The organism is Paenibacillus sp. RC84 (genome assembly GCF_041260495.1).
In the GTDB taxonomy this organism is placed as follows: Bacteria; Bacillota; Bacilli; order Paenibacillales; family NBRC-103111; genus Paenibacillus_F.
The window spans coordinates 1-115343 of the sequence record NZ_JBGBYL010000008.1 but is presented as its reverse complement, the minus strand read 5'-3'; the positions used below and the strand labels follow the sequence as shown (position 1 = coordinate 115343).

The 115343-nt window shown below is 53.3% G+C and carries 104 protein-coding genes, 8 tRNA genes, 1 rRNA gene and 1 other RNA gene (1 of these 114 running past the window's edge); 23 read left to right on the top strand and 91 right to left on the bottom strand.

Going from position 1 to position 115343, the window contains the following annotated elements:
* A protein-coding gene (locus ABH899_RS18700) for a S8 family serine peptidase (RefSeq protein WP_369999246.1) crosses the window boundary here: on the top strand, positions 1-504 show its 3' end. Its footprint begins 2769 nt before the window's first position; 504 of the gene's 3273 nt are visible here — the last part of the coding sequence; its start codon lies beyond the left edge, outside the window; its stop codon occupies positions 502-504.
* 315 nt (positions 505-819) lie between these two features.
* Here ABH899_RS18700 and ABH899_RS18695 read toward each other — a convergent pair whose 3' ends face one another.
* The 5 genes from ABH899_RS18695 to bglX form a co-directional block, all read right to left on the bottom strand.
* Positions 820-1398 carry a TetR/AcrR family transcriptional regulator gene (locus ABH899_RS18695; protein ID WP_009675353.1) on the bottom strand — a complete coding sequence of 193 codons (579 nt, stop codon included), beginning with the start codon at positions 1396-1398 and terminating at the stop codon, positions 820-822.
* Positions 1399-1584: 186 nt separating this feature from the next.
* Entirely contained in the window at positions 1585-3201 is a 1617-nt protein-coding gene (locus tag ABH899_RS18690; protein ID WP_369999244.1) for a copper amine oxidase N-terminal domain-containing protein, read from the bottom strand.
* 159 nt (positions 3202-3360) lie between these two features.
* Positions 3361-4326, bottom strand: a complete 966-nt coding sequence (locus tag ABH899_RS18685) for a LacI family DNA-binding transcriptional regulator (protein ID WP_369999242.1) — start codon at positions 4324-4326, stop codon at positions 3361-3363.
* A 160-nt stretch (positions 4327-4486) separates the two neighbouring features.
* On the bottom strand, positions 4487-7900 hold the full coding sequence (locus tag ABH899_RS18680; RefSeq protein ID WP_369999747.1) for a GH36-type glycosyl hydrolase domain-containing protein: 3414 nt from the start codon (positions 7898-7900) through the stop codon (positions 4487-4489).
* Positions 7901-7921: 21 nt separating this feature from the next.
* Positions 7922-10081: a beta-glucosidase BglX gene (bglX, locus tag ABH899_RS18675; protein WP_369999239.1), complete on the bottom strand. Its 2160-nt coding sequence runs from the start codon at positions 10079-10081 to the stop codon at positions 7922-7924.
* 349 nt (positions 10082-10430) lie between these two features.
* On the opposite strand from bglX, the gene ABH899_RS18670 reads away from it, so the two are divergent.
* From ABH899_RS18670 to ABH899_RS18655, 4 genes are all read left to right on the top strand, one after another.
* Entirely contained in the window at positions 10431-11693 is a 1263-nt protein-coding gene (locus ABH899_RS18670) for a sugar ABC transporter substrate-binding protein (RefSeq protein ID WP_369999237.1), read from the top strand.
* A gap of 110 nt (positions 11694-11803) precedes the next feature.
* Positions 11804-12691 (top strand): carbohydrate ABC transporter permease, encoded by an 888-nt coding sequence (locus tag ABH899_RS18665; RefSeq protein WP_369999235.1) that lies wholly within the window; start codon positions 11804-11806, stop codon positions 12689-12691.
* 20 nt (positions 12692-12711) lie between these two features.
* Complete coding sequence (locus tag ABH899_RS18660) at positions 12712-13575, top strand: carbohydrate ABC transporter permease (protein ID WP_009675348.1); 864 nt, start codon at positions 12712-12714, stop codon at positions 13573-13575.
* Positions 13576-13584: 9 nt separating this feature from the next.
* Positions 13585-14289, top strand: a complete 705-nt coding sequence (locus tag ABH899_RS18655) for a hypothetical protein (protein ID WP_369999233.1) — start codon at positions 13585-13587, stop codon at positions 14287-14289.
* A 197-nt stretch (positions 14290-14486) separates the two neighbouring features.
* Here the strand turns inward: ABH899_RS18655 and ABH899_RS18650 are convergent, their stop codons facing one another.
* The 8 genes from ABH899_RS18650 to ABH899_RS18615 all read right to left on the bottom strand — a co-directional run bounded on the left by ABH899_RS18650 (position 14487) and on the right by ABH899_RS18615 (position 22671).
* Positions 14487-15098 (bottom strand): hypothetical protein, encoded by a 612-nt coding sequence (locus ABH899_RS18650; protein ID WP_369999231.1) that lies wholly within the window; start codon positions 15096-15098, stop codon positions 14487-14489.
* Positions 15099-15307: 209 nt separating this feature from the next.
* On the bottom strand, positions 15308-16054 hold the full coding sequence (locus ABH899_RS18645; RefSeq protein ID WP_369999228.1) for a YfjL-like protein: 747 nt from the start codon (positions 16052-16054) through the stop codon (positions 15308-15310).
* Positions 16051-16638, bottom strand: coding sequence for an anti-sigma factor (locus ABH899_RS18640; RefSeq protein WP_369999226.1), 588 nt, complete (start codon positions 16636-16638; stop codon positions 16051-16053). Before ABH899_RS18640 ends, ABH899_RS18645 begins: the two co-directional genes overlap by 4 nt.
* The gene (locus ABH899_RS18635) at positions 16628-17122 is read right to left on the bottom strand and encodes an RNA polymerase sigma factor (RefSeq protein WP_009675339.1); all 495 of its coding nucleotides are present in this window, start codon (positions 17120-17122) and stop codon (positions 16628-16630) included. Before ABH899_RS18635 ends, ABH899_RS18640 begins: the two co-directional genes overlap by 11 nt.
* A 170-nt stretch (positions 17123-17292) precedes the next feature.
* On the bottom strand, positions 17293-18123 hold the full coding sequence (locus ABH899_RS18630; RefSeq protein WP_009675326.1) for a carbohydrate ABC transporter permease: 831 nt from the start codon (positions 18121-18123) through the stop codon (positions 17293-17295).
* Between the two features lie 12 nt (positions 18124-18135).
* On the bottom strand, positions 18136-19032 hold the full coding sequence (locus ABH899_RS18625) for a carbohydrate ABC transporter permease (RefSeq protein ID WP_009675340.1): 897 nt from the start codon (positions 19030-19032) through the stop codon (positions 18136-18138).
* Positions 19033-19112: 80 nt separating this feature from the next.
* A complete protein-coding gene (locus tag ABH899_RS18620; protein ID WP_369999744.1) occupies positions 19113-20411 on the bottom strand; it encodes an ABC transporter substrate-binding protein in 1299 nt (432 codons plus the stop codon).
* A gap of 166 nt (positions 20412-20577) precedes the next feature.
* Entirely contained in the window at positions 20578-22671 is a 2094-nt protein-coding gene (locus ABH899_RS18615; RefSeq protein WP_369999223.1) for an amylo-alpha-1,6-glucosidase, read from the bottom strand.
* Between the two features lie 246 nt (positions 22672-22917).
* Between ABH899_RS18615 and ABH899_RS18610 the strand changes: the two genes are divergently transcribed.
* Positions 22918-23934 carry a LacI family DNA-binding transcriptional regulator gene (locus tag ABH899_RS18610; RefSeq protein WP_369999221.1) on the top strand — a complete coding sequence of 339 codons (1017 nt, stop codon included), beginning with the start codon at positions 22918-22920 and terminating at the stop codon, positions 23932-23934.
* Positions 23935-24150: 216 nt separating this feature from the next.
* Here ABH899_RS18610 and ABH899_RS18605 read toward each other — a convergent pair whose 3' ends face one another.
* The 4 genes from ABH899_RS18605 to ABH899_RS18590 are packed head-to-tail and all read right to left on the bottom strand — an operon-like array spanning position 24151 to position 28161.
* A complete protein-coding gene (locus ABH899_RS18605; RefSeq protein WP_369999218.1) occupies positions 24151-24999 on the bottom strand; it encodes a MurR/RpiR family transcriptional regulator in 849 nt (282 codons plus the stop codon).
* A 30-nt stretch (positions 25000-25029) separates the two neighbouring features.
* The gene (locus ABH899_RS18600; RefSeq protein ID WP_009675323.1) at positions 25030-25734 is read right to left on the bottom strand and encodes a PIG-L deacetylase family protein; all 705 of its coding nucleotides are present in this window, start codon (positions 25732-25734) and stop codon (positions 25030-25032) included.
* A 44-nt stretch (positions 25735-25778) separates the two neighbouring features.
* On the bottom strand, positions 25779-26951 hold the full coding sequence (locus ABH899_RS18595) for a serine hydrolase domain-containing protein (RefSeq protein WP_369999216.1): 1173 nt from the start codon (positions 26949-26951) through the stop codon (positions 25779-25781).
* Complete coding sequence (locus ABH899_RS18590; RefSeq protein WP_369999214.1) at positions 26941-28161, bottom strand: exo-beta-N-acetylmuramidase NamZ family protein; 1221 nt, start codon at positions 28159-28161, stop codon at positions 26941-26943. Before ABH899_RS18590 ends, ABH899_RS18595 begins: the two co-directional genes overlap by 11 nt.
* 515 nt (positions 28162-28676) lie before the next feature.
* Between ABH899_RS18590 and ABH899_RS18585 the strand changes: the two genes are divergently transcribed.
* From ABH899_RS18585 to ABH899_RS18575, 3 genes are all read left to right on the top strand, one after another.
* The gene (locus ABH899_RS18585; RefSeq protein WP_369999212.1) at positions 28677-29618 is read left to right on the top strand and encodes an N-acetylglucosamine kinase; all 942 of its coding nucleotides are present in this window, start codon (positions 28677-28679) and stop codon (positions 29616-29618) included.
* Between the two features lie 65 nt (positions 29619-29683).
* Positions 29684-30598: an N-acetylmuramic acid 6-phosphate etherase gene (murQ, locus tag ABH899_RS18580; RefSeq protein ID WP_369999209.1), complete on the top strand. Its 915-nt coding sequence runs from the start codon at positions 29684-29686 to the stop codon at positions 30596-30598.
* 32 nt (positions 30599-30630) lie between these two features.
* A complete protein-coding gene (locus tag ABH899_RS18575; protein WP_369999206.1) occupies positions 30631-31944 on the top strand; it encodes a GNAT family N-acetyltransferase in 1314 nt (437 codons plus the stop codon).
* A gap of 352 nt (positions 31945-32296) precedes the next feature.
* Here ABH899_RS18575 and ABH899_RS18570 read toward each other — a convergent pair whose 3' ends face one another.
* Entirely contained in the window at positions 32297-32797 is a 501-nt protein-coding gene (locus ABH899_RS18570) for a hypothetical protein (RefSeq protein ID WP_369999203.1), read from the bottom strand.
* A 318-nt stretch (positions 32798-33115) separates the two neighbouring features.
* Between ABH899_RS18570 and ABH899_RS18565 the strand changes: the two genes are divergently transcribed.
* Both ABH899_RS18565 and ABH899_RS18560 read left to right on the top strand, forming a co-directional pair.
* On the top strand, positions 33116-35725 hold the full coding sequence (locus ABH899_RS18565; RefSeq protein WP_369999201.1) for a winged helix-turn-helix domain-containing protein: 2610 nt from the start codon (positions 33116-33118) through the stop codon (positions 35723-35725).
* Between the two features lie 557 nt (positions 35726-36282).
* Complete coding sequence (locus tag ABH899_RS18560) at positions 36283-36711, top strand: hypothetical protein (RefSeq protein ID WP_369999198.1); 429 nt, start codon at positions 36283-36285, stop codon at positions 36709-36711.
* 216 nt (positions 36712-36927) lie between these two features.
* On the opposite strand, the gene ABH899_RS18555 is transcribed toward ABH899_RS18560, so the two are convergent.
* The 4 genes from ABH899_RS18555 to ABH899_RS18540 all read right to left on the bottom strand — a co-directional run bounded on the left by ABH899_RS18555 (position 36928) and on the right by ABH899_RS18540 (position 43897).
* Complete coding sequence (locus tag ABH899_RS18555; RefSeq protein ID WP_369999196.1) at positions 36928-38208, bottom strand: DUF1963 domain-containing protein; 1281 nt, start codon at positions 38206-38208, stop codon at positions 36928-36930.
* A gap of 117 nt (positions 38209-38325) precedes the next feature.
* Complete coding sequence (gene thrS, locus ABH899_RS18550; protein WP_369999193.1) at positions 38326-40239, bottom strand: threonine--tRNA ligase; 1914 nt, start codon at positions 40237-40239, stop codon at positions 38326-38328.
* A 374-nt stretch (positions 40240-40613) separates the two neighbouring features.
* Positions 40614-43214, bottom strand: a complete 2601-nt coding sequence (locus tag ABH899_RS18545) for a metallophosphoesterase (protein WP_369999191.1) — start codon at positions 43212-43214, stop codon at positions 40614-40616.
* Positions 43215-43489: 275 nt separating this feature from the next.
* A complete protein-coding gene (locus ABH899_RS18540) occupies positions 43490-43897 on the bottom strand; it encodes a GNAT family N-acetyltransferase (RefSeq protein WP_218230925.1) in 408 nt (135 codons plus the stop codon).
* Between the two features lie 433 nt (positions 43898-44330).
* On the opposite strand from ABH899_RS18540, the gene ABH899_RS18535 reads away from it, so the two are divergent.
* Entirely contained in the window at positions 44331-45305 is a 975-nt protein-coding gene (locus tag ABH899_RS18535; protein ID WP_369999188.1) for a hypothetical protein, read from the top strand.
* A gap of 98 nt (positions 45306-45403) precedes the next feature.
* On the opposite strand, the gene ABH899_RS18530 is transcribed toward ABH899_RS18535, so the two are convergent.
* The 3 genes from ABH899_RS18530 to ABH899_RS18520 form a co-directional block, all read right to left on the bottom strand.
* Positions 45404-46054 (bottom strand): hypothetical protein, encoded by a 651-nt coding sequence (locus ABH899_RS18530; protein WP_369999185.1) that lies wholly within the window; start codon positions 46052-46054, stop codon positions 45404-45406.
* 206 nt (positions 46055-46260) lie between these two features.
* Complete coding sequence (locus ABH899_RS18525) at positions 46261-47448, bottom strand: MFS transporter (protein ID WP_369999182.1); 1188 nt, start codon at positions 47446-47448, stop codon at positions 46261-46263.
* 138 nt (positions 47449-47586) lie between these two features.
* Positions 47587-47898, bottom strand: coding sequence for an ArsR/SmtB family transcription factor (locus tag ABH899_RS18520; RefSeq protein WP_009675357.1), 312 nt, complete (start codon positions 47896-47898; stop codon positions 47587-47589).
* A gap of 128 nt (positions 47899-48026) precedes the next feature.
* On the opposite strand from ABH899_RS18520, the gene ABH899_RS18515 reads away from it, so the two are divergent.
* A complete protein-coding gene (locus ABH899_RS18515; protein ID WP_369999178.1) occupies positions 48027-48557 on the top strand; it encodes a cysteine hydrolase family protein in 531 nt (176 codons plus the stop codon).
* A 34-nt stretch (positions 48558-48591) separates the two neighbouring features.
* Here ABH899_RS18515 and ABH899_RS18510 read toward each other — a convergent pair whose 3' ends face one another.
* Positions 48592-49890 (bottom strand): arsenic transporter, encoded by a 1299-nt coding sequence (locus ABH899_RS18510; protein ID WP_369999175.1) that lies wholly within the window; start codon positions 49888-49890, stop codon positions 48592-48594.
* 207 nt (positions 49891-50097) lie between these two features.
* Between ABH899_RS18510 and ABH899_RS18505 the strand changes: the two genes are divergently transcribed.
* Entirely contained in the window at positions 50098-50547 is a 450-nt protein-coding gene (locus tag ABH899_RS18505; protein WP_369999172.1) for a MarR family winged helix-turn-helix transcriptional regulator, read from the top strand.
* A gap of 70 nt (positions 50548-50617) precedes the next feature.
* A complete protein-coding gene (locus ABH899_RS18500) occupies positions 50618-51475 on the top strand; it encodes an arsenite methyltransferase (RefSeq protein WP_369999169.1) in 858 nt (285 codons plus the stop codon).
* A gap of 123 nt (positions 51476-51598) precedes the next feature.
* Here ABH899_RS18500 and msrA read toward each other — a convergent pair whose 3' ends face one another.
* Positions 51599-52276: a peptide-methionine (S)-S-oxide reductase MsrA gene (gene msrA / locus ABH899_RS18495; protein WP_369999166.1), complete on the bottom strand. Its 678-nt coding sequence runs from the start codon at positions 52274-52276 to the stop codon at positions 51599-51601.
* Positions 52277-52370: 94 nt separating this feature from the next.
* Entirely contained in the window at positions 52371-52595 is a 225-nt protein-coding gene (locus tag ABH899_RS18490; protein ID WP_009672945.1) for a MerR family transcriptional regulator, read from the bottom strand.
* A 302-nt stretch (positions 52596-52897) separates the two neighbouring features.
* Here ABH899_RS18490 and ABH899_RS18485 point away from each other — a divergent pair, with 302 nt between their 5' ends.
* Entirely contained in the window at positions 52898-53206 is a 309-nt protein-coding gene (locus ABH899_RS18485; protein ID WP_369999162.1) for a hypothetical protein, read from the top strand.
* Here ABH899_RS18485 and ABH899_RS18480 read toward each other — a convergent pair.
* The 16 genes from ABH899_RS18480 to ABH899_RS18405 form a co-directional block, all read right to left on the bottom strand.
* Positions 53203-53517 carry a DMT family transporter gene (locus ABH899_RS18480; RefSeq protein WP_009672940.1) on the bottom strand — a complete coding sequence of 105 codons (315 nt, stop codon included), beginning with the start codon at positions 53515-53517 and terminating at the stop codon, positions 53203-53205. The two genes, ABH899_RS18485 and ABH899_RS18480, sit on opposite strands and share 4 nt — an antisense overlap.
* The gene (locus ABH899_RS18475; RefSeq protein ID WP_009672941.1) at positions 53517-53867 is read right to left on the bottom strand and encodes a DMT family transporter; all 351 of its coding nucleotides are present in this window, start codon (positions 53865-53867) and stop codon (positions 53517-53519) included. Before ABH899_RS18475 ends, ABH899_RS18480 begins: the two co-directional genes overlap by 1 nt.
* A gap of 1 nt (position 53868) precedes the next feature.
* Entirely contained in the window at positions 53869-54633 is a 765-nt protein-coding gene (locus ABH899_RS18470) for a MerR family transcriptional regulator (RefSeq protein ID WP_009672944.1), read from the bottom strand.
* Positions 54634-54791: 158 nt separating this feature from the next.
* Positions 54792-56225: a M56 family metallopeptidase gene (locus ABH899_RS18465; RefSeq protein ID WP_369999742.1), complete on the bottom strand. Its 1434-nt coding sequence runs from the start codon at positions 56223-56225 to the stop codon at positions 54792-54794.
* Positions 56226-56251: 26 nt separating this feature from the next.
* Positions 56252-56611 (bottom strand): BlaI/MecI/CopY family transcriptional regulator, encoded by a 360-nt coding sequence (locus ABH899_RS18460; protein WP_042232246.1) that lies wholly within the window; start codon positions 56609-56611, stop codon positions 56252-56254.
* A 199-nt stretch (positions 56612-56810) separates the two neighbouring features.
* Positions 56811-57194: a retropepsin-like aspartic protease gene (locus ABH899_RS18455; RefSeq protein ID WP_016423771.1), complete on the bottom strand. Its 384-nt coding sequence runs from the start codon at positions 57192-57194 to the stop codon at positions 56811-56813.
* Complete coding sequence (locus ABH899_RS18450; RefSeq protein WP_249266998.1) at positions 57191-57391, bottom strand: hypothetical protein; 201 nt, start codon at positions 57389-57391, stop codon at positions 57191-57193. Before ABH899_RS18450 ends, ABH899_RS18455 begins: the two co-directional genes overlap by 4 nt.
* Positions 57392-57521: 130 nt before the next feature.
* Complete coding sequence (locus tag ABH899_RS18445) at positions 57522-58040, bottom strand: sigma-70 RNA polymerase sigma factor region 4 domain-containing protein (RefSeq protein WP_369999155.1); 519 nt, start codon at positions 58038-58040, stop codon at positions 57522-57524.
* A 4-nt stretch (positions 58041-58044) separates the two neighbouring features.
* Positions 58045-58479: a hypothetical protein gene (locus ABH899_RS18440; protein ID WP_369999152.1), complete on the bottom strand. Its 435-nt coding sequence runs from the start codon at positions 58477-58479 to the stop codon at positions 58045-58047.
* 385 nt (positions 58480-58864) lie between these two features.
* A complete protein-coding gene (locus ABH899_RS18435) occupies positions 58865-59227 on the bottom strand; it encodes a hypothetical protein (protein ID WP_218230935.1) in 363 nt (120 codons plus the stop codon).
* 301 nt (positions 59228-59528) lie between these two features.
* Positions 59529-60455, bottom strand: a complete 927-nt coding sequence (locus ABH899_RS18430) for a hypothetical protein (protein WP_369999149.1) — start codon at positions 60453-60455, stop codon at positions 59529-59531.
* Entirely contained in the window at positions 60445-60984 is a 540-nt protein-coding gene (locus ABH899_RS18425; RefSeq protein WP_009676356.1) for an RNA polymerase sigma factor, read from the bottom strand. The genes ABH899_RS18430 and ABH899_RS18425 overlap by 11 nt, the downstream gene beginning before the upstream one ends.
* Positions 60985-61447: 463 nt before the next feature.
* Entirely contained in the window at positions 61448-63028 is a 1581-nt protein-coding gene (locus ABH899_RS18420; protein WP_369999146.1) for a SagB family peptide dehydrogenase, read from the bottom strand.
* A gap of 53 nt (positions 63029-63081) precedes the next feature.
* Positions 63082-65025, bottom strand: a complete 1944-nt coding sequence (locus ABH899_RS18415; RefSeq protein WP_369999144.1) for a TOMM precursor leader peptide-binding protein — start codon at positions 65023-65025, stop codon at positions 63082-63084.
* A complete protein-coding gene (locus tag ABH899_RS18410; protein WP_369999141.1) occupies positions 65022-66980 on the bottom strand; it encodes a putative thiazole-containing bacteriocin maturation protein in 1959 nt (652 codons plus the stop codon). The genes ABH899_RS18415 and ABH899_RS18410 overlap by 4 nt, the downstream gene beginning before the upstream one ends.
* 287 nt (positions 66981-67267) lie before the next feature.
* Positions 67268-67528 carry a heterocycloanthracin/sonorensin family bacteriocin gene (locus ABH899_RS18405; protein ID WP_369999138.1) on the bottom strand — a complete coding sequence of 87 codons (261 nt, stop codon included), beginning with the start codon at positions 67526-67528 and terminating at the stop codon, positions 67268-67270.
* A gap of 523 nt (positions 67529-68051) precedes the next feature.
* On the opposite strand from ABH899_RS18405, the gene ABH899_RS18400 reads away from it, so the two are divergent.
* A complete protein-coding gene (locus ABH899_RS18400) occupies positions 68052-68441 on the top strand; it encodes a DUF3888 domain-containing protein (RefSeq protein WP_369999135.1) in 390 nt (129 codons plus the stop codon).
* 342 nt (positions 68442-68783) lie between these two features.
* Here the strand turns inward: ABH899_RS18400 and ABH899_RS18395 are convergent, their stop codons facing one another.
* The 14 genes from ABH899_RS18395 to ABH899_RS18330 all read right to left on the bottom strand — a co-directional run bounded on the left by ABH899_RS18395 (position 68784) and on the right by ABH899_RS18330 (position 84119).
* Positions 68784-69284 carry an ATPase gene (locus ABH899_RS18395; RefSeq protein WP_369999132.1) on the bottom strand — a complete coding sequence of 167 codons (501 nt, stop codon included), beginning with the start codon at positions 69282-69284 and terminating at the stop codon, positions 68784-68786.
* Between the two features lie 48 nt (positions 69285-69332).
* Positions 69333-69530: a hypothetical protein gene (locus tag ABH899_RS18390; RefSeq protein WP_054403700.1), complete on the bottom strand. Its 198-nt coding sequence runs from the start codon at positions 69528-69530 to the stop codon at positions 69333-69335.
* Positions 69531-69687: 157 nt separating this feature from the next.
* Positions 69688-69870: a hypothetical protein gene (locus tag ABH899_RS18385; RefSeq protein WP_369999128.1), complete on the bottom strand. Its 183-nt coding sequence runs from the start codon at positions 69868-69870 to the stop codon at positions 69688-69690.
* 782 nt (positions 69871-70652) lie between these two features.
* Positions 70653-71018: a transfer-messenger RNA gene (gene ssrA / locus ABH899_RS18380) on the bottom strand.
* Positions 71019-71182: 164 nt separating this feature from the next.
* A complete protein-coding gene (smpB, locus tag ABH899_RS18375; RefSeq protein WP_009674535.1) occupies positions 71183-71662 on the bottom strand; it encodes an SsrA-binding protein SmpB in 480 nt (159 codons plus the stop codon).
* A gap of 427 nt (positions 71663-72089) precedes the next feature.
* Positions 72090-75029, bottom strand: coding sequence for a ribonuclease R (rnr, locus tag ABH899_RS18370; protein ID WP_256124197.1), 2940 nt, complete (start codon positions 75027-75029; stop codon positions 72090-72092).
* Between the two features lie 515 nt (positions 75030-75544).
* A complete protein-coding gene (secG, locus tag ABH899_RS18365) occupies positions 75545-75781 on the bottom strand; it encodes a preprotein translocase subunit SecG (RefSeq protein WP_009674538.1) in 237 nt (78 codons plus the stop codon).
* A gap of 182 nt (positions 75782-75963) precedes the next feature.
* The gene (locus ABH899_RS18360) at positions 75964-76689 is read right to left on the bottom strand and encodes a M50 family metallopeptidase (RefSeq protein WP_009674537.1); all 726 of its coding nucleotides are present in this window, start codon (positions 76687-76689) and stop codon (positions 75964-75966) included.
* A 58-nt stretch (positions 76690-76747) separates the two neighbouring features.
* The gene (gene eno / locus ABH899_RS18355; RefSeq protein WP_009674533.1) at positions 76748-78040 is read right to left on the bottom strand and encodes a phosphopyruvate hydratase; all 1293 of its coding nucleotides are present in this window, start codon (positions 78038-78040) and stop codon (positions 76748-76750) included.
* 159 nt (positions 78041-78199) lie between these two features.
* The gene (gene gpmI / locus ABH899_RS18350) at positions 78200-79741 is read right to left on the bottom strand and encodes a 2,3-bisphosphoglycerate-independent phosphoglycerate mutase (protein WP_009674534.1); all 1542 of its coding nucleotides are present in this window, start codon (positions 79739-79741) and stop codon (positions 78200-78202) included.
* A gap of 1 nt (position 79742) precedes the next feature.
* A complete protein-coding gene (gene tpiA / locus ABH899_RS18345; RefSeq protein WP_009674536.1) occupies positions 79743-80495 on the bottom strand; it encodes a triose-phosphate isomerase in 753 nt (250 codons plus the stop codon).
* Positions 80496-80522: 27 nt separating this feature from the next.
* Complete coding sequence (locus ABH899_RS18340; RefSeq protein ID WP_009674528.1) at positions 80523-81704, bottom strand: phosphoglycerate kinase; 1182 nt, start codon at positions 81702-81704, stop codon at positions 80523-80525.
* Positions 81705-82034: 330 nt separating this feature from the next.
* Complete coding sequence (gene gap / locus ABH899_RS18335) at positions 82035-83039, bottom strand: type I glyceraldehyde-3-phosphate dehydrogenase (protein WP_016423763.1); 1005 nt, start codon at positions 83037-83039, stop codon at positions 82035-82037.
* Positions 83040-83090: 51 nt separating this feature from the next.
* A complete protein-coding gene (locus ABH899_RS18330; protein WP_009676835.1) occupies positions 83091-84119 on the bottom strand; it encodes a sugar-binding transcriptional regulator in 1029 nt (342 codons plus the stop codon).
* A 241-nt stretch (positions 84120-84360) separates the two neighbouring features.
* On the opposite strand from ABH899_RS18330, the gene ABH899_RS18325 reads away from it, so the two are divergent.
* Positions 84361-84432: transfer RNA gene (locus tag ABH899_RS18325), tRNA-Arg, on the top strand.
* Between the two features lie 73 nt (positions 84433-84505).
* On the opposite strand, the gene ABH899_RS18320 is transcribed toward ABH899_RS18325, so the two are convergent.
* Positions 84506-85156: a DedA family protein gene (locus ABH899_RS18320; RefSeq protein ID WP_369999118.1), complete on the bottom strand. Its 651-nt coding sequence runs from the start codon at positions 85154-85156 to the stop codon at positions 84506-84508.
* A 355-nt stretch (positions 85157-85511) separates the two neighbouring features.
* Here ABH899_RS18320 and clpP point away from each other — a divergent pair, with 355 nt between their 5' ends.
* Positions 85512-86114 carry an ATP-dependent Clp endopeptidase proteolytic subunit ClpP gene (gene clpP, locus ABH899_RS18315; protein ID WP_009676841.1) on the top strand — a complete coding sequence of 201 codons (603 nt, stop codon included), beginning with the start codon at positions 85512-85514 and terminating at the stop codon, positions 86112-86114.
* A gap of 83 nt (positions 86115-86197) precedes the next feature.
* Here the strand turns inward: clpP and ABH899_RS18310 are convergent, their stop codons facing one another.
* The 24 genes from ABH899_RS18310 to ABH899_RS18195 all read right to left on the bottom strand — a co-directional run bounded on the left by ABH899_RS18310 (position 86198) and on the right by ABH899_RS18195 (position 110921).
* Positions 86198-87955 carry a copper amine oxidase N-terminal domain-containing protein gene (locus ABH899_RS18310; RefSeq protein WP_009676839.1) on the bottom strand — a complete coding sequence of 586 codons (1758 nt, stop codon included), beginning with the start codon at positions 87953-87955 and terminating at the stop codon, positions 86198-86200.
* 151 nt (positions 87956-88106) lie between these two features.
* Positions 88107-88376, bottom strand: a complete 270-nt coding sequence (locus ABH899_RS18305) for an HPr family phosphocarrier protein (protein ID WP_016423762.1) — start codon at positions 88374-88376, stop codon at positions 88107-88109.
* 269 nt (positions 88377-88645) lie between these two features.
* On the bottom strand, positions 88646-89587 hold the full coding sequence (whiA, locus tag ABH899_RS18300; RefSeq protein WP_016423761.1) for a DNA-binding protein WhiA: 942 nt from the start codon (positions 89585-89587) through the stop codon (positions 88646-88648).
* A gap of 6 nt (positions 89588-89593) precedes the next feature.
* Positions 89594-90580 carry a gluconeogenesis factor YvcK family protein gene (locus ABH899_RS18295; protein WP_009676861.1) on the bottom strand — a complete coding sequence of 329 codons (987 nt, stop codon included), beginning with the start codon at positions 90578-90580 and terminating at the stop codon, positions 89594-89596.
* Positions 90581-90592: 12 nt separating this feature from the next.
* Positions 90593-91480, bottom strand: coding sequence for an RNase adapter RapZ (rapZ, locus tag ABH899_RS18290; protein WP_009676833.1), 888 nt, complete (start codon positions 91478-91480; stop codon positions 90593-90595).
* 67 nt (positions 91481-91547) lie between these two features.
* Positions 91548-92495: an ROK family glucokinase gene (locus ABH899_RS18285; RefSeq protein WP_218230951.1), complete on the bottom strand. Its 948-nt coding sequence runs from the start codon at positions 92493-92495 to the stop codon at positions 91548-91550.
* 172 nt (positions 92496-92667) lie between these two features.
* Positions 92668-93615, bottom strand: a complete 948-nt coding sequence (trxB, locus tag ABH899_RS18280) for a thioredoxin-disulfide reductase (protein ID WP_009676865.1) — start codon at positions 93613-93615, stop codon at positions 92668-92670.
* A gap of 132 nt (positions 93616-93747) precedes the next feature.
* Complete coding sequence (locus ABH899_RS18275) at positions 93748-95499, bottom strand: tetratricopeptide repeat protein (RefSeq protein WP_009676855.1); 1752 nt, start codon at positions 95497-95499, stop codon at positions 93748-93750.
* A gap of 72 nt (positions 95500-95571) precedes the next feature.
* A complete protein-coding gene (locus ABH899_RS18270; RefSeq protein ID WP_009676852.1) occupies positions 95572-96522 on the bottom strand; it encodes a ribose-phosphate diphosphokinase in 951 nt (316 codons plus the stop codon).
* A 319-nt stretch (positions 96523-96841) separates the two neighbouring features.
* Positions 96842-97519: a bifunctional phosphoribosyl-AMP cyclohydrolase/phosphoribosyl-ATP diphosphatase HisIE gene (hisIE, locus tag ABH899_RS18265; RefSeq protein WP_369999108.1), complete on the bottom strand. Its 678-nt coding sequence runs from the start codon at positions 97517-97519 to the stop codon at positions 96842-96844.
* The gene (hisF, locus tag ABH899_RS18260; protein WP_042232324.1) at positions 97516-98274 is read right to left on the bottom strand and encodes an imidazole glycerol phosphate synthase subunit HisF; all 759 of its coding nucleotides are present in this window, start codon (positions 98272-98274) and stop codon (positions 97516-97518) included. Before hisF ends, hisIE begins: the two co-directional genes overlap by 4 nt.
* A 97-nt stretch (positions 98275-98371) precedes the next feature.
* On the bottom strand, positions 98372-99097 hold the full coding sequence (hisA, locus tag ABH899_RS18255; protein ID WP_369999105.1) for a 1-(5-phosphoribosyl)-5-[(5-phosphoribosylamino)methylideneamino]imidazole-4-carboxamide isomerase: 726 nt from the start codon (positions 99095-99097) through the stop codon (positions 98372-98374).
* 42 nt (positions 99098-99139) lie between these two features.
* Complete coding sequence (gene hisH / locus ABH899_RS18250; RefSeq protein ID WP_369999102.1) at positions 99140-99757, bottom strand: imidazole glycerol phosphate synthase subunit HisH; 618 nt, start codon at positions 99755-99757, stop codon at positions 99140-99142.
* A gap of 2 nt (positions 99758-99759) precedes the next feature.
* The gene (hisB, locus tag ABH899_RS18245; protein WP_369999099.1) at positions 99760-100476 is read right to left on the bottom strand and encodes an imidazoleglycerol-phosphate dehydratase HisB; all 717 of its coding nucleotides are present in this window, start codon (positions 100474-100476) and stop codon (positions 99760-99762) included.
* Positions 100469-101758, bottom strand: coding sequence for a histidinol dehydrogenase (gene hisD / locus ABH899_RS18240; RefSeq protein ID WP_369999097.1), 1290 nt, complete (start codon positions 101756-101758; stop codon positions 100469-100471). The genes hisB and hisD overlap by 8 nt, the downstream gene beginning before the upstream one ends.
* A 91-nt stretch (positions 101759-101849) precedes the next feature.
* Entirely contained in the window at positions 101850-102485 is a 636-nt protein-coding gene (hisG, locus tag ABH899_RS18235; RefSeq protein ID WP_369999095.1) for an ATP phosphoribosyltransferase, read from the bottom strand.
* A 221-nt stretch (positions 102486-102706) separates the two neighbouring features.
* Positions 102707-103930, bottom strand: a complete 1224-nt coding sequence (locus ABH899_RS18230) for an ATP phosphoribosyltransferase regulatory subunit (protein WP_369999092.1) — start codon at positions 103928-103930, stop codon at positions 102707-102709.
* A 191-nt stretch (positions 103931-104121) separates the two neighbouring features.
* The gene (locus ABH899_RS18225) at positions 104122-104706 is read right to left on the bottom strand and encodes an acyltransferase (RefSeq protein WP_369999090.1); all 585 of its coding nucleotides are present in this window, start codon (positions 104704-104706) and stop codon (positions 104122-104124) included.
* Positions 104703-105356, bottom strand: coding sequence for a pyrophosphatase PpaX (gene ppaX / locus ABH899_RS18220; protein WP_369999088.1), 654 nt, complete (start codon positions 105354-105356; stop codon positions 104703-104705). Before ppaX ends, ABH899_RS18225 begins: the two co-directional genes overlap by 4 nt.
* A 35-nt stretch (positions 105357-105391) precedes the next feature.
* A complete protein-coding gene (lgt, locus tag ABH899_RS18215) occupies positions 105392-106324 on the bottom strand; it encodes a prolipoprotein diacylglyceryl transferase (RefSeq protein WP_369999086.1) in 933 nt (310 codons plus the stop codon).
* A gap of 50 nt (positions 106325-106374) precedes the next feature.
* Complete coding sequence (hprK, locus tag ABH899_RS18210; RefSeq protein ID WP_009676857.1) at positions 106375-107316, bottom strand: HPr(Ser) kinase/phosphatase; 942 nt, start codon at positions 107314-107316, stop codon at positions 106375-106377.
* Positions 107317-107508: 192 nt separating this feature from the next.
* Positions 107509-108633, bottom strand: a complete 1125-nt coding sequence (locus ABH899_RS18205) for an ABC transporter ATP-binding protein (protein ID WP_009676853.1) — start codon at positions 108631-108633, stop codon at positions 107509-107511.
* A 102-nt stretch (positions 108634-108735) separates the two neighbouring features.
* The gene (locus ABH899_RS18200) at positions 108736-109851 is read right to left on the bottom strand and encodes a PucR family transcriptional regulator (protein ID WP_369999083.1); all 1116 of its coding nucleotides are present in this window, start codon (positions 109849-109851) and stop codon (positions 108736-108738) included.
* Between the two features lie 122 nt (positions 109852-109973).
* On the bottom strand, positions 109974-110921 hold the full coding sequence (locus ABH899_RS18195) for an MraY family glycosyltransferase (RefSeq protein ID WP_009676849.1): 948 nt from the start codon (positions 110919-110921) through the stop codon (positions 109974-109976).
* A 258-nt stretch (positions 110922-111179) separates the two neighbouring features.
* Here ABH899_RS18195 and ABH899_RS18190 point away from each other — a divergent pair, with 258 nt between their 5' ends.
* From ABH899_RS18190 to ABH899_RS18175, 4 genes are all read left to right on the top strand, one after another.
* The gene (locus ABH899_RS18190) at positions 111180-111572 is read left to right on the top strand and encodes a hypothetical protein (protein ID WP_369999081.1); all 393 of its coding nucleotides are present in this window, start codon (positions 111180-111182) and stop codon (positions 111570-111572) included.
* 5 nt (positions 111573-111577) lie between these two features.
* The gene (locus ABH899_RS18185; protein ID WP_369999079.1) at positions 111578-112174 is read left to right on the top strand and encodes a gluconate 2-dehydrogenase subunit 3 family protein; all 597 of its coding nucleotides are present in this window, start codon (positions 111578-111580) and stop codon (positions 112172-112174) included.
* Entirely contained in the window at positions 112171-113730 is a 1560-nt protein-coding gene (locus ABH899_RS18180; RefSeq protein WP_369999077.1) for a GMC family oxidoreductase, read from the top strand. The genes ABH899_RS18185 and ABH899_RS18180 overlap by 4 nt, the downstream gene beginning before the upstream one ends.
* A 120-nt stretch (positions 113731-113850) precedes the next feature.
* Positions 113851-114159, top strand: a complete 309-nt coding sequence (locus ABH899_RS18175) for an MTH1187 family thiamine-binding protein (RefSeq protein ID WP_009676862.1) — start codon at positions 113851-113853, stop codon at positions 114157-114159.
* Between the two features lie 241 nt (positions 114160-114400).
* Here the strand turns inward: ABH899_RS18175 and ABH899_RS18170 are convergent.
* From ABH899_RS18170 to ABH899_RS18135, 8 genes are all read right to left on the bottom strand, one after another.
* Positions 114401-114473 (bottom strand) — tRNA-Lys (locus ABH899_RS18170).
* Between the two features lie 10 nt (positions 114474-114483).
* Positions 114484-114569: transfer RNA gene (locus ABH899_RS18165), tRNA-Tyr, on the bottom strand.
* 42 nt (positions 114570-114611) lie between these two features.
* Positions 114612-114687: transfer RNA gene (locus ABH899_RS18160), tRNA-Phe, on the bottom strand.
* A 29-nt stretch (positions 114688-114716) separates the two neighbouring features.
* A tRNA-Asp gene (locus ABH899_RS18155) sits at positions 114717-114793 on the bottom strand.
* A gap of 15 nt (positions 114794-114808) precedes the next feature.
* A tRNA-Val gene (locus tag ABH899_RS18150) sits at positions 114809-114884 on the bottom strand.
* A gap of 14 nt (positions 114885-114898) precedes the next feature.
* Positions 114899-114975, bottom strand: a tRNA-Met gene (locus ABH899_RS18145).
* 7 nt (positions 114976-114982) lie between these two features.
* Positions 114983-115073 (bottom strand) — tRNA-Ser (locus ABH899_RS18140).
* 173 nt (positions 115074-115246) lie between these two features.
* A 23S ribosomal RNA gene (locus tag ABH899_RS18135) occupies positions 115247-115343 on the bottom strand; the annotation flags it as partial.

Below are 115343 nucleotides of genomic sequence, written 5' to 3'. Positions count from 1 at the left end.
GAAGGCATCGACGGTTCTTATGTGGACGGAGAGCTGGATCCGAACGGTAACCTGAAGGTGAAACAGCTTGCGGAAGGAACCTACAAGCTCTCCGTAATCGCTCAGAAGATCGATGAGTTCGGCAACAACGTGGACGGCATCTCCTACACGGCTTACAGCTCCCTGCGTATAGCCAACCTGGAGAACGACCGTGTCGCTAAAGCAAAGGACGATTTTAAGGCTAAAATCGTCAATATGCGCAAAATCAACCAGCCGGTTCTGCAGCTCCCTAAAACGGACGGAATCGTGTACAAGGTCACGAACAGCTCCAATAAAGCTTACATCGACAACAGCGGTGTTCTGAAGTTCGTCCCGAACAGCGGGGTCGTCAACGTCGAACTGACCGTCACCATCTCATCCGCCAAGAATCCGGCCGTCAAAACCACGGTCAAAGTTCCTGTCGTGCTGAGCAAATCGTCCATTCCGCAGCGCCAGACAGCCGATGAGAGCGCGCTTGCCGAATAAGGCGGATCGGCGCTTCACCGGAATAAGCTGCGCGTAGCAGCGTCAGCGGCGTCAGCGGCGTCAGCGGCGTCAGCGGCGTCAGCGGCGTCAGCGGCGTCAGCGGCGTCAGCGGCGTCAGCAAAAAAAGCCATCTTCCGGCTGCCTCAGGGCAGCCGGAAAGATGGCTTTTTTTATAGTCCGGCATGTGCCGCAGGCTGACAATTTCAGCAAGGTCAGCTTTAGCGGCAGACGTCTTTTATCGACATAGCCGTCAAATTTAGCTTATGGAAAAGGGGCCTGCCGGAACTCCGCGGTTCCTTTACACGTCACCCCGGTTTATTTAGTCAGGGGATTCCCTCCGCCGTTCCACCAGAGGCCAAAAAGCATGTCCGCCCATTCCTCGGTCGGCACATTCAGCCAATTCGGCGTGTCGATGGCATGAAAAAAAACGGCCGTGATCACCGGAAGAGGAATATCCGCTCTCAGCGCGCCCGCTTCCTGGGCTTGTTGGAACAGAGCGGTCAGCTTTTTTTTCAAGTCCGCATGGCCTTCATTCAAAAATTCAAGATCCCGTCTCGCTTTGTCCGAGGCCGTTTCGTCGATTTTGGGGGCCGCCAGCATCAGCGTATGGAAGTTCGACAGCTCCAGAAAAATAAGCAGCACTTTTTTTATGGCCGCTACCGGTTCGAGTTGCTCGATGCCTTCGCAAGCCTCGATCGTCTGCTCCATCGTTCTGCGCATACAGGCCGCGACGATTTCTTCCTTGTTGGCGTAATATTCGTAGATTGTGCTTCTTGCGCCCGACAGCATTTCGGACAAGGCTTTCAGATGAAAGCCGTCATAGCCGCGCTCCATCAATAAGCGCTCGGTCGCGTCCAGCAGCTCCGATTTAGTAAACGCCCGTTGTCTCGCCATAACCCTCTTCCCCTTCCTCCCCCTATCTTATCACCGCGCGGATAGACAGACAAACCCTAAAGGAGTGACGAATGTAAGGACTATTTTTAAATAGAAATAGTTTTTCAAAGATAAAAAAAACAGGCGATCGGTCCAAAATCTTGGAGAACCGATCAGCCTGAATTTTAAATAGGCCGGAATATTACATTATTGTTCATGTCCATAAACATTGATTCGTCTAAGCAATTTGTGTTCATTGTCATGAATAATAATATTGCCCTGGCTGTCTACCGCAAAGTCTACAGGAATGGCATCGTCGAAAAAATCCATTTCTAAAGTTCCCACAGCAACCTCCCCACCGGGTCCACGCTGGATAAACGGAGAATAAGGCAAATCCTCAAAATTAAAGTTACTCGTCGCGAGACGATCGTAGGTTTTGGTTTTAGGCTCATACAAGCCACTATTGTAGCGAAGCTCGCTTAATTTCACGTAATCCTCGACCTTACCGGTGACATCGATTTTATAGAATCCATTTTTATCAGCCGCATAAAAAAATTCGCCTTTGGAGGCGGCTGCGCCGATCTTCTCCATCTTCACTTTGGCAACCTCGATAAGACGGCCGTCTTCCCGCAGCATATGAATGGTTTTATTTAAATAATCCAGCAAATAAATTTTGTTATCCTTAATGAGGGAAACAAGTCTGGGCTTTTTATCGGCAGTTATAACCGCCTTCAGGGAACGCTCTTTCCCGGCTTCTACCGAATAAATACTGCCGAAAAATGTATTACTGAAGATCAAATTAACCCCATCCAACGTTGTCATTATGTCATTTTCTTCGTCGAACAAAGTCTCATCGGCGTTATAAGTAATCAACTTTACCTCGGGAAGAATTTCATAAATGACAATTTTAATATCCTTCTTCTCTACACTAGCCAACATATACAGTTTGTCGCGCTTCTCATCGTAAAAAATTTTCTCGGGAGCCAAGTCTCGATAGGACAGACTTTGAAGCTGATTTTTTTTATCCAAATACTCGATATCAAACTTTTCGTTTACATTCAAAACTTGTTCCAACTTTCTGTTATTCCCCGTCTTTTGGTTATACAGGGAGATAACATACTCGTACTTGATTTGACGTTTCGCATCGTAGTCAATCATATAAATATTGTCGTTAGAATCGGTCACAAAACTGGATACAAAGCGTGTTTTGGCACTCTTGCACTCTAAATAATTAATACATATCTTTGAATAAGATTTCCCTATCTTAAGAGAGAGATTATCGACGGTCGGATGCTCCAGCTTCTTCTTTGGGATTTCTTTATCTGGAACTGGGGGAACCGGTTTAGTCTCTTCTTTAGATACGATAGTGATCACCTTGGAAGCATTGTCGTAAGCAACGTTGCGATTTAAACTCTCGGCGATAAAGCGTAGAGGCACCAGAGTTGTCTCATTCACGATTGCAGCCGGCTGGTCCAGGACCGTCGAAACCCCATTCACGTTGGCTTCGGGTTGACCGACCGACAACGTGACAGTGCGATCGTTCCCTTTGAGGGTAACCGTCTGTGTGGAATTTTCCCAGGTTACTTCGGCTCCCAGCAGTTCTCCGAGAAACCGAAACGGAACCATGCTGGTATCTTTTATCAATATAGGCGCTGCAGGCATGACCGTTTTCTGTCCGTCAATATCCGCTTGCGGATTCCCAATCGTTAGAGTAATAATCCGGTTCGTTCCCGCAGACTCCGCCGACACATGACCCTGGTATTGAAAACTTATAGAAACTCCAAATAATAACAGGGATAACTTTAATAACTTTTTTATTAACATATATTTCCTCCTGCTTTTGTATTATTTTCAGTATAATATCTTTCCATCTTCCTGTATCTACCTTTTTTTAGTTTTTATAAGCTTGATTCATAACAAAAAAACAAGAAAGATCCCGAGATTCTTCTCGGGTCTTTCTTGTTTTTTTGCTGCAAGACGATCCTACACATCCCCCACCGACTCGCCCTTCACCAGCGTGACGTAGATCCGTTCATGTTCGACCTTCTCGCCGGCGATCAATTTCAAAAGCTGTTCCGCCGCCAACGCGCCCCACTTGTGCTTGGAATAGTCGATCGTAGCCAGCCGCGGGCTGACGTAAGCCGACAGCTCGATATTATCGAAGCCGATAATATGGATGTGCTCGCCGATGCGGTAATCCAATTCCGCCACGGTATTATAGACGCCAACCGCCATCTCGTCGTTGAGACAAAGAACGGCAGCCGGCTCCTTATAGGCCTCCAGGATGTGCCGTGCGGCTTTCTCTCCGGACTCTTTATCGAAGCTGCCCGGCAGCTCGGTGTAATCCACATCCTTGTAGCGCCCTACGGTTTTCCGGACGGCATGTAAGCGCTTGTCGGAATCGTAAGAATCTTGCGGCCCCGCTACCACATATAGCTTGCGGTGCCCTTTTTCCAGGACGTAATCGGCAGCCAAATTGGCCCCCGCCTTGTTGTCCAGAAGCACCTGATTGATGTTCGGGTGAATCAGCTCGCGGTCGAGCACGACGATTTTATGGCCCCGGTCCGCATGCTGCAGCAGTTCTCCGTCGGTAAAAGCGGCATCCAGGATAATGGCCCCGTCGATCATCCGTTCCGGCAGGAAGCGGTGGGACTGGGACCCGCTGCAGACGATAAGCTCGTAATCGTGCCCGTTTAAATACTCCTTGATTCCCTGCAAAAGATGTCCGTAGAAAGGTCCGCTGAAATCGGTCAGAAAGACGCCGATAATTTTACTTTCCCGCTTTTTTAGCGTACGGGCTGCCGCATTCGGAGTATAGTTCAGTTCCTTGGCGATCGCCAAAATCCGGGCGCACGTCTCGTCGGTTACCTTGGGGCTGCCGTTCAGCGCGTAAGATACCGTCGAAATGGATACGCCGGCTTGTTTTGCGATATCTTTAATGCTTACCACTATTCTCGCTCCTAACCTTGTTGCATTCGCTATTTTCTCCGGTTTCGTTTAACCTTCTCACACTCCGTACTCACGCTTCTATTTATTTACTATACCATTAAATGAACCGGTAAAAGAGATGCAAAAGGGCGATCCGTGAAGATCGCCTTTCGCTTCGCCTTTAGCTGTAAATTTCGATCACGTTCGGCCCTTCCTCGGTCAGGCTTTTCAGCTGCTCGCCGCTCAGACGGAGTCCCCCCGTCCGGTAACGGTTGGGCAGCCGCTGGGCAGCCACTTCCCGTCCGTTTATCGTGACGCGGGAAACTTCACGGTCGCTCAGGTGGTACACGAAGGTAACAGGCCGGTCCAGAATGCGGAACCGGAAGCAGAGACCGTCCAGCTCCTCGCCCAGCACGGGGTCCACGATGAGACTTCCGGTGTCCATCCGGATGCCGAGACCATTCGAGATGAGCTGGTTCATGTAAATTCCCGGACCGCTGGAGTAGATTCTCCAGCCGCCTTTGACCGGCACGCTGCCGTCGCGCAGCTCGTTAAAGCGCTCCTGCGCCTCGTAGCGGGTGTTGAATTTCCCGTCGGAGCTGCTGAAGTACGCGTTGCTCTGGCGGAGCTCCGCATTCGGCACCACGTCCTGCAGACGGACGGGGTTGATCATCTGGAGCCCGCGCCATACTTCGCCGGTCTTGCCCAGCTTCGCCATCGCTTCGACGAAGCGGATATGGGCGTGCACGTACTGGAGGCCGACTTCGCGGCCGAAGTTCGCGGCCTGCTCCGCGCGCTTGAAGTTCGTGCTGACGCCCCCCGCGTAATTCGCGGGCCGGTTCATGAGCCGGACGCCGTCCGGACAGTACATTTCCGCCTTGATGAGGCGGTAATGGGCTTCCGCCTGCTCCGGCGTCAGCAGCTCGCTGATCATGCTGCGCGTCATCGGCAGCAGCCGGTAGGTGATCCCCGTCTTCGTATCCTCCGGATGGAGCATCTTCTCGGCTTTGCCGGGCTCCTCCATGTACAAGAAGCCGGGGATCACGGACGCTTCGGACGGCAGCATATAGCGCATGTAATCGGCCTGGATGCCGTCCGCCATGCCGCGCAGCTCCGCCGCCAGCGCGCCGCGGCTGTCCGCCAGCACGGCAGAGAGCCGGCGGAAGACCTGGTAGGTCAGCGACACGGTCCAGGAGCTGACCATAAACTGCTTCAGCTGGGCGTTAGCCGGCTGAAGGGTGTCGTCCCAGTCTCCGTCCCCGTAGGAGGACAGATGGGTGTCGTGCAGGAAATGGCTGCGGATGTAGCCGATTTCCTTGACGGCATGCTCCAGCAGGGAAGCGGTCTTTTCCGTAAAGTTCCCTCCGTGGCGCTGCGTATACGGAAGCTGCTCGTCCAGGACAGAGAAATCCCCTGTGGCGCTCAAATAATCGGCGAGCACCTTAAGCGGCCAGACAATGACGTCCCCGTGGCTTTCTTCCTGCTGAATGCGGGAATACCGGTCGAACATGAACCACTGCGGCCAGCTGCCGTCGTCTTCGAACTGATGGGAAAACACAGTCCGCAGAATATCCCGGACCTCGCCGTATTTCCCCGTCGCCAGGAAGTATTCGGACGGGCCTTGGCATACGTCGCGCGTTCCCCAGGCGGCTCCGCCGTACTGTTCCAGGCCGTGCGGAACGGAGTAATGAACGAGCATGTTGTGGGTGTACCACCAGGCCAGCACGTTCATTTTCGCCAGCTCCGCATCTTTTTCCCCATTGGCCCGGTACAGGTGGAAGCCGTTCATGACAGTACCTAGGAACGCACGGTAACGTTCCGCTTCCAGATCCGCTTCCCTGTCCGCAAAAGGCATCTCTTTCCCTCGCAGAAGTCCTTGAACGGCCATGCTCCAGGAGGCGCTTTCCCCCAGTTCCAGCACAGCCAAGGAAGCCGAGCCCGGCTCTGCTTTCGGGGCAAGACGCGTTTCGTCGGTCAAGCGCAGCGGAGCGCCCGCGACCTGCATGCGGTAGGTAAGATCCGGCCATACCTGTGCACTGTCCGAGGCCGCATCCGCCATAAATAGGAGCGTTTGACCGTCTTCTTGTACCGACAGATGAAACGGAGCTTCATATTCGTTGTTGTTCATCGAAACCTGATGAGTGACCAGGTAACGGTAGGTTTTGCCCCGGACGGAACGAAGCTGGAGACGAATCTCCGGCGCGTCCGCCGCCGTAAAGACGGTTACGATGACCGTGTCATCGACCAGTTTATAAAACCAGCGGGTATAGTTGAACCCGATCTCGAACAGGGACGGCATCGTCAGCAGACGGTATTCCCCGCCGGTTTCGATATAAATGCGCTGTCCCGACGTTTTGGAGACGTTGAGAGCGCTGCGGGCGTTCGTCAGCATTTTGTTAAACGACGTATTGCCCACGGTCAGCTGGGAATTGAACAAGCCGTACATGTATGCGGTCGATGTCAGAACGGATTCCCGGAGACGGGCGTTATCCCCGCTCATCAGAATATGCCCGTGCGGACGCTCGACGCGGAGCTCCTTGGCTTTCAGCACGACATGCTCATTTGTCTCTGTGAAAAAAGAAAGCAGCTCGCCTTCCAGCGTTTCTTCCAGACGGCGGTCGGGAAAATATCCGGCCACTTCTTCCGCAGTCATCGTCAAACCGGTAAGCGGAGCTCCGATGTCATCCGACAAACGCACCGGTTCCAGAGCGCCGGAGCCGCTTACGGTGTCGGTGCCGCTGCCACTGTCGCCGTTGCCGTCGGCAACCGCGTTCAAAGCCTCGACCTGCTCCCAGGCTGCGGAAACTTCCGAGCCGAACTCGAGAGCGGTAACGGCTTCGGGGTGATTCTCTTTGAACAGTCCGTAAAAAACGAACCGGACCGGCTCCTCACCCGGAACGACACGACCGGATTGCAGCGCCGTATAAGCAAACTCGTACTGGTAAATCTCATTGGCGAGATGAGGACGGGCCAACGCTTCGGGCTTATCCGTTTCTTTATAGGAAAGCCCGTAAAATTGGAAGCCGTCGGTGGAGTACCCGTCCGCTCTCGTCAGCGAACCCTGCTGCACATACGGAAAAGCCCCGCCCTGCGGCTGGTTCTGTCTGGAACAGACGGCATACCCGCGCTTTTCGTCTTGGAAAACGCTGTGGTCGATATATTGGGACATGTACGCTTCGTTGCTCCGCACCGCTCCTTTGTCCGCTAGACCGAGATCTTGGCCGTACAGGATATCAACCGGGGTATCCCCGGCTCCTCCCGTCACCTTTACGTCCCAAAACCAGATATTTTGCGGAGTCAGCGTAAACGTTACTTCATAAGAAATGCCCTCAATTTCTCCGTTCCAAGCGATGCCGGACTCCTTCCGGCTCATGTGGCTGGCCGAGCGGACTCCGAGCAGAGGATACGCCTGAATGCCTTCTTCACGGTGCAGACGCAGATACAGGTTGTTCATAGAGCCGTCCAGTGGATTACCGATCCACTGGTTGATCAGGGTAGAACCGGATACAATCTCCGCGATATCCCCGCTGTTCAGGAAGGAGAATTGCAGGCTGCCCGATTTCAGTTGTAACGACCGATCCTTCAACTGGGCCATGGTGATGTTCACTCGCTTTCTTTACTTCGTTAGTCGGAACCGGAGCTCTGCGGTATCACGGCTGTTCGGGCCGACGAAGACGGCAAATTCTCCCGGATCGCTTGCAAAACTCAAGTCGGAATGATGGTAACGGAGCTGTTCTTCGGTTAAGTCGAACCGTACCTCGGCCGTTTCACCCGGCTTCAGGAACAGTTTCCGGTACGCTTTCAATTCCTTGACCGGACGGACGACCTCACCTGCCATGTCACGTATATACAGCTGGACGACTTCTTCTCCTGCGGTCTCTCCCGTATTGGTCACATTGACCCGTGCCGTCAGCGGCTGATCCGCCGTCATACTTGCAGAGTCCAGTGTCGGAGTGTCGTAGGCGAAGGTCGTGTAGCTTAAACCGAACCCGAACGGAAGCAAAGGCTCGTTGGGAATATCCAGATATTTGGAAACGTAATGCTCCTGGGCGTCCTGCGCATCTTTGGGGCGTCCCGTATTAAAGTGATTGTAATAAACCGGCACCTGCCCTACGCTGTGCGGGAAGCTCATGGACAGCCTTCCGGACGGGTTCGCCCGGCCGAAGAGCAGATCGGCGATCGCCGCGCCGCCTTCGGTGCCCGGGAACCAAGCCTCCAGCACGGCGTCCGTCTGATCGATCAGGCCGTGCAGGTCGAGCGGACGGCCGTTGAACAGCACGGCCGCCATCGGCTTGCCGAGCGCCCGCAGCTCGGCGACAAGCCTCAGCTGCGCTCCCGGCAGCCGGATGTCTCCGCGGCTGCAAGCCTCGCCGCTCATGCCGGAGTGCTCGCCCAGCGCCAGCACGATCACATCGGCGCCGCGCGCCGCTTCCAGCGCGGCTGCGGCTTGCTCCGGCGTGCCGCTCTCGATGCCGCAGCCTTCCGCAACCGTGATCCGGGACGGATCGGTGTGCGCGGCCAGGCCGTCATACAGCGGCACCGCTTCGTCCTGCGAGCCGAGCCACGACCAAGGCCCGAGAATGTCGCCGCTTTTGGCGAACGGGCCGATCAGGGCGATGCTGCGGTCCGGCTTCAGCGGCAGGACGCCTTCGTTCTTGAGCAGAACGCACGATTTCTGCGCCAGTTCCCTTGCCGCGCTGCGGTGTTCCGCGCAGAGCACCACTTCCCGCTCGCGCTCTTCATCGGCGCCGCGGTACGGGGCGTCAAACAAGCCGAGCTTCTGTTTGAGCCGCAGAATGCGGAGCACGCCTTCGTCGATGAGCGCTTCATCGACTTCGCCGGAGGCGACAAGCGCCGGGAGATGATGCACGTAGCACGCGGTCATCATCTCGATGTCGACGCCCGCCTCGATCGCCCGGCGGGCGGCTTCGGCTTCATCCGCGGCGGTTCCGTGCGGAATCAGCTCCTTGACGGCTCCCCAGTCGGAGATCAGGACGCCGTCGAAGTTCCATTCCCCGCGCAGCAGGTCGCGCATGAGGCGTTTGTTGCCGCTGGCCGGAATGCCGTCCACCGTGTTAAAGGACGTCATAACCATCTCGCAGCCTTCCTCCAGAGCGGCCTTGTAAGCCGGCAGGTACTGCTCCCGGAGCTGGCGCTCCGACATGTCCACCGTATTGTAATCGCGGCCGCCTTCCCCCGCGCCGTAGGCGGCGAAATGCTTGACGCAGGCCGCCACCCGCTCCTTGTCGCCGGTCAGGTCCGCGCCCTGGAATCCGCGCACGAAAGCCCGCGCGTATTCCCCGTTCAGGTACGGGTCTTCGCCCGTCGACTCCATTACGCGTCCCCAGCGGGGATCGCGCACCAGGTCGACCATCGGGGCGAAGGTCACATGCACGCCGGATACGGCGGCTTCTCTCGCCGCGATTTCCGCGCTTTTCTCGGCCAGCTCCATATCCCAGGAGCAGCCGGTGGCCAGCGGTACCGGGAAGATCGTCCGGTATCCGTGCACGACGTCCGCCATAAACAAGAGCGGAATCGCTTCCGGTCTGCCGCGCAGGTGAGCTTCCTGGACGGCCTTGACCTGCCCGGCACCGGCTACGCCCAGAACGGAACCCGCGTGGGCCGTCATCTCGCCGGTAATACCCATGGAAGCCATGGGACCGGTAATCTGCCCGTCCGCCCCTTCAAAAAAAGGACCCGCCAGCTGCAGCAGCTGAGCGATTTTTTCCTCCAACGTCATTTCCTTTATCCTAGCCAGCAGCTGTTGTTCCGTCATTCCGCCGCCTCCTCGCGCAGATTTTTTCTTGCTTTTAGTTATAGAAGTTTTAATGGACACGAGTGCCGAAGCACTTCGCAAAATGCTTACATAGAACGTCAAGTGAAACGTTTCGATTTTCTTTGATTTGAATTATAACCCTCCTTTTCGAATGAAGTCAAACAGGAATTGTTAAGAAAACAGGGCTTTGTAAGCGTTTTACACTTATTCAAAATAGAACTTGAATACGGTTCCAGGATGTTTTATAATGATTTCGAAACGTTTCGATTGTTTTTTCTGTTCACATTTAACCTTTACGATTAAGGGTAAACTATCACCATAATAAGGATTCCTACGGGAGGCAGACAGTATGAAACGGAAAAATTGGGCGGCAGGCATTGCGACTACGGTTCTTTTGACAAGCGTTCTATCGGGTTGCGGAGGAAGCAACGCGGGCGGCAGCGATAAAGGCAGCGGAGAGTCCGGAGGTAAGGTGACGCTGAATGTATGGGGAATGGGCGAAGAAGCGAAATTCCTTCCGAAAATCACGGAGCAGTTCGAGAAGGATAATCCGAACATCAAAATCAATGTGCAGGCGCTGCCTTGGGCCTCGGCTCACGACAAGCTGCTGACGGCGGTCGCTTCCAAGAAGGGTCCGGACGTTCTGCAAATGGGAACGACCTGGATGCCGGAATTCGCGGCGGCGGGCGCTTTGATGGACCTTAAACCGATGACGGACAAATATCCCGAAATCAAAGAAGACAACTTCTATCCGGGTTCGATCCAAACGACCAAATATGAAGATAAAACGGTAGGCGTACCGTGGTACATCGACACCCGCGTTCTCTACTACCGCACGGACCTTCTTAAAGAGGCGGGCTATAACGAGGCGCCGAAAACGTGGGAAGAACTTCAGGACGCCGCCCAAAAGCTGACCAAACGCGGCAGCGGCAAATACGGCATCTCGCTCGATCCGAAGGAGCAGTCCCTGACCTTCATGTTCGCCCGTCAAAACGGCTCCAAGCTGCTGGACGGCAAGCAGCCTTTGTTCGATCAGCCGCAGTTCGTTGAAGCCGTGGATTATCTCAACAGCTTCTTCAAGAACGGCTCAGCGCCGAAGGATCTCGGTATCGACGCTGTGCAGGGCTTGAGCGGAGACGGCATCGTGCCGATGTTCATCAGCGGCCCGTGGATGGTTAAGCTCATTAACGACAAGGCTCCCGAGCTGAAAGGCAAGTGGGCTACGGCCGTCCTTCCGAAGAAAGAAAACAACATTTCCGCGCTGGGCGGCTCCAACTTGTCGGTTTTCCAGCATACGGAGCATAAAGAAGAAGCGATGAAATTCCTGGCCTATATGAGCAAGCCGGAAACCCAGCTGAAATGGCTCGAAATGACACAGTCGATGCCTGCCACCAAGAAAGCCTGGGAAGACCCTGTTCTGAAGGAAGATCCGAACTATAAAGTGATCGGCGAGCAGATGAAAGCTTCCGAGCCGATGCCGATGATCAAACCTTGGGAAGAAATCGCCCAGGCTTACCTGAAAAGCTTCGAACGCATCTACCGCGGTCAAGCGGAAGTCAAACCGGAGCTGGACGCCTTCAACAAGCAGGCCCAGCAAATTTTGAACAAGTAACCGCACGGACGGGGAATAACCCGAAGCTGACCGGCCCGCAGGGGCCGGTCCGGCTATTAACGGTCCATCCTTTTTACCGGGCTGGACGACAGTGAAAGAAGGGACATGAGATGAAGGGCTTCAGCAACAGCAAAGCACCGTACTTTTTTATTGCGCCGACTCTGATCCTGCTTACGGTTTTCTCGCTGCTGCCGATCTTTATTGCGCTCATTATCAGTTTCACCGATATGGATCTCGCAGGTCTTGCCGATTATTCCAACATTAATTTCATCGGCTTCAAAAACTATATCAACGTCCTGCAGGACCCGATTTTTATTAAATCGATTACCAATACGCTTTTTTACGTGATCATCGGGGTTCCGTGCGTTGTTATTCTTTCGCTCGGCATCGCGCTGCTGATTAATTACGGAGCCTCCCGCGTTTTCAAAGCATTCCGGGTCATTTACTACCTCCCTTCCGTTACCAACGTAGTCGCGGTAGCTGTCGTCTGGAGCTATTTGTACAACCCGGCGTTCGGTCTGTTCAACTACGTGCTGGAATCGGCCGGTTTCGATAAGGTTCCGTGGCTGACCGATCCCCTGATCGCGAAAATCTCCCTGATCCTCCTCGCCTTGTGGCGGGCCGTGGGTCTGAACATGATTATTTTCATCGCCGCTCTCCAGGGCATTCCGAAAACGTATTACGAAGCCGCACAGCTCGACGGAGCCAGCACATGGAAGCAAATGATCCATATTACGGTTCCCATGCTGCGTTTCGCCATTTTCTTCGTGTCCATCACGACTATGATCGGCTGGCTGCAATTCTTCGAAGAGCCGTTCGTCATGACGCAGGGCGGACCGCTGGACGGCACCACGTCCGTGGCTCTGTTCATTTACAACAACGGCTTCAAGCTGAGCAACTTCGGTTACGCCGCGGCGGGTTCGTTTATCCTGTTCGTCGCCATCATCATTATTACGCTCATTCAATTCCGGTTTCAGAATAAAGATACGGACATGTAAAAAGAACGGAGGAAAAGCTTATGGCTGCAAAAGCTGCAAAATTACGTCCGGCTGGCGCAGGGACATCGGGATCGAGCCCCTTTTTCCAAGGACTCGTGTTTGTCCTGCTCGCCTTGGGCGGCATCGTCTTCCTCATTCCGTTCGTTTGGATGATTCTGTCGGCGTTCAAACCGGAAAGTGAAGTGCTGCGTATTCCGCCCACCCTGTTTCCCGAGACGTTTACGATGGAAAATTTCAAAAACCTGTTCGAACGGATGAATTTCGGTGTCTACCTGAAAAACACCCTGATCGTCGTGCTGTTCTCCTTCGTCGGCCTGTTCCTGAACGCCATGGCGGGCTTCGGCTTCGCCAAATACCGCTTCAAGGGACGCGAGGGCCTTTTCTACCTCGTGCTCGCCACGATGATGATTCCCGGACAGGTCACGATGATTCCCGTGTATCTGATCCTGAACTCCATCGAGCTGACGAACACGCTGGTCGGCGTCGTGCTGCCCGGCCTCGTCGGAGCGTTCGGCGTCTTCCTGTTCCGCCAGTTCATGTCCACGATTCCGGACGAACTGCTGGAAGCGACCCGGCTTGACGGCGCCAGCGAGCTGCGCACCTTCGCTCAGATCGTGCTGCCGATCTCCAAGCCGATCCTGTCGGTGCAGGCGATCCTGACCTTCATCGCCGGCTGGAACAGCTTCCTCTGGCCGCTCATTATCGCCAACGACGAGAAGCTGTACACGCTGTCCGTCGGCTTGTCGCTGCTGAAAGGCCAGTATGACAGCAACTTCGCTTTGCAGATGGCCGGTTCGGCCTTCATGGTCGTACCGATTCTGATCATCTTCGCGATCTTCCAGAAGTATATCATCGACAACTATTCGATTTCGGGGATGAAGTAAGCGGAGCGATTGAAAAAATCATATAGGTTCAAGGATATAGCCGGTGCTGGGAACAGTACCGGTTTTTCTTTTACCATTTTCTTGGTTAATAATGTAAAATTAGGTATGTTCGTTTATGAGAAAGCGAGAACCAAAATGAAATTAATTAAATGGAGCATCTTCCCCCTCTTTTTATTGATCATTTCCTGTTCAACCGTAGAGAAGCAACCTTTTAAAATTGAAAAGAGGATGGAAGAGAGCGAAATCACTCTTCTTTTAAAACAGGATGTGGAAAAAAGCCAAGGGATTATCCTTGCGGAGTTTGAACCTCAAGAGATTAAGCACGAAGGCGAGGATACGTTTGTTTATTTCTTTTTTACAAAAGACAATCAACTCCACGAGGGGCTGTCCTATCTCACGTTTAAGGATAATGCATGGAAAATCATTCGTACGGAAACGGCTCTATCTCTTTCCGATATGGAAATAACCAATTTTCAAATAGGCGGAGAAACGGCAGGAGATGACAAAAAGCCCTACTTCGTCATGGCGGGTTATTGCACCAATGATAAAATAAATGAAATTAGAATGACCGATTTCAGAAATGATTTGTTCCATCTTAAACTAGAGAAGGACAAAAGAACTTTTTTACAGGTCAACATGAACAGCACAGTCGGGATCAAAGAGGTTCTAGGCATAGACGCTGCCGGCAAAGTCATTTACCGCAGAGGCTGGTGAACCATTGCGTAGCTTCAGAGCAGCAGAAAACGGCTTCCGACGGCATTAACCGACAAAAAAGGCCGATACCGAGGAGCTTATGCCCGCGGTACTGGCCTTTTTTCTTGCATAATTAAGACAGTTAGCAGATTGGCTTTCTTACTGTACCCGATCGGAATCTAAACACTGCGTGCCCAAGCTCCTTGGTTTAAGCTTCCTTACACAGAGCCTTTACGAACAGAGGTGCCCGAACCACTTCTGCTGCGATTCTGTACTGTCTCCTGCTCTTCCCGCTTTCCATCTTCCTGCTTCATTTCCCGCTCCAGCAGCAAGAGGAAGTACATCGCAAGCGTCATAAGCAGCCCGATCACCGCATGCCCTTGGAGAGGCAATTGAACCGGAACGTGAAACGCCGCGCTCAACCAGGCCGTACCGGCCGCCGTTAGCAGGGCGTACAGCAGTGCGCAGCCTATCCGCTGAGCGGCTTCCTCTCCGTACACCGCCCTCTTGATCAGAGGGCTTAGAAGCACCGTGATTCCGATCGATACGGAACCGTACCAGACGAGAGCTTCTTTGGATTCGGGCAAGCCCAGCACCGGAAACGATTTGGCCAGAATAGTCCCGACGAACAGGAACTTGCCCAGCACGACCGCTACCGACAAAAGAGCGATCCCTACCGCCTTTGCCGCTTGCATAAGCGGATGCGGCCCTTCCTCCCGCAAGCTCCCTTTTTTCCAGGCTTCCACTAACTCTCCCAACATAACCAATACAACGGCCGTTCCTATCCAAATCAAAGTACCGGCGGGCATTTCCCCGCGTACCAAACTCACAAAAAAAGCTCCTACTGTTCCTATCGCTGCACTTAACATACTTCATTCCCCCTTAAACTGTAACCGGATCGTATCGGGTGAACTCAGTATACCAAGGGAGACAGGACGAGTTTTGACCGTTCTTGCTTTTTCCGGGATTTCAGCGCCAAACACGGCAGCGGAACCAGCAGTACAGCCGGTTGTAGAAATCCTAAGCAAATCCGGGTCCGCTATTTCGTCACTTCCTCCACGTCCTTCGCGCTCACTTTCCCGCCCTTATCGAAGCGCGCGACGTATTTTACATAGCCGTACCCGTCTTTGCCGTCTTTGCCCGCCTTGTCGTCCATCACGTTCGCGTTAATCGTGACGTGCCCGTAATCGTACCCTCCGGCATCCAGAACGGCCGCGATCTCACCCGCCGCTTCGGCGATCTGCTGCTTGGAAGCGCCCGCCGCATCCGTCACCACGTGGATGTACAGCGGTTCATCCAGCTTCAGGGACGGAGTCCAGGCGGCGTTCTCCGCCAGCTGTCCTTTGACGACCTCAAGCTGGACGGTGACCTCCCGGACCGCAGGAACCCGCCGCGCAAAAGCGGCCTGAAGCTCCGCCTCCGCTTCCCCGCTCAGCCGCTCCATCAAAACCATATCGAGATTGGCGGACCGGATGCCGTCCACCTTCACCTGGGGAATCCAGCCTCCTACAGAAAATTCGTATTCCGGCAGCTCCCCTTTGTCCGCTTCCGCTCCGATTTCCTTCACCCGGTACTCGTAATTCTTGAATTTGAAGTTATAAAACCCTTTCTCAATCCTCAGCCGTTTCTCCGGATAATGCTCCGCCAGAAACTGCTGCAGCTCGCGTCCGGCCAGCCATTTACTGAGCGGATTCCCGTTCAGCGAGTTGTACAGCGAACCGACAAGCAGGCCAAGCAGCACCAGCAGGGCGATATACATGCCCTTTCTCTTCTTATGTGTCTTCATTCGGACTCTTCCCCCATCTTTCTGATCTTTACTGCCAACAGCCCCATCAAGCTCCCTACAAAGGCAAACAGGCAGTGAATGGAGGCTGTCACAACAGCTACCACTAAAGGCGAAAAGACAAACACGCCCATTCCCCCGTCCCCCGAACCGTTTACGATCTCATAAATGCTGTCTCCTATTGACCATAGAAAAACAGGCGCAAACGAGAGGAAAAACACGATTTTCATCTGTTTATAAAACAGATACGTGACGAAGCCGAGCACGGCATACCACAAAACAAAGCCGAAGCTTTCGTTAAGCAGCGACGTGCGGATGGCCAGCACGAACGATATCGCCATAAACAGCAGCTGGTACAGGGACAGCTTCCGATTGATCCTCGCCATCATCTTCGCATAGTCTTCGGTCGGCTCCGGCAGTTCCGGTTTGGGCAAGCTCTGTCCCGACAAGCGGACGAGCTTCTCGTAATCGGCGTCGTCCGCGGTCTGCGCTTCCAGCCACCTGGCCGTCTCTTCGCTCAGCAGGCCTTCCTCGTAAAGCGGCAGCAAATCCTCGATAATGTGCCGTACCGTATGTTTATCGTTCATAATATCCCTCCAGCTCTTTGTGCAGTTGGAGCTTGATCCGGTGGAATCTGACCCGGACGCTGTTTTCGGTAGCGCCGATAATGTGTCCGATCTCCCGGAAAGACAACTCGGCATACATGCGCAGCGTGACGATTTCCTGGGAAACCTCATCCAGCCGGAAAATCCGTTCGAGCAAAATATCGCGGTCCTCGCGGTCCAGCACCTGCTTCTCCGGCGTGACGGATTCGCGGCTTTCCGCCGCAAGCTTCGCCGCCAGTTCCTGCCCGTATTTTTTGGACCGGTAATATTTGCCCAGCTTATACTTCGCGATTCCGAACAACCAGGTCCGGACCGTCGAATCTCCCCTGAAAGAGCCGTGCCCTTTGACCGCTTCGTAGAAAACCTCCTGGGTCAGGTCTTCGGCCGCCTCTCTGCTTTGCGTTTTCACATAGAAAAATGCGTACATTTGCGGTTGAATCTCTCGATAAAGCTCTTCAAGCCCCATGCGCCCTCCCTTATCCGAAGCCTCATCCGATGGGCGTGCTTTTGTCGTTCTTCTTATTTGTACCAGACAGCGTCCGTTCGTTACAGGATTCAGGAAATTTTTTTCGTTTTTGCGCAAAAAAAGCCCCGGGGTCCGAATCGAAATTCGGTCCCTGAGGCTTTTAAAGAAAGTTATTTGCCGCCGGTAAACGTGACGCCTTTGATGAAAAAGCGGTTGAACACCGCGTAAATCAGCAGGGCCGGCAGCGTGAAAACCATGGACGCCGCCATGATGTAGTTCCAGTTGCTGATGTATTGGCCCTTGAACGTGTTCAGACCCAGCGTCAGCGTGAACATCTTCGCATCCGAGATGAACATGAGCGGCTTCAGGAATTCGTTCCAGGCGCCCATGAAGACGAAGATCGTCTGGGCGGCCAGGGCCGGAAGGGCCAGCGGGAGCGCGATCCGGAAGAAGATGCCGAACCGGCTGAGACCGTCGAGCTGCGCCGCCTCCTCCAGCTCCTTCGGAAAGCTGACGAAGAACTGGCGCATCATGAAGATGAACGTGGCGTTCGCCATCATCGGCAGCGTGAGCGACGAATAGGTGTTGAGCAGGTTCAGGTTCTTCATGATCAGATACGCCGGGACGATCGTCAGCTGCGCCGGAATCATCTGGACAGCCAGAATGAGCACGAACATCAGCTTGTTCCCGAAGAAATCGATCCGCGCCAGCGAGTAGCCCGCCATGGAATTGAACAGGATGTTGCAGACCGTGGCAATGACGGCGACGAGCGCACTGTTTAACATCCACCGGCCGAACAGAGGCTCTTTGACGAAGATGTCGTAATAGTTTTGCAGGGTAAAATTTTTCGGTATGAAGTTAATGCTGCCCGACACGATCTCGCCCAGTGTCTTGAAGGACGAAGAGAGCGCCCATAAAAACGGAATGAGCGTAATGCACGCGTAGACGAACAAGATGGCGTACAGCAGCACCTTCACGAATTTGGATGATGAAGTCGTCATGAGTACGCCTCCCTAGTTTTTGTCTTCGGTGAACAGCCTGCGCTGGATCAGCGTAACGATCAGGATGACGGCCGCCAGGACGACCGCAAGCGCGGAGGCGTAGCCGAAGTCCAGATTTTTGAACGCGTACTGGTAAATGAGAAGCGCAACCGTCAGCGTGGAGTTATTCGGGCCTCCCGAACCGGCCGAGAAAATGTACGACTGGTCGAAAAGCTGGAACGTTCCGATAATGCCCATCACCACGGTAAAAAAGGTCGCCGGTTTCAGCAGCGGCAGCGTAATGGACCAGAACTGGCGCCATTTGCCCGCGCCGTCAAGCATCGCGGATTCATACAGCGCGTCGGGAATGTCCTGAAGCGCCGCCAGGAACACGACCATAAAGAACGGGGCCGTGGACCAGATGTTCATCATCATGATCGCTTTAAGCGCTACGGCGGGGTCCCCCAGCCAGTTGTAGCCGTGCAGGCCGACAGCCTCCAGGATTTTGTTCAGCAGGCCGTTCGTATTGAAAATCCACATGAAAATCAGCGTCAGAACCGCTGAGGATGTAACGGTCGGCACGAAAAATACGACCCGGAAGAAGTTCTTAAACTTGAGTTTGGCGTTCAGCACAACGGCAAGCAGGATCGCGAAAGCCGTCTGGACCGGCACGACGAAAAGCACGAACGAAGCCGTATTTTTCAAAGCGATCCAGGCCCGCTCGTCGTGAGCCATACGCGTGAAATTATCGAGCCCCACCCACTTGTAGCTGACCTGGCCGAGCAGGCTGACTTTGTGGACAGATAAATACATCGAATAAAAGACCGGCAAAAATAAAAAGGTTCCCAGCACGAGCAGAGTGGGAAGCAGAAACAGATAACCGGTCACCGTGTTGCGGAGTTTCCGTTTCCAGGCCGCGTGAACGGTCATGAGCCTTACCTTCCTTTCGCGGAAAAGTTAAAGGGCGGCAAGGAGGAGCATCGCCGCTCCTCCTCTCTTCCCTTCTTGCTTTACTTGGCGGCCGAGATTTCCTTGTTGGCCGTATCCTGGGCTTTCTTCATCGCGTCCTCCAGCTTCGCCTTGCCCGAATACGCTTCGATGAACTGGTTGTTAAAGTTGTTCATAATCGTCGGCAGGGTCGCTTTATCCACCCAAGGCGTAGCGTAAGAGGCGCCCGCCACGATAGCCGCGCGGAGCGGGTCCTTGTCGTAGCCGAGCTCGGCCGCGACCGACTTGCGCGTCGGAAGCGCGAATCCTTTGCTGGTCCAGGTTTTCATGCCTTCTTTTCCCGTCAGGTAGGAGAGCAGCTTCCAGGAAGCGTCCTTCTGCTTGGAATCCTTGTTCATCACGTAAGCGACCGGGAACGCCATCGTGCCTTTTTTGCCGTTTACCGTCGGAAGCTCTGCCGTGCCGTATTCAAGGTCCTTGTAGTTGGTTTGCAGGAACGGAATCGCCCAGTTGCCTTCGAATACGATAGACGCTTTGCCCTGGCCGAACATTTCGCCGGTCCAGCCTGCGCCGACTTCCTTCGGCTCGCCGGACGTTTTGTCGACATTGTGCATATCGGTTACGAGCTGGAGACCTTTGAGCGCTTCGGGGGAAGCGAACGTCGCGCTGCCTTTGTCGTCCGAGACTTGGCCGCCGAACGCTTTCATCATGTACATTTGGCGGGCGATTTCCGGAGCGGCTCCGAAACCGTAACGGACCACTTTGCCGTTTTCGGTTTTGGTCAGCTTTTTGGCGGCGTCCTGAAGCTCTTCCCACGTCTTCGGCGGGTTCACTATGCCCGCTTCTTTAAAATCTTTTTTGTTGTAAAACATCGCCAGCGTCGAGAAATCCTTCGGGAAGCCGTACGTTTTGCCGCCGTTCCGGAAAGCCGCGAGAAGCGGCTGCTCGAAGTCGGCCGTATCGAAATCGGCCGTTACGTAGCCGTCCAGCGGTTCGACGACACCGGTCTGGATCAGGCCGGGCGCTTCGAAAGCGTCCAGATAGAACACGTCCGGTCCGTTTCCGCCGATCAGCCGGGTTTTCATGACGTCCATATACTGGTCCGCGATAACCTCGTAGTTGACTTTGATGTTCGGATTTTTCTTTTCGAACTCATTTAGAGTCTGCTGCAAAAGCTCTTTCTCGTCCGCGCTGGACGTCCAGCCGGCCAAGGTAACGGTTACTTTCTCGCCGGAAGCGCCGCCGGACGGCGTTCCGCCCGGTGCGGGCGTTCCCGTGGAAGACTCGCCGCTGCCGCAGGCGGAAAGTACGACGACGGAGCCGAGGAGCACGGACGTTAAGGTTGCGAAAGATTTTTTCATCATAAACTATAAACCTCCCTAAAAATATCTGTAGGCATGTATTCATCGGATTTATTCAATCGAAGGGAGCTGCCCGCAAAAGGTTTCGTTACAGCGCTTCTTCGTGCCGCTGAAGCCGCTCTGTCGTGCAGGACATTCCCTTCGGCAGTTGCCGGTCCTATTCGTTTTACAAGATTTCCAGCTCGTAGCCCGTATCGTTGCCCAGCACGCTCACATCCACGCGGCCTGTTCTCGCATCCCGCTTCAGCAGCAGGTGCAGGCGACCGCCGCCGATTCGCAGCCGGTCCACCTCCAGCTCGCTCATGTCCGGCAGAAGCGCCGGTTTCAGCGTCACGCGCCGTTTCAGCGCATCCGGCACGATACCGAGCATCGCCTGCACGAACGTCAGCGAGGTGCCCGCTGCCCAGGCCTGCGGCGAACAGGCGACCGGATACTTCACCGGGTATCCGAGCGAGTCGTCATAGCCGCAGAACAGCTCCGGCAGGCGGGCGTACTCGAAAGCCTGCGAGGCTTTCAGCAGCCCCTGCATGACGGTGAGCGCTTCCTCCCGATAGCCGCTTCGGCTCATGCCGAGCAGGCAGAGGGAGTTATCGTGCGGCCAGACGCTGCCGTCATGATAGCTCATCGGGTTGTAGCCCGCCGCCCCCGTGCTCATCGTGCGGATGCCGTAGCCGCTGAACATGTCGGCCGCCACAAGCCGCTTCGCAACCGCTGCCGCTCTTGCTTCCGAAGCTATGCCGCTCATCAGGATGTGACCGGCATTGGAAGTCACGGAGTGCACCCGGCTCTTCGCTCCGTCCAGCGCGATCGCGTAGAACTGCTCGTCGTCCATCCAGAATTCGCGCTCGAAGCGCTCTTTAAGCTCAGCGGCCTGCGCTTCCAGCCGCTCCGCCCCGGCCTCCCGGCCAAGCGCGCGGAACAAAGGAGCCAGACGCGTCTTTGCCTGGTACACATACCCCTGTACCTCCACCAGCGCAATCGGAGCCTTTGCATACTCCCCGTCGGCATGGACTACGGAATCCGCCGAGTCTTTCCAGCCTTGATTCGCTATGCCTTTGGACGATTTCTGGACGTATTCTACGAAGCCGTCGCCATCCTCGTCTCCATAGGAATCCACCCATTCCAGCGCCGCCTCGATATGCGGCATCAGCTCTTCGATGAGCGATGTATCTTCGGTCCAGTTGAAGTATTCCGCCGCTAGCAGCAGAAACAGGGGCGTGGCGTCGATCGTGCCGTAATACGGCGTAAACGGTACTTGGTTCGTTCCCGCCAGCTCGCCGTAGCGGATCTCGTGCATGATTTTGCCCGGCTGCTCGTCACGCCACTCGTCTTCCTTCGTCCCCTGGTAGGAAGCCATCGTCAGCAGCGTTCCCTTCGCGATGGCCGGATTAAGCGGCAGCATCTGAAGCGCCGCGATCAAGCTGTCGCGTCCGAACGGAACCGCGAACAGCGGCAGGCCCGCCACCGGAAACGGCCCGTGGCCCACGTCCGTCAGCAGGACGCGCAGGTCCTGGACACTCCGGCCGTACAGCTTGTCGAAGGCCGGAAGGTCGCTGCGCACGCCGGTGCTTCCGCCGTTCCACTCCGCATAAGACGCGTCCAGCTTCCCCATCGCTTCCAGCGGATCGTGGAGCTGGGGCTGTTCGCCGTTAATCGAAGGACTCACGGTAAAGGCGATTTCACAGGATTCCCCGTGGTTAAGCTTGACGGGAAAATGCAGACGTCCATCGCCATCCACCGTATGTGCCGGGCCTTGCCAGCCAATCCGGGTTTCCCGGTCCACATTGTCCGCTCCCCGGTAAGTGATGACCCGGCCGTTCGAAGAGAAACTGTCGCCGGTTTTGTGCCCGATTTCTCCGTATTGGAACCCGCGGACCACAAACATGTCTGTAAAATCGGCATCCATCGCCACGGAAAAAACAAATTCAACAGCCTTCGGATAGTAACTGGTGATCCGAAACGTTTCGTATAGAGATTCATCGTATATAAAGCGCTTTCTTTCGATTTCGACCGATTCTCTCCATAAAATAAGCTCTCCGTCCCGCTCCATATGCGGATTCGTAAGCCGGATGACCGCAATGTAATTCTCATCCGCGGCCGACGAAAGCAGGATGGGCTTCTCCCCGTTGATTCCGATCTCGAAACGGCTTAAAAACCGCGTGTCGGAAGTATACAAGCCGTGTCCCGTCTCGGGATTTATATCTCCGTTTACATCGGTAATCAGAAACAGATTGTTCTCTTTAATCACACGGTAATCCAAAATATGACCTCATTTCTCTCGTTGACTTCATGCCGATTCATTTATCCGAAGCGTTTCGGATAACGAGCAAAAAAATACGAGACCGAAGCCTCTTTTTCCCAATCAGCCCTTTCCAAAACGTTTCGGATGAACTATAATTGCATTATAAGCGAACGTGTAAGCATTTACAACCCCAATTTTAGACACCGGTTATAACCAGTCGTTCGATAACGCCCAAAACGTTTCTGAATAAAAGGAGAACAACCATTGGTCACTATCAAAGATATTGCCAAAGCCGCGCAGGTTTCCGTCACCACCGTATCTCGCGCGTTAAACGGCTATGACGATGTAAACGAAGAGACACGCAAGAAGATCAAGCGTTTCGCCGACCAGCTCGGCTACAGCCCCAATATGGCGGCCCGCTCCCTCGTATCCAAGAAAACCAAGACGCTCGGCCTTCTGCTTTCCAACGTCACACGCGCTAGTTCCAAAGATAATATCGCCTTCGAAGTGCTCTGCGGAATGAACGACAGGGCCGGAGAGCTGGATTACGATCTTGTGCTGTTCAGCACGACTCCCCAGAAGCAGAAAATCAAATCCTACAAGAACTTGTGCCAGGAACGGGGCGTCGACGGCGTCATTATTATGGGCATCCGGCTGGACGATCCCTATTTGGAGGAGATCGTTTCCTCGGACATCCCGTGCGTTCTGATCGATATTCCGCTCCAGGGCCCGAATGTCGGCTATGTTACCTCGGACAACATCAAAGGCGCCTATACCGCCGTAAAGCATCTGATCGAGAACGGCCACAGCCGCATCGGCATGATCAACGGCCACGCCCAGGCGGACGTCAGCATCCAGCGGTTGAAAGGCTACACGGATGCGCTGAATAACAGCGGCATTCCGTTCGATCCTACCCGCGTCCTGGACGGCTCTTTCTCCGAATCCGGCGGCAAAGAAGCGATGTACAGGCTGCTGTCGCTGCATCCGGAAACAACCGCCGTATTCTGCTCCAGCGACCTTATGGCGCTCGGCGCCGTGCAGGCGGTCAAAGGACTGGGACGGCGTGTGCCTGACGATATTTCGATCATCGGCTTCGACAATATCGATCTGACCGCGTACACCTCGCCATCCCTTACGACCGTCAACCAGCACAAGTACGAGTCCGGCTATCAGGCCGCGCAGCTCCTGGTCGATTTGCTGGAAGGCCGGAATGTAAGCCACCATATCGTCCTGAATACGGAGCTGGTAAAACGGGAGAGCGTCAAGCGCCTGCCGCTTTGAGGCAAAAATAAAATCCCCTTAGGGACCGGGGAAGCATGAAGCTTTCATCGGCCCTCAAGGGGATTTTTGCGGCGGCCCGCCGGCATTCTTCCGTGCTATGCGCACCTCGCAAGGCACCGGCGCCGGGGTACCGCGCCGTATGACGGGCGACCCGCCCTCCGGCCGCTTGCAGCCGCACTCGCGAGACCACGCAAATGCAGACGCAGGCGCCGACATTCAGCGGCCGGTCATGCGCCGGATGATCTCGCGGCTTTTTTCCAGATAGCCCACGGATTTGTCGTACTCCCGGCTGGCTACGCCCAGATACAAAATATCAATGACATTCAGCTGCGTCATCCGTGATGACATGGCTCCGCTGCGGATTTCGTTCTCCGTGGAGGAGGTATACAGCGGATAATCCGCATGCGAGCTGACCGAATTGTTGCCGTATTTCGTGATGGAAATCGTTTTTGCCCCGCATAGACGCGCTTCTTTCAAACATTCGATGACATGATCCGTTTCGCCGGAATAAGAAATGCCGACCGCCACATCGTCCTCGTTCAGCATCACGGCGGAAGTCAGCTCAAGATGCGGATCGGTAAACGAATAGCTGGTCTTGTTGATCCGCAAAAACTTATGCTGGGCATCCTGAGCGATCAGATTCGAAGCGCCGAGGCCGTAGAAGTACGTCCGGTTCGCCCGGCTGAGGGCCTCGACCGCTTTTCTCACCGTATCCGCATCCAGAATAGTCACCGTATCGCGAATGGACTGAATATTATTGGCCGATACCGTGTGGATAATCCGGTCGATGGAATCGTTCGGACGAATTTCCCGGTACTCGTATCTTTCCTCGCTCTGGTTCAAGTCACCGGCTACTTTGAGCTTCAGCTCCGGGTAGCCTTTCACGCCCATCGACTTGCACAAACGGATAATCGCCGCCTGGCTGCCGCCGCTTTCGGCCGCTAATTGCGCTACGGACATTTCCAGCATTCGATGCGGATGACTGAGCACAAATTCCGCCACCTTGCGTTCCGATGGCGTGATATCGTCCAGAATCTCGCGCAGCCTGACTAATCCTCCGTTCATAATTCCTCTCCTTTGCCTGCGTGCCGCGCTTTAGAAAAATTGTACGCGTTTCGAAAGCGCGCCCGTCGGTACCGCGAACGCTTGAGCCCGCTTGAAGTTAGCCGGTGCGCCGCGCACGATCGTCAACGCTTTATAGTATTCGATGAACGGAAATCCGTAAGTTTCACCGCGTGCGTAGGCATACACATTCATCGCTTTAACCCAAGTCTCGTATGCTTCATCGGGAATGTCAATAAAAATTTCAGGGTTGAAATCGTACGGATCTTCCCAGTTATCCGCGTAATACAGATGGTTCGCATAGTGGGACGGAAGCTCGCGCTCGATCGTCTTCAATCCGGCGTAAAAACGCGCGTCATTGACAATATAATGCGTATTCGCGTGGTCTTTATGAATGCTGCCTTTCCAGTGGGTAAGAATGATATCCGGTTTCACCTCGCGGATCACATCGGCGACCTGGTATTTCACTTCTTCGTCGACGGGAAGCTCGGCGTCTTTGTAAGCCAGAAACTTGACGTCGGCTCCGACGATATCGGCGAATTTATGGGCTTCTTCGATTTTCTGCTTCGCATATTCTTCCGGAGTCAGGCGGGGATGCCCTTTCTCTCCCGGCGTCAGATGCAGGAAGGTGGCTTTATGGCCGGCCTGCGTATATTTCGCGATAACGGCGCCCGCCGTCAGATCCAAGTCGCCGGCGTGACCGCCGATCGCCAAAATATGATGCTTTTGCTCTGTCATGTGAAATCGCTCCTTTGGGTTGGATTACTCGGTTTACCGTCCAATCAAAATCTTTGATTCGTCACGACCGCTGCCGCAAGCGCGTTATGCACGCAAGCGCGAAGCGCCTTCACCGTTTTGCCCCGTCCGTAGTAGACCCGGTTCGTCAGCAGCACGACGGCCAGATCCCGTTCGGGGTCCAGCCACAGGCTGGTGCCCGTGAAGCCCGTATGGCCGAAGCTGCGCGGTCCCATCCAGTCGCCCGAGGCATCCAGCGGGTCGCCCTTGAGCGCCCAGCCGAGCCCGCGGCTGGCGCCGGGGATGCTCTCCGTGAAGCTGCGCACGGAGGCAAGGGCCGCCGCCCGCGAGAGGAGACGCGGCCGGGGCGTTTCCGCTCCCGCCGCGTCATGACGCGCACCGGCGGCCGGGGCGGGGACGAGCCCGCAGCCCAGCCACATGCGGGCATAGCGGACCAGGTCGCCGGCCGCCGCGAACAGCCCGGCGTGGCCGCTTACGCCGCAGAGGGCGCGGGCGTTCTCGTCGTGGACGACGCCGTGCAGGCGGACTCCTGCGGAGGCGTCGTACTCCGTCGGCGCTATGTCCGCCGCCCGCCCGGCAGGCGGGCAGAACAGGGCGCTGTCCATGCCCAGCGGCCCGAAGATTTTGTCGCGCGCCGCCTCGTTCAGCGGCACGCCCAGCATCTCCTCGGCTATGCGCCCGAGGGTCATGTAGCCGACGTCGCTGTATGCCATCCGCGTGCCGGGTTTGGCCTGCAGCGGAGTGCGGTACACCGTCTGCCACTTTTCTTCCCGCGTCAGATGAGACGAGTACAGATTGACGAGCGGCGGCAGTCCCGACGTATGCGTCAGAAGCTGGCCTACCGTGACTTCTTCTTTGCCTCCGCTTGCAAACTCAGGCAGCAGGGAAGCCGCCGGTGTATCCAGGGTCAGCCTGCCCTCGTCAATGAGCCCGAGCACCAGCGGCAGCGTTACGGTCACCTTGGTGAGCGAGGCACAGTCATATAGGGTGCCCGCATGTACCGGCGCCGGACCGTGACCGTCCGGCTCGGCAACCCCCGCCGCGTATACGAGTTCCTCGTCTCCGCGTACGACGGCCAGCACCGCTCCGGGAGTAACGCCTGCCGCGATCTCGCGGTCAACAGCCCGGCAGGCGGCGATTACCCCTTCCGGCGAAAGGCCCAGTGCCGAAGCCCCGGAAGCGGCCGCCTCATACCCCATTGCCACGGGCCTCCGTGGCGGAAGCCCCCGCTGCCGCTTCCGGTCCATAGAGCAGATACTTGCTGCGAATGCCGGCCCATTCCTTCCCGTCGCGTTCCCAAGAAGCGATAATCGCTTCCAGAGCGCCGGGCTCGTGCAGGGTCAGGCGAATCCGGTCGCTGCCGCTCAGCAGGTCGATGAAGGTGGACTGACCTTCCTTGAAAGGCGCCAGCCATTCGAATTCATCGGGATGAAGCTTCTGGATCGTACTCAACAAGTGAAGGCCTGTAACGGCCGATTTGTACACGCTAGGGTCCGTAACGAACGTCATCACACCGTTGCACAGCTGACCGGCATGTTTCGAGAAGGTCGGCGTGAACGTGACCGGGTGGAACCGGACTCCGGGAAGATTCAAAGCATTCAGCTCACGGCAGGTTTCCTCCGCCTTCAGCCAGGGCGCTCCCACCTGCTCGAAAGGTTTGGTCGTACCGCGTCCTTCCGATAGGTTCGTTCCTTCGAACAGACAATGTCCCGCGTAAATCCGGACCGTATCCATAGTCGGCATGTTCGGGGACGGCGGAAGCCACGGCAGTCCGGTATCGGAATATTCCATTTTCCGCTCCCAGCCTTCCAGCTTGACGACATACAGTTCGCAGGGCGTCTCCATCTGATCGGCCGCCAGCAGAGCGAATTCGCCGATGGTCATGCCGGTACGGGCGGGCATTCTCCACGCGCCTACCATCGACAGCAGGCTTTCGTCCAGCAGGCCGCCTTCCCACTCAAGTCCGCCCAGCGGATTGGGACGGTCCAGCACAATCACGCGGACACCGGCTTCGGCGCAGGCTTCGAGCGTATAGATCAGCGTGCTGAGATACGTGTAAAACCGGACGCCGAGATCCTGAATGTCGAAAACCATCGCCTGAAGCCCCGAAAGCATCTCGGCCGTCGGTTTTTTATGCTTGCCGTACAAGCTGTAAACCGGAATCCCGAGCTCCGGGTCGATTTCATCCTCGAACCGGACGCCTGCCTGGCGCTCCCCCCGGATACCGTGCTCGCAAGCGAACAAAGCGCCGAGCTCCGCTTCTTCCAATGAAGCGCAAACCTTAATGGTGGACTGAAAGTCGCGGTTGATCCCCGTCGGGTTCGTCAGCAGTCCGAATTTACGGCCCTTGAGCAGCGCGGGCGCCATTTCCGGAAACCGGTCGGCTCCCGTTTTCACCTTCCCTTGCATGAGGTTCCCTCCCCTGTTGGATAATAAAATCGGGTCTTCTTTTTCCAATTAACTGTAACCGCTTTCTATGTGTCATTATACCGTTTACGAAATTTTATTTCAATTATTTTTTACAGTATAAAATTTTGTTTCCTGTACGTTTTAAAGAAACATCCCTTTGTTAAGCGGATGATTTGGGGCCTTCGGAAAATGACCTGCCGCCCTCTTTTCGATCAAAATTTTATTTCAGAAATTTTTAAAAAATATAAACTTTTATTTTACAATCTTCCTGTGCTTCCGCTATACTATTGTCAGGGACTTCAACTGCATTCCCCTTTTTTTCCTCTAGTTTCCACGCCATACTTTTCTTTGACGGCCTGGAACTTCTTTATTATGTTAGCCTTATAGCCGTTCTCAACAGCGAATATCCCGAACCCGCCCGGCTCTGACCGAGGCAGGCAATCGGGCTGAGTTTTATACATCATGCTGGCATTCTTTCAGTTTCTACAAAAATAACGGAAGAAAAGGTGACTCCCATGGATTATGTCATCGGCCTTGACGGCGGCGGCACCAAAACCGAAGCCCTCGCAATCGACTTGAGCGGCGCAGAGCTCGGCACTTGGACGGGCGGCCCGGGAAATCCTCACGCCGTTACTTTCGCAACCGCTTCGACGGAACTCGGCCGGCTTCTCGCCACGGTCAAAGATGCTATGCCGGGACGCAGATGCCTGGCCGTTTGCGCCGGCCTTGCCGGAGTAGACACCGCCGAGGAACGGAGCACAATGGAGCGGTATTTGACCCAAACGCTTACGGGAAGTGCTTACGAGGGTGTATCTCTTCTGATTAAAAACGACGCCGAAATTGCGCTGAAAGCCGCCCTTGGCTCCAGCAAAGGCATCATCGCCATTGCAGGCACCGGTTCCATCATTTACGCCTTCGATTCCGAAGGGAACAAGTACCGTGCCGGAGGCTGGGGGCATCTGCTCGGCGATCAAGGCAGCGGCTACGACATCGGGCTCTCCGTTCTTCAAACCGTCATGAAAAGCTACGACAGCGTACTTCCCGCGACCTTGCTTACAGAAGCCGTCCTTCAAAAACACGGCATCCGGGACGCGGCGGAGCTGCGCGGAATCGTTTATCGGCCCGGCGTGCAGAAGGCGCAGATTGCCGAGCACGCGGAACTCGCTGTCCGTGCAGCGGCGGCGGGAGATATGCTCGCCCGCCAAATCATCGTGCGCTCAGCCGAAGATCTCGCCGACCTCGTCGTAGCGCTCCGGAACCGCCACCCCGAGCTTGGCCGTCTGAAAATTGGCGCGGCCGGGTCGATTTTCGCGCATTGTCCGCTCTTCTACGATACTTTCCGGGTGAACGTATCGCAGGAAGACGATTTATCGGACGTCGTCTTGTCCGGCCGCCGCTCATCTGCAGGTGCCGCCGATTACGCCAGGGAGCTTGCGGCCTCCCAAGGGGTGAAGTAAGCGGCCGTTAAGTATGCCGCGTTGCGACCGCCTTTATATCCCTTTTTAACTACCGGAGGTACCTTATGAAAGAAAATATACACAGTCTCACGACCGAGCAGCAAAATCCCCGGACCCGCCAACTGGACCAGAGATCTGCTTTGGATATCGTCACGCTGATCAACCAGGAGGATTTAACCGTCGCGGAAGCGGTCCGGCAGGTGCTTCCGGCCGTGGCCGAAGCGGTTGATTGGATCACGCAGCGGCTTTCCGCGGGCGGCAGGCTCTTTTACTTCGGGGCGGGAACAAGCGGCAGGCTCGGAATTCTTGACGCATCCGAATGCCCGCCTACTTACGGAACCGATCCCAAGCTGATTCAAGGAATCATTGCCGGAGGACCCGATGCGATTTTGAAAGCCGTCGAGGGAGCGGAAGACAGCGAGCAGCTCGGACGCGACGATGCGGATGCCTGCGGCGTCAGCTCCAAGGATGTCGTTGTCGGCATCGCGGCAAGCGGCAGAACGCCCTATGTGATCGGCGCCATGAAGCGCGCCCGCGAACAAGGGGCAAAAGTCATCGCCTTGTGCAATAACCACGGCACCCCGATGGCAGCCATCGCCGATCTGGCCATTGAGCCTGTTGTCGGTCCGGAAGTCGTCCTCGGGTCGACCCGCATGAAAGCGGGCACCGCCCAGAAAATGGTACTGAACATGCTCACAACGGCCTCGATGGTACGTCTAGGCAAAGTGTATGATAATCTGATGGTGGACGTTCAGCCTTCCAATTACAAACTAGTCGAACGCGCCAAACGCCTCATTGCGATGGCAACGGGCTCGGACAGCGAAGAAATTTCCCGGGCTTATGCGGAATCGCAAGGTCACGTCAAAACCGCCATCGTCATGATTCTGGCTAAAATGTCCTATGAAGAAGCTTCACGCAGATTACAGGAAACCGGCGGCAAAGTCCGCATGGCGGTTGAATCGTCCGAAAGTGCCTCATAAGCGTTTATTTCTCAGCGAAAGGTTGCATGCACATGAATGTCCGCTTAGTGAAACCTGATGAAATGACCGAAGCCGCGGCGCTTGCCGACTCGATCTTCCGGGACGGCGAGCAGGTATCGATGGCCGCCGGCTTCCCTTATTTGTTCTCCGCCGTCACTTCCTCCTCGTTCGGAGCTTATGGAGAAGACAGCCGCATGACGGCTTTTATGGGACTTCTCCCATCCGCCGTCCGGATCGGCTCCTCGCAGCTGAACGTGTTCTCCGTCGGCGCGGTCTGCACGGCCCCGGAAGCACGGGGCCACGGGGTTGCCGGCAAGCTGCTCGATGCCGTGAAGGATCAAGTCGCCGCATCGGACGGCGACCTGATCCTCGTGTCCGGCACGAGAAGCCTGTACACGCGCGCAGGCTGCCGCGAGTTTGGGACGATCCGGCGCTACACGCTTACGCCGGAAATGGCCCCGGCGCTGCGGGAAGCGGCCGCTGAGGCTCCGCAAGCCGGCGTAAGCGAGGGCAGCACGGCCTCGCTTACGGGTGCAGGTGCGGGTGCCTCTGCCCGTGCTGCCGCGCAGGTCGGCGCCGGCGCTTCCCGCGGCACGGATGCGGCCGGACCGCTCCTCTGCCGGGAGTGGACGCACAGCGACCTGCCCGCTCTCGCCAAGCTGGCCGCTTCCCGCGAAGTCGCCTTCGAGCAGAGCCAGTGGGACCTGGCCATGCTCATTGACGCGCAGGCTTACGCGAGATGCGTGAAGCTCGGGCACCGCGTCTACGTTGCGGAACGCGGAGGCGTCCCAACCGCGTTCCTGGTCGCCGCGCTTCCGGGAAGCCTCCGGCCGAAGATGACGCCGTTCGCCATCGAGTGGGCGGGCGAGCCTTCGGCCGCAGCCGCTCTGCTCGCGCATGCGCTGGAGACCGCGGCCCCGGAGAAGCTGGACGTGCTCGCTTCCCGGCACGATGCCGGACTGGCCGCTCTGCTGCAGAAGCACGCTCCGTACGCGGACGAGCGGATTCTGGGCACCGTCTATGTGCCCGATGCGGCTCGCCTTTTCCACCGGCTGAAGCCGTACTTGGCTGCTCTTCAGCCGGAAAAAGCTCCCCTGCTGGAAGGCAGCTCCGGCGCGGCTGAACGCGGCATCCGGCTGTCCTATCCGGGGCTGAACGACCTGGAACTGGATGCGGACGCGTGGATCGCGCTTCTGTTCGACGGTCCGTTCTCACTGCCGGGAGAGGAAGCGGACGCGAATGCGGCGCCGGTCCTTCCCGAAGGTACACCGGCACAATGGCGAGAGGCGCTGACAGGTCTGTTCCCTGTCCCGTTTCCGTCGACCTCCGGCCTCAATTACATCTGACGCGCACTTTATCGCCTCCCCGTCGATACCGGAGTTTTCCTTGGGGCGGCGGGATATGCGGTATTGTGCTGCCTATACAAAAAAAGCGCCACCCCTTTAGCGGGCGGGCGCTTTTTTCCGTTCCTAACGTTACGTTCGGCACAAACATGTACAGGCGCTCGCCTCTTGTCTAAATTCCCCCAGTCGCTGAAGTTTCTCCGCGAACACATGTTTTGACGGCACTGCTTGTACTGTTCATTGCTTGTACCGTTAGTATTGCTTGTACCGCTTGTACCGCTTGTACCGCTAGCACTGCTTGCATTGCTTGCGCTTCTTGAATGACTTGCCTCTCCCTCCCCACTTGCCAGATCGTTCAACGTTCCCCGCGCTTAACCGCCAGTACGAAAATACCGTCGCCCGCTCCGTTTGCAGCGGCCATCATTCGTCCTTTCCGGTTTACCCGGTGTGCGGGAAGCAGCCGGACGGAACCTTTTCTGTCCAGCACAAGCACGTTTATAACCCTGTCCGGTTCCAGACCGTCTGGCAGCGCGTCCGGCAGCGGCAGGGCCAGCTCTATATCCGGCAGGTTCTCCAGTTTCCTTTTCTTATCCCCATAGGAAACGATCACGGCAAATTCGACGGACTCCGAAAGAAGGCGGTATCGTCCTGAACCCGCCTCCCCGGTCAACAAGGCTTCCCGTTCTTTTCGGCCCATGCTAATCTCGAACGAAACAGTCATCTCCGACAGCCGGACTCCCGGACCGAACTGTCCCGCGGCTGCGCCAATACCGATTTGACCGGCGGGTATGCGGAAACTTCCGGCCCAGGTATCCAGTTCAATAGATGCTTCCCTTATTTGGAGCAGCCGGACCATATCCCCCGGCTACGCTCACGGATGCGTTTTTCGCTTGCTGCGGCAGGTTTACATGAACATCCCATACAGCGTTAGAGAAGGAGGAGGGCTGTCCTCCGTTATATTTCCCGCCCGGCTTCGCCTGCACAATAGTTTGCTCTCCCTTCACTATAGCTTGGTGAGCCCGCTGCCTCCATCCGGCACGAAAACTCGCGGCAAGTTTACTAAGAGCTAATGAAATTATCCATTAACTTAAGTTAACTTGGAGCTTGTTTTTTTATATAATGATACAAAACAGATTGGAAACGACCGCGGCTGTCTGCCGCTTCTGGAGGACTTATGACCGATACGGCTTCCGATGCCCCCGTCATTTTAAAAACCAAAATAGCCGCGCCTCTTCCAAAGGCGAATCTGGTTGCCCGCGAGCGGCTGACCGATTCTTTATCCCGGGGAATAAACGGACGGCTTACGCTTGTGTGCGCCCCCGCCGGATTCGGCAAAACGACCCTGCTTACTCAGTGGGCCCACAGCAGCGGGCAAACCTGCGCCTGGCTGTCCCTGGATGCCAGAGATAACGATTTTATCCGCTTCTGGCGCACGCTCATCCACTCCCTGGCCGATAAGGCCGGAGACCCGGCCGGACAGCGGCTTGCGGTGCTTACTCTATCGCTGCAGGATATTTCCTCGTCCACTTTTCTGGATGCGCTTTTAAACGAGCTTTATGAGCTTCCCGGAAAAACGGTGCTTGTTCTCGACGACTACCACCTGATCGGGGACGCGCGGATTCACGACAGCCTGGCTTATTTTATCGAATACCTGCCGCCTGCGCTTCACGTGCTGATCGCAAGCCGCAGCGAGCTTCCTTTTTCGACTGTAAAGTGGACCGCCAAGCAGGAACAAAACGAACTGCACACGGCCACTCTCCAATTTACGGCCGATGAAACCGCGGCATTTTACCGGGATATCCACAATCATCCTTTGACGGATGAACAGATCCGGCGCCTCGCCGCACAGACGGAAGGCTGGGTAACCGGCCTGCAGTTGGCGCTGCTGTCTCTTCAATCCGGGGCGGACGCGGCCCGTTTCCTCGAGGAATTCCGCGGAGACCACCGGGTTATCTCGGATTATTTATTCGAAGAAGTTGCCTCGAAATTGCCGCCGGACCTCTATTCCTTCGTGCTGAAAACGTCCGTTCTTCAAGAGATGGATGCCGATCTGTGCGATGCGGTCACGGAAAGCGCCGACTCCCGGGTACTGCTCGAGCGGGCTAAAAAATCAAACCTCTTCCTGGTGCCCCTGGACGAGCGCGGCGCCTGGTTCCGGTACCATCATCTGTTTGCCGGATTTCTGCAGGAGCTGCTTAAACGCAAGCAGTCGAAGGAATGGCGGCGGCTGAACCGGCTGGCAAGTGCAGGCTGCATTTCGCGCGGATTTATGAATGAAGCGGTGGAATACGCCATAGCCGGCGAAGATTATCCTCTGCTGGAAAGCTGCCTGAGAACCCACATGCCGGCCGTATTGGAAAGCGGAGAACTGGGCAACCTCCTGCGCTGGTTCCGCAGCTTTCCTCCGGATTATGCCGTACCGCCCGCGTTGTCTTTGCACCATGCTTTCGTCCTGCTCATGACGGGTCATGCGGAGCAGGCCGAGCAGCTGCTTGACCGGGTAGAGTCGTCGCTGGACGCTTCCATGGAGCCGGAAGAACGGAAAGAACTCCAGAGCGGGCTGCTCTTCGTGCGTTCGAATCTGATGTTTATGACCGGCATCTTCGATAAATGGTTCACTCATATCGGGACTCTGCTGCATGAGATTTTACCGGCCGATCCGGCTTTTTACACGTTTAACTACAACCGGACCGAACCGCTGGTCAGACGGACACCGCTCGGCCTCAAGGGCGCACTCTCGCCCGATACGGAAAGGATCGGCGCCTTGTTTACCAGTCTGCTGGAAGCCAGGGGATGGCACGGTTCCTACATTTATCTGTACGTCATGCAGTCGCTCAGCGAGGGCTACTACGAGTGGAACCGGCTGGAGGACAGCCGCAGATTGGCGGTCCTGGTCTCCCGTTCCGCCCCAGCCAGGGAGCTGCCCGGCTTGTATGTGCCGATGCATCTGACGCAGGCCATGCTGGATGCGGCGGAGGGGCGCTTCGAGCTGGCCCATGCCGCTGTGGACGAAGCTTTCGAGGCAGCTTCCGGGCTGGAAGACAGCCGTTGGCAGCAGCTTTTGCAGGCGGCCAGAATCCGTCTGTACCTTAAAGAAGACCGCTCCGCAGACGTGAAAAAAGCTCTGCCGCAGCTCGGTTTGTCCAGGAAGGACAAGCCCGGTTTTCGGCAGGAGTTCGAATACGTGACGCTGGCGCGCGCGCTCGGCAGCCAGCGCAAGGAGAAAGAGGCGCTGCGCCTGCTGGAGCTGCTTAAACCCCAGTGCGAGCGGGAGCAGCTTCTGTCCGGCATCATCGAAATCGGCATTCTGCAGGCGCTCCTGGAAAATCAGCGGGGACAGCGTACGGCGGCTCTGCGCCATCTTCACGAAGCGCTGGAGCTGGGTGCCCGGAACGGCTACATCCGGAGCTTCCTCGATGAAGGCAAAGCCATGGAAACCCTGCTGCGCGCTTATGCCAGACAATACCGCTTGGCCCGGGAAGCGGCAGGACAGGGAGGCGGGATGCACGATTACGTATTGAAGCTGCTTAGCCTGTTCATGCCCGCCTCCCCCCAGCGCAAAACTGCAGCCCCGGCGCTCGTGGAGGAACTGAGCCGCAGCGAGATCAGTCTGCTCCGCCTTATCCGCCGGGGCGCTTCCAACAAGCAGATGGCGGAGCAGTTGACGCTTTCCGAGGGTACGGTCAAGGTCTACCTCTCCCGCTTGTACGAGAAACTGGGCGTTTCCTCCCGTACCCAAGCGCTCGTTACCGCGCAGGAGCTTAAGCTGCTGGATGCGGAATAGCATGCCGGCTTGGCTGAAACGATGCTTGTTTCAGCTCTTCCCGGCCTGCTGTGCGCCAAGGCCGCTGCGCCGCCTAACCCCTCCGGGTCATATCCGGAGGGGTTTTTGTGTGGCCTTGCTTCTGCTCTTGCTTCTGCTCTTGCTTCTCCTGCTCCCTGTGTCACTCTTCGGCCCGTCCTTCGCCTCGCTCTTCTATCCGCACTTCACTCCCGTTCTCGAATTTACTTTCCCGATTGCTCTATACCGTTTTTGCTTTGCAGTCTCTCCCTCAGATTTCAGAGCAGATTCAGGTTGATTTAATCCCGTTTTAAGAAGTGCCGGGTACAATGGGTTCAGGACAGCGGATCAAACGTTTGCCTTAAACCGTTTTAGAAGGAAATTTGCCGGGTAATAATTCCGGCCGCGCAACGGAAACCCGTGTGCTTCGTATAAGACTTAGAAGACGTCCTTTCAACTTACATACGAATTACTCCATTCGCTTATCTGCCTACTTACGCTTATAGATACCGTTGCTCGTCTGATCCCACCTATTCGTTTACAGAAAAGAGGAAATACACATGAGACCCAAACATATTTTAATCGCAGGCACTGTCGCTTTTGCCATCACAATCGGTGCGGGATTTTGGAATGAAGAAAGCACTGCGGAAGTACAAATTATGATCCCGGATAACCCGGCCGCATTCGATAAAGTGAAAACCGCAGCCACACAAACCGCAGCCGTGCCCGTCCAGGACGAACTGCATCAGGCCCTGGGCGTCACTTCCGACGAAGAGATTTACGACGCTTTGTATAACGGGCAGTCTCTCGCTGAGGTAGCGGCCGGCCATTCGCGTGATGTGCAGGATGTCATTGCCCTGCAAACGGCGCAATTGTCCGCGCAGCTGGATGACCGTCTCGCCGGTGGAAGCTTGTCCCGGGAAGCTTATGAAGCCCACAAGGCAGAGCTGGTCGAGGTCATCACCCGAAGCGTCGCAAACGTAACTTGACCGGTCTTTGCCGGTCCGCCGCCACCCCCTCAAGCATCACACGGTTAAAAAGAGAAAAGGCGCCTCCCGATTTTACGGGAGCGCCTTTTTTGATTGAATCTGCCGCATGCCTCATCGGCACTGCGGTTAATACTACTCGCCGGCACGCGATCAAGACTGTCACCGGCGTAACCGCGTGACAAGACCGAGCCTGCCGCAGCAGAATGATCACGAGACTTACGTCTGCTGAAAGTGGGTTGCGGCGACTTGGCATTCCTTGCATACGAACGCATAGGTAATTCCTTCGCCGTAATCATCCGCATCCTCCCAGGAAAATTGGGCCAGGAAGGTCATTTTCCCCGAGCACCCGGGACAATCCGGGTACTCCGCGTCCTGAATCCACGTGGGATGGCCCCCCACCTGCGAAGCCACCGCCGGCTCCTGCGTCCAGACGGCGGCGTAGTACGTTCCCCGCTCCTTGCCGGAGAACCGCAGGGCGGGCCGCCCTCCGGCCTCCAACGGCCCGTCCTCTTCCGGCACCGGCGCAGCGGCGGGGGCGGCATTGTACCGGCTCCATCTGCTCCCTCCGTTACCGTCTATATCCGTAAAAAGAAAGCCATAGCAGGTGCAGCTCAAACAGGTCGCAATCTTCAATCTCTCGCCTTCCATACCTAGGAACTGAAGCGAAGGATGTCTGAGGTCCAGATCGAACAAAACAGTCATTTCGCCGCCGCAGCCTCTGCAAAACTCTTCGGTCTCTCCGAAAAGCGATACAGGCTCGCCGCCGGAGGGCATGCCTTTTTCAAACGTCCGGCACTCCCTGTAAAACAAGTCGCTTCTCGAACCTTCCCCGTTCAGCGTCCATCCTGCCTCAAGCGAGTACTGATGTGGAGGAACATACAGTTCTTCGGCCCAGACAGGCGGAGTTTCCCTCCATTGGTTAAAGCGGGCCGCCACCGCCTCATCCCCGATCCACGCCAACGCGAGAAGCAGGAAATTGCGGTTCTCCGCATCTTTTTCCACTTGGTCCAGCAGAAAGTCCCGGATAGCGGCGGGAGCCTGCTTGTAGAGAATACCCGGATGGTAACATTCCTTCCGAATAAGCGCGGGCAGACAATCGTGCACCGGTATTCCCGTGAAACATGCCAGCGATAACAAAATGTCTTCCGCGATATCCGGCTCATCTTCCGATAGCAGCGCCGCCGCGTAAGCTTTCATCCTCTCCGCATCCGATGCGGACAAAGAGGCATACAGCTCCTCGGCCGTTTTCTCGTACGCCGTATAGCGGGTGAGAGGGTCCGGAACCCTCGGCTCGCACATGATTTTCAAAATCTCCACGGGGTCCGTTATCCCCTCGTAGAGATTCACATCCCTGCGGTTCCGGCGGATGAACTCCTCCCGCTCCAGCCGCTGCCGGTTTTGTACGCAGGGCATACAGTAACCGCCCGTCTTCTCGGCTGTCCGGGGAAGAATCGTCGCCCGGCAATCCGCGCTTTTGCACGGAATACGCTCCGTCATCGCATTTCATCCTTTCACCTTCCGGCGAGCTTACATGGAGAGCACGGCCGGATTTCGCTTGAAATCTTCCCGAGAACAGGAAGCCTGCCTTCCGCGCTCCTACTTTCTCCCGGGCTGCTAAGCTTTACTGCGGATTTCTTCGAGAATCCGCCCGCAAATCTCCTCAATCGATTGCGGGCCCAAGTCCCCTTCTCCGCGCTTGCGGACGGCTGCCGTGCCCGTATTTTTTTCGTTTTCGCCGAGGACGAACATGTACGGCACTTTTTCCAGCTGCGCTTCACGGATCTTGTAGCCCAATTTCTCGTTTCTCAGATCGGCTTCCGCGCGGATGCCCGCTTCGTCCAGCGATTTCTTCACGAGCATGGCGTAATCGGCGTAATGGTCGGACACCGGCAGAAGCTTCACCTGTACCGGCGCCAGCCAGAGCGGGAAAGCGCCGCTGTAATGCTCGGTGATGATCCCGATGAAGCGGTCGACCGAACCGTACACGGCCCGGTGGATAACGACCGGCCGGTGTTTCAGGCTGTCCTCGCCGATGTACGTGAGGTCGAATTTCTCCGGCATTTGAAAATCGAGCTGGATCGTGCCGCACTGCCAGCTGCGCTTGAGCGCATCGAGAATATGGAAGTCGATTTTCGGCCCGTAGAACGCGCCGTCGCCTTCGTTGACCCGGTATTCGATGCCCCGGTTATCGAGCACGTTTTTCAGGGAAGCTTCCGCCTGATCCCACAGCTCCTGAGAGCCCATGGAGTCTTCGGGGCGCGTGGACAGCTCGATTTTGTACTCGAAGCCGAAGACGCCGTAAATATGGTCGATCAGTTCGATCACCCGGCCGATTTCTTCTTCGATCTGATCGGGGCGGACGAACAGATGCGCATCGTCCTGACAGAACGTGCGCACGCGCATCATGCCGTTCAGCGCGCCCGACATCTCGTGCCGGTGCACCTGCCCGTACTCGGCAAGGCGGATCGGAAGTTCCCGGTAGGAATGCAGGCTGTTTTTATAAATCAGCATATGGCCCGGACAGTTCATGGGCTTCAGCGCAAAACTCGTATCGTCCACATCGGTAAAATACATGTTGTCCTTGTAATGGTCCCAGTGGCCCGACTGCTCCCAGAGGCGTCTGTTCATCATGAACGGCGTACGCACTTCGTCATATTCCCGCTGCCGCTGCAGTCCGCGTGCGAAGCTTTCCAGCTCTGTGCGGATCGTCATCCCTTTGGGCAGGTAGAACGGCATGCCGGGAGCTTCTTCGGAGAACATGAACAGGCCAAGTTCCTTGCCCAGCTTGCGGTGGTCGCGTTTCTTGGCCTCCTCCAGCAGATGCAGATGCTCGTCAAGCTCCGCTTTTTTCGGGAAAGCCGTGCCGTAGATGCGCTGGAGCATCTTGTTGGCAGAATCCCCACGCCAGTAAGCGCCTGCCACGTTCAGCAGCTTGAACGCTTTGATCCGCCCCGTCGAAGGCAGATGCGGTCCCCTGCACAGGTCGAGAAATTCTCCCTGTTCGTAGACGGAAATTTCCGCATCCTCCGGAAGGTCGCGGATCAGCTCCAGCTTCAGGGGATCTTCCATGTCGCCGAAAATGCGGAGAGCCTCCTCCCGGCTTACGACCCGGCGGATGATCGGCAGGTTTTCACCCGCGATTTTCTCCATCTCCTTCTCGATGGCGGCGAGATCTTCGGTCGACAAGGGCTTTTCGAGATCCAGGTCGTAATAGAACCCGTCCTCGATAACCGGGCCGATGCCCAGCTTCACGGCTTTGCCGCCGTAAATCCGCTTGATGGCCTGCGCCATGAGGTGCGCCGTGCTGTGCCGGTAAATGTTCAGCCCCTCGGCGCTATCCGGCGTGATAATCTCGGCCGCGCTGTCTCGCTCGATGGACGTGTTCAGATCGACCGGTTTGCCGTTTAGTTTGCCGCCGAACGCGTTCTTACGAAGTCCCGGACTGATGGACTGGGCCACCTCTTCAATCGTTGTCCCTCTGGAGTACTCCCGGACCGATCCGTCTGGCAAGGTTACTTGAATATTCATCGTCTATCCCTCCACGAGTGTTTTTTGTTGAACGCAAAAAAACGCAGCTCATCCACAAAGGGACGAGTGCGTTCAGCTCGTGGTTCCACCCTCATTTGATCTGCCGCGAAGCGCGCAGAATCCTCATTTGGCATCCGGTAACGGAGATGATCCGGTGTCATCTACTGCCGCTCGGATCTTATGCGGGTTCGATGCCACGGCTGCAAAGGGGTAATTCCGCATCCGTCGGCAGGAGAAGCTTTCAGCATGCGCTTCTCTCTCTGGGCAGCCCGTGAAGGGAATCGTGTCTTTGGTCAATGCCTGTATGGGTAGAAATTATAGAATCGGCCGGGAAGGATGTCAAGCCGCCGATTTCTATTTTTCTCCATGCCAGGTCACTTCGTGCCGCCTGCCGTGCTGATTTCGACCGGTTCGGAATTATTTCTTCCCCCGACGGCTTTAACGACAAACTCATAGGTTTGCGCGGAGTCGGTGCCGCTCAACGTATAGCTGTAGGCGGTCTGCCCGCTGACGGCCGGAACGTAGGCGCTCCAGTTGATGCCCGCCCTGCCGTTCTTCTCGTAAATGCGGTAGCCTCTAACCGGCTCGGATGTGCCGGCGGGAGCTTTCCAGGAAATAACCGCCTTGCCCGACTGTTTGACGGCGCCCGCATTTTCCACCTTGGCGGGCTTGCCGTCCGTCCGCTTGATGCTGTAGGACTCATAAACAGCGACGGGTTTGTCTTTTACGGCCGTATAAGACGTGAATTTGAGCACATCGCCGGTGATCGACACATCCACGAACATCTTCTTGTTCGGCTGCTCGTTCTTGGCGGCGAAGAACGTATCCGCGTTCGGGTTCAATTCGTAGAACTTCGAAGCGGCGGAGTTGCCCATCAGGTACACGGTGCCTTTCGGATTCACGACGTTGCCCTGCTCGTCGATAATGACGTTTTTGATGGGAACGTTATTCAGCATCTGATAGGATCTCATGTACATATGGTCATGCCCTTCGAAAACCATGTCCACGCCCAGCTCGTCGAATACCGGAATGAGATACTTGCGGTAAAATTTCACCCGGTCGTCCTCCGCCGACGCGTTGTCTCCCGAGGAATAAGGACCTTTGTGCATGGAAACGAACTTCCATTTTTTATCCGATTTGGCCACCTGATTCCTCATCCATTCCAGCTGCTTCGTAAATTGGGGATCGGCCTTGTACGGGGAAACCTCCCCTTCGTACTGGGAATTGATCTGCATAAAGAGCGCATCGCCGTATTCAAACGCATACACCGATCCGTCATGGGCGCCTGTCCCGACATCTTTGGGCAAATTGAAGTGGTTGTAAAAATTGTTGTTCGGGTAGTCCTCCACCTCGTGATTGCCGATAATCGGGGCGAACGGCACGTTGGCGAATTCTTTTTTCGGAACCCCCAGGAACCACTGCCACAGCTGCTCCAGATCCCCGTCATCCGTCAAATCTCCCGTCAGCAGGACGAATTTGGGATCTACCGTCTTCTCGATGGCTCTCTTGAACGTATCCTGCCACAGCTCGAAGTTGGATTTGCTGGAGCCCTGCGTGTCGGTCACGTACAGGAAGTGAAAGTCCTGATTGTCGGCCCGGTCCGTCGTAAAAGATCCGGTCTCGCTCCAGCCGTCCGCATCCCCGTTGCCGGCCCTGTAGACGTACTTCGTACCCGGCTTAAGCCCGCTTGCAGTCGCTTTGTGACTGGCGAATTTCTTGTATTTCTTCGAGCTTCTGTCGCCCGCGGTCATCAGCGTGTCGATGACGGTGACACTGCCCGTGTAGCTCTGCGCCAAGTCAGCCGGGAACGTGCCGCCCGGGGCTTTGGATGCTTCCACCACCTGGACAACCGTGCCCTTCACCGTTTCGGCCGTATACCAGTCGAACGAGATGCTTGTTTTCGGGTCGCCGTTGAACGTCATGTTCAGCAAAGACGGCGATTTGATGCCGGAGTCCGGCATCCTCGTCGTGAAGCTCCACGTAATGTCGGCGGACGGGGCTGCGCCATCCTGGGCTCCTTTTACGAGTCCCTTGGGAACGGTGACCTTGTAAGTTTTTCCGGCCGCCAGATCGGGATGGCTGATTTTGAGGACACTGCCGCTCACCGCCGACGAGACGCCGGAAAGCGAAGCGCCGCCGCTGTCCGTGATCGCCGCTTTATACGCGTTGTCCTGCACCACGGCTTTGTTGAAGGTCACGCTGATTTCGGTGTTCACAGCCGCGTCGGCCGCTCCCGGAGCGGGAGTTCTGCTTACAGCCGTCGTCGGCTGTTCCCCGGGTTCGCCGCTGCCGCGTTCGCCGGTCACGAGCACATCTTTGATCCGGCTGGAACCCGAGCTGGATACCGTGCCGCCGCTTACACTGGCGGTCGAGCTTACGACCCAGCGGATGTAGAGCACATCCTGATCGCCGGTCCCTTGCGGCAAAGAGAGGTTCGTTAATTTGCAGGTATTGTTCGGACAGCTGAAATTATTTTGGGCAAGGACCAGCTTCCCGTTCGGAATGTCCGTCCACGTCTGCTGATCGGTGCTGAATTGAACTTTGAAGTCACGCGGACCCGTGCTTGAGGAAGTTTGCTGCGATGATAGGGTAATGTTCTCATACCCTTTGGTGGAAAGTGCCGCGAGCCAGTATTTCTTGCCGCTGCCGTCGTGCCAGCCCTGATTGCGGACGCTGTTTTCGCCGGATTCGTATGTGTACTGGTCGGTATTGGTGCCTATGTCGCGGATCGAAGAAGCCGATTGGAACACGCCGCCCGTGGCGGGAAATACACCGTTACTGCCTTTGTCCTTGAAAATCCACTGCGCCAGCGTTTCTTTAATCGCCGCCGCTTCCGTCCGTGCGCCATTGCCCGCTCCCGCCGTACCGCTTGCCGAAACGGCTCCGGCCAAGTCGAGCGCCAGCAGCAGGAATACGACGAACAGACTGATGGAACGCGTCATTCTTTTTCCGGGAAAAGCTCGATACTTCCGCATTTCGCTTCCTCTCCTCATGTGATCAGATGGGTAAAGCGGTGCATCCGCAAAATTAAAGCGCTTTAATTTCGCTTCATTTATCTTATCACGGATTCCATTTTTTTGTAAATTATCAAAGATAAGCGAGTAACCAAACAAAAGGGCGCCGGCATGTTCATTCTCACAGTGGCGCAGCACAAAAAGCACGGGTCCTCGCGGACTCGCGCTTTCGACAAAGCCGTGCGGTTGTAAGGCTCCTCTGCCTTTCCTTTAAACCGAGCGGGCCGCCCGGCTCGTCAGCCTTTCATAACACTGTCGGAACTGTACGTATCCGAGTATTGAGTCTCGCCTTCCTTCAGCCACACATCCGCAAATTCGTCCGGATTTTGCTTAAATTGCTCCAATACGTACGAGCAGGCGGGAATAATTTTTCTGCCGTTCTCGCGGGCCTCGGCTACGACATAATCCAGCAGCATTCGACCCAGGTTGCGGCCCCGGTACTTGGGATCGATAAACGTATGATTGACGATCCATGTGTCCACGTCGACCATATGGTACGTCATTTCTCCCACCGTGCCGCCTATGCCTGTCAGGATATAGCTGGTTCCCTGCTTCTGGACCACAATGTCCACATATCCCTCTTCGCCCGTCTCGCGAGGGGCAGAATTCTTTTCCTCCGGCGGGTTCTGGTTCAATTCACTCATTTTATCGCACCTCCTGAAAAGAGTTGTCGTTCTGTAGGCAAGCGGATGAAACCGCGCTATAGAACCTCTTTACCCTAAGAGGGGGGTTGTGAAGCTGATTTGAACCGGCGACAGCTTTCCAAAACCTCTCTTCAACTCTCCGAAAAGAAAGGGGGTTTTTGGCGAAAAAACGAAGGTTCCACGCCTATATTCCGCATTCCGTGTCGAATGGAGATAATTTCTACAAATAAGGACAAAAACTGAACAAAAATTGTCGATTACTTTTTTAATTGGTTATGGTACTATAATTTGTAAAATACTTTATCTAAGTAAAGCTTTAGGATTTATGATTTTTGCAAGCGCTTCGATTATCTGAAAATCACGTCTCCCCCCAATTAACGATGAAAATGGATGAATGGATATCTTATTTTAGCAAGGAGGTGAAAACAGTACTATGTATCTTCCAAAATGGAGCGGCTTGTACGTCCACGTCAAATGGTTTACCGAAGACCACGTCTGGAACCCGCAGCCCATGACCAAAGTCATCACGCCCGCTTTTCTGCTGTGGCTCGGGGTCACGCTGGCCGCCCTGCTCGTCTGTGTCCTCTTCAGCGAATCGCTGGAGCGGATCGGTCTTGTACACCGGGTTCATCAGTTTTTGAACGGATTAAAGCGCTATCAATTGCTTATTCTGCGCGTCGGTGTCGGTTTGGGTCTGCTGATGCAGCTTTTTACGGGCACGTATCTCGCGCCGGCTTTCGTATCGGACCATGTCTGGGTATACGCCGTGCTGATTCTGGCTATCGCCGGGCTTCTCCACCGCAGGCTGCTGGTCGTGAGCGGTGCCGCTCTCGCTGTCCTGTATGGGTATTCCCTCGTTACATACGGGCTCTTCCACGGGCTTGATTATTTTTTCTACGTCGGCGTTATTTATTACCTGCTCGTCACCGAGAGCCGCTGGAAGCAATCGGCTACACCCGTTCTCTACCTATGCACGGGGCTGTCCCTCGCCTGGCTTTCCATGGAAAAAATGACACTGGCCAAGCTCGCCTGCTCGCTTATGCACGAGTACGGACTCCCTACGCTCGGCTTCACGGTTGAGGATTTCGTGCTGATCAGCGCGTTTATCGAAATGGGGCTCGCCTGGGCTTTTATCATGGGGATCATGAACCGCTTCACCGCTCTTCTGCTTACCGGCGTTTTCCTCATGACGACCACCTTTTTCGGGTTCAAAGAAATCGTGGGCCACACCATTATGCATACGATTCTTATTTTGTTCATTATCGAAGGGAGCGGTGCCGCCAAAACGTTATACCAGTTCCACCGTACACCCGTCATGCGATGCTTGTTCGTTGCCGTTAACTTCTGCATCGTCGTGTTTGGTTTGATGGGCATTTACATCTGGCTGGGACAATTTAATCCACTCTAATTTTCGGAAAGAAGGAAACTGATACATATTTCTCCCTCAACAAAAAAAAGGACGCAGGCTGATCGGTTGGAACAGCCCCGTCCTCTTTTACATGTCCGTTATCGGCCCCGGTTGGCACGCAGCCCCAGACTCTCCAGCTCCGCCAGGGCGTCTTTCGCGCTCCGCTGCGGATTTAGCGCCGCTATAAGCTCTTCCGTAACAGCCGCATCCGCGAATAGCTCGCGTACCGCTTCAAGATCGACCGGTTTCTCGTAGTAGGACACGGCCCATTCCGCATGTTCTTCCGGTGTATTCTTCAGATAGCCGAGCAGAAAATCGGACCCGTCGTCCTCCCCTTCGGCTTCCTGAAGATCTCCGGTCTTCCACGCCGAATCGCTGGCCTGCCGCCAGATGCAGAACGTAACGTCCTCCCGTTCGAACAGGTCGTTGTCCAGATAGGCCAACAGTCCGGCGGGTGCCGTCTCATACATGCCCGGCCATACGCCATACTCCTCACGGGCATGCGGGCTGAGGGGCGACATGTGGTCAAAGCCCTTAATGATAACTCCCTCTTCCGCGAAAACCACGTACACGTCATCGCCCGCCCCGTTCTCGACGATCCCTAGAGCGGCGTCTGTTTTCCAGTCCGGCACGTACCGGTACACTCTCAGCCATTCTTCCCCGCTCATGATTACATCCAAAGCGGCCATATGCAGCAGCTGCCTTTTCAGCTCAGCCGGTTCCGGCAGCGGACGTTCCCAGTTTTTCATTCGTTCTCCCCCTGTCGGCAAGGTTTCTCCGGCTCCTCGCGTGAGCCTTTTTATCCGAATCCTATTCCTCGTTCTCTGTGCGGATCATCCTTATCGTACAAAAGTCTTCCTGCCTGTACAAGCCGCAAGGTCCCGTTGTGTTTATCCCCGTCCTGTCTCACCTCAAACGACGCACTCCAGACCTCGCACTTAACGCTTGAAAAGCGTTATTCGGCAGCAGCCCGGTGTTCCACCGAGTTCGCCCGGGCACGGAATACGCTCATTTTTATCAGAATCAGAACAAACGCGAGTCCTGCGAACAAAATCCCGCTCCAGACAAGCTGATGCACACCAAGCCGGGAAATAAACCAGCCTCCGGCCGCGCTTCCTATCGTAATCCCCAGATTCGAAAACGATACGAAAAGACTATTGCCGAACTCGGGAGCTTCTCCCGATTCCTCCATCAGCCATGTCTGGCTGATAATGAGCCCGCCTGAGTGTACAACCCCCCACAAGACAATCATTCCGATCATCGGAAGCAGGTAGGAGCCGAGCCAGTAGTTCATCAAATAAATGACTACGTACAGAAGCGGAAACAGCAGAACCGTCTTCGTTACGCTCTTCTGCAGCAGAACACCGAACAGAAAATTTCCCATAATCATAACGACACCGAACACCATCAGCATCGCGCTGATTAACGAGCCTGTCATGCGGGTCACTTGGCCCAGATACTCCGCAAAGTAGCTGTACACCGAGAACATAGCCGCAAACAGGCTCATAACGGCCGCAATATTCAACCATAAGCCCGGTTTCCGCAAAATACCGAGCTGCTTGCCGTACGACATTCTTTCCTTAACCGGCATGGACGGCAGCCAGAAAAGGATGCCCATAAATGCGGCCCCGTTCACAAGCGCCCCGAACAGAAACGCCGCTTCCAGCGAAAGCTGCTCCGCCAAATAAGAAGTGAGGGGAACGCCGAAAGCGAACCCGACGGTAATGCCGGCAAAAACTTTAGTCACCGCTTGGCCGCTTTTTTCCGGGGGAACGAGTTTGGCTGCAGTCACCAGCGCTACCGAGAAAAACACCGGGTGGAAGAGCGCCGGGAGGATGCGGAACAGCAGCATCACGTCGTAGCTGGTCGTCATCATGTAAATGAGGTTGGAAATCGTGAAGACAAGGACGGAAAGAAGCAAAATCCGTTTGCGATTTATTCCCGAGGCAAGCAGTGTCAGGAACGGTCCGGACACAGCCACCACGAGGGCAAACAAGCTGACCAGCAGGCCGGATTGGGAGGCCGTTACCCCGAATTTCTCTGTAATTTGGGGCAGCACTCCGACCACGCCTATTTCTGTCGTAATAATGCCGAAAACGCCCAAGGCGAGAATCACAATGAGCAGCGTATTTCTCTGTTTCATGCAGTAAACACTCCTGTCTGACTCGTATTTTGTATCTATGTGGAATGAGAAGTGAATTCTCATGAATAAGGATGATTCATACTTTTATTTATATATCTGAATATATAGATGTATTTAGATAAAAAAAAGCGCTCCTTCCTACAGTTCATTCCGGATATAATCGGCAAACTCCCGGATTGTTTTTTCATTGCGTCTGTAAAACGTCCACTTGCCTATCCGTTCCGATTCGACTAGACCCGCCTTCTGCATAGTGGCTAAATAGCTGGAGATTACCGATTGCGCGAGACCCGTCTTCCCCTGCATATCCGCTACGCAGACCCCGGTCTTGAATTCGATGCCGTGCTGGATATATGGCGCCGGATCGAAATGTTCGGCAGGATTTTTGAGCCAGTCGAGAATTTGCCGCCTTGTTTCGTTGGCCAATGCTTTATAGATCAATAAAGGTTCCATGTTCCTTATTATATCTAGATTTATAGATTTGTAAACCGTCTCTCCTTCCTAAGGCACCAAACACCCCCTGTTCACCAGCTCCAATGCGGGCTATACTTAGGAAAAAAGCGGTAAAGGGGCAATCTACGTTGAAAAAGGCGCTTGTGATCATCGACATGCAGGAAGTGTTCTACACGTTGCCGGAGAATCACCTATACCGGAAAGACGAGCTGGCCGGCCGGATTAACGTCCTTATTGACAAAGCCCGCTCCGCCTCGGTTCCCGTCGTATTCATCCAGCACACCAGCTCCGATCCCGGCGATGAATTTTACCCGGGCAGCCCGGATTGGCAGCTTTATCATGGAATGGCGCGGTGTGAAGATGACACGGTGATCCGCAAAACGACGTGGGATGCTTTTCACGAAACGGAGCTGCCGGACTTTTTACAAAAGCAAGGGGTCGAACAGCTCGTGTTTGCGGGCGCCCAGACCGAATTTTGCCTGGATACCACCCTGCGTTCGGCTTACAGCCACGGATACAAGTGCAATCTAGTCGTAAAAGACTGCCACAGCACCCTGGACAGCTCCGTCCTGCCCGCATCCAAAATTATTGAGCATCATGAAAATATTTGGAACGGAAGGTTTGCTTCGCTGCAGCCTATGGAAGCCATCGCTTTTTAACCGCCTGCAAAAAGCAAAAAACCGCCCGCTTCATTCACGCCAGAATCCTTAACCAGAAGTACAGGCCCAGCAGGGTAATAAACAACGTAGGAACGGTAAGAAGAACCCCCGTTTTAAAATAAGTGCCCCAGGAGATCTTCACTCCTTTGGAATTCAGGACATGAAGCCAGAGCAGCGTCGCCAGGGAACCGATAGGGGTAATTTTGGGTCCCAGGTCGGAGCCGATCACATTCGCATAGATCAACGCTTCTTTCGCGGCACCCGCCGCGCTGGTTGCGTCAATGGCGAGGGCGTCGATCATGACGGTAGGCAGGTTGTTCATGAGCGACGATATCAGAGCGGCAAGAAAGCCCATCCCCATCGTCGCCGCGAACATCCCCCGGTCAGCCGCCGCCTGAATAACACCGGCCAGCAGATCCGTTAAGCCTGCATTGCGCAGCCCGTATACGACCACATACATCCCGACGGAAAAAAAGACGATCGCCCACGGAGCGCCTTTCACCACTTCCCGGACCGGAACGGCAGAGCTTTTACGCGCCATCAGCAGGAAGAAAACGGCAATAGCACCGGCGATAACCGACACGGGAATGTTCAGAAACCCGCTGACGAAATACCCGGCCAGCAGAACTCCCAGCACCGCCCACGACAATCGGAACATGGCGGGATCTTTAAGCGCATCCGCCGGTTTTTTCACCTGCTCCGCGTCAAAATGCCGGGGAATACTTTTCCGGAAGAAAAGATACAGCACCAGAATGCTGGCAGCCAGCGAAAAGAAATTCGGCACGATCATCCGCCCGGCGTATTCCATGAAACTAATCCCGAAATAGTCTGCCGAAACGATATTCACCAGATTACTGACGACCAGCGGCAGCGACGTCGTGTCCGCAATAAAACCGCCGGCGATAATGAAAGGGAACACTTTCTTCTCGTCGAAACGAAGCGCCCGCACCATGGCCAGCACAATCGGAGTCAAAATCAACGCGGCTCCGTCATTGGCAAAAAACGCCGAGACAAACGCTCCTAGCACCGATACATATATGAACATGCGAAGACCGCTGCCTTTGGCCGCTTTGGCCATGTGCAGCGCCGCCCACTCAAAAAAGCCGATCCGGTCCAGAATCAGCGAGATCAGAATAATCGCCACGAATGTCAGCGTTGCGTTCCAGACGATATTCGTGACATCCCACACATCCTGAAAGGTGACCACACCCACAAGAAGAGCTGCCGCCGCTCCCCCGCACGCCGACCAACCGATAGACAAATTTCGAGGCTGCCAAATAATCAGCGTCAACGTAATCAAAAAAATGAGACACGCCCACACTACAGTACTCACTGATTCAACCTCCAATTTAACGCTTCGTTCACGGTTACCAATAATTATTCGTTATAAGAGCCCTGTAATCCGGAATATCCTAAAACAATTTCGAGCCGACATTATTATATAACCATATACTTATATATACAACCTCTTTTTCTTGATTTCAAATATACTTGCAACTTGCAATAATTCATTGTATAACAGATTCAGGAGGTGATTCCTTTGCAGGATGAACGGGAGCTTTTTCAAATGATGACCCGGCGTTTCGGGCTGCTGAACAAAAACTGCTGCACAGTCGGCGGATGCGATATTTCCCTCGTCCAAAGCCACATTCTTTATGAAATCGACCGCCGGCACAAGCCTTCCATGCAGCAGGTAGCCGAAATACTCGGAACCGACATCACAACATTCAGCCGGCAGGTGCAGTCTCTGATCAAAATGAAACTCGTTCAGAAAACACCCGATCCTGTCGACCGGCGTATCCACACGCTCTCTTTGACCACGGAAGGAAAATTCGTCGCGACCGCGATCGATACCCAGATGAACGATTACCTCGAAGAAATTTTTTCTTATATGAGTGAATTTGAAAAGGAAACGCTGATCCGCTCCATTAAGCTGTTTAACGACGCAATGGGGAAATCAAGCCGCTGCTGTACCCCGGTTTCGGGGTAAGCTTTTCCAACAAATAGTTGCATTTTGCAAGTATATCAACAGACTATTCATTTATTCAGGAGTGATTATAATGACAAAAGAAAAACGCGACCACGATCTGATTCGTCACAATGTACGCAGCAAATACAAAGAAGTAGCCGTCAAATCCATCCCGTTGACCTCCTGCTGCTCTCCCGGTGCGCCCGCGGAAAGCCAGGCAGAAAACCAGACGGAAAGCTGCTGTGATACCCCCGCCGATTTCGATGCCATCTCGGCCAGGCTGGGCTATTCCGGAGAGGAACTGACCGCCGTGCCGGGGGGTGCCAATCTGGGCCTGGGATGCGGCAATCCTCAAGCCATAGCGGCGCTGAAGCCCGGCGAAACCGTCCTGGATTTGGGCAGCGGCGGCGGATTCGACTGCTTCCTGGCCTCCCGGCAGGTAGGTGCAGCCGGCGGAGTCATCGGAGTCGACATGACTCCCGAGATGATCACCCGTGCGCGCCGCAACGCGGAGAAGGGCAATTTCACCAACACCGACTTCCGGCTCGGAGAAATTGAGCACTTGCCAGTCCGCGACAGCTCTGTCGATGTGATTATCTCCAATTGTGTCATCAACCTCTCGCCGGATAAACAGCAGGTGTTCCACGAAGCTTTCCGCGTCCTTAAGCCGGGAGGCAGACTCGCCATTTCCGATATCGTCACCACGGCCGAGCTTCCGGAGGAGATCCGAAACGACATAAACGATCTCTACTCCGGCTGTATTTCCGGCGCTTCTTCCATCGCCGATTTGGAGCGTCTGCTGCTAAACAGCGGCTTTACAGGTATTTCAATCGAGCCGAAAGATCAGTCCAAAGCTTTTATTAAAGACTGGGTTCCAGGCGCGGCGATTGACCGGTACATTGTCTCGGCGGTCATCCAGGCCGTTAAGCCTTCAGGCGCTGACAGTTGACAACAGGAATGCTTCAGCGTCTCTCCATACGGCGGATGCTGCAAGAATCAGATGTTCCTCGTAAACTATCGGCACCCTGCCGAGCCCGGAACTATGCCTGCCTGGGCTCGCCCCGAAAGCTGCCTACCACCGGATACGCCGGATCAGATCGAGAACCTTCTGCCGGGCCTCCGGTTCAACCGGCCACTGCTTGATCTCTCCGGCAACCCGCTCCAGGCTCGTGTAACCTTTGGCCAGTCCGTTCAGCCTCGCCGCCAAAGTCGAATTCACCAGCTCGCGGTGAGAAGGATATAATGTGCCGAGCTTGTCGACGGCATCGGGAAATCTTTTCAAATAATATTTCTGGTGCCGTTCTTCAGCCGGATAAAAAACCGAATAGGGAGCCGCTTCCGTCTCCGTCTCCGTGCTTCCCTGCTTCTTACGCCGGGAAATCACCGCTTGTATGGCCTCCTGCTGTTCCCTGTTATGATACAAAATCAGCGACAAATACTGCCGCCCTTTATACCCGTTAATGTTGACGGGATTGTGGTTGTCCCAAAACACGTCCAGAATATCCTCAAACGTAATCACCGCCGGGTCAAACTCCAGCTCTACCGTCTCCGAATGGTCTCCCATTTCGCGATAAGTCGGCTGTTCGGTCTTTCCTCCGGCATAGCCTGTCCTGGTGCGGATTACACCGGGCAAATGGCCGAACAAAGCATCCGGGCTCCAGAAACAGCCCATCCCGAGCGTTGCCGTTTGCAGATTGTTTTGCGGAAGCGTACGCTCCGCCGTTTCCTTTCCGGCACGACAATCGTTCATTCAATCCGGCCTCCTCCGTATGAATAAGTCTATCCGGGCTAATGTTCCCCATCCGCAGATGCAGCTAATAAAAAAACACCTATCCAGGTGTTTTTTACCGCTCTAGCAGCTCGTCTATTTCTTTTTTCAATAAAAGGTACCTATGAACGCTTCTCATGATCGGCACCTTGGTCAGCGTGCTTTTATCTACATAAGTCTTCATCTGATCTTTGGACAGCCCCAGTAAATTTCCCGCTTCCGTGACCGTCAAAACAACCTCGTTACTCGTCGCATTGAACGTCTTTTTTACCTTTTGATTCCAATCCTGGAACGCCTGCATAGGATGGCAACCTTCCTAATCTTAGCCAGTACATTTCTTGACTGATTCTATAAGTATACCACAAGAAAGGAGGTTTACCTAAGCTCATCGGAATTTGGCAAAGCCTATTTCACATCCGTCTAAGCACCAGTTATGACAGAAGCCCATACAATACCAAGGTCAAATACCTACACCACTAGACAGGGAGGCAGCACATATGAGTTTTCACGGAGGATTCGGAGGTTTTGGACCCGGCGGTTTCGGGCACGGTGGCTTTGGGCACGGAGGTTTTGGGCACGGAGGTTTTGGAGGCCCGTTCGGGTTTGGAAGTCCGTTCGGATTTGGAGGCTTTGGAACTCCGTTTGGGTTCGGGGGATTTGGCAGTCCGTTTGGGTTTGGAGGCTTTGGAGGCTTTGGAACCCCCTTCTTTAGTCCTTTCTTTTTCCGCGAACATAATCAAGGAACAGCGAACCCGTATTTCCCTGGACAATCAACCCTATCTTACACAGGAGCTTCTCACTACACATACCCCGGGCAGCAAACGGCACCTCAATTTTACACCGATCAACTATGACCGCCTTGTGAAGAAAACAAAAAAAGGAGCTGCCGCCGCAGCTCCTCTACTCATTTAACCGGCCAATTTCAACCCGCCGACAGAAAATATAACGCCGATAATACAACCGATCCGTATCCAGCCTCTCGGTTCCTTGAAAAATAACATCCCCACTACGGCGGCCCCGACCGTTCCGATTCCTGTCCATACCGCGTAAGCCGTCGCCAAAGGGATTGTTTCCATCGCCCGGACAAGCAGTTGGAAGCTTACGAGAAATCCCCCGATAAGGATAATGTTGTTGGTGACATTGTTCTTTTGGGCGACCCGTTTAATCCCGATCACCCCGATCACTTCCAGCAGGCCCGCCGAAATGAGCAGCAGCCAATCCATCACGCCTCACTTCCTTTACCCGACAATTTCAAACCGACGATACACGTCAGCAGAAGAAGTATAAAAACAATCCGTACCATGCTGACAGCCCCTCCGGACATGACGATTTCCACAATCGTAGTCCCGAGCGTCCCCATACCTGCAAACACGGCATAAACCGTCCCCACCGGTAAAACCTTGGCTGCTCTAATGATTAAATCGAAGCTCGTCAACAGGGCGATAAGCACGACAATGCCCGGGATAGCCTCATATTTGAATCCGCTTGCCCACACAATCTCCAGCAGTCCCCCCAGAATCACATAGGTCCATGCTCTGGCCTCACTCATCCGCACTTCCGATTTGGCTCCCATTCTACGACTGCCCCTCCTCCAAATGCTGTAAATGCCAGTCGACAATCCGGTCGATATAATCCATCACGTCGGCTTCCATTCCGTACACCTTCGCTTCTTCACCTTCTTCGGGACGGATTAATGCCCAATATTTTTCGATGAGCTGCTCATCCTGCTGAAACCAATCCATCGAAATTTCTACGATCCGAGCCGCAAGCTTTTGAGAAACGGCCGCAGACGGAGGCTCATGCAGATGCTCCTTGACCTCCCGGATCAATTTAGCCCACGCCATATTCCGCGGATCGTCTGCACTCAGGTCCGGTAAACTTTCAATGATCCGGATCTCCTTTTCCGTAAAATGTTGAGCCAGGAACGTTTCCCGGCCCTCGGATGGAGAGCTTAGAGACCGGATGAATAGAAAAATGTCCTCCGACTCGACATCTCCCTTCATCTCGAACGCGTGCCGTGTGATCTGGAGCAGTTTTTCCATCTCATCCAGCCGCCTTCTCTCTTCCGCAACCGCGGCCAGTTCAAAATCCAGATAAGCTCTCCAATTAATCTCGCTTGTCTCTTCCTCGGAAGAGAGCATTTTTTTGATCGAGGCCAGCGTAAAACCCAGCTCCTTCATCGCCGCAATATGCTGGAGCAGCTTAATTTCCCTGCCGGAATAGTACCGGTAGCCCGAATCCGCTACCTTTGCTGGCTTTAGCAGCCCGATTTCATCGTAATATCTCAGCGTTCTTATCGATATGTTCGTCTTCTTGGACAACTCTCCGATACTGTACATCTATGTCCCTCCTTACCCCATAATTATACAGTATCCAGTATAGGAGAGAGTCAAGGGTAGATTCATACCTATACGCCTCTATGTTGAAAAAATAGAACAACAAAAAGGCCCCAGCTTCTCTGCCGGGACCTTCCGAGTTGTCTCGCGTCGTCACATGACTAAACCGCACTCCCGGTTTCATTGAAATTCAATCGTTCCAACCGATCAATGAGCTGCCGTAGGCTTGTTTGGTCCTTACCGTAGGGCCTGACATCCTCTCCCAGCATTTTTTCTGCCTTTTCCCTTGTGAGCGTAAAGCTGTACGCCGGGTCAACATTCGGACCCGTAGGGTCCGCAATCGAATAGGTGATCCAATCGACGTTATCAATCAGGCTCAGTAGCAGGACGGAATTCCGGTAAAAAGCTTCTCCGCTGATTGTTCCGTCTTTTAACACAACCGTATCGTCGTTCACGACATAGTAGACCGTAACTCCGTAAGGCTGTGCCTTCGTTTGAAGCTCGATGCCCCTGCCTTCCAAGCCGCTTGGCCTGGGCATTCCGCCAATGAGGCCGCCTACTTTTATATGGTTGCCGACATAGAGTGTTTTGTTCCCCATAAGCTTTTCCATATCATACCCGGAATAGAGCGACTGTGCGGATAACTGGGACGAATGCGACAAAGGCTTGGGATCGGCCGCACAACCTAGTACCAAGGCTGCAATAACAAGTATGGAGCCTACGGCTATCCAAGAGGAGGGCTGACGATAGGCGAGAATATTTTTAATCCTTGCCTTAATATTCCCCTCCCCAAAAGCAAGCGGACTACCGGTCCGTAACCCGCTCCCCCTTACCGCAAGTGAAAGCAGAGTTGTGGAGTAGCTTCCTTTAATCTGGTCGCCCATCTTGTCCACGACACACTCATCACAGGACATCTCCATGTCCCTGCTCATGAGCGCATAAGACAGCCACATAAGGGGATTAAACCAATGGAAAGTCAGAATCACGAACGCCACAGGTTTTATCCAATAATCCCGTCTCCGGATATGTGTCTCTTCATGCAGTAAAATGTACGCCAGCTCATGCTCGCTAAGACCGGTCGGAATGTATATTCTCGGCTTCAGAAAACCGCATACAAAAGGTGTGGTGATCCGGTCCGTTTCGAAAATATTATCCTTTACGAGTGTCGCCGTTTGGATTCTGCTCCTTAATTTCAAATAAGACAGGGCACTATAAAAGAGGAGAATGACCGTGCCCGTTACCCAGATTATACTTGCAATCCACAAGATGATTTGCATGGTATTTGCGCTTGACGGTGGCGCGGCAGCCGGGAGAGTCGAGTTAATAAAATGGCTTATTCCGCTTATTCCGGCATCCACCATAGGATGTTTTTGCATCCCCATATCCTGCGGCACAAACTCCATGAAACCTGTTCCGGACCTGCCTTGGGGCTGTACCAGCCGTAACAGGCTAAAGCTTGAAGTAAAACTAACGGGAATGACCAGTCTTACGGCTACGGCCAGCCATAATAGATAAGAAAATATCTTAGGAGCTCGTTTCAAAAGAAATCTCGTGATAATAACCGCAATTGCGACATAGCTGGCTGTAATGCTCATATTAAGGATAGTAAGGAACAGGCTCGTCATCGGGTTGCCTCCTCAATAATCCGCTTCAGCTCCTCAGCCTCCTTCTCCGACAGTTTCTTTTCACCCAGAAAAGCGGTTAAAAACTGCGGCAAAGATCCGTTGAAGGCTTTATCTACAACCGTCCGGCTTTCGTATTTCTGCGCGTCGGTTTTCTTAATGATTGCGGTGACCGTCGCTTCCTCGTTTTTGAGGATCCCCCGCTCACAAAGCTTTCTTAACACGGTATAGGTTGTGGACTTCTTCCAGCCAAGCTTTGTTTGGCTTAGCTTTACCAGATCGGTAGAATTGACCGGCTCATGATCCCAAACCAGACAGGCAAATTTGTATTCGGCATCGAACAGTTTGTACGGTTCCAATCAGATCGCCCCCTCGCGGGTTTATTATGATAAACCTTGATGTAATGAGTTTATTGCAGTAAACCTCTGTTGTCAAGAGTGGGGGCAGCAAAAAGACCCGGCCTGTCGGCTGGGTCTCTTGTAGGTATGGGGCGGTTCGTAAAGTGTAAATTCAAAATCCGTCGCCGCGTAAGGTTTGAAATATTCTGGGATAGCGCAGCTAAACCCCCGCGCCCACAGTCAATTCTTTAGAATTGATCACTAACCCCGCAGCCTGGATGAAATCAAAACCTAGTATTCCGTCAATTTCCAACCCGTAATTCATTTCTCCTATCTCTACTTCAAAAACTTCCAAAGAAACCTCGCCTGTCCTCACGAAGTCAAAATATTTAGAGTAAACGACTTCTACTCCCCCTACACCCCTTATCTTATTCAGAACATCCTCAGGTTCAACCTTAACTCCGATCGCATCTACTACATCTGCACTGAAAATTGTTCCCGCCGAACCAGTATCGAGCAAAACGTGCTTCAAATGAAGTTGTTCGCCCCGATAACAAATCACAACTTCTATAAATGGTAACCCGTACTTTACCTCAATATTCATCTGGGCCCTCTAACCCCCGCCCACTTCTCGCGAAGCTTCAGCTTTTCACGAGATGTGTGAAAGAAACCATACTCCCGGTAAGGCTGTTCCCGATGCAATTCGTAATAACGCTTCATTGCCACTGCGGAATCGTCGAATCGATCAATAAGTGCCACTTCATCAATGAGCCAGTAACCGTCTTCTGAATGAGACTTCAAAGCCTCACAGACCACCCACTCGTCTGGAAATTGCTCTCTAACCTCTTCCCAACGCATCTTCGTCACCTCTGAAAGTTAGTACTTTTTTACTTTAAGTATAGCACACTAAAAGCTTTGCTCCTCTCAATTACTAATAACCATTCATGTATAACTCAACCTTATTTTGAATGTTCTCGATAATATGCTGTATTTGTGAAACCGAGACTCCGAGGTGCCTAGATATCTTAATCAAATCGCGATCTTCTATTAAATGGAGGACAACTCGCTTCTCTATTATTGACAAATTCTCTATAAAATAATTCACTTCAAAAACAGTTTCATCGTGAGAGTTTGAACCTAAGAAGTTAGACAAGGCGGAGAAGGTAGTATTGTTGTTGAACAACGGGGCGTCTAGAGAGAGCAAAGACTCCAACTTCCTTGCCTTCCATGCCTCTTTATTTTTGTCCCTCATAATGAATTTCAGTTGTAAAAGCATGTATTCTTCAAAACATCCATACTGCACCTTATATGTACGTATTGCATGGATTAGGGCAAGTGCACCTTCTGCAATTCGGTCCTCTAACTCCAAGCCTTTATAGGAGTCTTTACATTCCTGTGTGACAAGAGATATATAATGTCTCACAACATCATCTTCAGTAATTTTTTCCATTGCCTTATTTCTTCTTTGGAAGCATAGCTTTAAGTCCATTTGTTCTTGGTTTTTTAGGAGTCGCTCTTGGAGTTGTTGGTGCAGGGGTAGAGGGAATTAACGTGGCTAGCCATAGTTCATCTATTTTTTCAACTGAATATCTTGCGGGCAAACGAACCCCGCGTTCCTCAATGCAATGAACCAAGTACTCATCCCTGACTACTCCATTCTTCGGAATGCGATACCCCTCTTCAGGAAAGCCTATCAGTCCCAGTCTGGTACCATCTGAATTGACCCCAATTTTAATTTTTTTGGGGATATTTTCACAAAGGTTCTTATTAAAAGTAATCGTTTTCTCTTTTGATATTGTTATATATAAAACCGGCTTAGGAGGACGTGGTAAAAACCATTCAAATTGTGGTAAATCAATCTTTATATTATTTTCAAATCTACCAATCATTCACTCTTCCCCTTTTAGGTAAAATTTAGTATTTATAAACTTATATTACCTTTGAAGATGGCATGTGTCAAATGTAGAATATATATATACATCGAAAATATTTGATAAAATAAACCATCTATATTATGCTTGGATTGTCGGATAGATGGTATTTATCTTTCTGCGGATTGAAATGATGTTTATATTTATTCGGAATAGGTCAAAGAAGCTACCTCGAAAACAGTAACTCTCTGTCCGAAGTAGCTTTTTGATTTATCGGGTTAACCTATTAATTGTAGAGTCACTCCAATTCCGTATTCCTTCACTCCGCTTCGTCCATGTCCATGTGGCTTCTACCTCTGTCTGAACTCAGCAAACTTCATGTTATGTTCACGCCTCCATCCCCTTATAACGAAAAATCGGTCACGCCCTTCTTGTAAGCATATTTCAGGGTGTAGGCGTCTCCGTTCTCATAGGGCATAGCTGCAATTTTAATGCGAGTATAATCCAACCTGTATTCTCTTAAAACTCTCTTGATCAAAGCAATACCGCGTGCTTCATCCGTAACGACGCAAAATATGTTAAGAGCATACGCAGTCGGGTCGGAAACGCATTTTCCCATATCAAACCCGTCCACATAGCCCAGCTCGGCATCAGCTAAAAAAATCCCCAAATACTCCGTCACTTTGTCTTTTAACCAGTGGTCGCGCTGGCTGCCTTTTACGCTTTTTAGGGGATACTGCACGACTAGCCAACTTTTTTCATTCATCTGAGTCACCGCCTAAACGCTAAGTTATTTTCCCCGGCTTGCGGGGAACGAAGAAGATTTTCCGAAGATATTTCTATATATTAACAAGTCTTATAGTCAAGTTTACACGCAAGCTATATCCAATGCGACCTATTTTTGAGTTTAAAAGAGTTTGATCCCGCGCGCCTACCTCCCTGCTCCCGGAACAGCAAAAAGGCCCCGTTCTCCGCCGAGACCTTCTGCGTGTCATAAAAACGAGCCGCAGCTCGGTAAATCCACAAACTCGCCGCAGCCATGACAAATGTCCAACTGCATCCTTTCCCTATTCGTGCACTTGACGGAACATATCCGCTCCTGTGACATAGCGATATTTTTTCGTTCCACCCTTACCGGTGATCTGAAAAACTTGGTTATCCGGGTTATAAGTTACCGCATCTCCATATCCAGCCTTCAACGCCGCTTGAACATCCACCGATTCGATCTGGCCTTTTATATTTTTGTAAATATAGATTTCTTTGGCATAGGTCGATGCGACAACCTCGGTTACTCCATCCTTATCTAAGTCTTGCTCGTAAATGGTCCATGCATCCATTTGTTCGTAGGCAACAACCTCATCTTCTTTTAAAGTAATCCAATACACACATCTTCTTTCGGGCCCGCATTTGCCATCCAGCCGAAGATCCATCAAACCAAAAGCATCACTTTTTTGAAGTTTCGCTTCACTCATTTTTCCATAGCCAATCTCGTAAAACTCATCCTCGGTAGAACCAGGATGGTTGGTAAGCTGAAAACCGAAATAAGAGATTGGGTCTTTATCCGATTTTATGTAATCCATATACTTGCCGATTCCTTCAATAGACACCGTTTCTTTTACATGCACAGACGTCAACGGCAGCCGCGACAAAGTATATCCCCTAATTCCCTTATCTGTATCAGGGATGGCAGACAGTTCCTTTGCAGGCTCATAATGCAGGGCGATGTCTTCGCTGGAAGTTCCGTTGGTTCCCATTATCGCCTTCTCCATTGTTTGAAAGGCTGCCGGCAAACTATCAAAGACCGGAAAGAGCAGGAGGCAGATCAGAAGTCCTGCCAGCGGAGCAGTCATATAAATAAACGGGATTTTCAGTTTCTTTCTTTGATTCTGTTCAACCCGGGTAAGCACCGTTTGTTTCATCTGTTCAGTGAATACGCCTCTCCCGACGGAGCTTGCCTTAACCATCGCTGCCCAATTCGGTTTCTCACGATTCATGGTTCAGATTCCCCCATCTCTTTTCAACTTCCTTACGCGCTCTGCTCATTCTTGACTTTACCGTTCCTTCAGATATGTGAAGTAATTCCGCTATTTCTTGAATAGTCAACTCGTGTTCCAAACTTAGAATAAGAACCTCTCTTAGCTTTCGAGATAAACCCATAATAATTTCCCGGAGATCTGCAGCCGCCTGATTCGCCATATAGGAAACCTCGGCTGACTGTACTGTCCGAGTGCTTTTCACATTCCCAAACAGCAAAATCCTTCGAAAATAACTGGATTTCATTTCATTAATCGCAATATTTCTCGTAATGGAAAACAACCAGGTTTTGAAAGAGGATTGTCCTCTAAAGGTAGACATCTTCAAATGAACCTTAAGAAAGACTTCTTGCGCAATATCATTGGATTGTTCGTAATTACCGGTCAAAGCATAGGCATACCTCCACACATCGTCCCCATATTGAGTCATCAGATTGTACAATTCCGTATTATCGACTTCTTGAAAATATTTTAGGTACTCCGTTTCCATCTATCTCCCCCCTCCCAACCTATTAGACAAGATAGCGTGCTCAAAGTTCCCTAAATTGAATCAACGCTATGAAAATATTTCTAAATACGGAGGAGAGTCTACGTACGAGTGGTAGTATGAGGCAGAAAAATTGCCATGAATGAGCTCCTGACCTGCTAAGGGGCAAAATAAAAACGCCTCACTCGGATTCAGTCGGCTTACACGCTTAAACTCAGCCAAGTGTGCCGAGCAGCTCCCACTGCGTTCATGACTTCATAATACATAAATTTGTTTCTCCTCCCCACCACCGGAACAGCAAAAAAACCCAGCCTCTCGGCTGGACCTTCTGCTGTGTATGGAGGCGAACTGCAGCTTTGTAAAACCACAATTCGCCGCAATATGCTGATTCGGATATTTTTCTAACGGCATCTCATCGCTGTCTCTAAACGACTACCAGATTCACAAAAGCTCTACCCATGCTTTTCTAGCCATGCAATCCTCCCGTTAAGCGAGGGCTATGACGATAGGGTCCTATCGGGATTTGGATCAGGCTCGTTAACCCTTGCGAAGTCATCTTGTAGATCTCATCACATAATCGTGCATCAAATCCAAGGAGCGGATGCCCCCCTAATCCGATAGCCGATGCTGCTAACAACAGACGCTGCAGGAGCATCCCCGCTTCCATCTGTTGGATGCGATATCCCCTATACCCCAGCGCTGTTGCATGATGATCCTTGTCCCCTGCAATATGAAAGCATAGCGGTACTTGAAACAGGTTCACATTATCGGAAGGCATTCCTTCCTGCAACTGGAGCCGATGATCCCCTTGACGTATTGATCTTAACGCATGAGCAGCACTGTCATAATGGTAAGCACCCTCCGGAATACCCTCAACGTTATACAGACATACGTATAGCGAGACGCGGGGAACGGAGTTCTCACGCGCTCCGTCCAAATCATTCCGATATCTGAAGGAGGCCGTGGCCTCCCGCAGCAGTAAGGCCAGTTGCTCTTGGCTTACCTGGCTCATCCTAAAATCACTGTCCGGTGAATACCGCCTTCGGCTTACTGACGCCAGATCATACGACAATCGCTTCACATAGGGCAGAACCACCACATGCCCCCCGCAGTGAGCGATCTTCTTCTCTCCGGGTCGCGGTATCGATCGAAGCGATTCCAATAGGGATGCTTCGTTCATTTTGATCAGCATCGGAAATTCATTAACCCTCCGGGACCGGACGTAATGGTCATGCTGAACCGTCGGCAGCTCCCGGCACAATTCGGCAGCGGAGACACTCCCCTCTCCCTCGTTCCTACTCGCAAACCAAGAGATCCCCGGCTCCACAGACAACGGAATCACCGCATAAATACTTTCCTCTTGTTCGGATATCCCGAGAAGATAATTCACGGCCCGATCGAGAAACCGGAAATACACTCCCGACGCAAAGCCAAACCGTTTGGCCACCTCCAAGAGCTGCCCGATCAGCGCACCCGCATCCAGTCCTTGCAGGCGGTAGGAAAAATCATTGTATTTAAAGAAGTTTTTCCAAAACATGGTCGATACGAAAACAGTGCCAAAGCAAGCCGAAGCGTCATGGCGATTACCCATAGCCCCGGCTAAATATGAATCGAAGTTGCCTTCGCGCAGCAGCACCAAGCGGTGGTGTGCCACATCATAATGATATACCCCCGTAGGCAAATCCTCTATCTTCAGATACACGTATAATTCATTCGGATATAACGCTCCCCCGGAGGGGGCAAACCGTCGGTACATCTGCAGCAGGCCCATCGATTGTACCATGGAATTCGAGGCAAGAACGGACTGGGACAATTGAGTGAGCCCGAATACGTACCAGAGAAAATGACCCACCCGGCGAAGGTCGGGCTTCACTGGAGCTTCGCCACCTTCGAGCGTCAGCGGGATTTCCGGAGATAACGGAACCACAGGCAAACCGCGATAGAGCTTATATGCAAGCGGCCCGTCTTCCCAATCCACCGCCAAGTCCGGAGGTTTGGTCTTGTCAATGTCATAATGCAAATTGTTCAGAAACGCCTCCAGACTCATCCTTGTCCCTCCTTATATGAACGAGGGTGGCTCACCACGCCACGTTTTTATACCTATGGAAACGGATGCGGATGTGGATTGAGATCTTCCAGCCTCAGCGGCTTCTCCGCATACCCGAGTTCCACGGGTACCCGGAGCACCCGCTCCAGCCCTGCTAAGCGGGTAAAGTGATGTCCGAATGTCATCGGCAGCATCCCGGGGATCAGCACCTTCACGCAATGCAGTCCATTTCGCATGATTTCCGGCGCTGTCACATCCACCACGATCACATCGAGATTCAGTCGGTGGAATGCCCTAAGAATGTCCTTCAGATCATCCGTTAAATCGGCATGTCTTGCCTTCCGCTTGAACTCCTCTTCAAACGTTCGCAACGGGCGATTGTCATCCAGCAGAAATTGCAGGCGCTCCTGCGCTTGCGGCAATCCGTAAAGCAGCGAATGATCCTCCATCTGCCGCACCAGGGATGAATCATGGAACATTCGAACATACGTCTCTCGGTTCGTATCCAATTTCTCGTCGAGCGACTGCACCATGCCGGCCAACTCATGAACCGCGCTTTTCACGGCCCGTACCGGATCCGGATGAGCCCCGGCCGCACAGATGAGATTCATTCCTGTTTGCTTCCTGTTTTTCGCCACTCCCCATACACTTGGAATCCCATTCTCCATCGTCGAGTTAAAGAAATGCACATCAAACCCCGCCACCGCCCGCAAACGATCGATCATCAACTGCAATTCCTGGTCGTTAGCGGAATAAAGGTCAAGGCGCGGGAGAGGCATCTGCGCATACCAAGTCATCAGAAACGAGTCCCGCTCCACCACTTCCAATATGCCGTAAAAAATAGCTTCCTCCAAACTTCCGCCTAATGCGCATCCGTTGGAAGTTTCAAACACAAAGCTGTGCCCGCAGCCCATACTGTAATAGGCAAGCTGTTCCGGAACTAGAATCGGACGCTCTTGCAAAAACGAATACCCCCATACCCAATCGATTGGGTGGTCAGGATTAAACGGTGTATACGGGGCCCCCGGTTGAGCATACTGTTCTCTCGTGTGCTCCCCCACTTTGACAGGGTCGAGCGCTTGATCCTTCAGATTGCGGTAGCTATCACGGATTACCGTCCGTTTGCTTCGGGGTGCCAGACCGCAGTACCGCTCCAACCCTTCCAATATAGCGGTCAACTCGCTCACCGCATAGGAATGAGTCCGACCTGCCGTTCCCACGTCCTCTGCAAGCAACGGCAGATTCACACTCACATCAGCAAACGGCGACTTGAGATCAACCATTTTCCCATTCAGAAAGCCGGTCCGGTAATCCAGGTAGTCTTGGGTCAGAACTGTATTCAGCTCATCCATCCCGCGGCAGCGGTAACTGTCTACGCTGATCTTCGGACTTGGCTGCAACGAGATATCGGCTGCCGCCGATGAATCATCAAGCAATTGACTGCAAACCGGACACAGCGGGTCAGGGAGAACGAGGTAAAGCGTACTCTCCAACGTTTTCAGGTTGATCAAAAACATCCTCTCTGCCGAATGAACCGTTTGGCCTTGTAACACCTTCCTTGCCTCCACGGCCAGCAAATGAGCTGCCTGCAAAAGTCCTGTACGTGACGCCCATGCATCACGATCTACTCCCCCGCGTGTCATCAGCCTCTGCTGCAGCTCCTGCATTTCCTTGCGTTCGCGTCCCGCCATGAGGCGCCGCATGTCTGCACATCGGGAGCACCCTCGTGTACCCGGACGAACCAGCGGTCCGATCACACCCTCACCAAATGAAACGAAGCCACGCAGCCATGGGATGCCGGCTGGTTGCAGCAGCTCTTCCGCCTTTTGATGAATGTAAGGATTCCAGGCATCGTTCAACACCAGAACCAAATCCGCCGCTTCCGGTACTCCTGTCTCGAAATCGCTCTGACGAACGACCTCGAATTGGGTTGACAGTTCTCCGCACACGTAATCCGCCAATACCCCTTCTCCAACAATCACAACAGCAGCGCTCACCGGGACCCCTCCTCTCGCAGCACTACACCAAACACCCCGGCCACTTCCTCTTTCAAGAACGGTTCTACCGCCAGATCGAAGACCAGAAGCCTCTTACGGTTTCGATTCAAAACTTGTAAAGCGGACTGTAGAACCTCTGGTTGTGACGTTTCTTCACATGAAGGGATCTCAAGATTTAGCGGTGCCTGTTCTTTTACACGCACGGGCGAGAACACCAATGCTTGTGATTTTAAGCCATCCGGTTGGTTTTGTGCCCCCAGCAGAGCCTGCTGCAATGCCTTCCGCAGCGCCAGGGTCACATTTAAGCCTACACTGCAATACCAGCGATCACTCGTACGGACCCACACCACAGGAAATCCAGACACTTCCTCTCCCAAGGCAACCATCGGCGCTCCCTTCATCGTCTTCAATGCTTCCAAATAAAAAAGACAGTGATTATCTTCTACCGTACGCAGCTGTACTCGGGAGACCAAAGGCAACTGAGACGCCTGCCGCTTGCCCAGCACGTCCTCCAAACACCTTTGCAACCCTCGGCAAATGCCTTCCGCAACCGCCTCCCCCGCTCCGATACCGATAAATTCCTGCGGTTCTATCCTGCCGGCCTCTTCTCCCTGATGAGAAGGAAGCATCGAAACGAGCAAGCCGGCCATTCGCGACACATAGGCTTCAATCCCGGCCAGCCCCGCTTCCCGTCGCGCCTCCTCATGCGTCAGATCGGTACAAATCATATCCGGCAGCAGCACAGCGGGTCCTTCCGATAGTGGATCGATGGCCTGAACGCGACACTGGGAGAGCGGCAGCTGCGTTAAATCCCCCTCCTCCCAAACATGAAAAATCCCTGATTCCGCCGATGTCAGCCGGCTAAAATAAGGAATCAATCCATTCTCGCTTTTGTGTGGTCTCCGTTCGAGCTGAAGATCGAAATCATGAATCCATTCAGGGGCGCTAAGTCCGGTCACAAGCGGATGGGGCAGGAACGAATGCCACCTTCCTTCCAAAGTCTCCAGATTAAGCAGAAAAAATCGGTTATTCTGTTCCGAATCGTCCGCTCCCGTACTCTTTTTAAACAGCTCAAACACGCTCACATTGGCCAACATGGCTCCCGCTGTTGATGAAAAGGTGTGCAGCCGCGGATCTTTAGAAATTGCGGTTTGGTGCAGGCGGCGCCACGCTGACTCCCAACATCCCTCAAAATCCGGATGAACCAACGGTCCCACCATACCCACCTGTTGCAGGCATACAGCAGAAAGAAACAACTTCTGCTCCTCCCGGCAAGCTGCATGAAGAACTCTAAGTTCCCGGGCATCGTTCTCCCGTGACACAAACAGAATCGAATCAAACGGCCTCACAGCCTCCCGCCAACAACTCTCCCCTTCCTTTTGCAAGGTAACCTCCTCTACTGCCACCTCAGAGTCCGTTATACGGGCATGTGCCACCAGCTCTGCCATCCGCTGCCGATCAGTCGAATCCGTACCCGAGAGCAGTACATAAAACTTGGGCAACCCGGAATCAAGCAGAGCAGAAATCGCCGAGATCAAAAAAGGACCCGAACCGATCAGCAATACTTTAGCCTGACGATAGCACTGAAACCGATACGCGCCCGAATCACCGAAATGATCCAAAAATTCAATTTGAGAAGCATACTTCGTAAGGACCTCTTCCGGCAATTGATGCGGAGTATCCTGGCTTACATCCCGAGCAAAGCCGTTACGGTACAAAACTTCCGCAATTTCATATACCTGGTTCCGGTGCCGGTCCGGCAATCCGTCAGTCAAATCCTCCAATTTATGCTCCCCATTGAATATCGGTATCAGTGTTTCAATCCACTGATCAATCGCCTCACCTTCCATCCGGAACGAGCTTACATTATTTCGAAAATACACACCGCTCAAATCTGGAAGAAAAAATGTATCCCTTTTAACCTTTAGACGCATCGAAGGGTTCAAATTTGTCATTCTACTCCTCCTCCGTAGGCTGTTCGCAATCTGCTCCAGCACTTCACAAATAATCTTATGTACAGCTATTTGTCCCTCATGCCTGTAACGTTGAGCTTCTGTCTTTTCGTCGCCAGCGCAAAACACCCCTAAATTAGATTAGATTAACCCAAGGGTTTTACTAACATCTATTTTAGGGGTGCACATCAAAGTGATTCAGGGTCTTTTTCTTCTCATTAGACAACCGCTGTTTCAAAGAGAAATAAGTAATATGGGACACAAATATTTACTTATCGGCAATAAATACCTTATTGTCCTCCACGGTGACAGTTGTGACAATTGGAGCAGTTGTGACAATTGGAACATCTGAAGCAACTGGAACACCTGAAGCAACTGGAGCAATTGAAACAACTGGAACAGTTGAAACAATTGGAACACCTGAAACAATTGAAACAGTTGAAGAAGCATAAACGAGCCGATTGTTCGTTTTGAGCGTTCCAAGGAGTCGTCTCACTCGCCGTAAATTGGGAAACATTCAATTTCGCTAAATCATTTTTGAAATCGTTCATAATAATATTACCTCCATTTTTTATAAACAATTTGATTGGCGCATGAACCGGCACTGGCAAGAAGAACAGAAACCAAGACAATCGACTTCGTCATACTTTTCAAAGGGCGACGTGTTTCTGCGAGAAACAATTGCCTTGACGTGATCCGCCAATTCTAATACTTCATGACAACATATGAATCGAGCTCCGCTCTTGTTACTGATCTAAATGCCTATATATTTATTTTTCTTCATCAATCGAAAATCGCTTCTCAACGTTAGCTGAAACAGCAATATAAAAAAAGCTTTCCGGCTGAATGGAGTCATGCAGGGAAATACAAAAAGAAGCCTGTCACCATTATAGTGACGAGGCTCCTTTGACTGGAACCATATCGTTGCCGCGAGCCCATGCGAATTCAAAGATTGAAAGGGGTTGTTTAATGTCTATCGGTGAAGCAACAAATTATTTTGCGGGAAATCCTATAGAAGTTAATAAACTGGGAATTATATTATAGCGGAGATCTTATATTGGGAATGATTAGAGCGTGAAAAAAATATCCAAGCTTCTATTGATGTGCGTTCTCAGCATTATGTTTTTGCCTTCACCAGTTTCTGCGGAGCCGCTAAAGGCTTCAGAACATAATATTACCGATGCATTTTTAGTAACTATTGCACCTGCAATTGGCAATGCTCTGACTGGTTATTATGGAAAACTTAAACAGTTCGAACTTTACGATGCAAAAGTCGTGAGTCTGGAAAGAAAAACACAAGGTGGGTTCGACTTCATTTGTAAAGTTGCAGTGACTACCTTTGAAGGAGCCCACAACCCTCCATATGGAGACGACATTCTTACATTGGATATTTCGGGAGGGAAAATACATGTAATAAAATTTGAGCATAAAGATAAAAGAAAAGGTTGGCCAATATGCAATTAAGTACAATACATAAAAAACCTCCAAAAATCATTATAAACGATCATGGAGGTTTTTCTCACTCCAAGCCGCGAGTGATTTAAAGCATCTTCTTGCCGCAGTGACAAAATTATGTTTCAAGTCACACAGCCTCTCGGCTAGCATCTTTTGCTGTTTGATGGAGGCGGGGGGAGTATTGCAATCCCATCTAACCTGCTCACGCAGATCCCCTCCGCCGACAACCCTAGCGGTCGATTGCAATCCCGTGCTCCTCCGCTTCGCTCCGTCCGCGCGGACTGAACCCCTGTCCGAAGATAACGACACATAAGCTTCTACGGGTGTAGTCACGGGTTTGATGTCACCCGGTCATCTGTGCTCGGTAATAGCATTCTCAGACCAAGCAGGTATTGACTTTACACAAAAAATTAGCTTACCGTGCATCATTTCCGCAATAATCGAGGGTACATATGTATTATCAATGATGATAACCTGATCTGCGATGGCTAAAGCAGGTTTTAGATTTTGTAAAGACTGACCGTATCGAAAGCGAATGTCCTCTTCTGCGATCCAATGCCCACCCTGCTCGACACGAGAAGCTACACGGTCTATATGCATCTGGACGTCTTGGAGACCGATATAGTACATGACAATATCATACCCGTTTTCTTTAGCAATTTGCATATGCTTCAGAACAAATGTACCTGATAACGTCGTTTCAATAGCAAAATGTTGACCTCTTTGAATGAGAGACCGGATTCTTCTAACAGCTTCCCTTCCAGCAGACAGGTCGGCACCTCTCGGATCATCGGGCTTTAATTCCCGTGCAATCTGGTCTGGGTCAATCAGTTCACCTAACCATTCTCTCATTTGCCAGCTCCATTGGTACCAGCAAAAACGGTCATGATTGGTTTAATGTCACTCATGATATTCAAATTCCTGCCGTTTTCCGGTTGCATCAAAAACGATCTCGAACTTATTTCCTTCTGCGTCTTCACGAACACGTTTGTTATTCTTTATATAATAGATAGATGCACCTGACTCTCTGGCTTGCTTCCGTGCATGTTGATTCGCTTTTTTCAAAACTTCTTGGAGTTGTTCTCGATTTGCAAACATCTTCAATCCCCCTCCAGTTTTAAAATTATGCTTATTATATCACAAATTGAAATGCCACCAACCAGAACACTGGTTGATGGTTTTAAGTACCTTAATGTAAGCGAGAGAACGAAACTTGTGCAAAAACAGCTACTTCTTTCGCCAACTCCAACCTAATTTAATCACCTTTTGAAACTTCATCCAGTGTATAGATCTTTGCATTCTCAATTTGAATAAAAGCTGATTGAAGCTCCTCATCCTTTTTCCATTGTTTGATAAATTCTTTTGAGTAGCCCCAGTAACTCTTCACTTCCTCTGCTTCAAAGATTTGATAGCCATTAATCCATAATTCAGGACGCATCTCTTTATTATCGTATATATAAAGAAGTGCCTTCTTAGGTAAATAGCTAAGTCGATAACTTATCGTGAAACCCCTGGACCTCTTCCTTAAATTATCTACTTCTTTCCAAGTCTCGAAATTAAAATATGTTACATGACTTCTCTTCTCCGAGTGAGTAAAACAATCACCACACCCATTACAAGTTAGCTCAATTGCATTATCCTTTTCATGACTTCGCCCTGTGCAAATCCTAAAATTATATGGTTGATGGCATTTCGTGCATGTTAGGCAATCATCAGTTACCTCTTTTAATAGGTTCATAATGTCAACAATTCTTTTTTGTGTGAATTCTGGTTCATCATCAGCAGTTAACTCTCGTATCATTTCAGTTTGATTTGAATAAAGTAAATAAAGATCCCCTCTTGATTAGTTTTTCAATTATATTCTTGTGATCTGCAATCTGAAATTGTTTTTCCTTTTCAGTAGTCATTAAGGTCATTATTTTCACTCCCAATCTAAAATATAGTAATTAGTTTCACCAGAATAATAGATTCGTATACAAAAAAGACACCGTCATGGTGTCTTTTTTAAGATAGTAGATAGTAATGGAGGCGAGGAAAGTATCGCAATCTCATCTAACCCGCTCACGAAGCACCCCTCCGCCGACAACCCTAGCGGTTGACTGCAATCCCGTGCTCCTCCGCTTCGCTCCGTCCGCGCGGACTGAACCCGCGGGCTTCTCCTCCCGCCTCCCGGAACAGCAAAAAGGCCCCTGCCTCTCGGCTGGGACCTTTCTGCTGTGTGTATGGAGGCGAGGGGAGTCGAACCCCTGTCCGAAGATAACGACACATAAGCTTCTACGGGTGTAGTCACGGGTTTGATGTCACCCAAGCAAGCGCCCCGTAACCGGCTCTCACTAAGGTCAGCCTGATTGTCTTCTTCAGCACACCCCAGGCGGAGATGTGACAGCGTATCCCACTAAAGGTTAGCCCCTACATCCGGCACATGGGCGATACAGGAGAGGAGCACGCTCACAGGTTATTAAGCTGCGAAAGCGTAGTTTTGTTGTTGTTTGCCGTTTAATAGGCTTTAGCGTTGATGAAGCGGACGCGTCCCCACTACCCGCTACCCATGCTCGAACTACCCCCGTCGAATCCAAAAACGCCCCCGTAATAGAAAAGGAACTCGGATGCAACGGCTCATCGAGCCGGATGCTGTGTTCTTCTTACTCTTTTATTATACCACATTTCCCGTCAAAAGCAGGTGCTGATCCATGGAAGTCCAGGATCGGTTTCCCACCCGCTCCGCAAGGAGCAGCTAATAAACAATGTTGTTACCTGGCGACCTTCTGCTTCTCACGCAGAGCCCGCTGAATATCGCGCTGAGCATCACGTTTAGCCGCAGTATCGCGCTTGTCGTACTGTTTCTTACCTTTACCGAGTCCGATCAGCAGTTTCGCATAGCCGTTGCGGATATAAATCTTAAGCGGGACCAGCGTGTAGCCTTCCTGCTTGGAAGCGCCGATCAGCTTGTTGATTTCCGCTTTCTTCAGAAGCAGCTTTCTCGCTCTCGTCGGATCGGTCGGATTGTTCCGATTTCCCTGTTCAAAAGGACTGATGTGCATATTATGCACGAACGCTTCGGCATTGCGAATGGTTGCGAACGAATCCGAAAGATTCGCCCGGCCGTTCCGCAGGGATTTGATTTCCGTACCCGTCAGCACAAGCCCGCACTCGTAAGTGTCTTCAATAAAATAGTCATGCGAAGCTTTCTTATTCTGTGCCAGCACCTTGCCGTCCGCTTTCTTGGTCACGGTCATCCCTCCAGTCGTCCATGCTATTAATACCCCATCCGTGCCTTTTTGAAAAGGCGGAGTGTTCTTTATTGTAGCAACTTCCCTGCCAAAAATCAAGAAACGCCCGGGCCATGGCATGTCCGTTAAAAAGACGTGCGCACGGTCGGGCCGTTTCCTTAATTCTCATGTATTTATTTTCCGTTGTAAAAATTCAACAGGCTTAACTTTTAGGCATGTAAGCTCTGTTTATGCAAAGGGATAAACGCCTCACTGTCTCCGTATGACTCACCACCGGGATGTATGCCAAACAGCAGCCGTCAGACGCGCGGATTCCTACGGATCGCGGACCCATAAGCTCATCGCAAATCACAGCGGGCTTACGATCGTCAGCTGCTGCGCCGCGCTGGGCAGGTCTTTCCCCGCTTGCCCCTGCCGCCCGCGCCTGCTACCGGCGCGGACGTCCACCACGTCGCCCGCCCGGCTCGGACGGATCGCGGCCGTCCGGCGTGTGACGGTCGCCGCGGACCGTCTTCGTCAGCGCGTTCACGGACGACGCCCAGTTGCCGGAGTACGTCGACTCCGTCCGCGGGCCGCCGTTCTCGCGGCCTGACGCCGTACCGGCGCCCGCATCGCGTCCCCGCCGGCCGCGGCCGCCTTGGCCGCCGCCTTCGCCGGACTCACCGCGCAGCGAGACGCCGCGGGCCGGAGCGGCGCCTTTGCGGCGCTTGCCGCCGCCCTCGGTGCCTGCAGCCGGCGTTACGGCCGCTTCGCCTTCGGCTCCGCCGCCCTTGCGCTTCCGGCGCCGTCCGCCGCCATTCTCGCCGGACTCGGTCACGAGTCCGTTCTCACGGCCTGTATCGGGCGCTGCAGCCGGATTGCCTCCCTTGCGGCGCTTACGTCCTCTGCCGGCTCCCTGAGCCTCCTGGGACAAGCTGCCGTCCTCAGACGGCGTGCCGCCCGGTGCCGCTGCAGGTGTGATTCCGAGCGGCGCTTCACCCGACGCGCCTTTCTTCTTCCGCCTGCGGCGCTTGGTTCCGCCGCCCTCGGATGCTCCAGCCGCTGCCGCATCGGCAGCACCGGCTGTTCCACCCGGCGTACCGGGCTTCACGATGACATCCCGCACACGGCCGCGGTCTTTACCGCGTCCGCCTTTGACAGGACGTCCGCCTGCGACGCGCTTCTTCTGGCCGCCACGGCCGCCGGACTTGCTGCGGTCGAGCATACTGAACTTGTTGGACCGGGGTTTCATATCCACCATTTCAAAGTCGATGGTTTTCTCGTCCATATTGACCCGGCCTACACGGACTTTAACTTCGTCGCCGATCCGGTAAATTTTCGACGTGCGTTCTCCGATAAGGGCATGCTGCATCTCGTGATAGTGATAGTAATCGTCCGTCATGTCGCTCAGGCGGATCAGGCCCTCGACCGTGTTCTCCAGCTCCACAAAGATACCGAAGCTCGTCACGCTCGAAATAATGCCCTCGAATTCCTCACCGACTTTATCCAGCATGAACTCCGCTTTTTTCAGCGCATCGGTTTCACGCTCGGCATCAACGGCCACGCGCTCCCGCTGGGAGGACTGCTCGGCGATATCGTCCATCCGTCCGCGCAAATATTCGCTGCGCTTATCGGTCAGAGCGCCATCGTTCTCCAGCACTTCCCGGATCACACGGTGAATGATCAAATCCGGATAACGCCGGATCGGAGACGTAAAGTGGGAATAGAACTCCGCCGCCAGACCGAAATGCCCGATGCTGTTGGAATCGTAACGGGCCTGCTTCATGGAACGGAGCATCACCGTACTGATGACGGTCTCCTCCTTCGTCCCTTTGATCTCTTCAAGAAGAGACTGGAGCGCGCGCGGGTGCACGGTATTGCCGCGTCCGCGTACGACGTAGCCGAAATTCGTAATGAACTCCATGAAATGCGCCAGCTTCTCCGCATCCGGGTCTTCGTGAATCCGGTACAGGAACGGCACCTTCAGCCAATGGAAGTGCTCGGCAACCGTTTCGTTGGCCGCCAGCATAAACTCTTCGATGATCATTTCCGCGATGGAACGCTCACGCTTGACGATATCGACCGGAGTTCCATCCTTGTCGACAATGATTTTCGATTCCTGGAAATCGAAATCGATCGCGCCGCGCTGAATACGCCGGTTGCGCAGCTTCATAGCGAGCTCTTCCATCAGCTTGAAATCGTCCACCAGGTAGCCGTAACGCTCCAGAAGATCCGCATCGGGCTCTTCCTCGGTCAGCAGCTTGCGGACGTTGTTATAGGTCATTCTTTCGCTTGTTTTGATCACGCTCGTAAAAATGTCGTGCCTCACCACGTTAAGCTCGGCATCGAACTCCATCTCGCAGGACATAGTCAGGCGGTCTACCTGCGGGTTGAGGGAGCAGATTCCGTTGGACAGCCGGTGCGGCAGCATCGGAATGACCCGGTCCACCAGATACACCGAACAGCCGCGGTTGTAGGCTTCGCGGTCCAGCGCGGAATTTTCCGTCACATAGTAGCTTACGTCCGCAATGTGGACGCCCAGCAGGTAGTTGCCGTTCGGCAGCCGTTCCACGTTTACGGCATCATCGAGATCCTTTGCATCCTCGCCGTCGATGGTCACGATGCGTTTACCGCGCAGATCCCGGCGCTTCTGGCTGACAATTTCCTCTTCCGTGATGGAGTCCGGCACACTTTCCGCTTCCCCGATCACTTCCTCGCTGAACGCTTCCGGAAGCTGGAACTTGCGGATGATAGACAAAATGTCCACACCGGGGTCGTCCTTGTGGCCGAGAATTTCGATCACTTCACCCTGGGCAGCCGCGCGGCCCTCGGGATACTGGACAATGTTAACGACGACCTTTTGTCCGTCTGCCGCACCGAGGAAAGCGTTTTTCGGAATAAAAATATCCCGTTGCACACGCTTGTCATCCGGAACGACGAATCCGTAGCTTTCGTGATTCTGGAACGTTCCCACGATTCTCGTGTTGGCGCGTGTCACGACGCGGTCCACTTCCCCCTCGAGCTTGCCTCCGGCGGCGCCTTTGCTCGTAACGCGGACGAGAATAATGTCATTATTCATTGCCGTATTCATGTCATTGGCATGAATGTACACGTCGGGGTGATCCCGGTCGTCCGGAATCAAGAATCCGAATCCTTTGGGATGTGCCTGCAGCCGGCCGCGGATGAGATTCATCCGCTCCGGCACTCCGTAACGGTCGTTGCGCGTGCGCAGCACGTGTCCGGATTGCTCCAAGTCGTTAAGCAGCTTGACGAAATCTTTGAATCCCGCAGCGCTCTCAATGCCGAAATGCTTTTCAAGCTCCTGGTACGTCATCGGCTTGTACGCATTCTCGTGCATAAAATTTAATATATCCTGCTCTGTCACCATAGTTGTCACCTTCTTATTAGGTTGAGCTTCTCCGTATTCATACCCGATAACCATTTCTTTGAACAGGCTTAGCCGCTGCTGCAAATCGCATCCTCTACCCGTTGCCGGGACATCAAGGGAATTTCCAGGTGCCTGTTCTTCCGCTTTTCCCCCTGCCTCCGGGGCATCTCGGTCTGGCGGATGTATGATTGTGTGCGAGTGTCCCTATCGGCCTGTACGGCCGCGGGTAACGGGTGTGCCTTCGTTGGGTCTTCTTGCAGCTTTCCGGTCGTTGATTCGTTTAAGCTTCTGCCTTATCATTCCTCACGGTTCCCGGCGAGACCCACAATTAACCGGTTGACAAGCAGGTGCAAGTTACTAACCAGTATATCCTGAAAAGACAAAAACATAAACAAATCAATTCTTTTCACCGCTGCGTCCCTAGATGCATCCACAATCGGCAAAACTCCATGAAAAAACAGCAGGAGTAGCATCCCCCTGCTGTTTGTGATTTATGTGTACCGTCTCTTCAGTTGTTAATACTTCACTACGTAGGCCACGATGACCGTCAATACAATAAAAATAGCCGCCAAAACCACGGTAATCCGGGCCAGAACCAGGTCCATGCCTCTAGCTTTCGTTTTGCCGAACAGATGCTCGGCACCGCCGCTGATCGCACCGGAAAGTCCCGCACTTTTACCCTTTTGTAGTAATACCGTTACAATTAAGCCCAGCGAGGCGATAACCAACAAAACTTTTAACAGGATAACCAATTCGACACCTCATTAGCATGTTCTTATTTTTAGAATGTGCATAGAAAGTCTATCATAAAAGGCCTTTTTCTGCAAGATTCTGGTGGGACAACCTCACTTATTTTCCCCGCTTTATAAAAGAAAACCCGCCGACGGAACAGAGATTCCATCCAGCGGGTCGTTGATTTCATAAATAACGGAAGCTAACGTTCCCCAGGTCCCATCGGATAGGCTCTTTCGGACCTTCGGGCTTTCCTTCGCCTGTTTGCGTCTCCGCCCAGAAAATACTGAATGGCCGCTTTGGCACACCAGAGAGAGAAAATCAGGAAAACAACGCCCCAGATCAGAGCAGGTACAGGCGTAATGGAAGCCAGATTCGTTGCGTCTCCCGCTTTGTTCGGATTACCTGCCGCCAGCAGGGCTAGCGTCAGCGGCCCGTAGACCGACTCCTCCAGACAAAGGAAGGCGACGAGCAGATAATAGGCGTTGCGGATAAACCCGCTCGTAAAAGCGAGCACAATGATGTTCAGCGCGATGAAGCCGATCAGCCAGCCCACGCCGAATTCATTGCGTACGAACAACACCAGAGACAGCACGGCGATCACCGTCGTTATCTGGAGTCCAAGTCTTTGCTTCCCCCGGGCATACGCCCAGAAAAGAAAAACCGCAAACAAGGACGCCGTCACATAGCCTGCGATTGAAATCGGCAGGAGTTTCCACGAGCCGCTGACCGACGAGTAAGTAACCCCGCTGTGATCGGCATTGAGCACGATAGCCATGACTTTTCCCGACAGGATCATCGTCACGGCAGCGTGCCCGAACTCATGGACCATGGTGTCCAGGTTGCGGAAATAGGCCGAGAAAGGGATGAACTGAGTTAACAAGGCCGAACCGATTAACAACAAAATCGTTTTTACCCAAGCACTCATATTCATAACCCTCCCCGACGTTTAAAAGGCTAAATCATTCACTTTGTGAAAGGTTTTCTTACTTGAATTTTTTCAAGTTGTAGAAAGCTTCTTTGCCGGCGTATTGAGCAATGCCTTCCAGTTGGTCTTCGATGCGAAGCAGCTGGTTGTATTTCGCTACGCGGTCCGTACGGGACGGTGCGCCTGTTTTGATTTGGCCTGCGTTGGTCGCCACGGAGATGTCAGCAATCGTGCTGTCTTCGCTTTCGCCCGAACGGTGGGAAATAACAGCCGTGTAGCCTGCGCGTTTCGCCATTTCGATCGCGTCGAATGTTTCGGTCAGCGTACCGATTTGGTTTACTTTGATCAGGATGGAGTTACCGATGTTCTCGTTGATGCCTTTGGACAGACGCTCGGTGTTCGTTACGAACAGGTCGTCGCCGACGAGTTGTACTTTGCCGCCCAGCTTCTCGGTCAGCAGCTTCCAACCTTCCCAATCGTCCTCGGAACAACCGTCTTCGATGGTAAGGATCGGGTATTTGTCTACCCAGGAAGCGAGCAGGTCAACGAATTCAGCCGGTGTGAAGGATTTGCCTTCGCCTTCGAGCTCGTATTTGCCGTTCTTGAAGAACTCGGTGGAAGCTACGTCCATACCCAGGAATACGTCTACGCCCGGCTTGTAGCCAGCACGCTCGATAGCGGTGATGATCGTTTGGATTGCTTCTTCGTTGGAGCTCAGGTTCGGTGCAAAACCGCCTTCGTCGCCGACAGCCGTGTTCAGGCCTTTATCTTTCAGTACGGATTTAAGGTTATGGAAAATCTCTGCGCCCATGCGGAGAGCTTCTTTGAATGTAGGGGCTCCTACCGGAAGTACCATGAATTCTTGAACGTCAACGTTGTTGTCGGCATGCTCGCCGCCGTTGATGATGTTCATCATTGGAACCGGAAGAGTTTTAGCGTTGAATCCGCCCAGGTATACGTACAGAGGCAGTTCCATTGCTTCAGCGGCAGCGCGGGCAACAGCCATGGATACCGCGAGGATCGCGTTGGCGCCAAGCTTGCCTTTGTTATGCGTGCCGTCCAGCTCGATCATTTTCTTGTCGATGGATACTTGATCCAAGGAGTTCAGACCGATAATTTCAGGCGCGATGATCGAATTGACGTTGTCAACGGCTTTCAGTACACCTTTACCCAGGTAACGGCTTTTGTCTCCATCGCGGAGCTCGACAGCTTCGTGAGCGCCTGTGGACGCACCGGAAGGTACGATTGCGCGGCCTACAACGCCGGATTCCAGATATACTTCAACTTCAACAGTCGGATTGCCGCGGGAGTCAAGTACTTCGCGAGCATAAACGTCAGAAATGATAGTCATTGTGTTTGAACACTCCTTAACAAGGTTATGTGTATGAAAAACTTCGGGAACTCATTCCCATAAAGGGCAGCGGCGCACCTTACCGATCAAAATAAGATGCTGTATTCCAAGGAATGGTTCCCGAAAACTTGCTGTCTTAATCAAGAAACGAGCGGGTTACTATTTCTTCTCTTCAATGATCGACAGTCCTGTCATTTCCGGCGGCTGCGGCAGCTTCAGCAGATGCAGCAGTGTCGGGGCGATGTCGGCCAGAACGCCGCCTTCGCGCAGAGTGACGTCGTTCGATGTAACGATGAACGGCACCGGATTCGTCGTATGAGCCGTGAACGGACGTTCGGCATCGTCCAGGACGAGGTCCGCATTGCCGTGGTCGGCTGTAATGCAGACAACTCCGCCCTTCGCGAGAATGGCTTCGACGACTTGGCCCAGGCACTCGTCCGTGGCTTCAACGGCTTTGATAGTCGGCTCCAGCATGCCGGAGTGGCCTACCATATCCGGGTTGGCGAAGTTCAGAATGATGACGTCCTGCTTGTCCTCATTGACTTCCTTCACCGCTGCCGCGGCAACTTCGTACGCGCTCATTTCCGGCTTCAAGTCGTAAGTCGCGACTTTCGGCGATGGAATGAGGATACGCGTTTCGCCCGGCAGTTCCACGTCACGGCCGCCGCTGAAGAAGAAGGTAACGTGCGGGTACTTCTCGGTCTCGGCGATACGAAGCTGTCTCTTGTTATTCTGGGCCAGAACCTCGCCAAGCGTGTTATCGAGATCTTTCGGTTTATACGCGACGTATCCTTCGACCGTTTCACTGAACAGCGTCAGGCAGACGTAGTACAGATCTTTCGGGAAAAGCTCGCCGCGGTCAAAACCGCGGAAATCTTTATTCGTAAATACCTGCGACAATTGAATCGCACGGTCCGGACGGAAGTTGAAGAAAATAACCGCATCGCCGGATTCAACGAGTCCCACCGGCTTGTCGTTCTCATCCGTGATGACAGCCGGCATCACAAATTCGTCGAATACGGATTTCTCATACGATTCGGTGATCGCTTTGACCGGGTCCGTGTAGTGCGGGCCGTCCCCGTACACCATGGCACGGTAAGATTTCTCGGTCCGCTCCCAGCGCTTGTCCCGGTCCATCGCATAGTAGCGGCCTTGTACCGTCGCCACTTTGCCGACGCCGATTTCGGCGATTTTGGCCTGGAGCTGCTCCATGTAGTTCTTCGCCGAATCGGGCGCGACATCGCGTCCGTCCAGGAAAGCATGGATATAAACATCTTGCAGATCTTCTTTCTTCGCCAGCTCAAGCAGCGCGAACAAGTGCGCGATGTGGCTGTGTACGCCCCCATCGGAAAGCAGCCCGTACAGATGCAGCTTCTTGTTGTTCTGCTTCGCATGACGTACGGCGCCGATCAGCGTGTTGTTGTCGAAAAACTCACCGTCCCGGATCGACTTGGAAATACGAGTCAGGTCCTGGTAAACCACACGGCCGGCACCGATGTTGAGGTGCCCCACTTCAGAATTACCCATTTGGCCTTCCGGCAAACCTACGGCTTCGCCGCAGGCAGTCAGCGTCGTATGAGGGAACTGGTTCCAATAGCGGTCGTAGTTCGGTTTCTTGGCTTGAGCCACGGCATTGCCGTGAACCTCGCCCCGAAGTCCGAAGCCGTCCAGAATAATCAGCGCTACCGGTTTAGTCGCCATCTTACTTCGCCCCCTCAACGAGTTGGATATAAGAAGCCGGCTCCAGGCTGGCGCCGCCGACAAGAGCTCCGTCGATATCCGGCTGAGCCATGTACTCGGCGATGTTGCCCGGTTTTACGCTGCCGCCGTATTGAATGCGGACCGCATCGGCTACGGAGGAATCGTACAGGGAAACGATCAGCTGGCGGATGTAAGCAATAACTTCGTTGGCGTCTTCAGCCGTGGAAGATTTGCCTGTACCGATAGCCCAGATCGGCTCGTAAGCCACGATGACTTGTTTCGCCTGATCGGCGCTGAGGCCTTTGAAAGCCGCTTCCGTCTGTACGCGGCAGACTTCTTTCGTCTGTCCCGCTTCGCGCTCTTCGAGCTTCTCGCCTACGCAAACGATCGGCGTCAGGCCGTAGTTGAAAGAAGCGAGAACCTTTTTGTTAACCGTTTCGTCGGTTTCGTTAAAATAAGCTCTGCGCTCGGAGTGACCGATAATCACATACGTTACGCCGAGATCTTTAAGCATAGCGCCGGAAATTTCCCCGGTGTATGCGCCGTTTTCTTCCCAGTGAAAGTTCTGCGCGCCGATTCCGATCGACGTGCCTTTCACAGCTTCGACAAGCGCCGGCAGATTGGTGTAAGGAGCGCAAATTACGCTCTCCACCCCTGCCACTTCCGCCTTGCCTTTTATATCATTCACGAAGCTTGCCGCTTCGGAAACGGTTTTGAACATTTTCCAGTTACCTGCAATAACGGGTTTTCTCATGATCTTCAAAACTCCTCTCTGTATCTCTTACTTATCGTTAAGAGCGACTACGCCAGGCAGAACTTTGCCTTCCATGAACTCCAGGGAAGCTCCGCCGCCTGTGGAGATGTGGTCCATCTTGTCGGCGAGGTGGAACTTCTCGGCTGCCGCCGCGGAATCGCCGCCGCCGATGACGGTGTAAGCGGATGTGTCGGCGCAAGCTTGGGCCACCGCACGCGTACCGTGGGAGAAAGGCTCGATTTCGAACACGCCCATAGGTCCGTTCCAGACGACAAGCTTGGAATTCTTGATGACGTCCGCGTAAAGTTCACGCGTTTTCGGACCGATGTCGATGCCTTCCCAATCGGCCGGAATGGAATCGATCCCGACGATGTTGGTGTTGGCATTGGCACTAAAGTCATCCGAGATGACGATATCAACAGGCAGTAGGAAGTTCTTGCCGAGTTTCTTCGCCTTTTCGATAAAGCCGAGCGCCAGATCGAGCTTCTCGTTGTCCACGAGAGATTGTCCGATTTCATGGCCCTGAGCCTTAAAGAAAGTATAGGAAAGGCCGCCGCCGATAAGGATGTTGTCGGCGATTTCGAGCATTTTATTAATGACGTCGATTTTGTCTTTAACTTTGGAACCGCCGACAATCGCGGTGAAAGGGCGCTCCGGATTGTTAAGCGCTTTGCCCAGCACGTCCAGTTCTTTCTCCATCAAGAGACCGGAAACCGCCGGAAGCTGATGAGCGATGCCTTCCGTGGAAGCATGCGCACGGTGAGCCGCTCCGAAAGCATCGTTCACGTACAGGTCGGCCAGCGCCGCGAATTGTTTCGCTAGCTCCGGATCGTTCTTCTCTTCGCCCGGGTAGAAGCGGACGTTCTCAAGAAGCAGCACGTCGCCGTCTTTCAGCTCGTTTACTTTCGCTTGAACCGCTTCGCCGACAGCTTCGTCCGCTTTCGCTACCGGCTTGCCGAGAAGCTCGGACAGGCGGGCTGCTACCGGAGTCAGACGAAGGTCTTCGTTGACTTGGCCTTTCGGGCGGCCCAGATGGCTCGCAAGGATAACTTTAGCGCCTTTGTCGATCAGGAACTTGATCGTCGGCAGCGTTTCACGAATACGTGTATCGTCCGTAATTTGACCGTTTTCGAGCGGCACGTTGAAATCGACGCGTACAAACACGCGTTTACCGTTAACTTCTACATCGCGAACACTTTTCTTGTTCATGAAATATCCTCCTCAGAGCTTTCTATAGGAAAGCTGTCATCGTAAACTTAGGTCGAGCCTTTCCCTTTCACGGGAAGGGCCGGCAAGCGTATAACGGACCCGGGCTCTCCGCATGGACAACCGGAACCGCATACGGGAGCACGCCGGCATAAACCGGTGATCGAAACGGAAAAGCTTTCGTTCAGGAAAACCTTCTTCGCAAGACCTTTGGGGCCAGGCTTTCCTGAGGAAAGCTTCGTACATTCCGGGGACTTATGTAAAATTCATGCCCCGATAAGCAATGGGAAGAGGAGAATTTCTTCTCCTCTTCTTGCATGGCTTATTTAAGAATTACAGACCTTTTTTAGCGATGAAAGCGGCCAGGTCAACGACACGGTTGGAGTAGCCCCACTCGTTATCGTACCAGGAAACGACTTTCACCATGTTGTCGCCCACTACCATAGTCGACAGAGAGTCGATTGTGGAGGAAGCAGGGTCACCGTTGTAGTCGCTCGATACAAGCGGCTCGTCGGAGTAGTTCAAGATGCCTTTAAGCGGGCCGTCAGCAGCTTCTTTAAGAGCATTGTTCACATCGTCAACGGTTACGTTAGCGTTCAGCTCGACAACCAGATCCGTTACGGAAACGTTTGGAGTCGGAACGCGCATAGCCATACCGTTCAGTTTGCCTTTAAGCTGCGGCAGAACCAGGGAAACGGCTTTAGCTGCACCCGTAGTGGAAGGAATGATGTTCTCGGCTGCCGCACGAGCGCGGCGAAGATCCTTATGAGGCAGGTCAAGCACTTGCTGGTCGTTCGTATAGGAGTGAACAGTCGTCATCATGCCTTTTACGATACCGAACTTCTCATCCAATACTTTCGCGAAAGGAGCGAGACAGTTAGTCGTACAAGAAGCGTTAGAGATGACGGTATGAGCGGAAGGATCGTATTTCTCTTCGTTAACGCCCATAACAACTGTGATATCTTCGTTCGTAGCCGGTGCGGAAATGATAACTTTCTTCGCTCCGCCTTTCAAGTGAGACTCGGCTTTCGCTTTGTCTGTGAAGATACCAGTGGATTCAACGACGATTTCAACGCCGTACTCAGCCCAAGGAAGGTTTCCAGGGTCACGCTCTGCAAATACCTTGATGGATTTGCCGTTTACTTTCAGTTCGCCTTCGCCAGCTTCAACCGTTGCGTTAAGTCTGCCGTGAGTCGTGTCATACTTGAGCAGGTGCGCAAGCGTGCTTACGTCCGTCAGATCGTTGATTGCTACGATTTCCACTTCAGCGTTGTTCAGAGCGGCGCGGAATACGTTACGTCCGATACGACCGAAACCGTTAATACCCACTTTAACCATTGTAATTCCTCCCAGTAGAAAGTTTATATTTCAAGACGCGCCTAAGGCCCGTCAAGATAACGTGTAATTTAACATCTCCACGGCTGCAGCCTCATCCGTCACCAGGATGTCCTCCTGGCCGTATTTTAAAACCGAAGCTACAGCCGCACCCTTGCTTTTGCCGCCGGCTACGCCGATCACGACTTCGCAGTGCTGGATATCTTCCAGCCGGAGTCCTACGGTCGGCATCTTATGGACAACCTTGCCCTCGGGGTTAAAATAGTAGCCGAACGCTTCGGCAAGCGCTCCTTCGCCTCGCAGGCTGTCTATCGTCTCGGAGTCTACCTTGCGCCTCTGCGCCATGACGATAGCATCTCCAATGCCGTGAATGACGATGCGGCTGCTGCGGACCACGTCCATCATCTCCTGGATGTTCGGTTCCTGGATCAAAGACTGATAGGCCTCCTCGCGGAGATGATCCGGAACATGCAGCAGGCGGTACTGTCCGCCAGTCTTCTTCGCCATCTTGGAGGCGATCATGTTCGCCTGCAGCTCCACGCTTTCGCCGAGCCCTCCGCGGGCCGGGACGAACAGGCTGCCCTTGAGGGCGCTCGTCGTGGACAGGTGCTCCGCCACTTCGGCCATTGTGGAGCCGCCGGTAACCGCGATCACGTCATGCTTCGTGACGTGCTTGCGCAGCATCAGTGCGGCCGCCCGGCCCAGCTCCTTCTTCGCAAACAGCGAAGAATCCGAATCGCCGGGAACGACTACGACCTGCTCCAGGCGGAAGTGGTCGCGGATCCGCTTCTCCAGCTCGTTAAGCCCGAGCATCTCCTTGATAAGCGGCTGAAGCTTCTCCAGCAGTTCCCTGCCCGATTCGCTGATGCGCATGCCCGATGTTTCCGTTTCAATCAGGCCTTGGCCTTTCAGAAACTCCACTTCGCTGCGCAAAACCCGCTCCGTCATATCGAGAGCGCCGGCCAGGGTTCTGCGTCCCACGCTTCCCAGCAGAAAAATATGCTGCAGAACGGTGTAACGCTTGTTCAGAACCTCCAGCAAGTCCGGCAGGAGCTGTTTCTGGACGTCGAGAATATCTCTCATGCCATACACTCCTATTGATCGTGTTGGGACTCAATATGTCCCGCGAGTGCATTTTAAGTCCCACCTGGATCAAAAAAAACTTCCCTTGCACAACCCCATTATACCCCAGTTCCTATAAAAGAATCAATGTGTGCAAAGTTTGATTTTTGTAAATGGGCGTCGAAAAAAAATCTGAGCCATAGGACTTGCTTTTTTCATACCTCTATCATATAATAACCTTTGCTGTTACTTAATGAAACATGCGCCCGTGGTCCAATGGATATGACGTAGGCCTCCGGAGCCTGAGATCGAGGTTCGATTCCTCGCGGGCGCGTATAATGTTACACAAGAGAAAGCTCCCGTCTTCGGACCGGAGCTTTTTTCTGTTCCCCTCAAGGTTGAGCCGCTTATTCCGCCGAGCCCATGAACATCTTCTGAATACCGGCATACCGGGCGCGAAGCCAGCCCAAAACCGCTTCTTTGTTTCTTTTTACAACCAGGAATCCCGTCAAAGCGATAGCGGCAACAATAATCGCAATCGTTGAGTACTGGGCAATCACATGCAGCAGCTGCTGGATTTTCGTGCCGAACAAGAAACCTACCATCACGTACGTGAATACCCACAGAACGCCGCTCAGTCCGTTAAAAATCAGGAAAGTCTTCAGGCGGATTTTCAAAATTCCAGACACATACCCCGTAAAATGCCTCAGTCCCGGCACAAAGTAACTGACCAGAATAATTTTGTCCCCGTATTTATCAAACCATTTCTTAATTTTGAGAAGCCTATCCGGATTGAGAAGCACATACCTGCCATACTTATCAAAAAAAGGCGTCCCCAACTTCCGCCCAAGCACATACGTAAAGATAGTTCCCGCAAAAGCTCCCGCAAATGAAACACCCATAACGCCAGCCATATTAAACGTGTTCACGTGCACCATATGTCCCGAAATCATCATAGCCAGTTCTCCGGGGAAAGGCAGGGCCACCGATTCTGCGAAGAGGCCCAGGAAGAGTACCAGATACCCGTATTGTGCGAAAAGATCACTAATCCACTCCATAGTCCGCTCCTTATTCCACTTAATTTCCTGTCTTTGTTAGCCAGTATACCTTTTAAGGAGGAGTTTCATAATGGTCCCCGGTTTAGTTTGAAAACTGGACTTTGGTCGTGGCAGGAACCAGACCCTCTGTTAATTTATGGGTATAGCCTGTGGATTTTTTCACCATCTTGACATACAGGGGACTTTGCGGGAGCATGAGATGTTTCACTAATTCCGCTTGAGGGGAAAGAACGAGAGAGGTTTTTCCAAATAAGTTTGACCTTTCTTGACCTTTTGACGTTTTTTCGTTATCATATTTGTAGATACTGAAAATTAACGCAGTTATAGCGGCGTATTATCGAAGGAGGTAACATTAATGAGTTTTATTCCAATGGTTGTCGAGCCTGATGCAAGAGGAGAACGCGCTTACGATATCTACTCCCGTCTTCTTAAAGACCGTATTATTTTTCTGGGTACCCCGGTGAATGATCAGGTCGCCAACGCGATTATCGCCCAACTGCTGTTCCTAGATGCGCAGGACCCCGACAAGGATATTCATTTGTACATTAACAGCCCCGGCGGTTCCATCACAGCTGGAATGGCGATTTACGACACCATGCAATTTATCAAATCCGACGTTTCCACGATCTGCGTAGGGATGGCGGCTTCCATGGGCGCTTTCCTGCTTGCGGCAGGCGCCAAAGGCAAGCGTTACGCCCTGCCAAACTCCGAAGTCATGATTCACCAGCCGCTCGGCGGCGCGGAAGGTCAGGCGACGGACATCGAGATTCGCGCGAGACGCATTCTCAAAATGCGCGAGAACCTGAACAAAATTCTCGCGGAACGTACAGGCCAGCCGCTGGAGCGTATCGATAAAGATACCGACCGCGACTACTTTATGAGCGCGGCTGAAGCCAGCGCCTACGGTCTTATCGATAAAGTGATCGAGAAGACGACCGAAGGCGGCAAAGAAGCTTAAGCAGCCCAAAGAAAAACCCCGGATCATCGACTTACGTCGGTAATCCGGGGTTTCTTTTTTAATGCGGGCGAAATGAAAACAAATTAGTCCAGATCCGCAAGCGGATAGAAAATCAGATCGATCGGGAAAGCCGAACCGGCCGGAGGCGTAAACTCGATATCGAGCGACTTCTCCGTCCCTGTGGTGCGGTGGAGAATTTGCATGCCGTCAAAAGCGGTAATCACGCCGGAATACGGAATCGACTGGATTTCTCCGTTGATCTTGATCGGCCCTTTGAAAACACCGCCGCGGGCCAGCAGCATAATCGCCATTTTGCGCGGTTTGTCCGCGTGAATCTTGTAGACAACGCCGTAGTTGCCCCCATTCTTCACGTTTTCCTTACGCATCACGTCGTAACCGTCCACGAAAGGATCGGTTTTCCCGTCCCCGATGACCAGCTTGGAGGCTTTCGTGAAGGAAGAAGCATCAATATTCCAGTTCACCTCGGAAACATCGAATGAGCCCCTTACGTGCCCTGTAAAGCCGAGCAGCTTGCTTTCGGACAGCGTCGTGTTCGTCAGCTCGTCAGCCGCCAGGAAGGAGAACTGAACTTCTCCGGAAGTTTCCAGATCATAGAACAGATTCACGCCTTGGCCCGGATAGAAATCCGGAAGCTGGCGGTAAACGAGCGTATCATGCGGCGGAATGGTCAGTTTCTCGTTATATGTATTGCCCAGCAGGAAGTCTACGGAAGCCTCGCTGCCGATCAGGTTCGCATATACGGAAGGCCATACCTCGCCTTTGTTGGTCGTTTTGACCGTAACGGGCTTATCCGTCGTATTCGTTGCCATAATGGCGAACGTCACTTTGTTCTTCGTTCCGTTGATGTGGTCCGCATACAGACGGCCTTTGCCGTTGATCATGTCCTGATACAGGATGCCCGGCTCCGTAAATTCTTCGGGGCTGTCGCTGACGAGCAGCTTGCGGCCCGGTACGTTGGTCGCTTCTTTGGGGAGCATCGGCAAGTTGTAGAAGTGGGAAGTCAGCGTATCCCAGCTCAGTTTGTAGAAGCTGCCGATCTCGTTGTGATATACCGGATATTCGGCTTCCGATACAAGCGGTATATCTTCAACAATGACATTTTTGGTGAACACCTTGCTCACGTGTCCGTGCCTGTCGTAGACCTTAAGACTAACCGGGTAGGAGCCCGGCTTGAAGAATGCGTCTTGTTTGCCCGTCCATTCGTACTTGGCGATCCCTTCCGCATCCGGATCGTAGCAGAGGTCAATGTACTTGACGGTCTCGCCGAGACGGTATTTCTCTTTGTGGGTCGTAAACTTGGCAACGGGATTCGAATTGTTCGCTCCATTGTCGTAAATGCCTTCCGGCTTCGGAACGTAGACGATTTCCACTTTGCGCGATTCGTGGTAGTACGTATACTTGGCGCCCATATAATCGGCTACCCAGGTCAGCTTGACGAGCAGCTTGCCTTTTACGATGGCCGCAACCGAATCGAACGGCACTTCCTCGCCATTGATATAGGCTTTTTTCAGATCGCTGCTCAAGACGATGTTATAGCCCGGAGGCTGCATTGTGATCGTTCTGGCCGCATTGTCCCAAGTAACGGGGAACCCCAGACTGTCACCGATAAATTTAGCCGGAACGAACGTTTTGTCCTTGATGATGGTGGCCGGCGACTCCAGCTCCACCTGATCTTCATTGACGAACGCCTGCTTGTTATCCAGGTACAAAACAATTAACGACGATGAGGACGAGATTGCACGCGCCTGAATCGGCATCAGGAAAGCTGCGAACAGCACCAGCGCCATCAGAAGCGAAACCTCTTTCTTCCATTGAATCATGCTCCTACTCCTTTTCCTTCCTTTTTCTAAAAAACGACATGACAAAAAAGCCTTCTCCCGAAAAATCGCCCAATCTTTAGACGTTTTTTGCTGGAAAAGGTTTCTGTTTGACAAAAATAAAAAAGCTCCCTTGGCAGGAAGCCTTCCGCTCTTACTGATTTTCAAGTTCTTCTTTGCTGACCAGTGTGACTAAAGCGTTTACAGCCTGTTCAGCGTCCGAACCTTCTGCACTTATGTAAATTTCGGTTCCCGTGCTGATCGCAAGGCTCATAATTCCCATAATGCTCTTGGCGTTTACTTTCTTCTCGTCCTTCTCTACAAAAATTTCAGACGAAAATTTATTCGCTTCCTGGACAAATAAAGCAGCGGGTCTGGCGTGAAGGCCGGTTTTCAATTTCACCACTACTGGGCGTCTCGACATGGATTGGATTCCCCCTACGTTCTTAATTTGCAGTCTATAATGCATCCCCGGCAATATCGCTCGGAGGTTCCCCTTACGTGTAACTTATGTCGGTTAAGCATCAGGCATGATGATTTCTATCCAATTCATATTGGATGTTCATCGAACGGGGACCTGGCACCGGGCCGCGCTTGTCCGTTCAAGAACCGCGAGTGCCGTAAAATGCGTAATCTGCTTCATATTATACCATTTTACGGCGAAATACTCTAGGAAAAAGTTCCCGTATAGGTCTAACGGATGGCAGCGCCGTTGCGAATTTTGTCAGCCAGTTCGTCTATTTTACGCAAACGATGATTGACGCCCGACTTGCTGACGCTACCCTTCAGCATGTCCCCGACCTCTTTAAGATTCAAGTCGGGATGCTTCACACGGATTTCCGCGACTTCGCGGAGTTTCTCCGGCAGGCTCTCCAGGCCGACTTCCCGTTCGATGAGCCGGATGTTATCGATCTGCCGGACAGCCGCACCGATGGTTTTATTAAGATTCGCCGTTTCGCAGTTTACGATTCGGTTCACCGAATTTCGCATATCCTTCATGATCCGGACATCTTCGAAACGCAACAGGGCCTGGTGTGCGCCAATAATGCTGAGAAACTCAATAATCCGTTCGCCTTCCTTGATGTAGAAAACGAATCCCTTCTTGCGCTCGATGCATCTGGCGTTCAAATCGAAACGGTTAGCAAGCTGGCACAGCGCCTGGCAGTGTTCTTCATACATGGAAGCAATTTCGAGATGATACGAAGAACCCTCCGGATTGTTGACGGAGCCTCCCGCAAGAAAAGCCCCCCGAAGGTAGGCCCGCCGGCAGCAGTTTGTTTTTACAATGCTTTTGTCTATGCCCGGAGTAAACTGGAAGCCTTCCGACACGATATAAAGGTCGGAAAGCAGTTCCTGCACCTGGTTCGGCACGCGGACAATATAGACATTATTCTTCTTAAGACGCATTTTCTTACGGACAAGCAGCTCGGTGTGAAGCTTATACCGCTTTTTAAGCAAAGAGTAAATCCTCCTGGCAATAGCGGCGTTTTCCGTTGAAATATCAAGAATGACGCGCTGATTCGTCAGCTGTACGGAACCGTTCATGCGGATAAGAGCCGACAATTCGGCTTTCTCGCAGCAATCCTCCGCTTCGATTAGGGTCAATTCCTTCTTCGTTTGCGCCGCAAAAGACATGGGGACTCACCTCTTCCTGAGCATCCAGCTCTCCACGATCTGATAGATATGCTCGCTTAATTTATCCGCATCGTGGCGCAGATAGGTCCGGAAAAGCACCAGCTTGTCGGCGATGACGCGATATCCCCGCTTCGTCACCTCGTCCAGATCCAAATGGACGGCTTTGGCGCCCTTCTCGGCATATTTATTCTGTACCTGAGGAGGAATCTCCCCGTTATTTACAATGACATAATCAAACAAATGATGGCCTATATGGTTATGAATGGCCGTCAGATGATCCCCGACGGAGTAATCGTCCGTCTCGCCCGGTTGGGTCATCACGTTGCAAATGAACATTTTGACCGCATCGGATTTAAGGATCTCCTCCGCTATTCCGGGCACGAGCAGGTTAGGAAGGATACTCGTGTACAAGCTGCCGGGACCGCACAGGATGGCATCCGCCTCACGGATAGCCTCGATCGCCTCCTCCAGCGGTTCGATATCCGCCGGTTCCAGCATAACCCGCTTGATGCGCCCTCCGGCCAGTGGAATCTTCGACTCCCCTTCCACGATCGTGCCGTCCTCCATCAACGCCCGCAAATAGAGCTCCTGCCTCGAGGCAGGAAGCACCCGGCCGCGAACCGCGAACACGCGGCTCATCTCGCGAATTCCGGTGACGAAGTCACCGGTGATGTCCTTCATCGCCGCGAGAATCAGGTTTCCGAGACTGTGCCCCGCGAGCCCGGTTCCGGCCGGAAAGCGGTACTGCAGCATCTCGGAAAGCAGCGGCTCCACATCCGCGAGCGCCGTAAGCACGTTGCGGATATCGCCCGGCGGAGGAATTTGCAGCTCGGAGCGCAGAATGCCGGAGCTGCCTCCGTCGTCGGCTACCGTCACGATAGCCGTGATATCCAGCGGTTTCTGCTTCAACCCCCGAAGCATGACGGACAATCCTGTTCCGCCCCCTATGACGACTATCCGGGGGATATCGGCAGGGCGGTAAACTTTAGACATGGTTTCACCCTCTTATGGTCGGTCGCGTTCCGCATCTCGATGATTGACTCTGACGATCTCCGTCTCGCTGTTTCCCATAACCTTGCCCAAATACTCGGCAATAGCCACAGACCGATGCTTGCCGCCCGTACAACCGATGCCTACGACAACCTGGCTTTTGCCTTCTTTTTTGTACTGGGGAACAAGAAAGTGAAGCATATCGAGCAGTTTCGTCAGAAACTCCTGCGTCTCGTTCCACTTCATCACGTAGTCGTATACATCCGCATCCTGCCCCGTATTCGGGCGAAGCGTCTCCACATAATGCGGATTCGGCAGGAAACGCACGTCAAAAATCAGATCGGCATCAATCGGGATGCCGTATTTAAAGCCGAAAGAGATGACATTTATAGATATGCCGCCGCTACCCATATTGGTGAAGCGAGAGGCGATTTTTTGTTTGAGCTGCGCCGGTTTCAACGCACTAGTGTCGATTACCTGCGAAGCGTGGCCCTTTAATTCTTCCAGCAGCTTGCGCTCCAGCAGAATGCCCTCTAGCGGCGCATCGTTGGGAGCAAGCGGGTGGCGGCGCCTGCTTTCTTTGTAACGCTGAACCAGCGTGGAATCCGTTGCGTCGAGAAACAAAATCTCGTACGTCAATGTGTAATCTTCCTTAATGGAACGCAGTGATTCCTGCAGCGCCGTGAAAAATTCCCGGCCGCGGAGGTCGATAACCAGCGCCACCTTGCCGATTTTGCCGTGGGACTGCTCGATTAATTCCGCAAATTTCGGAATCAGAACAGGCGGCAAGTTGTCCACACAGAAAAATCCGAGATCCTCGAGACTTTGTACGGCAATTGTTTTCCCTGCACCGGACATGCCGGTAATAATGACAAGCTTGGCCGCCGCTTTGCTTTCTTCCATGAGTTCACCTTCCTCATCCGTTATAGGGTACCCTTCCGGGTGGAAGCCGCATTGTAAGCTTTGGTTGCTAATGCAGGTTTAAACCCGCCGCTCCTACGATGCCCGCATCGTTGCCCAGTGTGGCCGGCACGATTTCAACGCCTGTATAAGCGCGTTCCGGAGTCAGCTTGCGGAATGTCTCGCGGATCGGGTTGAACAGGATTTCTCCTGCTTTCGATACGCCGCCGCCGATAATGAACCGCTGCGGATTAACGGTTACCGCTACGGCCGCCATGGACTTGCCGATATAATAGGCGGCACGGTTAACGATGCGCACGGCGACCTCGTCTCCCGACTTCGCCGCATCGAATACGTCCTTCGCCGTAATCTTCTCGATCAGCGCCAAACTCGTACGGTCGCCGCGCTCTTTGGCATCGTTGGCCATTCTGACGATACCCGTGGCGGAAGAGACCGTTTCCAGACATCCGGATTGTCCGCAGTTGCAGGCAATCGCTTCAATATCCGGAACAACGGACATATGTCCGAGCTCGCCTGCCATCCCGTTGAAACCTTGGTAAATTTTTCCGTTTATAATAATACCTCCGCCCACGCCGGTTCCAAGCGTATAGCAGACCAGGTTCGGGATTCCCCGTCCGGCTCCGCCCCACGCCTCACCAAGCGCCGCGACATTGGCGTCATTGTCGATTTTTACGGTTTTGCCAAGCTTCTCCTCAAGGGTCTTCTTGACTGCGACATTGCGCCAGCCCAGATTAGGCGACAATTCCACAAAGCCTGTCGGAATGTCCATAAAGCCAGCGATTCCGGCCCCGATCCCCGCTACTTGTTCCCATTCGTATGGCGATTCGTCTACGATCCTGTGGACGTACTCAACAATACGGTCAAGCACAAAATCGGGACCGTGCTCGGCTCCGGTAGGACCTTCATAAGTCTGAATCAATTTTCCTTCTTCGTCGCAGAGGCCTACCTTGATGCTGGTGCCCCCTAAGTCCACTCCGACATAAATCCGTTGTGTCATGCTAAATGTCACCTCAGTGAAGAGTTAAGTTATTTCCAAATCTTTCGCGATGGGTGTTGCTCCTGTACCCACTATAAGCGAACCCTATAGGAAGGTCAAGGACGGCAAATTGAAAAAACGTGGAAGGGTGTAGGCCGTTCCACGTCTTTGCGTATGAGTCTAATAATCCGTTTTACAGGGACTGGCTCCAATCGTGAACCATGTGGCCCTCGAGGAATTTTTCGCAGTCCAGAGCCGCCATACAGCCGCTTCCCGCCGCCGTAATGGCTTGACGGTATTTCAAATCCTGAACGTCTCCGCAAGCGAACACGCCAGGGATGTTGGTTTCCGTCGTTCCCGGTTTAACGAGGATATACCCCGTTTCGTCGGTCGTGATTTGTCCGCCGAGGAACTTTGTGTTCGGAGTGTGGCCGATAGCCACGAAAATACCGTCGGTTTCAAGAACCTCTTCCGCACCGGTTTCGTTGTTAAGAACCTTAAGGCCGGTTACGCCTTTGTCTCCCGCAACGACTTCAAGCGGAGTGGAGTTCAAGCTCCACGTGATTTTCTCGTTCTCACGCGCACGATCCTGCATAATCTTGGAAGCGCGGAGTTCGCTTCTGCGGTGAACCAGTCGAACTTCGGAAGCGAAACGTGTCAGGAAGTTCGCCTCTTCCATTGCAGAGTCGCCGCCGCCGACGACGATGATTTTCTTGCCGCGGAAGAAGAATCCGTCGCAAGTGGCGCAAGTGCTCACACCGCGGCCGATATTCTCGCGCTCGTTCGTGATGCCGAGCAGCTTAGCGGAAGCGCCGGTGGAGATGATCAGAGATTCAGTCTCGATCTCCCCAAGACCTTCCACATTGAGCTTGAACGGACGCTCCGTAAGCTCTACGCTGTTAACCCAGCCGGTTTTGAACTCGGCGCCGAAACGCTCAGCCTGCTTGCGCATGTTAGCCATAAGCTCCGGCCCCATGATTCCTTCCGGGAAGCCAGGGAAGTTTTCGACCTCGGTCGTTGTCGTCAACTGTCCGCCCGGTTCCGGACCTTCAATAACCAAAGGGTTGAGATTGGCGCGTGCCAGATAGATGGCTGCTGTTAATCCGGATGGTCCGGTTCCTACCACAATTGTTTTATACATGGATCGATCTCTCCTCCTTGGGAACAAATCAGAATTCGTATGATCGCGGGCTGAGTTTTGAGTCATCACTGCCTGCAATCATTCTCTATTTAAAATAATTCTAATTAAAATTATTCTAATTTGCAAGTGTGATTAATCCCGCCCCTTCTTTTCCACGTTCCAGAGCTTCGGCAGAATCGCATCCATCTTCTCCTTAAGCCCGCAAGCTTCGTCAATCAGCTTCACATTCTTGCTTACGGTCGAAACGGTCGTATGGTAGCGGCTGGCTACCTCGTGATAGGAAATCGACCTGCGATGCATTTTGGCGACCAGGTATTCGAGAGCGGCGGACCAGCCCTCCACTTTCGTAATCCTCGGCACGCTCGGATACACTCTGCTCAAATATTCTACCCATAGAGTCTGAAGGTCATGCTGCTGGATCATGTCGTACCGCTGGTGCATATGCCGGTGAGCGGTCTCCATGACGGTCTGCCATTTGGGCTCCCATTTCGGAAGATCGGTCGTATGCACGGAGTTTTCCACGGTTTTTACGGCACCGTCCAAATGAGCTTTCAAAGGCTCTTCGACTCCGATGGTCCGCAAAACGAAGATAGCTACCTTTTTGAGGTAGTCATCCTCTTTAGGGTCACCGATAAACTCGATGAGGGCTTCTTTCACTTCATTGTCGCCGATATACACGAACGTCTGAAGCACCTGCAGCTTCGTTTCCACATCTCCGTGGCGCAGCGCCCAGAAGAAGGAGCTGCGGACAAGCGGGTCCTTCGCAATCTGATCCGGGATCGATTCGGGAGACTGCTCCAATTGGCGGAACTGTTCCTCGAACGGAAGGTTATAGTGGTAGCTCAAGGAAAGCGGGCGGTCATCGGAACGGCGGTTCAGCTGTTCCAAATAAAAGCGGGCGATTTCCGACCCGTTCTCCAGCTTATCCACCTGATTCCAGAGAACCCGAGCTTCCTGAAATCTGCCGATATTGCAAGCGGCCACGGCCGCATAATGGTAAACGCACGGATCCAGACCGCTGTCGTTGGAACGGGAAACCCTCCTGAAAAGCTGATAGGCTTTCTCGTGATCGCCCAGAATCCCCATGGTGGTCGCAAGCTTGAAGACATGCTCCTGCTGGAAAGGATACGTTTTGCGCAAAGTTCCCATCAGTTCGGCAAGTTCTTCCTTGCGTCCGAGATGCTGGTAGAAGATCGCCATATTGCACAGCGCGTGAAGGTTCCCGGGATCTATGTTCAGCACCTCGACAATAGCATCCAGCGATTTCTGAAAATGACCGGTGTAATAATAAGCCAGCGCCAGGTTATTACGGGCCGCCAGAAAATCGCCATGCTCTTCGACGAGTTCTTCCAGAACACGCACCGCTTCCGCGAACTTGCCTTCTTCCAAAAGCAGACGCGCCTGATCGTGCTCATATAAGCCCTCGCGGGATTTGATGGTCTTAAGTTTGGCGGGACGCTCCAGCTCATAGCTGAGAAAATCAAGCATTTCCTCGGCTTCCTCCAGGTAATGTCCGTTTGTATCGTTCTCCAGATAACGGACAAGAGCGCCCTCCGCCTGTTCGTACTGGTCCATGTTGGCGTAATTGTTCGCCATATAGAAGTAGCATTCGGTCATCGAGGGATCGATCCGGTCGAGAACATCTTTTAAGATGTCGTTGGATTCCTCGTACTTGCCCAATTCGGAGAGAACCCCTGCAAGGTTGCAGTGGTTCACCGGGTTATCGTATTCGTATTCTACCGCTCGCCGGAAATATTTCAACGCCTTATCGTAATGGAAACGATCGAGCGACTGAACCGCTCTTTCAAAAAAGAACGTGGCATCCATGCTGATGGGAATAATTTTCGGTTCCGGCTTTACGGAGACACGCTTTTTCTTTTCCATGACTAGGCACCTCCGGTACTTTGAGATCTATGATCAAGTATAGCACAGTCCCCGAGGTTTCAAAAACACGATTTAAACGCCGCCGTATTTAAACAGCGAAGAGAGAGAGCCGCCGTCGCTGACGATACGTACCGCATGCGAGAGCAGCGGAGCAACGGAGAGCACCTTGAAACGTTCCGCGTGATCGTCCGGAATCGCCAGGGAATCCGTGATCACGACTTCGCGAATGTTCGGGTGATCCAGACGCTGGAGAGCCGGGCCCGAGAATACCGCGTGAGTGGCGCAAACGTAGATATCGTTGGCTCCGCGTTCCTTCAGTCCTTCCACAACGTTCACGATCGTTGTGCCTGTGTCGATCAGATCCTCGATGATGATCGGCGTACGGCCTTTAACGTCCCCGATTACGTGAGTCACGACCGCTTCGTTGTGAGCGGGACGTTTCTTGAACATCATCGCGAACGGAGCATCGAGAATGTTGGCAAGACGCTCGGCCGTCGTAGCGCGGCCGGCATCCGGAGATACGATGACCGGATCGACGATATTTTTCTTCGTGATGTAATCGCTGATAAGATCAAGAGCGGTCAGGTGATCCACTGGAATGTCGAAGAAGCCTTGGATCGCCGGTGCATGAAGGTCGATGGTAATCACACGGTTCGCTCCTGCGGCACTGACCAGATCGGCGACAAGTTTCGCGGAAATCGGTTCGCGCGGCGCGGCTTTTCTCTCTTGACGGGAGTAACCATAGTAAGGCAGGATCAAGTTGATCGTGCGGGCGGATGCACGCTTGGCCGCATCCATCATAACCAATAGTTCCATAAGGTGTTCATTGATCGGATGGGAGAACGTTTGTACTAAAAATACATCGCAGTTACGGACACCTTCTTCATACAAACAATAAATTTCCCCGCTTTTGAAGCGAGACAGCTTGATTTTACCGAGCGGAACGCCCAGGTCGTCGCAAATGCTCTGTGCCAGCTTCGGGTTGGAAGAGCCGGAGAAAATTTTAATGTTGTTGAGATCCATGGTTATGGTTACCTCCGAAATGTTTTTGATTATTGGGACTGCAGACGGGTCAAACTTCTGTATAGAACGCTCCGCATACGTTTTCATACGAAAGCGCTTTTTAGCATGTAAGCGAGAAAAAAGATGCCCCCTCTGTCTAGTATCTAGTACCAGGGACATTCTCCTACCCCACCATTATACATGAAACTTGTCGAAATGAAAAAGCACAGAGGGACGCCAAATCGAGGTAATTGTGGCTAGTTTATGAACTTCGGAAACAAAAACCGGCACCCGTTCCTCTAGATGGCATATTTGCCTATAGAGTCGGATGCCGGTCCCTTTATTTGGATTTGCTCATGTGGCGCCGCTCCAGCTCCGCCATTACATCGTCAAGCGGAAGCTTGGACTCGCGAAGAAGAACCATCAAGTGAAAAATCAGATCGCTCGTTTCGTACCGGAGCTCGTCGTGGTCCCGGTTTTTGGCCGCGATGATTACCTCTGCCGTTTCCTCGCCTACTTTTTTGAGAATTTTGTCGATTCCCTTCTCGAACAAGTAGGTCGTGTAGGCGCCTTCGGGTCTTTCCGCTTCGCGGGAAGCGATGACGGATTCCAGCCTCGACAAGATGCCGAACCGATCGGCGGAAGCTGTCACGGCTGCAGCTTCTCCGGTTTCAGCGGAATCTGTGCCGGCCACCGGAATTTCACTGCCGAAGCAGGTGTAGGATCCGGTGTGGCAAGCGGGTCCGGTCTGCTCCGCCAGCACCAGAAGCGTGTCCGCATCGCAGTCATAGCGGAGTGAAACCACGCGTTGCGTGTGCCCAGAAGTCGCCCCCTTGTTCCAAAGCTCCTGCCGGGAGCGGCTCCAGAACCAGGTCGTGCCGGTGGCCACCGTTTTTTCAAGCGATTCTTTATTCATATAAGCCAGCATCAGAACGTCTTTGCTGATAGCATCCTGTACAATAGCGGGAACGAGACCCTGCGAATCGTAGCGGATGCTGTCCAGTTGTATGCCTGTCATCGAATCTCCACTCCTTTTTTCTTCAAGCTCTCTTTAACGCCTTGCACCGTCAGTTCTTTATAATGAAAGATCGTCGCGGCCAGACCCGCATCTGCACGGCCTTCGGTGAACACCTCGTAGAAGTGTTCTTCATTTCCGGCACCTCCGGATGCGATAACGGGGATTCCGACAAATCCCGATACCGCTTTGGTCAAAGCCAGATCGAACCCGTCCTTCGTCCCGTCCGCATCCATGCTGGTAAGAAGCAATTCCCCGGCGCCCGCCGTCTCCATCCGCTTCGCCCACTCGACAGCCCGGATGCCGGAAGCCGTCCGGCCCCCGTGCGTATAGACTTCCCACTCGCCCCAGGCCGGGTTGAACTTGGCGTCAATGGCGACGACGATGCACTGGGACCCGAATTTGCGGGCTCCGTCCGATACAAGCTGCGGATTCTTGACCGCCGCCGTGTTGATGCCGATTTTATCCGCGCCGGCACGGAGCAGACGCTTCATATCATCGGTAGTCGAAATCCCTCCGCCGACCGTGAACGGAATCGTGATTTCGCCTGCCGTTTTCTTCACGACCTCCACCATCGTCGCCCGTCCTTCAACCGAAGCCGATATGTCCAGGAAAACGAGCTCGTCGGCACCTTCGCGGTCATAAATGGAAGCAAGCTCGACCGGATCGCCCGCATCTCTCAAATTCACGAAATTTACACCCTTGACGACCCGGCCGTCCTTCACGTCCAGACAGGGAATAATCCGTTTAGCCAGCATTCTGACTTCCCCCTTCAACTCTGTACCACTTTATATCGGAGCATCTTGATGCGTTCATTATTTCTTAAGGCGTTGTTCTTTCACAGCGCCCTCCGGCCTAAACCAGCTTCAGCGCTTCCTCAAGCCGGATGCTGCCTGTGTAGAGCGCCTTGCCGACAATCGCGCCGCCTACGCCATTCACAGCCTCGGCGGCAAGCCGCTCCAGGTCTTCCGGTCGGCTCACGCCGCCGGAAGCGATAACCGTCTGGCCCGAAACCTTAGCCAGGCGTACGATAGCCTCCACATTCGGCCCGCCCATCATACCGTCCCGTGAAATATCGGTGAAAATAAACGTCTTGGCTCCATGCTCGGCAAGCTGAACAGCCAAATCCTCCGCTTTTACCGAGGAAGTTTCGAGCCAGCCCCGGGTCGCGACGAAGCCGTCCCGCGCGTCCAAGCCGATGGCGACGTTCTCCCCGTGTTTGGCCAGCAGAGACTGGACGAAAGCCCGGTCCTCGATGGCGGCGGTCCCGAGAATGACACGGGATACGCCCAGCGACAGCAGACGATCCACATCCTCTTCCGTACGGAGTCCGCCCCCCACCTGGACCGGAACTTTCACCGTGCGTGCGATTTCGCCGATCAGCTTGTCGTTAACCGGCCGTCCTGCCTTCGCGCCGTCCAGGTCGACCAGATGAATCCACTGTCCGCCTTGAGCTTCCCAAGCTTGCGCGACCTCGAGAGGATTCTCGTTATAGACTGTTTCCTGATTATAATCGCCTTGAACGAGACGGACGCATTTGCCGTCCCGGATATCGATTGCCGGATAAATAATAAAGGACATTTTTCGTTACCTCCACCTGATAGGCCGCAGGGCCGGTTAATCTTAGGCCCCTACCTTGCTTTGACAAAGCCCTACGAAATTTTGAAGCAGCCGCATGCCCAGCTCACCGCTTTTTTCCGGATGAAACTGCATGCCGTAGACGGAACCTCTTCCTACTACAGCCGTAACCGGCTGATGATAATCCGTGACAGCCAGAAGATCCTCCTGACGCTCCGGCTTCACATGATAAGAATGAACAAAATAAACATGGCCCTCTTCAAGCCCTTCCAGAAGCGGGCCGGTCTGCTTGAACTCCAGCCGGTTCCAGCCCATATGAGGCACCTTGTAGTCCCCTCGGAATCGCACGACTTGACCGGGAAGCAGATTGAGGCCTTCATGCTCTCCGTATTCTTCGCTGGAGGTGAAAAGCAGCTGCATGCCGAGGCAAATACCGAGCAGCGGTTTGCCTTGAGCGGTCTGTTCCCGCAAAAGCCGATCCAGACCGAGCGAGCGGAGCTGCTCCATCGCGTCGCCGAAAGCTCCTACTCCGGGCAGAATGAGACCTTCCGCCTCCGCGAGAATATCCGGATCGGATGTAACCGCGGACTCGCATCCGAGACGTTCCACGGCCTTGCTCACACTATGCAGGTTGCCCATGCCGTAATCGATGATGGCAATCATGTTTAGAGAACTCCCTTCGTCGAAGGTACTCCCTTAACACGGGGATCGATGGAAGTGGCTTCATCCAGAGCGCGTCCTAGCGCTTTGAACACCGCTTCGATCATGTGATGCGTGTTCCGGCCGTAATGAACAATGACATGAAGTGTAATCCGGGCCTCCAGGGCAAACTTCCACAAGAACTCGTGAACCAGCTCCGTCGTGAAACTTCCGACCTGCTGGGACGGATACTCCGCCCGGTATTCGAAATGAGGCCGGTTGCTGACATCGATAATTACCTGCGCCAGCGCCTCATCCATCGGGATAAATACGCTGGCGTAACGCTTGATGCCCTTCTTGTCCCCAAGAGCTTCCCTAAGCGTCTGACCGAGACAGATTCCGATGTCCTCTACCGTGTGGTGATCGTCTATGTCAACGTCTCCGCGAGCTTGAACTTTAAGATCGAACTGTCCGTGCTTGGCAAAAAGATCGAGCATATGGTTCAGAAAAGGAACATCCGTCTCCAGCTCCGAGACACCGGTTCCGTCCACGCCGAACGAAAGTTCGATGTCGGTTTCGTTCGTTTTGCGCGCTACACTGGATACGCGCGCACGGGAAACGGAATTCGTGACGGACAAGCCTTCACCTGCGCCCGTGTCTACCGCATCCGCGTTAACCGATCCACCGGGGTATCCGCTTTCCAGCCCCGCTTGTTTTGCGTTCTTGTCCACTTGTTCAGCCATGAAAGTTCCCTTCTTTCTGCAATCGAACTTGTATCGCTCTGGCATGCCCTTCGAGCCCTTCGTTTCGGGCGAGCGTCATAATTTGCTCTCCGTTCGCAAGGAGCGCTTCCTTACTATAAGAAATCACACTGGATTTTTTAATAAAATCATCGACGTTCAGCGGCGAGGAGAAGCGGGCCGTACCGTTCGTCGGCAGCACGTGATTCGGTCCGGCGAAATAGTCGCCCACCGGCTCCGGGCTGTACGCGCCGAGGAAGATCGCCCCGGCGTTCTCGATCCGCGGCAGCACCGCGAACGGGTCGTCCACGAGCAGCTCCGCATGCTCCGGAGCAATCGCGTTGACGACGCGGATGCCCTCGTCGAGATCCTCGACGAGGACGATCGCGCCCTTGTTCGCCGTGGACACCTCGGCGATCGCTTTGCGCGGCAGCGCCTGCAGCTGCCGCTCCACCTCTCCGCGCACCTGCTCGGCGAGCTCGCGGGACGGCGTCACCAGAATGGCCGGTGACAGCTCGTCATGCTCCGCCTGGGCCAGCAGGTCCGCGGCGATGTATTCGGGGTCCGCCGACTCGTCGGCCAGGACCACGATGTCGGTCGGCCCGGCAATCATGTCGATATCGACGACGCCGAATACGGCGCGTTTCGCGAGTGCGACGTAAATATTGCCGGGTCCGACGATCTTGTCAACGGCACGAATCGTATCCGTGCCGTAAGCGAGCGCCGCGACGGCTTGTGCGCCGCCGACGCGGTAGATCTCCCGCACGCCGGCCTCGGCTGCCGCCACCAGGATGTGCGGGTTGATGCCCTCTTCCCCGGCTGTAGCCGGCGGCGTCACCATCACGATCTCGGGAACGCCGGCGACGACTGCCGGGATGGCGTTCATGAGCACCGATGAGGGGTAAGCCGCCTTCCCTCCGGGAACGTACAAACCGACGCGCTGCAGCGGCCGGATGATCTGGCCCAGCAGGGACCCGTTGTCCTGCAGGTCCATCCAGGACACGCGTTTCTGCTTTTCGTGAAACGCGCGGATGTTGGCGGCGGCTTGACGCAGCGCCTTCAGAAACTCGGCGTCCACCCGGTCGTACGCCGCCTCGATCTCGGCTTCGTCTACGCGGAGTTCGTGAAGGTCGACGCCGTCGAACTTCTTAGACAGTCGCCGGAGGGCCTGATCGCCTTCGCTGCGTACAGCGGCGATGATCGATTTTACGGCGTCGTTCTGCTCCGCCGTCCCGTAGTCCACTTCCCGGGCGAGTTTAAACTCTTCCGCAGGCACGATTTTCATGCGCAATCACCCTTTCGTAACGCCGGCTTTCGCCTGCTGATCGTTTTTGTTTTATAACGCTTTATGTCATCCGTCAAGGGATAGCAGCCTCTTACTCCGGCAACGCAATCGTTGCCTGCAGAGCGTCGCAAAGCTGCTGAATCCGGTCGTTTTTCATCCGGTAACTGACGCGATTGGCGATAAGCCGGCTCGTGATCGGAAATATTTCCTCATATTCGACCAAGCCGTTTTCCTTCAAGGTCTGACCGGTTTCGACCATGTCGACGATACGGTCGGCCAAGCCGATGAGCGGCGCCAGTTCAATCGAGCCGTTCAGCTTGATGACTTCGACCTGCTGTCCTCTTTCCCTGAAATACTGGGAAGCCACCCGGGGATACTTCGTCGCGACGCGGGGATTCAGAACGGGCTGCCAGTCCGGCAGCGCGATAACAGACATCCGGCAGCGGGCGATACCGAGATCCAGCAGTTCGTAGACGTTCCTGTTTTCTTCCATCAGCACGTCCTTGCCCACCACTCCGATATCCGCCACGCCGTACTCGACATAAGTCGGAACATCAACGGGTTTGGCAAGAATGAATTCCATGTTGGCTTCCGGAAAGGTAACGATCAGTCTTCTGGAATCGTCACCGCTATCTTCAGGCATCGGCAATCCCGCTCGGCGGAAAAGTTTGAATGCCTGTTTATATATACGCCCCTTGGGCATGGCTACCTTAAGCATTTCCTGCATGCCTTCAGCCTCCTGTCAACAGCTTCTGTCGAAGCTAAATGATTGCGGGCCCCCGTTACGACGCGTAAGCCGCAAGCAAGGCCCGCTGTATAACCGCGAAGGCCGGTTTGAATGGCCTGAATCGTTTGTTTTATCGCATCGTCAACCGGTTTAGGCTGCCGCATTCGTTGGTTTAACAAACCTACACCGGCCGGCGAATTTATCAACTCGGACGCTGAAAATTAATCCGTCAGGTAGAGCAGGACGTCCGAGTACACGTTCCCTTCGTACCGGTAACGGCCCTGTCCCAGTTCGTGCAAAGCTGCCGGATCCCACGACGCACAGGACCCGGTTCCATTGCCGGCGTGGCGTGTCACAACGACCTTTCCGGGAAGGGTTCTCAGCTCCCGGGCTTTGCCCAGCGCTTCGCCGCGGCGGGATTCCCCGTATACGATCAGGACCCGCTCCTGCTGCTTGCGGACCGCATCTCCAGCCGCTTCCAGAATGCGGTTCGTCTTCAAGGCAAAGCCCGTTGCCGGTGCGGGACGTCCGAACTGAGCGAGCAGATTGTCGTATCTGCCCCCGCTGCACAGAGGGAACCCGAGATCCGCCGCGTACCCTTCGAATGTAAGACCCGTGTAGTAAGAAAAATTCCCGATCATCGTCAGATCGATCAGCACATGCTCGCTGACTCCGTAAGCCTCCAGAACGTTCCATACCTCGCACAGATGGGCGATGGCCGCTTGGGCCGTCGGGTCGGAAGTGACGCTGAGTGCCTGTTCGCAGATGTCTTTGCCTCCGCGCAGCCGGAGGATGCTCTCCAGTTCGCCGCGCCGGGCTTCGTCCACACCCATACGCCGGATGGCCGTGCGGTAACCGACGTAGTCCCTGGCGAGCAAGCAGCTCTTGAGCTCTTCCTGAGCTTCTGGATGGTCTTTGAGCGTTTCACCGAACAAGCCGTGTAAAAACCCGACATGCCCCAAGGCAAACTTAAACGCTTTTACGCCTGCGGCCTGTAAGGAAGCAATCGCCAAAGCCACTACTTCGGCATCCGCTTCCGCGGACGGGTCGCCTACGAGCTCCACACCGGTCTGCAAGAACTCCGAATCCCGCCCGGCTTCTTCCTCCATCGCCCGGAAAACATTCCCGTGATAGCTGAGACGGAGCGGAAGAGGCTCATCCCGCAGAAGAGAGGAGACCACCCGTGCGATAGGGGCCGTCATGTCGGAACGAAGTACAAGCGTTTTCCCGTTGCGGTCCAGCAGCTTGAACTGTTTCCGGTCTTCGATGGAGCTGGCCATCCCTACCGTATCGTAAAATTCCAGCGTCGGAGTCACGATTTGGCGGTAGCCCCACCGTTCCATGCAATCCAGCACGCTGAATTCGATCTCACGGATTCTCGCTACCGATTCCGGAAGCAAATCTTTAAAACCCGTAGGCTTTTCAAACACTTTCGGTTTAGACATTCATGTTCCTCCTTGCCCTGCCGGTACACCTCTATTTTCAAAACGCTTTAGTACGCTACCATACTACCAAATTGAAGGATATCCGTTAGTTTATCACGGAATGTCAGAGGCGTCAATTTGCAGATTCATTCCCATTCGTTTCTCTGCAGCCAATGTCCTCTTCGCTTCAAACAAAAAAACAGTTCATCTTCTTAAGAAGATGAACTGTTTGGATTGGTGCTGTTGCCGGAGGCCGACTCCGGTCCGAATATTTCCGCTGACGCTCCGAAAGTCCGGGCTTCTGCGGAATCGGGAGTCCCCGTCCGGATAACCTGAAGCGGATTACCCGCTACGAAGCTGTATGGTTCCACATCCTTGTGGACGACAGATCCTGCACCGATTACGGCGCCATCCCCTATCGTTACACCGGGCAGAATGGTCGTGTTCGCCCCGACCATCACATTCGATCCGATCCGCACTTCACCCAGACGATACTCCTTGGTCAAATACTCGTGAGCCAGAATGGTGGTGTTGTACCCGATGATCGAGTTGCGGCCGATCTTTATTTTTTCCGGAAAAAATACATCCACCATCACCATCAAAGCGAAAGCGGTGTGTTCTCCCACCTCCATGCCCAACATGCGACGGTAGATCCAATTTTTAATCGGAAGCGAGGGACAGTAGCGGCTGATTTGTATCCAGACGAAATTTTTGACCGCTTTCCATTTGCTGACCGTCCGGTAAATCTGCCATAAGGCGTTAGGCCCGTCGACCGGATATCTGTCGGTTTTCCTCAAACACTTTCCTCCGTAATCCCGAAAATCATATACAGCTCGCGCATATCCGCGATCATATGCTCCGGATGGTACTGTTCCAGGTAGGCCTGGCCCTTAAGAGACCAGTTGACCGCCACGGCTTCAACGCCTGCGGCTTTGGCCGCTTCGATATCGTAATGGCTGTCCCCCACCATGACGGATTCCTCCGCTGTTGAGCCCAGTTCATGGAGAGCCTTCCTGATTCCTTCCGGGTCCGGCTTCGCGTTCGTAACATCATCGACGGTCACAATACTTTGGATATACGGCAGCAGTTCGCAAAGCTCCAGGCCCAGCATGGTTGTCAGCCTGATTTTGCTGGTTACGACGCCGATTTTGACTCCGTAGGCATGCAGCTTGGCCAATACCTCTTTTACATAAGGAAAAGGTCTCACCAGCTCGTCGTGGTGTTTAAGATTATAAGACCGGTAAAGAGTCAAAAGATCCGTTACTTCATCCAGGCCGCTGAAAAACTGGAGCTGCTCGATGAGAGGGCGCCCCATGTGGGGAATGATGTTGTCTCTTGTAAACAGCTCGGGCGTCTTCCCTTCCAGCGCATGCAGGAACGACTGGATAATGAGCTCGTTGGTGTCCAGAATAGTGCCGTCCAAATCAAACAATACCGTATGCTTCATGCTGTGCTCCTTATTATCAAGAGTTCTGTCTGTTTTCAATGGCTTGTGTTGGCCGAAGCCGGTGTCCCGCCGATTTTCTCGATCGGATCGCTGTACTTGGTTTTCGCATAGCCCATACGGCGGCGCAGGACGATGATGATGATAGCCGCGATGATGATAAGTACGGCAAGAAGCTGGGAAATGCGGATGTTGCCGCCATAAGTCATCGTACCCGCTTCACCGAACAGCAGGGACATCGGCGACCACAGCCCGTTCAGCAGGGAAGCCAGCCAGGCCGGTCCCGTGAAATCGAGGCTGTCCGTACGCAAGCCTTCGATGAAGAAGCGGCCCAGCGAATACCAGATAAAATAGCTCATAAATAACTCGCCCGCACGGAGGAACGGACGGCGGCGCAGCCAGAAGAGCAGCAGCAGCCCGACGAAATTCCATACCGATTCATACAGGAAAGTGGGATGATAGAAAATGCCTTCGATGTTCATCTGGTTCACGATCCAGTCGGGCAGGTGAAGCGTGCTGCGCAGGAAAGACTCGCTGACCGGGCCGCCGTGCGCCTCCTGGTTCACGAAGTTACCCCAGCGGCCGATCATTTGGCCGACAATGAGTCCCGGAGCGCAGATGTCAGCGATCCGCCAAAACGAGTAACCTTTGCGGCGGACATAGATGAGCGCTGCGATAATGGCCCCGATCAGGGCGCCGTATATGGCGATTCCCCCGTGCCAAATGGCGATGATTTCGCCCAGATTGTTTTTGTAGTTTTCCCATTGGAAGGCCACATAATAAATACGAGCGGCCACAATGGCGGATGGAACTCCGATCAGCAGCAGATCCATGAAAAATTCGGGTTGCAGCTTAAAGCGCTTGCCCTCCCGGATGACAAGCAGCAGCCCGATCAGGGCCGCTGTGCCTAATATAATGCCGTACCAATGCACGGAAATCGGGCCTAGCTTAAAAGCGACTGGATTTAGCATAAACGGTCGATATCCTCCTATTCCTTACCTGTGTGGGTATGAACCGGCTCTCAGTCCATGTCGTCCAAATCTTCGGCCAGCGTTTCCGTCAGCTTGTTGGTGAACTGCAGGGCCGCGTTGAAGCCCATCCGCTTGAGCCTGTAGTTCATCGCCGCAACTTCGACGATGACCGCCAAGTTTCTTCCCGGACGGACGGGAATGGTGATCAGCGGCACATCCGTTTCAATAATCCGGGTCGTTTCTTCGTCCAGTCCGAGGCGGTCGTACTGCTTATCCTGCTGCCAAGTTTCCAACCGGGCAACGACGGATATTTTCTTGACGTTCCGCACCGCTCCCGCACCGAACAGCGTCATCACGTTAATAATGCCGACGCCGCGGATTTCAAGCAAATGGCGGATCAGGTCGGGAGCGTTCCCGTACAGCATATAATCGGCTGTCTGGCGGATTTCAACGGCATCGTCCGCTACCAGACGGTGGCCGCGCTTGACCAGTTCGAGCGCCGTCTCGCTTTTCCCGATTCCGCTGCCGCCCGTAATAAGCATTCCAACGCCGTACACATCCACCAGTACACCATGAATAGTAGTGGAGGGAGCAAGCTTGTTTTCGAGGAAGTTGGTCAGCCGGCTGGCCAGAATGGTGGTCGCCACCTGGCTGCGGAGAACCGGAAGTTGGTGCTTCTTCGCTTCCTCCACCAATTCCGCCGGAATATCCAATCCGCGGGTGACGATAATGCAGGGCGTCTCTTCGCTTGCACAAAGCTGCTCGGCACGATGCAGCCGGACCGTTTCATCCAGCGTTTCGAAGAAGGACATCTCGGTGCGTCCCAGCAGTTGAACGCGTTCCTGCGGATGATAATTGAAGTAGCCCGCCATTTCCAGACCGGGCCGGTAAAGATCGGCAACCGTTACAGTCCGCTTTAACCCGTCTTCGCCGCAAATGACTTCCAGGTTGTAATGCTCAACCAGCTCAGACACTCTCACTTTTTTGCCCATCGTTCATTCCCCTTTGTTTTCCCAATAGTTCCATCGTAATTCAACTGCCGGGTGAAAATCAACCTGCCGCCAGGCCAACCGGTATGCTGCTGCAGAGGTGCAACTTCTGCAGCATACCCACAGGCCGCCTCATCATTCCCTAATACGTCAAAAAAAGCCAGTCACGATGGACTGGCTTTAAATTGATGATTCTTACGAGTTCAGAAGAATGGAGTTCGTTGTTTCTTTATCGAAGAAGTGAACTTTGTTCATGTCCAGAGCAAGCTTCACGTTAGCGCCGTCTTTAAGACCGGAGCGGCCGTCGACACGCGCCACGACTGTACCTTCGCCGATACCGGCAAGGTGAACTTGCATTTCGTGACCCAGGTTCTCGGACACTTCGATCAGAGCGTTAACCACTGTCTTAGCGGAAGCTTCGAGGAACACAGGCTCGTCGTGGATATCTTCAGGACGAATGCCCAGAATAACTTCTTTGCTGGCGTAGCCTTTATCGCGAAGAACTTGGGCTTTGCCTTGCGGAATAACAACGTCTACGCCTTTGGCTTTGAAGTGAAGCTCTCCGCCTTGGTCGCTCAGCGAGCCGTTTACGAAGTTCATGGAAGGAGATCCGATGAAGCCCGCTACGAACATATTGACCGGGAAGTTGTAGATCTCTTCCGGAGAAGCCGCCTGTTGGATGATGCCTTTGTCCATAACGACAATCCGGCTACCCATTGTCATAGCTTCGGTTTGGTCATGCGTTACGTAGATGATCGTTACGCCGAGACGTTTGTGAAGTTTGGAAATTTCGGCACGCATTTGTACACGAAGTTTAGCGTCCAAGTTGGAAAGCGGTTCGTCCATCAAGAAGACTTGCGGTTCACGGACGATTGCGCGGCCCAGGGCGACACGCTGACGCTGACCACCGGAAAGTGCTTTCGGTTTGCGGTCCAGAAGGTGTTCAATATCGAGAATTTTAGCCGCTTCACGCACGCGTGCGTCGATATCGGCTTTTTTGAATTTACGGAGTTTAAGGCCGAACGCCATGTTCTGGTACACGTTCATGTGCGGGTACAGGGCGTAGGACTGGAATACCATCGCGATGTCGCGGTCTTTAGGAGCCACGTCGTTCACGAGACGGTCGCCGATGTACAGTTCGCCTTCGGAAATTTCTTCAAGACCGGCAATCATCCGCAGAGTTGTGGATTTACCGCAACCGGATGCTCCTACCAATACGAGAAACTCTTTATCTTGAATATCGAGATGGAAATCCTTAACGGTTGCTTCTTGGTTGCCTGGGTACCTCTTTACGATATGGTTAAGACGAACGCCTGCCATAGTTCATTCCCCCTGGTTCTTGAATGTTCTTAATTTGGAATCTGTACATTTATCTTAGCTTAAATGCCCGAAGACTGACTATGCACAATCTTCACAAAAAACTCACTTTCTTTTTGTTACTTTGTACAATACGAGCGCCAGCTTTACCAGGACGGCGTCGTGGAAAGTTCTTACGTCCAGCCCCGTCTCGTTTTTGAACTTGTCCAGCCGGTATAAAAGCGTGTTGCGATGAATATACAGCTTTTTGGCCGTCTCGCTCACGTTGCAGTCCAGCGCAAAAAAACTCTCCAGCGTGGACTGCGTCTCGGCATCCATGGAATAGTCCTTCAGCACATGCTCCAGAAACTGATGTTTCTCGGAATCGGGGATCGGATGAAGCAGCTTTTCCATTTGCAAATGCCAAGGCGTGTGAATGTTGTTCGTCACATTGTATAACCGGCCGAGCATAATCGTCGAGCGTAGAGAAAGCATAGCCGCCAGCAGCGTCTGGGCAGGCTGGATAGGGTAGTGAACTCCCAAGTGGCTTTCTCCTACCCATTCGGTAGCCAGCATGTCATGAAGTCCTGACGCCAGGGCGTCGAGCATCTGCTCGGTGCTCTCTTCCTGGGCGTCCGTCTTGTCTTCCTGCCCTACTGTGAGCAGATAATCCGGCGCGAGAATCAGCCATTCTTTATCCAGCAATGGAATCAATATAATTTCCGCGTCAAAAAACGTCTCCAGCAGCCTTTTCAGCTCCCGGTAAGACGCCCGTACGTTGGAAGAATAATCTCCATACAAGAGAAAAGGTATTTTGGTCGAATAAAGCCCGGCCTGGGAAGAAATCGTGTCGGGAACCTCCGCTTGAGAGTCGGTTTCGGCATGCTGCAGTAGCCATTCCCTGAGCGCGGAAAGCTTTTTCTCTTCTTCGAGCAGAAGAGTGCCGCTTTGCCTTTTCTCCGGCTGTGCGGATTCAATGAGCCACTCGACCAGATGACGTTCGTCTCCGGCCAAGTTCCCCGCAGGTATAGACAAAGCATGGACTTGATTTCCTTCCCTGCCCAGCAGGAAATAAACATCTTTGCCGATCAGCATGCTGCTCTTATTCAGGGCCTGCCTGTCCCCGCTATTTTTCCCCGCGTTTCTTGTAAGGGCTTCCCACTCTTCCGGCGTCTTTGCAATCAGTTGGACCGGCCCTTTGCCGATCGATTCCAATTGTTCTTTCAGCCTTTCCCAATCCATCCGCATAGCTCCCTATCTGTGTAATATCGAGGCTGCCATGGTGCTTCCTATTATTGTAACACAGCTAAGGTAAGCGTTTCACTTAAAGATGGCTTTAATAAGCCTCGGGAGCGGGATGCGGTTCATACGCCCATGAGCACCACAATAATAGAAAGCAGGGAGAACAGAGCGCCTACCAGGTACAAGAAAGAAACGGTTTGAGTTTGGGACAGCCCCCACTGCATCAGGCTGTGATGAGTATGAAGCTTATCGGCCCGGTGCAGCCCTCCGCCTTTCAGGAGCCTTCTCGTAAACACGATGACCGTATCCAGGATAGGAACGCCCAGCGCCAGCACAGGAACCAGGAGGGAGATAAAAGTCGCGCTTTTGAAAGCTCCGTCCACAGCAACGACCGCAATCGTGTACCCCAGGAAAATCGCCCCGGCGTCACCCATAAAAATTTTGGCGGGATAAAAATTGAACGCCAGAAAAGCCAGGCAGGCTCCGACCAGAATGCCCGCAATCAATGCGGAATCCTCCTGCCTTTTGACTAAGGCCGCCACAAGCAGCGCCAAAGAAGCGATCGTTACGATCCCCGAGGCGAGACCATCGACCCCGTCAATAAAATTGATCATATTGGTGATCCCGAAAATCCAGGCCATCGTGCCGAGCCAGACAAGCCAGACCGGGAAAAAAATCATGCCGCTGAAATGGAGATTCGACACCCCGATTATTTGAATGCCGAATAAAAGCGGCACAGCGGACACCGCAATATAGATGATCAGCCTGGGCCAGACGGGAAAGTCCTTGCTCCGGGTTTTAAACCAGTCGTCCGTCAAGCCGGTCAGCATAAGGACCGTTCCGCCGATCAGCACCGCATAGGAAAGATTGCCGTTACGGCTGAACAGTAAAATAGCCGCCGCGCAAGCGATGTAAATCGCCACTCCTCCGAGCAAGGGGATAGGAGCGGCATGAATTTTGCGGGTAGACGGCCGGTCGACAAACCCTGCTTTTACAGCGATCCGCTTCATAACGGGTACCAGCAGCGCCACCAGAATAAAGCTCGTCAGCATAGGGATTAGATAGTGCATACGCTCGATTCCTCCTGCCTATCGTTACCCTTACGGATGACGATGGGTAAATGGCTTTTTCACCGCATCTGTTAGCGTCTCCCAATCGAATTCCGCCCATACTTACCCCGTTTGGTAAAGGTTTGGTCGACTAACCCGCTCAAAACCTTGAGAACATTTTGTCAGAAGCGAGTTAACTCCTCCCTTTATGGAAAAAATAAGAAGAGAACTCAACCATTTAAGCGGATGTTCAAAACGAATCAAAGGAGATTCCCTACGATGATCTGGAACACCTGGACGTTAGACCGGTCCGTTATTTTGTTTACGGCTTTCGCTTATTTATTTATCGCGGCTCAAGTGACCTTGTCCCATTACCGGCAAAATTTTCACCGCAAAGTCATGCTGATTCCCGTTATTACCGCCCCGCTGTACTTTCTGGTTGGGCTGCTCGCGGTTCTCCTTAACCGGCCCTGGTTTCTCCATCTTTTTCATATGGGCATGTGGCTGGGAGTATTGACGGGCTTATACGGGCTGTCCCTTCACATCCGGGGAGTGGGCAAACGCGTCGGGTCTTATGCGTTCCGCAATTTCCTTATCGGACCTCCCGTCCTGATGCCTCTGCTGTACTCGGCTCTCGGTGTCCTCGGGTTAATCGCTGTCTATGGAAGGTGACTTGTATGAGAAAAATGCCGAAATACCCTTCTTTCGATGTCATGAAGGAGCAAAACCACTGGGATCCCCACACGCGGTCTATCGTCAGCTCCCGTATGAGGCGGCGCCGTGAATATCGCCTTTTAACGCTGTTAGAAGCGGAACAGCTCAGAAGCGTATGCTCTCTTCTTGTCGACGACGACAGGTCCGAAATCCTGACTTACGTGCTGGAGCATATAGATGACACTTTGTGCGGGCAAAAGGAAGAAGGCCAGAGAGGACCCGATACTCCTCCTCAGTCCGAATTAATCCGGAAAGGGCTGGAGGCGCTTGAGACGATGTCGCACGGGTTTCATGCGAAGCCCTTTCAACAGCTGTCTCCGGCGGAACAGAAGGAGCTTCTCACGAATGTAGCCGAGGTTCGCCTACCCTTGAGGGGCGATTGGCCGGATGCCGTGCAGAAAGCCTTCTTCAACAGGCTGCTCGCGTTGACCGTGGAAGCTTACTATTCTCATCCCCAAATCTGGTCCGAAATCGGGTACGCAGGTCCTGCTTATCCAAGAGGTTACATCCGGGCAGACCGGGGGCATTTTGATCCGTGGGAGGCGAAACCGGAACGATGAAATGGAACACTCAATCGGAAACCGTTGATGTGGTCATTATCGGCGCGGGAGCGGCAGGCGGTGTGCTTGCACAGGAGCTTAGCGAAGCCGGGCTGCAGGTCGTGGTAGTGGAAGCCGGACCGCTGCGGGATCCCCAAAGGGATTTTGCGAGCGACGAGCTGTCCATGCAGTGCCTGGGCTGGCAGGATACCCGTCTTGTGGATGGAGAGCATCCTCTTACCATGGGGCACAACAATTCGGGCTGGGGAGTGGGCGGCGGCACCCAGCATTTTACCGGAGTGTTTTTGCGATTCCATGAATCCGACTTCAAGACAAGATCCATCGACGGAGTCGGCGAGGATTGGCCGATCCACTATAAAGATTTGGAGCCGTATTACTCCCGGATCGAAAAAGAAATCGCGGTTTCGGGTCCCCGCCATTTTCCATGGGGAAACTTCCGCGGGCCTTACCCTTATCCGGAACGGGACCCTCTAAGTCCTAACGCCTATTTGTTTCAAAGAGGCTGTGAGAGTTTGGGGATTCGCTCCGTTACGGCCCCCCTGGCGATTCTGTCTGCGCCTTTTGAGGGCAGGCCTCCCTGCATTAACCGCGGTTTCTGCCAGCAGGGCTGTATGCCTAACGCCAAATTCAGCACCCTCATTCAGCATATCCCCAAAGCTGTACAAGCAGGTGCTACTGTGCTTACCGATAGCAGGGTCACTCAGATCGAGACAGGGTCTGATGGAAGGGCTTCAGGTGTGCTTTTTATGAAAAAAGGGGTCGAATACCGTCAAAAAGCCAAACTCGTGATCGTATCGGCCTATGCGGTCGAAACACCCCGATTGCTGCTGAATTCTGCGAATAGCCGTCATCCGGACGGGCTTGCCAACAGCAGCGGCTGGGTAGGCAAAGCACTTATGACGCACAGCAGCCATGACGTGTATGCCAAGTTCGAGGAGGAAGTGCGGCTGTACAAGGGGACCCCTGTGCTGGCTACTACTCAAGAGTTTTACGAATCCGACCGGAGCCGCGGCTTTGCGCGCGGGTATTCCCTGCATGCCCATGGCACACGGCCTCTCGCTTTCGCCCAAGGGATCGTCAAAACAGGCAAATTTTCTGTATGGGGAGCCACGTTACGCGAAGCTATGCTGGACTACAATTATTACGGCCGTGCGACACTGGTCGGAGAAGTCCTTCCTCAAGAGCATAACTGTGTCACGTTATCCCGGGAGAAAGACGCTTTCGGTTTGCCCAGAGCCAAAGTATCCTTCAGCTTCGGAGAAAACGACACCAAGCTCATCGAGCATGCGGTCTCAAACATGAAATCTATTCTTCAGGCTGCGGGAGGAACACCCGAATTTGTGGTGCCAGATACCGCCCACCTGATGGGAGGCTGCCGGATGGGAAGCGATCCTTCGCGATCTGTCACAAATTCATTCGGGCAAACGCACGATATCCCGAATTTATTCGTATGCGATGCGAGCCTATTCGTCACGTCCAGCGGAGTGAATCCCACTAACACCGTAATGGCTTTAGCAGCGCGAACAGTCGATTATATCGTAAGTGAAATCATTTAATCACCAAAATGATGGTAACCCAAGCGCTTCCGCCTTTTCCAAGCAGCAAGTAGCCACCGGGCATCGTTTCCATTACAATTAAAGACAAAGCTATCTCTACCAAAGGAGGATCACTACTAAATGGCTATTGCAGAAATTACGGTTGTTCCTATAGGTACAAGCTCTACAAGCTTAAGTGAATATGTAGCTCATCTCCAAAAGGTGCTGGACAACCAGCCTCTCCATTATGAGCTTACTCCAATGAGTACCATCATCGAAGGCCCACTGGATCAACTCATGGAAGTCATCCTTAAGCTACACGAAAGCCCCTTTGAAAACGGCGCTCAACGTGTCTCCACCTCCATCAAGATAGACGACCGCCGTGATAAAACGGCATCCATGCAGCAAAAACTCCAGTCCGTTGCCGACAAACTGGAGCGGCTTCAATAGCTCGGAAGCTACACTCAATTACTCCCTGAAAACCTTTTTCGTTCACCTTGAACACCGGGAGTCCCCTAAAAAATCAAATTCCACACCAACGAATATCAGGGACTTTCCGGCACGGCTAGGTCGCGAGAGTCGGACTCATGCAGCGATTTAAGACATTTTTCCGTTTACCAGCTAAAAAGACAACAAAAAAAGAGACCGTTAAGGTCTCTTTTTATATGAAGAGAATTGTTCACATGGCATGTGAGCCATGAAGGACTCGAACCTTCGACACCCTGATTAAAAGTCAGGTGCTCTACCAACTGAGCTAATGGCTCTTGGAAAAACTGGTGGAGGCTGATGGATTCGAACCACCGAACTCGTCAGAGAACAGATTTACAGTCTGCTGCGTTTGGCCACTTCGCTAAGCCTCCACATTACTGCCAAGCGCCGTTATGGACCAACTTGACTAAAAGTGGTGGCTCGGGACGGAATCGAACCGCCGACACGAGGATTTTCAGTCCTCTGCTCTACCGACTGAGCTACCGAGCCATACTATGAAATTGTTATACAAACTAAAATGGCGGAGCTGACGGGATTCGAACCCGCGGTCTCCTGCGTGACAGGCAGGCATGTTAGGCCTCTACACCACAGCTCCGTGCATAAGATTGTATGGTGGACGCTGACGGGATCGAACCGCCGACCCTCTGCTTGTAAGGCAGATGCTCTCCCAGCTGAGCTAAGCGTCCTTATGTAGTTGTTATGGTAGCGGCGGAGGGGCTCGAACCCCCGACCTCACGGGTATGAACCGTACGCTCTAGCCAGCTGAGCTACGCCGCCTTAAAACTGGCGGAGAGAGAGGGATTCGAACCCTCGCACCACTTACGCAGTCTAACCCCTTAGCAGAGGGTCCCCTTGAGCCACTTGGGTATCTCTCCAATGTATAAACAAACTTTTCAGGTTGCTCCCTGAAAACTAGCAGCGAAACGTGCAGTCGATCCATCCAAGATCTTGTGGTGCATAGGTGTCATATGCTTTCGATGCGGCCTTTCCTGTCGGAAAAAACCTAAGCATATGCTTTCGATGTAACCTGCACGACCGTACAGGTTTGTAGGTCAAGCCCTCGACCGATTAGTATTGGTCAGCTCCACACATTGCTGTGCTTCCACCTCCAACCTATCTACCTCGTCGTCTTCAAGGGGTCTTAC

Coding starts and splice junctions, on each gene's coding strand:
- ABH899_RS18695 (WP_009675353.1), bottom strand. CDS start 1,398: ATGGCGAGACAACGGGCGTTTACTAAATCGGAGCTGCTGGACGCGACC.
- ABH899_RS18690 (WP_369999244.1), bottom strand. CDS start 3,201: ATGTTAATAAAAAAGTTATTAAAGTTATCCCTGTTATTATTTGGAGTT.
- ABH899_RS18680 (WP_369999747.1), bottom strand. CDS start 7,900: ATGGCCCAGTTGAAGGATCGGTCGTTACAACTGAAATCGGGCAGCCTG.
- bglX (WP_369999239.1), bottom strand. CDS start 10,081: ATGACGGAACAACAGCTGCTGGCTAGGATAAAGGAAATGACGTTGGAG.
- ABH899_RS18670 (WP_369999237.1), top strand. CDS start 10,431: ATGAAACGGAAAAATTGGGCGGCAGGCATTGCGACTACGGTTCTTTTG.
- ABH899_RS18665 (WP_369999235.1), top strand. CDS start 11,804: ATGAAGGGCTTCAGCAACAGCAAAGCACCGTACTTTTTTATTGCGCCG.
- ABH899_RS18660 (WP_009675348.1), top strand. CDS start 12,712: ATGGCTGCAAAAGCTGCAAAATTACGTCCGGCTGGCGCAGGGACATCG.
- ABH899_RS18645 (WP_369999228.1), bottom strand. CDS start 16,054: ATGAAGACACATAAGAAGAGAAAGGGCATGTATATCGCCCTGCTGGTG.
- ABH899_RS18640 (WP_369999226.1), bottom strand. CDS start 16,638: ATGAACGATAAACATACGGTACGGCACATTATCGAGGATTTGCTGCCG.
- ABH899_RS18635 (WP_009675339.1), bottom strand. CDS start 17,122: ATGGGGCTTGAAGAGCTTTATCGAGAGATTCAACCGCAAATGTACGCA.
- ABH899_RS18630 (WP_009675326.1), bottom strand. CDS start 18,123: ATGACGACTTCATCATCCAAATTCGTGAAGGTGCTGCTGTACGCCATC.
- ABH899_RS18625 (WP_009675340.1), bottom strand. CDS start 19,032: ATGACCGTTCACGCGGCCTGGAAACGGAAACTCCGCAACACGGTGACC.
- ABH899_RS18620 (WP_369999744.1), bottom strand. CDS start 20,411: ATGAAAAAATCTTTCGCAACCTTAACGTCCGTGCTCCTCGGCTCCGTC.
- ABH899_RS18605 (WP_369999218.1), bottom strand. CDS start 24,999: ATGAACGGAGGATTAGTCAGGCTGCGCGAGATTCTGGACGATATCACG.
- ABH899_RS18600 (WP_009675323.1), bottom strand. CDS start 25,734: ATGACAGAGCAAAAGCATCATATTTTGGCGATCGGCGGTCACGCCGGC.
- ABH899_RS18595 (WP_369999216.1), bottom strand. CDS start 26,951: ATGGGGTATGAGGCGGCCGCTTCCGGGGCTTCGGCACTGGGCCTTTCG.
- ABH899_RS18590 (WP_369999214.1), bottom strand. CDS start 28,161: ATGCAAGGGAAGGTGAAAACGGGAGCCGACCGGTTTCCGGAAATGGCG.
- ABH899_RS18585 (WP_369999212.1), top strand. CDS start 28,677: ATGGATTATGTCATCGGCCTTGACGGCGGCGGCACCAAAACCGAAGCC.
- murQ (WP_369999209.1), top strand. CDS start 29,684: ATGAAAGAAAATATACACAGTCTCACGACCGAGCAGCAAAATCCCCGG.
- ABH899_RS18575 (WP_369999206.1), top strand. CDS start 30,631: ATGAATGTCCGCTTAGTGAAACCTGATGAAATGACCGAAGCCGCGGCG.
- ABH899_RS18570 (WP_369999203.1), bottom strand. CDS start 32,797: ATGGTCCGGCTGCTCCAAATAAGGGAAGCATCTATTGAACTGGATACC.
- ABH899_RS18565 (WP_369999201.1), top strand. CDS start 33,116: ATGACCGATACGGCTTCCGATGCCCCCGTCATTTTAAAAACCAAAATA.
- ABH899_RS18560 (WP_369999198.1), top strand. CDS start 36,283: ATGAGACCCAAACATATTTTAATCGCAGGCACTGTCGCTTTTGCCATC.
- ABH899_RS18555 (WP_369999196.1), bottom strand. CDS start 38,208: ATGACGGAGCGTATTCCGTGCAAAAGCGCGGATTGCCGGGCGACGATT.
- thrS (WP_369999193.1), bottom strand. CDS start 40,239: ATGAATATTCAAGTAACCTTGCCAGACGGATCGGTCCGGGAGTACTCC.
- ABH899_RS18545 (WP_369999191.1), bottom strand. CDS start 43,214: ATGCGGAAGTATCGAGCTTTTCCCGGAAAAAGAATGACGCGTTCCATC.
- ABH899_RS18540 (WP_218230925.1), bottom strand. CDS start 43,897: ATGAGTGAATTGAACCAGAACCCGCCGGAGGAAAAGAATTCTGCCCCT.
- ABH899_RS18535 (WP_369999188.1), top strand. CDS start 44,331: ATGTATCTTCCAAAATGGAGCGGCTTGTACGTCCACGTCAAATGGTTT.
- ABH899_RS18530 (WP_369999185.1), bottom strand. CDS start 46,054: ATGAAAAACTGGGAACGTCCGCTGCCGGAACCGGCTGAGCTGAAAAGG.
- ABH899_RS18525 (WP_369999182.1), bottom strand. CDS start 47,448: ATGAAACAGAGAAATACGCTGCTCATTGTGATTCTCGCCTTGGGCGTT.
- ABH899_RS18520 (WP_009675357.1), bottom strand. CDS start 47,898: ATGGAACCTTTATTGATCTATAAAGCATTGGCCAACGAAACAAGGCGG.
- ABH899_RS18500 (WP_369999169.1), top strand. CDS start 50,618: ATGACAAAAGAAAAACGCGACCACGATCTGATTCGTCACAATGTACGC.
- msrA (WP_369999166.1), bottom strand. CDS start 52,276: ATGAACGATTGTCGTGCCGGAAAGGAAACGGCGGAGCGTACGCTTCCG.
- ABH899_RS18490 (WP_009672945.1), bottom strand. CDS start 52,595: ATGCAGGCGTTCCAGGATTGGAATCAAAAGGTAAAAAAGACGTTCAAT.
- ABH899_RS18480 (WP_009672940.1), bottom strand. CDS start 53,517: ATGGATTGGCTGCTGCTCATTTCGGCGGGCCTGCTGGAAGTGATCGGG.
- ABH899_RS18475 (WP_009672941.1), bottom strand. CDS start 53,867: ATGGGAGCCAAATCGGAAGTGCGGATGAGTGAGGCCAGAGCATGGACC.
- ABH899_RS18470 (WP_009672944.1), bottom strand. CDS start 54,633: ATGTACAGTATCGGAGAGTTGTCCAAGAAGACGAACATATCGATAAGA.
- ABH899_RS18465 (WP_369999742.1), bottom strand. CDS start 56,225: ATGAGCATTACAGCCAGCTATGTCGCAATTGCGGTTATTATCACGAGA.
- ABH899_RS18455 (WP_016423771.1), bottom strand. CDS start 57,194: ATGAATATTGAGGTAAAGTACGGGTTACCATTTATAGAAGTTGTGATT.
- ABH899_RS18445 (WP_369999155.1), bottom strand. CDS start 58,040: ATGGAAAAAATTACTGAAGATGATGTTGTGAGACATTATATATCTCTT.
- ABH899_RS18440 (WP_369999152.1), bottom strand. CDS start 58,479: ATGATTGGTAGATTTGAAAATAATATAAAGATTGATTTACCACAATTT.
- ABH899_RS18435 (WP_218230935.1), bottom strand. CDS start 59,227: ATGAATGAAAAAAGTTGGCTAGTCGTGCAGTATCCCCTAAAAAGCGTA.
- ABH899_RS18430 (WP_369999149.1), bottom strand. CDS start 60,455: ATGAATCGTGAGAAACCGAATTGGGCAGCGATGGTTAAGGCAAGCTCC.
- ABH899_RS18425 (WP_009676356.1), bottom strand. CDS start 60,984: ATGGAAACGGAGTACCTAAAATATTTTCAAGAAGTCGATAATACGGAA.
- ABH899_RS18420 (WP_369999146.1), bottom strand. CDS start 63,028: ATGAGTCTGGAGGCGTTTCTGAACAATTTGCATTATGACATTGACAAG.
- ABH899_RS18410 (WP_369999141.1), bottom strand. CDS start 66,980: ATGACAAATTTGAACCCTTCGATGCGTCTAAAGGTTAAAAGGGATACA.
- ABH899_RS18405 (WP_369999138.1), bottom strand. CDS start 67,528: ATGAACGATTTCAAAAATGATTTAGCGAAATTGAATGTTTCCCAATTT.
- ABH899_RS18395 (WP_369999132.1), bottom strand. CDS start 69,284: ATGAGAGAATGGTTAGGTGAACTGATTGACCCAGACCAGATTGCACGG.
- ABH899_RS18390 (WP_054403700.1), bottom strand. CDS start 69,530: ATGTTTGCAAATCGAGAACAACTCCAAGAAGTTTTGAAAAAAGCGAAT.
- ABH899_RS18385 (WP_369999128.1), bottom strand. CDS start 69,870: ATGCGTCCTGAATTATGGATTAATGGCTATCAAATCTTTGAAGCAGAG.
- rnr (WP_256124197.1), bottom strand. CDS start 75,029: ATGGTGACAGAGCAGGATATATTAAATTTTATGCACGAGAATGCGTAC.
- ABH899_RS18360 (WP_009674537.1), bottom strand. CDS start 76,689: ATGAGTGCTTGGGTAAAAACGATTTTGTTGTTAATCGGTTCGGCCTTG.
- eno (WP_009674533.1), bottom strand. CDS start 78,040: ATGACTATCATTTCTGACGTTTATGCTCGCGAAGTACTTGACTCCCGC.
- gpmI (WP_009674534.1), bottom strand. CDS start 79,741: ATGGCGACTAAACCGGTAGCGCTGATTATTCTGGACGGCTTCGGACTT.
- tpiA (WP_009674536.1), bottom strand. CDS start 80,495: ATGAGAAAACCCGTTATTGCAGGTAACTGGAAAATGTTCAAAACCGTT.
- ABH899_RS18340 (WP_009674528.1), bottom strand. CDS start 81,704: ATGAACAAGAAAAGTGTTCGCGATGTAGAAGTTAACGGTAAACGCGTG.
- gap (WP_016423763.1), bottom strand. CDS start 83,039: ATGGTTAAAGTGGGTATTAACGGTTTCGGTCGTATCGGACGTAACGTA.
- ABH899_RS18330 (WP_009676835.1), bottom strand. CDS start 84,119: ATGAGAGATATTCTCGACGTCCAGAAACAGCTCCTGCCGGACTTGCTG.
- ABH899_RS18320 (WP_369999118.1), bottom strand. CDS start 85,156: ATGGAGTGGATTAGTGATCTTTTCGCACAATACGGGTATCTGGTACTC.
- clpP (WP_009676841.1), top strand. CDS start 85,512: ATGAGTTTTATTCCAATGGTTGTCGAGCCTGATGCAAGAGGAGAACGC.
- ABH899_RS18310 (WP_009676839.1), bottom strand. CDS start 87,955: ATGATTCAATGGAAGAAAGAGGTTTCGCTTCTGATGGCGCTGGTGCTG.
- ABH899_RS18305 (WP_016423762.1), bottom strand. CDS start 88,376: ATGTCGAGACGCCCAGTAGTGGTGAAATTGAAAACCGGCCTTCACGCC.
- whiA (WP_016423761.1), bottom strand. CDS start 89,587: ATGTCTTTTGCGGCGCAAACGAAGAAGGAATTGACCCTAATCGAAGCG.
- ABH899_RS18295 (WP_009676861.1), bottom strand. CDS start 90,580: ATGTCTAAAGTTTACCGCCCTGCCGATATCCCCCGGATAGTCGTCATA.
- rapZ (WP_009676833.1), bottom strand. CDS start 91,480: ATGGAAGAAAGCAAAGCGGCGGCCAAGCTTGTCATTATTACCGGCATG.
- ABH899_RS18285 (WP_218230951.1), bottom strand. CDS start 92,495: ATGACACAACGGATTTATGTCGGAGTGGACTTAGGGGGCACCAGCATC.
- trxB (WP_009676865.1), bottom strand. CDS start 93,615: ATGTATAAAACAATTGTGGTAGGAACCGGACCATCCGGATTAACAGCA.
- ABH899_RS18275 (WP_009676855.1), bottom strand. CDS start 95,499: ATGGAAAAGAAAAAGCGTGTCTCCGTAAAGCCGGAACCGAAAATTATT.
- ABH899_RS18270 (WP_009676852.1), bottom strand. CDS start 96,522: ATGGATCTCAACAACATTAAAATTTTCTCCGGCTCTTCCAACCCGAAG.
- hisIE (WP_369999108.1), bottom strand. CDS start 97,519: ATGACAGGCATACAACTGGACAGCATCCGCTACGATTCGCAGGGTCTC.
- hisF (WP_042232324.1), bottom strand. CDS start 98,274: ATGCTGGCTAAACGGATTATTCCCTGTCTGGACGTGAAGGACGGCCGG.
- hisA (WP_369999105.1), bottom strand. CDS start 99,097: ATGTCCTTTATTATTTATCCGGCAATCGATATCCGGGACGGCAAATGC.
- hisH (WP_369999102.1), bottom strand. CDS start 99,757: ATGATTGCCATCATCGATTACGGCATGGGCAACCTGCATAGTGTGAGC.
- hisB (WP_369999099.1), bottom strand. CDS start 100,476: ATGGCTGAACAAGTGGACAAGAACGCAAAACAAGCGGGGCTGGAAAGC.
- hisD (WP_369999097.1), bottom strand. CDS start 101,758: ATGAAAATCGTGCCTGCGGAAGAGTTTAAACTCGCCCGGGAAGTGGAC.
- hisG (WP_369999095.1), bottom strand. CDS start 102,485: ATGCAGGAAATGCTTAAGGTAGCCATGCCCAAGGGGCGTATATATAAA.
- ABH899_RS18230 (WP_369999092.1), bottom strand. CDS start 103,930: ATGTCTAAACCGAAAGTGTTTGAAAAGCCTACGGGTTTTAAAGATTTG.
- ppaX (WP_369999088.1), bottom strand. CDS start 105,356: ATGAAGCATACGGTATTGTTTGATTTGGACGGCACTATTCTGGACACC.
- lgt (WP_369999086.1), bottom strand. CDS start 106,324: ATGCTAAATCCAGTCGCTTTTAAGCTAGGCCCGATTTCCGTGCATTGG.
- hprK (WP_009676857.1), bottom strand. CDS start 107,316: ATGGGCAAAAAAGTGAGAGTGTCTGAGCTGGTTGAGCATTACAACCTG.
- ABH899_RS18205 (WP_009676853.1), bottom strand. CDS start 108,633: ATGGCAGGCGTTCGTCTTAACCATATCGTAAAGAGGTACCCAGGCAAC.
- ABH899_RS18200 (WP_369999083.1), bottom strand. CDS start 109,851: ATGGATTGGGAAAGGCTGAAAGAACAATTGGAATCGATCGGCAAAGGG.
- ABH899_RS18195 (WP_009676849.1), bottom strand. CDS start 110,921: ATGCACTATCTAATCCCTATGCTGACGAGCTTTATTCTGGTGGCGCTG.
- ABH899_RS18190 (WP_369999081.1), top strand. CDS start 111,180: ATGATCTGGAACACCTGGACGTTAGACCGGTCCGTTATTTTGTTTACG.
- ABH899_RS18185 (WP_369999079.1), top strand. CDS start 111,578: ATGAGAAAAATGCCGAAATACCCTTCTTTCGATGTCATGAAGGAGCAA.
- ABH899_RS18180 (WP_369999077.1), top strand. CDS start 112,171: ATGAAATGGAACACTCAATCGGAAACCGTTGATGTGGTCATTATCGGC.
- ABH899_RS18175 (WP_009676862.1), top strand. CDS start 113,851: ATGGCTATTGCAGAAATTACGGTTGTTCCTATAGGTACAAGCTCTACA.